Origin of the sequence: Streptomyces sp. NPDC058198, from assembly GCF_042882605.1 — a bacterium.
Taxonomy (GTDB): domain Bacteria; phylum Actinomycetota; class Actinomycetes; order Streptomycetales; family Streptomycetaceae; genus Streptomyces.
Genome location: NZ_JBHVVP010000001.1, coordinates 608,366 through 723,708, shown reverse-complemented (window position 1 = coordinate 723,708; position 115,343 = coordinate 608,366). Strand labels below are relative to the sequence as shown.

Genomic DNA, 115,343 nt, shown 5'->3' with positions numbered 1-115,343 from the left:
GCCGGAGACCACTCCTGCCCGCCGGCCGTGGCATTGAGAAGCGGGTAGCGGCGGCGCCTCAGGGGATGGCCGGGGAGCGGCACCCGGCCTCCCGCGCGAGATACCGCCTGCCAGTCGACCTCGGCTCCCCGACGATAGAACTCCCCCAGAGACACCAGGAAACCTCGCCACTGTTCGCGGCCTCCACCCTGGCCGGGCACCCAGCGGCTGTCAGGCAGACAGTGTCTGCCCAGACGGGTGAGTACATCGCCGCTGCCGATCTCCAGAAAGTCCGAGCAGCCTTCGCGGGCTGCTGTCGCTGTTGCCAAGTCGAAGCGGACTGGTTCCCGTGCCTGGCTTATGAGGTAGTCGGCTTCGACCGTCCAGCCCGCCGGACGTATCGAGCCGTCGAGGGTGCTCACCAAGGGAACACGCAGTGGGTGGAGTTCCAGGCGTTCCGCGCGGGAGCGCAGCTCGGAGAGCAGAGGGTCGAGCTCCGCCGAGTGAAAGGCTCGGTCCACGGGGACAGCACGCCACGAAATGTCCTCCTGGTCGAGGAGGCGACGCGCTTCGCTCAACACGTCCGTTGAGCCGGATACGACGTGGGAGAGCGGCCCGTTGACCGCGGCTAGTTCAGCGCCCGAGGCATGCGCTATGCGCAGGGCGGTCTTCGTATCGGCTCGTAGCGTCAGCATTCCCCCGGGTCGGCATTGCTGCTCCATCAGCCTGCCCCGCCAGGCGGTGATCCGCAGTCCGTCCTCGATGGACATGGCGCCGGCGGCGCACAGCGCCGCGTACTCGCCGACGCTGTGTCCGAGCAGGAGTGCGGGGCGGATTCCCACGGCGCGCCACAGCTCCGTAAGCGCCATCTGATGGGCGAAGAGGGCGGGCTGGCCGGTGCCGGTTGGCCAAACGGCGCCGGGGTGTCCCGTGGTCGTGTCCAGGAGCAGAGGGAGCAGGGGGCCGCCGAACTCCTCGGTGTAGACCCGGTCGCACAGGTTGAGGATCCTTCGGGCACCAGGATGCGCTTCGTAGATCTCACGCGCCATGCCTGGCCGAGCACTGCCCTGGCCTGCGAAGGCGAAAGCCTGCTTGGCGAGTGGACTGCCGTCGACGGCCGCGCTCTCCAAGGCCTGGGCGAGCTCTTCCGCCGTATGTCCCACCACGGCCGTGCGGTGCTTCCGATGGGGCCTGCCCAGAGCGAGAGTGGCGGCCACGTCCGAGGGTGCCAGGTCGGGTTGGTCCACCAGCCGACGTCGCAGGTCATCAACGAGCTCGGCCAGAGTCTCCGGGTCTCGCGCGGAAACAGGCACGAGCGCTGGATATCGGGCAGGGGGCGGGATGTCACGAGGCGGAGCCTCTTCCAGGATCACGTGTGCGTTGGTGCCTCCGGCGCCGAGCGCACTGACTCCTGCTCTGAGCGGCAGCCCCGGCCGCGCGGTCCAGGGTTTGAGTTCCGTGCCGAGCACGAATGGGCTGCCGTCGAGTGCCAGATCCGGATTGGCCCTGTGCAGGTGCAGCGTCGGTATGAGGGTGCGGTGCTTCAACATGAGGACTGTCTTGATCAGTCCTGCCATGCCGGCACAGCTGTCCAAGTGGCCTATAGCAGGCTTCACCGAGCCCAGAGTGCAGAAGCCCGTGAGCTCTGTTCCTTCACTGAAGGCTCGCGACAGCGCCTCGAACTCCACCGGGTCACCGAGCTGTGTACCGGTGCCGTGAGCCTCCACGTAGGTGACCGTGTCCGGCGGAGCCGCGGCTTTCCGCAGTGCCTGCCGCACGACCTCCACTTGGCCGGCCAGCCCGGGCGCGCTGAACCCGGCTTTGGCTGCCCCGTCGTTGTTGACCGCCGAGCCCACAATGACGGCGTGGACGGTGTCGCCGTCAGCGAGGGCGCGGTCAAGCCGCTTGAGCAGTACTGCGGCGACTCCGTTTCCGCCCACGGTGCCATCGGCATCCGCGTCGAAGGCCCGGCATCGCCCGGTCGGCGACAGGATGGAACCCGGGTGGCTGCGGTAGCCCGACTCCTGGGGGGTGTGTACGGCAGCGGCGCCCGCGAGGACCATGTCGGATTCGCCACTGATCAGCGACTGGGCGGCCAGGTGTACGGCGACCAGCGAGGTCGAGCACGCCGTCTGGACACCGATGGCGGGGCCGGTGAGGCCGAGCCGGTAGGAGACTCGGGTGGCGAGGAAGTCCGGTTGCCGCCCCATGACCGTAAGCAGCCCCGTGGCCGGGTCGCCGTCGGTGTCCGGTGATCCTTCCGGGGACGCGTTCTGGTGATCGTAGAGATTCATTCCGGAGCCCGCGAACACACCGACGCGGCTGTCGCGAGCTGAGACCGCGTAGCCGGCTTCCTCCAGGGCCTCGTGGCAGCATTCGAGGAAGAGCCGATGAGCGGGGTCGGTGAGCCCGGCCTCCCTGGGACTCATGCCGAAGAAGTCGGAGTCAAAACCCTCGATGTCTTCCAGAACACCCCCCACAGGGACATGGTCCGGCAGGGTTTCACGCCTCCGAAAGACACTGACGCTGTCCCTGCCTTCGCGGAGGTTCGCCCAGAACGCCTCGACCGACGGCGCTCCTGGAAAACGGGCGGACATTCCAATGACCGCGATCCGGTGGTCCGGCGCTTCGGCTGCCGCGGCTCTTCCCGAAGGCGCTTCTGGTACCGGGTCCGAGTCCCGGTCCACGGCCAGGGCCAGGGACGGTGTCAGTTGCGCGGCGGCCAGGTACGACGCGAGCGCGGAGACTGTCGGGTGCTCGAAGAAGGCGGTCTGCGGTATGGCATGGCCCAGACGCTGTTCCAGTCGCCCACGAAGTCGGGTAAGGGCAAGGGAATTCATCCCCAGCTCGTAGAAAGGCGTTTCAGTGTTCGGCGTGTGTCCGAGGAGTGCCGCGACGCTCTCCCGTACCGTCTCGAGCACCTCGCCCGGGGCAGCATCAAAGTCGCCTGCCAGCAGGCGGTCGCGTAGCTCAGTGCGGCGTATCTTCCCCGCCGGTGTGCGCGGGAACTCCGTTTCGACGACGGGTATGGCACGCACGACGGTGAGCCGGAGCCTGGCGAAAACGGCCGCCTTGATACGGCCGGCGGCGCGCTTGTCCGCGTCGGCGCTGCCGAGGCTGACGAAGAACACGACCAGAGACTCGCTGCCGGTGTCCGGATCGGGCACTCCGCAGGCGGCGATTCCGGACGCCGGGGCTTCCGGCACGGCGGCGACAACGTCCTCGACCTCATAGCAATAGACGTTGTGCCCGTTCACGATGATCAGATCCTTGCTCCGGCCGGTGATTGTCACCTGGCCGTCGGCGAGAAACGCCAGATCACCGGTGTCCAGCCAGTCCCGCCCGGCCGGGAAAGCAGAACGGTCGGCCTCGGCGTTCCTCACATATCCGCGGGTGATACGCGCGGCGGACCTCACCTGAAGCCTGCCGATCCGTTCCTCGGGAAGAACCTCTCCGCGCTGGTCGACGACGCGCACCTCCGCACGGTGTGCGGGCGCACCGACGGCGACGAAGGTCAGGATGTCCCGCTCCGGTGTGTCCTCGTCGGCATGGATGAGCCGCCCGCCCAAGCTGTCCTTGCGTATGCGCTGGACGGCTGCCGGACCGTCGAACATCCCGTAGGTAATGGCCGTGACCGTCTCTGCCATCCCCCATACGGGAACGAGGTGTTCCGCTCGTACACCGAACGGCGTCACGGCGGCGAGGAACCCCTTCATCACCTGGAGTGGGATCTGTTCCCCGCCGCACACGAGAGTCTTCATACCGCTCAAGTCCCAGGTGCGGTCCGGGCGCTCGCGGATCGCGTCGGTGATCAGCCGATAGGCGAAGGCCGGCGCCCAACTGTGGTTCGCCGCATGCTCGTCGAGCAGATCCAGCCAGCGGAGGGGCGCGGCCAGCACATAGCCGGGCGACGCGTGGACATTGGTGCAGCCGACGAACACCTCAAGGAGGTGGTAGAGCAGGAAGGCCCCGCTGTGGTCCACCGGAAGCCAGTTCACCGTCGTGTCATCGGGCTGGACGTCCAGGATCCGCCTACTGCTTGCCGCGAACTCCGCCAGCCCTTCGTGGGTAAGCTGTGCCGCCTTGGGTACGCCGGTGCTGCCCGAGGACAGCATCAGCAAGGCGACATCGGATCCCTCGGGCTCCTCATGGCTCTCGGACGGTGGATGACGCAGACAGTCCTCGGCGGCCACGGCCCGCAGGCTCGGGGCGGCTGCGGCCAGCGTGGCCGCGCCGGTGCGGTCCGTCACCACCAAGGGTGAACCCAGCAACTGACAGGTGTGACGGAGCCGTTCCAGGGTGGGAGCGCCCGGCTCGGCGCGTTCGGCAATGGCCACCGGCCTGGCGCCACCGAGCAGGCAGGCCCAGAAGGCCGGGAAGAAATCAGAAAGCGGCAGTCCGACGAGCACGATGTCGGCACCGGGGCGCAGGCCCTGCTCACGCAGGCCAGTGAGCATGCGACGGGCCTGGGACAGCAGATCGGGATAGAGCAGCGTACTCGTACGGCCGTCGTCCCCGACGGTGATGACTCCCGCGTCGGGAAAGCGATCCGCCGCACGCAGGAGAGCACTGACCGCATTCAGCGGATCGTCGTCGGTGAATTTTAGTTCGGGCCCTCGGTAATAGGCTTCCTTGGGCGTTCGGTCCATGAGTGTGCGCTCCTTCTCGTCATGCTAGTTTTCGGCCTGCCTGGCGACGGGCGGCGAGAGATGTGAGGAGTAGTGCCAGCGCTCCGCAGAAGGCCAGTCCGTGGAAGACACCCACGACCGCGAGTGCTGTCCACAGGTCGAGCGCGGCTGCCGCGGCCACCATGCCGAGAGCGAATCCGCAGGTCTCCGCCGTGGCGGACAGGCCGAACAGACGACTTCGTTCCCGGTCCGGTGCTGCTTGGAGCCGCGAGGTGTAAACGATCTCTGTGAATCCATCCGCGATTCCCGCGAGGCAGACGATGGCCATGAGCAGGAGGGGCGTCGCAATGCCAGTGAAGGCCAGTACGAAGCACAGCGACATGGCACAGGTACCGCCCGCGAGCGCACGGACGCCCCATCGGCCCTCCATACGGGAGGCCTGCCGGCCCTTCAACAGCTGGTGGGCCACCAAGGTGCCTACTGCCCAGGAGGCCCAGAACTGGGTCATGAACGCGGCCGGATTCTCCGGCGCGCGAAGAGCGGCCACCACGGGAAGCGCAACGTTGTGGGAGGACGACGCCAGCGCGTCGACACCTCTGAGCAGAATCAGGCCGAGCAGCAACGCCGGTACCGCGGCCCAGATCCGCCGGACGGCGACGTGGTGCGGCTGCACGGACCCCTGCGGAAGGGACGTGGCTTCATCGGTCCGGTCTTCGTCGATCGGGAGGCGCAGGAGGAGTATCACCGCCGCGGACACCAGGAAACTGGCGGCGTTCACGGCGAATGCGGCGCCGTGGCCCGCGAGCCCTATGACGGGTGCGGCGGAGGCGAAGCCGGCCAAGGTGGCCAGGGAACGCGCCGTCGCCAGGCGGCCGTTGGCGCGCACCCGTGCCTCGGAGCCCACCATCACCGGAACCGCACTGCGCAGAGCGACAGTGAAGAAGGTGTTTCCGGCTCCGAGCACGATCACGACGGCGGCCAGCAACCCTTCGGAGGCCGATCGGACACACAGCGCGAGAACCACCATGGCCGCCGCCTGACAGACATCCGCGAGGACCATCAACCGCCTGCGGCCGACCCTGGCCGCCAGCGCGCCGGCGGCCAGTCCGGCCAGGAAGCCGGAGAACAACCGCAGAGCCATGAGCAGTCCCAGACCGAGCCCGCTGCCCGTGACCTCGTAAGTGAACAGACTCAGCGCGATGAGGTTGAGATAGTTTCCGTAGGAAGACACCGCGTAACCGGCGACAAGCGCTCCCGCGTGCCTCGGGAGTGGGGGCGGGGGCGGGCGGGGGACCTCGTGCGCGGGTTCCGAGCGCTGGTTGACCAAAGCTGCCCGTCGTAATACTTGACGAACCATCACTAAATTTCAGAGCTCCGCGTTCGGCGGTCTACACGCTTGAGGACAGGACATCGCGTCGGCGGAAATCAGTGACCGGTAACTCGATGCGCCGGTCGATCCTGTCCTGTTCCCAGGTCCGGGTGTCGATCAGCCACCACCGGTCCACTTCGATCAGGTAGATCCGATGCTCAGCCGGCGCCCGCAGCGACGACTGCGGAAGCATCCACTGCGCACGCTCCCGCTCGTCCGGGAGGACGGCTTCGTAGAAGACGGAGTGGTACCGGTCCAGATCAGTGGCGGCTATCTCCGAGCACGTCCCGGTGAACTGGGCGCCGTCGACCGCCGCGATGTCCAACCCCGTATGGCCGCCACTGAGAAAGAGCGATCCGCTGATCCGGGGTGAGGACGCGATGTCGCGACTGTGTTGGGAACTGGTCGCTGAGCCGAACAGGAAGCGCAGCGGCTCGTCGAGCCAGGCGTACTCCAGTGTCGCCACCCATGGGCGGCCTCCCGGGGACACAGTGGCCAGGTTCAGGTATCGCGCCTCGTTGAGGAGTCGCCGCGTCCGGTCGGCCATGCTCTCCAGGTCCGCCGCGGTGACGTGCGGTGGCAAGGGGTGGGTACTGTCGGGCATCCGAATCTCCAGGGGTTGCGGGCAGGCTGAGCGACGCCACCTTCCGGGGCCGTCGGGAGGTGACCTGCGCCGGTCAGCCCGTTGAGGGGCGACCGGCGCAGGACGTTCATCCGCACGCGGCTACGTGTGGCGAAGGAATACGGGCAGCGCGGTGATGCCGTTTCCGATGAAGGTGTGCTCAGGATCGGTCTCGTCAGGCTTGATGGCGAGTTCGAGCTGAGGGAACCGGTCGAACAGCGCAGGCAGGGCCACTCGGGCTTCAAGACGTGCGAGATGTGAGCCGGGGCAGAAGTGCGCGCCGAGCCCGAAGGCGAGGTGGTCCTTGTCCGCTCGGTCGATGTCGAAGGCACCCGGGTCGTCATGGACGCCGGGGTCGCGGCCATGGGCTCCGTAGCAGATCAAAATGGCGTCGCCGGCCCGGATGACGACCCCTTCGCCGAGGTCGATGTCTTCGATGGCCCATCGCATCGGCAGATGCATGACCGGACAGTGGACACGCAGTGACTCCTCGATAGCGTCGTTCCACCGGGCGGGTTGGGCTCGCAGGGTGCGCAGTTGTTCCGGATGGGCGAGGAGTTCGCGCACCGTGTGATCGATGAGGTTGATGGTGGTCGTACTCCCCCCACCGAGCATCAGGAGCAGTGTTGATATCAACTCGTGTTCGGTGAGTGGGTCGTTGCCCTCCTCACGTGCCGCGAGGAGGAAACTGGTCAGGTCATCCCCCGGATCCTGGCGCTTGGTGTCGATAAGGGTGCGCATCGTTGAGACCAAGTCATTGTTGATCGCGAGCGACTCCTCCTCGCTGACGTCGGTCTCTCCGACGGCCACGAACAGGCGCAGAACCTGGGCTCGCTGGTCGGCCGGCACGCCGAACAGTTCGCAGATCATTTCGGTCGGCACAGGGTAGGAGAAGACTGCGTGCAGGTCCACGGCTTCGTCGCCCGGCCGTGACTCCAGTTCGTCGAGGAGCCGGGCGATGATGGCTTCGATCTGTGACCGCATCGCCTCGACGCGTCGGGGGGTGAACGCGGGCGTGATCAGCTTGCGCAGCCGGGCGTGGTCCTTGCCCTCCGCGGTGGCCATGGAATCCACGTCCACCCACGGGGACAGCCAGGGCACGGACCCCGGCTCGTAGCTCGGTACGTTCTTCTTGAGGTTCCGGGAAACGCCCGGGTGCGTCAGCAGCAGCCTGACAACATCTCCCCGGGTGACCGACCAGGCCCCGACTCCTTCGGGCAACTGGACGGGGACAGCGGGCCCCATCTCGCGCAGACGGTCGACTTGTTCGTACATGCACCGGCCGCCCGAGCTGTCGAGGGCCGTGGTGGAGGGCGTGCTGAAAGCAATCATGTGTACCCCTTGCCGCTAGCTGGTTCACGAAGTTCGGTGCGGTGCCGTGCGGGATCCGGTGGAGGGCATCAGTGGGAAATGACGTCCTTGGTGAGGGAGTTCCAGAACGCGGTCTCGTAGGCATGGACCATCCGCGCGGTCCGCAGGGCATCGGCGGGTGCGTCGCCCGCGGAGAGGCCTTCCTTCAGCGTGGCGGCTGCCTGGTCCAGGAGCTCCTGCGGTGTGTCCGCGAAGAAGAGGAAGTGCTCGACCGACTCCTCACTGAACCCGTACTGGGACCGCAGCGCGTCGGCGGTGCGGGCGTACTGACGTCCCGACTCCTTTACGTTGCTGAGCAGTGCAAGGGCCATGTCGCTGCGTGTGCCGAAGAGCGCGGTCTGCGTCAGGTAGGCCGGGTAGGCCTGGGCGAGCGGTCTCGGCTCGTGGGCCGCCAGCTGCTGTTCATCCAGGCCGAGCGCGGCGGCGAAGTCCAGGAGCAGGCGAAGGGCCTGCCCTTCCCCGTCCGCCATCGCGAGGAAGAGATCACCGGCCGGCGGGGACGGGAAGCGGCACGCCAGCAGCGCGAAGCTGCGCCGGTCGCTGAGCACGAGGCGGTACAGCTCACCGGCCAGTGAGCCAAGTATTTCCTTGGGCAGCCGGCCTGCTTCCAACAGATCCAGGAATCGGTTGTCCGCCGGCTGTTCGGCCATCTCCTGCTGCGCCGACTTGATCAGGTTGGTGACGTTGTCGTCCATGGAACGCTCCTTGCCGTGGTCGGTTTCAGCCGGCGGGCCCGCCTGCCGGGACGGTGCGGCGCAGATTCGGACCTGTTGCCGGACCGGGCTTCGGTTCCGCGATCCAGGGGCCGTCGACGGAGCCGTCGATAACGCCTTCCTCCAGCCATGTGAAGCGGGCTTCGAGCACGTGGCGGGCGACCATGCGATCAACGCCGTCAGTGTTGTTCGTCAGCCGCTCGAACAGCTCTGAGACCCGTCGCCCGGCCTGGGAGCAGAAGGCATCGGCGAGTTGGGCCGGTGCGTCGCCCTGGTCCGTCAGGGCCTCCGCGTAGACCCAGCTCGCGCTCATGGCGTACAGCTCGGCTCCGATCTCGACGATCCGGCCCAGGTGGCGCTGGCGGTTGTCGAGTTCGGTGTCGGGTTGATCCGTGAACTCGCCGACCAGCCGGGCCAGTCGGCGCGCGGCCCGGTCGACGAAGCGCTTGTGCCCGGCCAGCGGATCCGCGTCGTCGCCATCGGCATCCTGCCGATCCACTCCGTCGGCGGCTGCTGACGTCGTTTCCTCAGCGCGGTGGCGTTCAACCACAGCCGCGGCGATGAAGGTTCTCAAGGCCTCAGTGGAGCCGTCGAAGATCCGACCGATCCTCAGATCGCGCAGAAGTTGCTCTGCCGGAACACCACGCTCGCCCCGGGCCACCGCTGACTGAGCCGTCTCGTATCCCCGGCCGCCCCGGATCTGCACCAGTTCGTCGGCGACCAGCCATGCCCGCTCCGACGCGAAGAGCTTCGCCAGCTCGGCGTCAAGCCTGGTGTCATTGCCGCCCAGGTCCGCGAGGCGTCCGGAGACCTCGACCATCGCCTCCAGCGCGAACGCGGTGGCCGCGATGAATGACAGCTTGCCCCCGACTGCCTCCTGCTCGCCGATCGGCCGTCCCCACTGAACCCGAGCTCCGGCCCACTCGCGGGCGACCTTCAGGCTCCACTTCGCGGCGGCGGCACACACAGCCGGCAGCGAGAGCCGACCGGTGTCCTGCGCCGCAAGGGCTATGTCCAGGCCCGCGCCCTCGTCACCGATCCGGTTGCCCGCCGGGACGACGACCTCGTGCAGGCGGATGACACCGTTCTCAAGGCCGCGAAGACCGAGGAAGGAGCTGCGGTGCTCCACCGTCACGCCGGCGGAGTCGGCCTCCACCACGAACACGGTCATCCCGCCGGGACCGTCGTCCGAGGCCGGCACCATCGCCATCACCACGAGCAGGTCCGCGATGACCCCGTTGGTCGTCCACAACTTCACGCCGTTGAGCGTGTACGTGCCCGATGCCCTGTCCGGGACGGCGGTGGTGTGCATCCGGTAGGGGTCATTGCCGATGTCCGGTTCGGTGAGGGCAAAGGCGGAGATCTCGCGCACGCAGCGCGGCAGGAACTCGCGCTTTTGCTTGTCGGTGCCGAACAGTGTGACTGGTTGCGGCAGTCCGATGGCCTGGTGTGCCGCGAGCAGTTCACCCAGGGCCGAGTGGACGGTGGTGACGATCATCAGCGCCCGGAGGTAGCAGAGGCCGGACAGGCCGAGCCCGCCGTATTTCCGTGGGATCTTGATGCAGAAGGCACCGATGTCCTTCAGCCCCTCGATCACCTCGTCCGGGATGCGGTCCTCCGTTTCGATGAGGTGGCCATCGATTCTCTTCTCGCAGAACTCCCGCAAACGGGCGAGGAACTGCTCGTCCTCGTCATCAAGACGCCTCGGGTCGCCGGCGGGCATGCTGAGGAGGCCGGTGCGGAGCCGTCCGAGGAACAGCTCCGCACCGAAGCTCGGCGCCGTCACTGGGCCGCCGTGGGAACGGCCTCGATGATGGACAGCGGCCCTGCGGCACCGAGCCGCACGGACCGTACGGTGAAGCCCGTCTCCTTGAGCATGGCCCGGAACTCGCTCTCGGTTCGCTCCCGTCCACCGGTGTTGACGAGCATGTTCAGATCGGTGAAGAACATGATCGGCTGATCCATGGAGGCCGTCTCGGGGAGCACGGAACCCACGATCAGGAGGGTGGCGGACTCAGGCATCTGTGCCCGGCAGGAGCGGAGCAGGGCCCGGGAGTCCTCATCGCTCCAGTCCTGGAAGACGCTCTTGATGATGTAGAGGTCGCCGTCGGTGGGGATGTCCTGGAAGAAGTCGCCCGGCCGCGCCTCGCAGCGGTCCGAGATGCCCGCCTTCTGGAGGACCTCGGGTGCCTCGGCCACGCCGCTGGGGCTGTCGAACACGATCCCCTGGAGGTGGGGCTGGAGTGGCAGGATGGCCGCCAGGAGGGTGCCGTCGCCGCCGCCGAGATCCACCACCTTCTTGGTGCGCGAGAAGTCGTACCCGGTCGCGAGCTGCGCCGCCGCGATCCTCGACTCCTCACTCATTGCCTCGTTGAACAGCCTGTTGGCCTCGCCTTGGTCGGCGACGTAGCTGTAGAAGTCCTTGCCGTACACGTGGTCGAACGCCCGCTCCCCGGTGGTGACCGCGTGGCCGAGGCCTTGCCACGCGTTCATGAGGATGGGGTGGCAGAACATCCGGGAGAAGGCGCGCAGGGAGTCGGGAGAGTCGGAGCGCAGCTGGGCGCCGACCTCCGTCAGCGCGAAGCGGCCCGGCTCGGGCTCGGTGGTGAGCCCGACCGCCGTCAGTGTGCGCAGCAGGCGCCGCAGCGACGGCTCGTGCGTCCCGCTCTCGGCCGCCAGCTCTTCGCTGCCCCGCACATCGTCCTTGATCAGGTCGGCTATCCCCAGCTCGGCCGCCACACCGATCGAATGGGCGGTCATGTATCCGCCGATCCGCTCGATCAGCGCAGCTCGCAGACGCACCTTCTCGGCAGGGTTCTTCGACACCGCAGTCATCGGGATTCGTCCTCCGTGGTCGATCGTCAAAGGGACCGGGTCGGTCCGGGATAAGAGATGTTCGGAGTGCTCGGGTGTTTGGGTGTTCAGGCGTCCTGGGGCCGACCGGAGAGCCGGTGCCGGACCCAGACGTTGGGCTCGATGTAGACGGCGTGATCGTGCTCGACGTCCACGACGACCGGACTCAGTGCGCCGGGCACGTCGACGGGGCCGCTGGTGTCGAACGGCAACTCGGTCCAGTCGCGCCACTGCGCCAGGCTGCCGGAGATCGTCATCGACACCGGGCAGACCTTCAGCACCTGGCCGCCCGCACGTACATGCACACGCAGCCAGGGGTCTTCGGGCAGCCCGTCAGGACGCGTACGCTCGGCGTATTCGCCCATCGAAAGCTGCGGTCGGGTGTGTTTGAGGCTGGGCCGCACCGGTGCCACCATGTCGCCGTAGCCCATACGCCGCCCATGGTCCTTGAGGGCCTCCAGGGCCCGTCCGGATAGGTTCTGTGCCTTGCGGCCGGGAACCACGGCGATCTCCATCGCGCACAGTGTGTTGAGTTCGTGACCGGAGTAGGTGTCACTCATGCACTGGCGAAGCGCCTCGTCCCAGCCCGTGTCGGGCAGGGTGTCCGGCTCGCCGTCCCAGGCGAGTGGCACGCTGGCCGCGCGGGCGACGACCGTGTTCTCGTCGTCGAACACCACAAGCTGGTGTCGGGCGTGCCGCTCGAATACCCAGTGGATCAAGGTCGGATCGGGGCGGATGTATGCCGGCCAGGACGATTCCATCGTCAGCATCGCCAATTCCAGTTCGGGCCGTTCGGCGAGACTGGTGACGTGCAGTTCGGAGCCGACAGTGCTGCTGGGCATGGCAGATCTCCTGAAGTGATGTCGTGCCGCGTCGGTGTCAGTCGGCGAGTCGACGGGCGGGCTTCGGGCCGGTGGGGAGAGTCGAGCCCTGGTGAGGGGTGCGAAGCAGTTCGAAATACCGCGACCGGGGGACGGGGCGCGCCCCGATCAGCCTCGCGTGGTCGCCGTCGTGCTGGACGTCGATGGCGACACCGCCGACTTCCGCGAACCGTCGTGTCAGCTCGGCGACGGCGACTTTGCCCGCCCCGCTGCGCAGGGTGAACTGCGAGTCGGCGCTGAAGACTGCTCCGATCCGCACGCCGAAGGTGCCTCCGATGAGCTCACCGTCGTCCCAGACCTCCACGCTGTGTGCGTATCCGCACTCGTGCAGGCGGCACATGCTGGCGAGCAGCTCGTCGGTAAGCCATCGCTCGGAGCGGCCCTCCCGGCACTGGGAGGCGACTCGCTCGAAGCAGACGTCGACAGTGGTTGTCCAGCTCGTTTTGCTGCGCAGATGCCGGCGCAGGCTGCGCTGGACGCGGGCCTGGTCCACGAGAATGAGCGGCCGTGGGTCCGGTGAGCACCAGGCGACCGCGTAGGGCTCCTTGGAGCCGGCGAGCAGCTTCACCCGACCTGCCGCCACCTCGGGCTCGTAACGCATCTCGTTGAGGAACTGGTGCTCGATGGTGTCGGCGGGGAACGGATACAACCCCTGCCGATAGGCGCTGAGCAGACTCTGGGGGCGAAGGTCGTCTCCGAACGCGACCGGCCCGTCGACGGGGGCGGCTGTCAGGTCCATGAATTCCCAGGCCGACTTGGGCCGAGGCAGACTCGCGATCAACATGTCCGGCTCACAGGAATTCGATGTCGGTCAGATACCGGATGTAGCGATCGAGCATCTCGCGGTCCACCGCGGGGATCTCGATGCCGCTGTCACGCAGGGCGGTATCGACGTTGTCCCGGGTGAAGACCGGGAAGGTCGTCTCCAGGTACATTTCCGCCACGCTCATCACGCCCGTGGAGCACCGGTCGATGAAGAGCGGTGCGAAGGGCGTCATGGGGTGGTCGGGCTGTTCCACCGCGATCTTGACCACTTCATCGAGCCACTCGCTCCAGGACACGTCGCGGATGGTGTGGCCGTGCGCCCGCAGCCGCTCGGTGAGGACGGCGACGTTCGCCTTGCCCGGGTTGGTGAGGTGGTAGACCTCGCCCATGGGCAGTGCTCGCGCGGCGATGTGCGCAACCGCGGCCGCGAAACAGTCCACCGGGGTGTAGTCGAGGGGGAGTTCGGCGATGGGTGAGGTGCCCGTGTCCACGATGAACCTCTTCATCGCACACATCTCCGTCGCAGTGTTCCAGGCTCCGGTCTCGCGGTCGCCCGAGATGTCGGCGGCCCGGTAGATGGCTACCGGAAGGCCTTCCTTCGCGGCGTTCTGCAGCAGTGCCTCGGCGACCCACTTGCTCTCGACATAGCCGACGGACAGGTGATCGACGTGGGCGGCCGGAGTGTGCTCGGTGACGTGCCGGACTCCCGCGGTTCCGAATCCGGAGATCACCGCCATGGTTGAGGTGTAGTGCACAGGAGCGTTGCGGTATCGGGCGGCCATACGAATAATCTCGCGTGTGCCCTCGACGTTGGCCGCACGCATGTGTGTGTAGGGATAGATGAAGTTGACGAGGCCGCCGGGGTGGTGGATAACGTCGACAAGGCTGGCGATTCGGTCGAACTCCTCTTCCGAGAGGCCCAGGCGCGCCTCGGCCAGATCTCCCGGGATGGCGGAGATCCGTCCGGACTCGCGGTGTTCGGCCAGGTCGTCCTTGAAGTAGTGCCGCGCGTTCGCCTGGATGCGGTCCATCGCGTGGGTGTGACCGTCGGCCCGTACGAGACAGTGCACGGTCGCGTCGGTGGTTGCCAGCAATTCGCGCAGCAGATAGATGCCGAGGAATCCGGTGGCACCGGTGAGGAAGATGTTGGCCGGCTTCTGCCACAGGGCGGGATGTGCCGGCGTTCGCTGGACAGGGACGTCCAGAACGGATTCGGCGGCGAAGTCCACGGTCTTCGCGTGGTCGTCGGAGAAGGTCCCTGCCCTGGCCGACTCGACCGCGGCCGCGAAGCCGCGGAGCGTCGCGTCGTCGAGCAGCAGCCGGATCAACGGACGCACCTGAGTGATCATGATGCCGAGGGAAGCCCGCACCTTCGCGAGGAGCTGGGCGGCCAGCATCGAGTTGCCGCCCAGATCGAAGAAGTTGCCGTCTGGCTTCACATGGTCCAGGCCGAGCACTTGGCGCCAGATCCCGCCCACGGCCTGTTCGACCAGGCCCACCGCCTGCTCCGGGTCGCTCGCTGAGGCCGAGGATGCCGGCGCCGGTCCGTTCTCGGGCTCGGGCAGGGCCTCCAGGTCCACCTTGCCGTTGGTCTTCACCGGCATCTTGTCGAGTTGGACGAACACCGACGGGACCATATAGCTGGGCAGACGGTCGGCGGCATGGGCGCGCAGGGCTCGTGAGCCGAGGACGTGGGTATCGGCTGAAGCCGTGACGTAGTACGCGGCGATCTCAACCTCGCCTCGGCGGCTGTACGCCTTCACCGCGGCGTCCGCGACAATCTCATGCGAGGTGAGAGCCGCCTCGATCTCGCCGGGCTCGACGCGGAAACCGCGCACCTTGATCTGCCGGTCGGCGCGCCCCACGATCTCGAGGTTTCCGTCGGGCGTCCAGCCGCCGAGGTCTCCGGTGCGGTACATCCGTGCACCGGACGGCTCCGCGTGAGGATCTGTCAGGAACCGTGAGTGAGTCGCGCTCTCCGACAGGTAGCCGCGCGCCACGCCACGCCCGGAAATATAGATCTCGCCGTGCTGGTCAGGCCCGACAGGGCGCATGTCCTCGTCAAGGACATGGACGGCGGTGTGCGGCAGCGGCCGGCCGACCGGGGCGGACCCGCCCTCGGGCAGTACCTGCGGTGTGATCTCCATTGTGCAGGAGGTGATCGTCGTCTCGGTGAGTCCGTATGCGTTCACCAGCCGCGAGTTCGGCATGAGGCGCAGCGCAGTTCGGCAGTCGTCCGCGTGCACGGCACTGCCGCCCACGATCGTCAGCCGGACGGGGAGCTCCGTCCGCGGGCCGGCGAGCTCGGACAGGAAGGCGCGCCAGTACGAAGGAGTCAGGTCCATGACAGTCACACGATGTTTGATCAACTCGCCGGCGAGTTCGCTCGGTGCCCAGAGGCGGTCCGGGAGAATCAGTGCCCCCCCGTTCAGCAGGGTGACGAGGATCTGCTCGATGGAGGTGTCGAACGTAATGGCCGCGAACTGCAGCACCCGGTCTTCCGGACCGATTGCGTAGCGCTCGTTGATTTCGTCGAAGAGGTAACCGAGCGACGCGTGGTCGACCTTGACTCCCTTCGGAGTGCCGGTCGATCCGGATGTGTAGATGATGTAGGCGAAGTCCGTCCCGTCGACTGTCGTCTCCGGAGCGCCGGCAGGGCTTGTCGGGGACGTTCCTCGGTCCGCGCTGACGTTCAGAACCGGCAGGCCTTGTCCGTCGAAGCGATCCAGACTGCCGGGGCCGGTGAGGACGGCCGCGCACTCGGTCTCCTTGAGGAACGTCGCCACGCGGTGGTCCGGCACACCCGGCTCAACCGGAAGGTAGGTCGCACCTGCCTTCAAGGTGGCGAGCATCGACACGATCAGGTCGATCGAGCGCTCCAGCTGGACCATGACCACCGAGCCCTTGCCGATGCCGCAGGCTCCCAGGCGCCGGGCCAACTGGTCGGCGTTCCGGTCGAGTTCGGCGTAGGTGATCCGATGATCGCCCTGTTCCACCGCGATCATGTCCGGCTGCATGGCAGCACGGAGAGCGAAGCGCTCGTGGACTAACGTCTTGCCGTCGTTTCCCATTGGTCCCCCTCGATTCAGTAGCACGGGCGGATCTGGTCAAGCGTCAGCAGCCCAACGGGCATGGCTGTTTCACGTGGCTAATGTCGGTGTGGCGGAGCACGGTCAGGCCGCCCGCGAGGTGGGCAGCGCTCGACAACCGGTCCTGCTCCGGCGGCGTGTGCCGGCCATCTGTCCAATCTGAAATCGGACAGGCCGATGACGCCGATTCGTCAGCTCAAGTGATCGACATCCGGGGCTCTTCCCGAGCTCGCCGAAGCCGCATCGTGAATTCAGGGCAGTTATTCACACACGGCTTTTAGATCCCCCCGGATGGATTGATGTATGGCGCGAGCGTCAGGATCGTGGTGTGCCTGCCGACAGCCATGCTCCGACTGGCGGCCGGCGTCCTGGTTGCACAGACCCGCAAACGGAAACTCTTCGATCTCAACGGTCTTGGGCCCCAGGAACGTCTGGTTGCGCTTACGTTCCGGTGATCGCATCGAGTCGATCCGGCGGCTTTTGGATTTTTTTGGTGATCCTTTTCCCGTTAGAGACAACCTTACCCGGCCAGGGTTGTCAACAAGGTCACGATCTTCTGTTCCTGACACGTGAGGATCGCCATAGAAATCGATGTTTTCCCTGGTGAAGGGCGATGCGGCGACGCTGTGGAGTCCACGCACGCATACCAAAGCGAGGCTCCGGCGGAGCCTGCACGGAGCCGCATACGGTGCCTTCCACGCCGTCCTCGACGGCGTGGAGACCGCGAACAGGAGCCGCGATGGCGGCTATTGGGGGACGGGCAGCGCCCCCTATCTCCTCCCTTGGTGAGCAGTGGGTTCCAATGCGTCGTCGTCAGGGCAGATCGAACGGCAGGGGAATCCCGTCCAACACGTGGGCACAGGAGCACTCACGCCGCTCCGGAAGCAGCTTCACCGCCTCCAGAATCACACCGCGCAGGCGCTCGGTGTTCTCGCCGAAGACCTTGAAGACGTCCTCCTGGGAAACGCTGTCGTCCGCGTCGATGCCCGCATCGACGTCGGTCACCAGGGCGACGGATGTGTAGCAGAGCCCCAGTTCTCGGGCGAGCACGGCCTCGGGGTGCCCGGTCATATTCACCAGGCTCCATCCGGCCGCGGCGAACCACTGGGATTCGGCGCGGGTCGAGAACCGCGGTCCTTCGACGACCACCATGGTTCCGCCGTCGTGAGCATCGGTCCCCGCACCCGCGGCAGCCTTCAGGACGGCCGTACGCCCCTGCCCGCAGTACGGGTCGGCGAAGGACACATGGACGGCGCCCTCCTCGTAGAAGGTCTGCACCCGGCCGCTGGTCCGGTCGACCAGTTGGTCGGGAACGACGAGCGCGCCAGGACCCAGTTCTCTCCGCAGCGAGCCGACGGCGCAGGGTGCCAGTACGCGGCGAACGCCGAGCGAGCGCAGGGCCCATACGTTCGCCCGATAGTTGATCGTGTGCGGTGCGTACGTGTGCCGCCGGCCATGTCTCGGCAGGAAGGCCACACGCCGGCCCCCGACGTTTCCCACGGACACAAGATCGGATGGCTCTCCGTAGGGCGTTTCGACCATCACCTGCTCGGCGTCGGTGAGGAGCTCATAGAAGCCGCTTCCTCCGACGACGCCAATGTCCGCCCGGTTCCCTTCCTTGGTCGCCCTCATTCCGTTCCTTTCATCAACTGGGCCAGTTCCTGTTCGTCGAGCGAACGGACCGTCAGGTGCCGGGTCATGGGACAGGTACGCGGATCGTCCTGCCGGCGCACGCCGACCGTGCGCCAGCCCGCCTCGGTCGCGGCGTCGAGCTCCGCCGCCGAATCACTGACGAACAGCGTTGCGTCCGCCGGTACGCGGATCGTTTCTGAGATGCGCCGGTACGAAGCGGCGGACTTCTTGCTTCCAGCGGTGGTCAGGTCGAAGTAGCCGCGCAGCAGTGATGTGAGATCGCCGTACGCGGTGTGGGCGAACCAGTTCACCTGTGCCGCGACCGAGCCGGAGGAGTAGATGTAGAGCGAGGCGCCGGACTCGGCCCAGCGGCGCAGTACGTGGGGGACCTCCACGTAGACATGTCCCTTGAGGGAGCCATCCGCATAGCCGGCCGCCCAGATCCATCCCTGAATCCTCTTCAGCGGAGGCGCCTTGACATCCTCGTCGGTCCAGGCCGTCAGGACCGCGACCGCGCAGGCTTCGTCCAATTCCTCGGTCCCGAGGTCTTGTCTGACTTCCGCGAGCAATCGTTCTGCCCGCTCCGTGCCGCGATGTTCGGCGAACCACTGCGGCAACCGTTCCCGGGCGTAGGGGAAGAGAACGTCGTGGACGTGCCTGGCCGAGCCGACCGTTCCCTCGATGTCGAGGACAACCGCCTGAGGATTCACTGATCCCCTGCCAGGAGGGCGTCCAGGCGCGGGAAGCCCTGAGCGATGGGATCCTCGGTGAAGTCGCCCACCCAGCCGTCCTCTTCCTTGAAGAAGCGGATGGCCGCGAACTCCGGCCTGGGGCCCATGTCGAACCAGTGGAGGGTGCCGGCCGGTACGGAGAGCAGATCGCCCGCCTCGCACACGACGGCGTAGACCTTCTCTTCGATGTGGAGGTAGAAGCAGCCGGTTCCGTGGGCGAAGAAACGCACTTCGTCCTCGGCGTGGCGGTGCTCCTCCAGGAAGGTGGAACGGGCCTTCGCGGCGCGCTCCTCCCACTCCGGTCCCGGTGCGGGGTGAAGCTGCGCCACGTCGACCACGATGAGGCCGTCGCGGGCGCGCAGGGCGTCGATCTCAGCTCTGTAGCTGTCCAGCAGCTCTTCCTGTGTGGTGTCCGCGGTCACCGTGGCGCGCAGCTCCCAGTGCCCGTACTCGACACCGAGCTCCTTCAGCAGGGCAGCGATACGGGCATCGTCCCTGGTGCGCAGCAGTACGTCCTGGGGCGCGTCCTGCGGCATTACCTGTAGCAGTGTCATGGTTCCCCGTTCTTTTCGAGTGGATCAGCTGTCCATGGCGTCGAGCACGAGCAGTTGGCAGATGGCTTCGAAGCACTCCAGCCGATTGCGTGCCTGGGCGAGGTCCTTGCCCCACGTGGTGATGCCGTGGTCGGCGATCAGCAGTCCCGGGGCGGCGTCGGGGTGGGCGCCAAGATGCTCGTCCACCTCGTCGGCGATCGTCTGTACGTGAGGCCAGTTGCGGAAGACCGGGACCTCAGTGCGTGAGGGGTCGTCGAGACCGAGTCCCTTGAGCAGCTCGAACCGTTCCAGCCGCAGGGAGGCGGTACGGTCGGGTTCGCCGGTGCGGCAGGCCATGACCGTTGCGTAGGGCGAGTGAACGTGGATGACCGCTCTGGCATCCGTCGCCGCGTAGACCGCCGCGTGGATCGAGGTCTCCGCCGAGGCTTTCAGCGGCCCGGGGACCAGGACGTCACCGGTCCTGGCGTGCACGGCGACCATATCGCCGTCGGTGAGGCTGCCCTTGTCGCGCCCGCTGGCCGTGATCAGGGCCGCTTCTCCGCGGTCGGCCGAGAGGCGTACGGAGAGATTGCCCGAGGTGCCGGGCATCCAGCCGCGTTGGTACAGGTCTCGGGAGAAGCTCGCGAGGGTGCCCGCGGTGGTGAGTTCGGTCCGCTTGTCGAGGTTCGTCATGCCGCCACCTCGCACAGGGAGAGGAGCTCGTAGCGTTCCAGCCGTTCGGGTCCGGGCAGACCGGAGAGCGCGACGAGGGTGACCAGGCCGGCGACCTTGGCCTGGGCTGCCTCGACCAGTTCAGCTGCCGCGAGCAGGGTGCCGCCGGTGGCGAGGACGTCGTCCACGCACAGCACTCGGTCACCCGGCGCCACGGCACCTTGGCGGATTTCGAGGCGATCGTCACCGTATTCCAGTGAGTAGTCGACCGAGTTAACCTGGCCGGGGAGCTTGCCCGCCTTGCGTGCGAGAGTCAGCGGGATCCCGGCGCGAGCCGCCAGGACCGCGCCCAGGATGAACCCTCGGGACTCCACGGCGACGATCCGGTCGAACTCGCCGGAGAAGTGTTCCCGCACCTGTTCGTAGACATCGTTCAGCAGACCGGGCTCCGTGTAGAGCGCGGAGAGGTCTTGGTAGACGACACCGGCCTTGGGATAGTCGGGAAACGCCTCCAGTAGTCCGCCGATGCGGGTCCGGAGCACCTCGGCGTTCCGCGGTCGGGAACCGTGGCCCGGACGCACTACGCGGTCTTCAGTCACGATCGCCGTGATCAGCTCTCCCGGAGTCACGTCGAACGCGGGGTTGAAGACACCGGCGTCCGCAGGCGCTGCCGCGGCTCCCGCGAAGCCGATGACCTCTGCGGCGTCGCGTTCTTCGACCTCGATCGCGTTGCCGTCGGGCAGAGCCTTGTCCCAGGTGGACTCCGGCGCGACAACGATGAAGGGAATCCTGTGCCGGGCCGCGGCGACCGCGAGTCCGTAGGTACCTATCTTGTTGGCAGCGTCGCCATTGGCGGCGATGCGGTCCGCTCCGACCAGGACGCAGTCGACCAACCCCCGCGACATCGCGGCGGCGGCCGCCGAGTCGACGCAGATCCGGTAGGGCACCTCGGCCTCGCCGAGCTCCCAGGCGGTGAGCCGGGAGCCCTGGAGCAGAGGGCGGGTTTCATCGACCAGCACCTCCTTCACACGTCCGCGGCGGGCGAGCTCAAGGATGGTTCCCAGCGCGGTCCCCACGGCGGCTGTGGCGAGCCGGCCCGTGTTGCAGTGGGTCAACAGGCTGAGCGGCCTGTCCGGTACGAGCGACTCGACCAGTTCCGCGGTGCGTGCGACGAGTGCGGAGTTGACCGCCGCGTCCTCGGCCACCATCCTCATCGCCTCGTCGAGCACCGCATGGGGGCCGTTCGGCAGCTTCTCAAGGGCCCGGCCCACCCCCCAGGCGAGGTTGACGGCCGTCGGCCTGGCGGCGGCCAGGCGAGCGGCGTCAGCTCGCACCGCGGTTTCGTCCACCGTGCCCCCCGCCTGATGGGCCTGGGCCGAGAGGGCGATTCCTAAGGCGCCCGCGAGGCCGATCGCGGGAGCCCCTCGCACGGCGAGCGCCTGTACCGCGGCGATCAGTGCGTCGACGCTCTCCAGCCGCAACAGCTCGAACGCGTGCGGGAGCGCGCGTTGGTCCACTGCCATGATGGCGTTCTCCTGCCAGTACAGAGAGAAGCCACGGTTCTGGTCAATTGATGTGCCCATGCACATCCTCACCTTCTAGGGGGCCGCGACGGCGGCGGGGCACGGCACGAGGGTCGACCGGCCGGTCGGGATGGTGTTGGGCATTCAGCCGACCTTCCTCTCCCGGCCGTTCCAGAAGCGATCGCGCAAACGGCGCCTCAGAATCTTGCCGCTGGGGTTACGCGGCAGGTGGCCGGCGAAATCCCAGCTGGTGGGGATCTTGAAGGTGGCCAGGGAGCCGTGCAGGTCGAGGGCGAGTTCACGACGGGTGGCTGTTTCGCCGTCCCTGAGGACGACGACCGCGTGGAGACGCTCGCCCCACCGCTCATCCGGAATGCCGATGACAGCGGCCTCGGCGACGGCGGGGAGTTGTTCGATCGCTTTCTCGACTTCCGCCGGATAGACATTCTCACCGGCCACGATGACGACGTCCTTGATGCGATCGCAGATGTAGACGTACCCCTCGTCGTCCACGTATCCGGCGTCTCCGGTGTGGACCCAGCCGTTCCTGAGGGTCTCCGCCGTCGCGCTGGACAGGCCCCAGTACTCCACCATGCGCGCGGGAGTTCTGACGCAGATCTCCCCGACCGCGCCGGCTTTCAATTCCGCACCCCGCTCGTCGAGCACGGCAATGTCGACCCCGGGGTACGGACGCCCGGCGGCCTTGAGGAGGCCGCCGCCTCTGGTGTGCGCTTCCGGGGGCAGACAGACGGCGGTGTTGCCTGTCTCCGTCAGGCCGTAGATCTGAGCGAAGTCGCAGTTCATGAGGGTACGACAGCGTTCGAGCAGCGGTTCGGAGATCGGAGATCCTCCGTAAACCACCTTGCGCAGGGTACGGAACGCTTCGGGTGAGGCGCTCGGCTCGGAAGTCAGCATGTGGAGCATGGCCGGAACCATGCATGTGGTGGTGACGCGCAGGTCGCGTATCAACCGGAGTGCCTCGCCGCTGACGAAGGTACTCACGGCAATGTTCGTGACGCCAGCGTTGAGTCCTTGCACGGCCCACCACAGCCCACCGATGTGGAAGCCGGGCACACCGATCAGGCTCTTGTCGTCGCTCCTCCAATCGATCCAGTCCAGGCCGCCGTGTTCCAGCATGTCGCGAACCGCGAAGAAGCTGCGGTGGGCAAGGACCACACCTTTCGGCAGGCCCGTTGTGCCGCTGGTGTAGATCTGGACGATGGGATCGCTGGTCTCGGTCACCACGGTCTCGAGCACGCCCGCGTTCCGGGCCTTCCATCTCTCGAACCCCGCTCCGGGGCCGCCGGGACCGTCCAGGACGACTGTGTGGCGGAGTGCGGGGAGAGGGCCCGTGATGTGTTGCACCGTCGCGAGGAACTCCTGCTCCACGAAGATCAGTTGTGCGGTGGAGTCGCTGAGGATGTGCCTGATCTCCGCCGCGGTGAGTCGCCAGTTGATCGGTACGAGAACGGCGCCGGCCTTCGCGCAACCGAACAGGACATCGTAGTAACTTTCCGATTCCTTGCCCAGGTAGGCGACCCGCGCCCCTTTGCCGAGGCCTGCCACTCCGAGGGCACAGGCTGTGCGATCGCTCTCGGCATCCAGCTGACCGTAGGTCAAGGAGCGGCCGTCGCAGACGACGGCTTCCTTCTCCGGGAACCGTGTGGCATTCCTCCGGGCCGTTTCCCCCAGGGTCTTGAGCGGCTGCCGTGCTTCGCCGGTATCGGTCATCTCACGCTCGATTCTTCAACGTGCCGGGCTGACGCCCTCGCGACCAGTACTTCGGCCAAGGCGTCCACGGTGGGGTTCTCGAAGACGGCCCGGACTTCCAGAGGAATGCGAAACGCGTCCTCCACCGCGCTCTTGAGCCTCACGGTGATAAGTGAGTCCATGCCCAATTCGAAGAACGAGGCTCCGTCGGGGATGTCACCGGGGTCCTGGAAGTGGAGGAGGTCCGCTACGCGTGCCAGGAGGAAGGCGCTCGCTGATTTCCGACGCTGTTCATCGGGTAGTTCGTTCCACTTGCTCAGATCGAACGTCCCGGACTCGCCGGAGCGCTCATCCCCGCCCCGGGCTCGGCCGGCGGATGTCCCGGCCCCGAGGACGGGACGCCCTGTCGACACTCGCTGGAACGAGAGGCCGGTCATGCAGAACACGGTGGTCTCGTCCTCGTCGAAGAGGGCGAGATCCGCGGTGACGTGCTCCTCTTCGCTATGCACCACTCGCAGGACGCTGCGCAGGGACCGGCCACGGGGCTTGCGGAAGAGCTGGGCCCCGTCGGCACCCGACGCGACGAACGCGACGTCGTCCGCGAGACGGTCCTTGAAGAGACCCGCGGCACTCTGGAGTGCGCCAGCCAGCAGGGCCGGGTGCAAGACGTCCGTGGGCACGGCCCGGCGCCCCTCGATCTCGCCGACGACGGTCGCGCTCGCATACCTTGTCGCCTGCCGCAGGGTCCGGAAGGTAGGTCCGTAGCCCGCGCCGTGTTGCCGGAAGTACGCGCTCAAGTCCGCCGTCGTCAGGCACAGTTCGGCCACCTCCGCCGGGGCGGGTCTGGAACGCAGTCGGTCGGCTGTCGTGCGCGAGCCAGTCCGCATCATGCTCTGAGCCCCGGAACCTATCCGCGCGCTCACATGCAGACGGTCCACCGCGTGTTCCGCGGAACCGAGCCGACTGATGATCTCCACGCTGAGGGGGGAACCCGACTCCTGGTGCACACGGGTGTGCAAGGCCACGGAATCCTCGGAGAGAAAGAGCGGTTCGTGGAACCTGAGTCCCTCGATCGGCCGGGTCGTCTCTCCGAACAGCGCGTCCTGGACCGCCAGCAGCATCTCGATGAAGCCGGTGCCCGGGAAGACCGGAGTTCCGTTGAGATCGTGTTCGGCGAGGTAGGAGGGCCGTGAGGACGAGATGCTGGACTCGAAGGTTCTGGCTCCGGCAGCCCGATCCGCCTCATCCGAGATCTCGGCACCGAGGAGAGGGTGGAACTGGTCCGACGGGTCGAGGCCGATGTGTGTGTCGGGTGTCGGGAGCCAGTACGGCTTCCGGTCGAACGCGTAGAGAGGAAGGGGCACTCGCGTGCCGCGGACTCCGTAGTGCCAGGCCCTCCAGTCGATGGGCAGGCCGGCGCTGTACAGGCGAGAGACCGAGAGCTGCATCGTGTTCCCGGACGGGTCGCTTCTGTGCATGCTGCCGAGCCACAGATGGCCTGTGTCGCCAGTGCACTCTCTTCCCATACCGATGAGTTCCGCTCCGGGACCGACTTCGAGGAATACATGCCGTCCCCGGTCCTCGATGGCGCGCATCGCCCCGGCGAAGTTCACGGTGTCACGGAGGTGGCGCATCCAGTAGTCCGGAGTGGTCATGTCGCCCGGCTGTGCCATTTCGCCCAGGACCGTGGAAGCGATGGCGAACTCCGGATCGCCGAACTGGATCTTCTCCAGCTCAGCACGGTAGGTGTCGGCGATCTCGTCCATCAGGGGGGAATGCGAGGCGACCGGAACCCGCAGGTGCTTGACCTTGGTTCCCCGGGTCTCGAGTAACGTCACGATCTCGGCGACGGAGTCGCTGCCGCCGGAGATAACGCACTGGTTGAGACCGTTGACTGCTCCGAGGGAGGCGTCAGAGTAGCTTTCCAGGATGCCTTCCACCTCGTCACGGGAGGCTTCGACGGCCGCCATGGAGCCTGCGGAGGTCTTGTCCAGGAGCTCTCCGCGGAAAGCCACCAGCCGCACTGCGTCTTCCAGGGTGAAAATGCCGGCGACCGCCGCTGCGACGATCTCTCCGAGGCTGTGGCCGATCAGGGCAGCGGGCCTCACGCCCACCGAGAGCCACAGTTTGGCGAGGGCGTATTGCAGCGAGAAGAGTCGCGCCGTCAGAACACCCGCGCCGGTTGGTATCGACCTTGCGTCGACGTCCCCGAGGAACTCTTCTCTGAGCGAGTGGCCAACGAGGGGGGCGAAGAGATCGCCGCATTGGTCGATGTGCTGTGTGAAGACCGGGAACCTCTGGTAGAGCGACCGGCCCATCCCGTCGTACTGCGAGCCACCGCCGGAGAACATCAGGGCGACATTCTTCCTTCCGGCGGTCGAGCGCAGCCGATCGACCTGGGTCCGCTGGCGCTCGATGAACTTGGTGAGCTCCGCCGCGCTCGTCACGGACGCGGAAACACGCCAGGCATGATGCGCACGAGCGACGTTGGACGTGTAGCAGATGTCCGCCAGGTCACGGTCGGCCATGTCGGTCGTGAACTCCGCGTAGGCGTCGAGCTGCCGCCGCAGGGAGGTCGCGTTCTTGGCCGACAGTGTGAAGACGGCGGAGGTGTCGGTGTCACCGCTGCCGCTGCCGCTGCCGCTGCCGGTGTCGTGGCCGGCTTCGGCGCCCGCCTCCTCCAGCACGACGGAAGCGATGGTTCCCGTGGCCCCAAAGGAATTGACGAGCGCGCGACGAGTGCCGCTCGCCCACGGCGTCAACTCGACAGGGACCTTCACCGGCGTGCTGTCCCAGGGGATTTTGCGAGACGGGGTCGTGTAGTTGAGGTGGGGGTAGATCGTGCCGTCCTGGAGCTGCAAGACGGTCTTGATGAGGCCCGCCATCCCGGCGGTCGATTCCAGGTGACCGATGTTCGTTTTGACGGACCCTACGATCACCGGGTTCTGGGCGGAGTGGGATCCGGAGAAGACCTCGGTGATACCACTGATCTCGATCGGGTCACCCAGGGCCGTGCCGGTCCCGTGGGCTTCTACGTACTGGATGTCGGCGGCCGTAAGTCCCGCGTTCTTGAGCGCGGCCCGCATGAGCAGCGCCTGGGCCTTGCCGTTCGGCGCCATCAGGGCGGCGCTCTCTCCGTCCTGCCGTACAGCCGATCCGCGGATGACGGCGAGGATCCTGTCGCCGGCTTGCCGCGCGTCATCGAGTCGCTTGAGCGCGATCATGGCAACGCCCTCGCCGCGGACGTAGCCGTCGCCCGCGTCGTCGAAGGTCTTGCACCGGGCGTCACCCGCCAGTACTCCGGACCGGCTGGCCATCACCGGGTACGCCGGATCGCTGATGGTGTTCGCAGCGCCGCACAGGGCAACGCCGCATTCGCCCATGCGCAGCCCCTGAACCGCCAGGTGCACGGCCACGAGGGACGACGCGCAGGCACCGTCGACACTCATGCTCGGACCGCGGAGGCCCAGAAAGTACGACACTCGGCCCGAGGCACCGCAGTGGAACATGCCGGTGCCCGCGTACAGCTCGACCTGGTCCGTTCGGAGCCGGGCTATCTCCATGGCGTAGTCCATGCCGGTCACAGCGACGTACACGCCGGTATCCCCGTGGCGAAGCGACGTCGGGTCGATCCCCGCGTCCTCCAGGGCTTCCCACGCGGTTTCCAGCGTCAGCCGGTGCTGCGGGTCGACGAAGGCCGCCTCTCTGGGCGAGATGTTGAAGAAGCCCGCGTCGAACCCCTTCAGGGTGTCCAGGTAGCCGGCGTCCGTTTGCACATCGTCGGGAACTCCTTGACGGAGCCGGCCTGCCGGCAGCTCCGTGATACCGGAGCGGCCTTCCCTCATGAACTTCGCGAACTCCCGCGGCGTGGTGTTGCTCCCGGGGAAGCGGAGGCCCATCCCCACGATCGCTATGGGGGCATTGCGGTATGTCTCATCCACGGTCGGCTCCCGCGCTGCGGGTGATGAGTTCATCGAGATGCTCCAAGAGCTGCGAGATGGTGGGGTTGCTGAACAGGACGGTGGTGTCTACCTCGCATCCGAAGCCCTGCTCCAGATGCTCCTTCACCTCGGTGAGCTGCAGAGAGCTGAGTCCCAGGTCGAAGTAGTTCTCATCCACAGAAAGCTCGTCAGAATCCTCCATGAGCAGCTGGACTCTGAACTCCCGCAGCACGATCCTTTCCAGGATGATTTCTCTCTCAGCCTTCGGCAGGGAATGTACTCGCTGCTCGTCTTCGGGGGAGAAAGGCATGGCAAACCTCTTCAGGGACGTGGCGGAGGGTTGGTGATGACCAGCTTGACGGCACCTTCGGCGCGACCGCCCGCAGCATCGGCATATCGACAGACGGTGTCGATGAGGACCAAAGGCCGATCGCCGCTTCGCTGCGTAACCTTGACGAACTGCAGCGTTCCAGAGAAGGAAGAACTCCGCATTGGGCTGCGGAACTTGCTCCGGAAGTCAGCTATGAGGATGTTCGGGAGTTGACGCTCCCAGTAGTCCTCCATGTGCCAGGAGACGAACGGCTCGACGAGCGATGCCTCGACGGATTTGGCGATGAGGTAGTAGGCCATCTGGTTGTAGCAGATGTTGAACTCCACCGAGTTGAAATGTCCGGTGTCCGCTATATAGCAGGACTCCGGAATTTCGAAGGTGCAGTGGGCAGCTAGGGCAGCGTCCTCCACTACGCCCCGCTCCACCCTCGCCGTCTTCAGATACCGGCAGTTCTCCTTGTACGGCTCCAGCACGCCGTCCAGCAGCGTCTGGTCGGTGTACAGCACCGTAGTACCCGTGGACGGAACCCGATGGATCGTCATATCCTTTTGCCCTCCCCCCGGTGGTTATACGCTCCTGATTCAGACGGCCCTGAACGGATTCATTCGCGCCTCGCCGATGCTGTCCCTCAGCTCCTGGTCGGTGATTCCCATTCCTTCTTTGGGTGCCATGCAGAGCACGCCGACCTTTCCCATGTGCTCATTGTTCTGAACCAGTCGAGCAGCCTCACCTACTTCATCCAGCGGATATACGGCAGAGACCACCGGCGAGATCTTCCCAAGGCTGAACAGGCGCGCACACTCGGCCTGCTCGTTGAGGTTTGCCGCGTGGCTTCCCAGAATGCGCTTCGAGTTCATCCAGAGATAGCGGTTGTCGTACGTATGCTGGAACCCCGTGCTGGATCCACAGGTCACGACCGTTCCGCCGCGGCGTACGACGAACACAGAGATACCGAAGGTTGCTTTCCCTACATAGTCGAAAGCGACGTGGGGGTCCTCGCCGACCTTCTGCCGGATAATCCGGCCGAGGCGCTTGCCCTGCTCGATCGTCTGCTCGGGTGTGGCGTCATCGGTGAGGCCGATTTCCGCGCGGTTGATGGCGACATCACAGCCGAGAGCCGACAGCGCCCGTTCCTTCGCCGCGGAACTGACCACACCGATGGGAATGCCGCCGGCCTGCTTCACAAGCTGGACGGCGAACGCCCCCAAGCCGCCCGTGGCTCCCCAGATGAGGACGATGTCGCCTAGCTTGATCCGGGCTCCCTTGTCACCGATGAGCATCCGGTACGAGGTGGTGGCGGTCAGCATGTTGCTCGCCGACTCCTCCCAGGTCAGATGCCCCGGCTTGGTAATGAGCTGGCTCGCCTTGACCACCGCGTAGTGGGCAAGGCCTCCGAAGTTCGTCTCGTACCCCCAGGCGCGCTGCTCGGCTCCCAGCACACTGTCCGCATGGGTCGCCGGCTCGTGGTCGTCCACTTGAATGCAGGAGACGACCACGTGGTCGCCGATCCTCCAGCGGCGAACGGCAGCACCCACCCTGACGACCACGCCCGCCCCGTCCGATCCGACGACGTGGTGGGGCTGGTCATGGCGCAGGGCATCCCCGCCCTGCTTGCCGTACCGCTTCAGGAAGTTGAAGGTCGGCATCGGCTGGAACATCGCCGACCACACGGTGTTGTAGTTGATCGAGCTCGCCATCACGGCCACGAGCACCTCGTCGGGCGCGAGGCTCGGCATCGGAACGCTGCCGACACGCAGCGACCGCCGGACGTCCGCGTCCTCGCACCCGTCGAACATCCCGATGTCGGCTGCGCGAAGGTGCGCCGCTGTGTAGTAGGCGGGGACAGCTTCCCGCTGAAGCACTGCGGGCGCTGCCCCTGCTACGACGGCCTCGGCCAGGGCATCCATGGAGTTCCCTCTCTGCCCGACAGCGGGCGTGTCGTCGCGTGCCTGGGGCGGGTGGTTCACCACCGGTAGCTGTCCATGACGGTGACCCTGAAGGACACCGCTGGCTCCGGCTCGCCGGTGTGCAGGGCCCGGTGGATCAGGCTGCGGTTGTCCCAGATCAGCAGGTCGCCCTCTTCGAAGGTCTGCAGATGGATGTTCTCGTGCGTGAACGTCAGGTCGTGCTGGCCGGTGACTTCGAACAGTTCCCGCAGGATGGTGTCGTCCAGCGGCGCACCGGTCTCGTCCAGCAGCTCATGCGCGAGGGCCTCGCTGATGTAGAGGATCTCTTCGCCCGTCACCGGGTGGGTGACCACTGTGGGGTGGAAGACGTCCGGACTCTCCTTCCGGATCTCGGCCAGTACCTCTCCGATGGGACGGAAGACATCCGTCGGGCGGATCTTGAAGTACCGACTGGCGCTGTGCCGCGCCCTGGTGCCCGCCACCACAGCCTTCAAGCGCTCCGGAAGGTTCGCGTAGGCGCGCCCCATGTCGATGAAGTAGGTGCCCCGGTTCTTCTTGGGCACCACCTGCGGATAGATGAAGGTGAGGGAGAAGGGCCGCGGCATGAACGAATAATCGGAGTGCCAGAACTTCCCGGTCTGGGGCACACCGACCCGTTCCCCGTCCTGCGGCACGTTCGAGGATACGAAGATTTCCTTGACCTCGGGGTGGTGGTACATCGGCTGGTAGTACACCTCGGGCTCACCGAAGCGACGCCCAAGAGCCACGAAGTCCTGAGGAGCGAGCTTCTGATCCTTCAGAACAGCGATCTTCTGGGTGTAGACCACCTGCTTGACGGCCTCGACATCCGCATCGGGCGAGGTGAGTGCGTCGAATCCCTCAACCGTCACACCGAACTTCCCGCCGGCCTGAGGTGTTATCTCCATCTGCCTGCTCCTTGAGTTGATGCTTGGCCACCGCGCACTCACCCCGTGGGCAGCGGTCCGGTCACCGGTGTCAGGCGGTGCGGACGCGCTGGACGAGTTCCGCGTAGCGGGCGGCGATCTCGGTGGCCTGGGCCTCGGTGTCTTCCAGGCGCATCGTGGAGCACTCGTAGCCAAGGGTCCGCTTCATCACGGCCATGTGCTTTTCGCCGTAGCGGACCGAGCCGTCTTCACCGATCTCATCGATGCCTTCATAGACGAGGCCTCCGGCGTTGATGCGCTTGGCCTCCTCCACGCCCAGGCCGTCGGGCAGGGCGAGAGAGACTTTGGTGCTGCTGACCCAGGCCGGATAGCCCCCGATCAGGCTCAACGGACCAGGCGTGTGAACGAGAACCTCGTCCTCACTCATCAGTGCGTCGAGCACGGTGACAGCGGATGCGGCGGTGAGCATCACGCCCACCTTTCCGCCGGTGCGTGGGTAGCGGCTCGCGGCCGTCTTGAGGACCCGGTCCACGTCGACCGTGCCTGTCACATCGGTGCCGTCGCGGTAGACGGAGAAGTGGAACGGGGCGCCATCGGCGTGCCCCTTTCGGGGCAGGCGCGTCGTGGCGAAGTGCTCGGCGACTAGCCGGACTGTCACCTGCGAGAGTGGCTCGCCGAGCACCTCAGCGGCGGCACGGCGCAGCGCGGGGATGGCGTTGGCGACGTTTCCGATGCCGACGGTCGGGGCGAGACCCGCGGAGTCCAAGATCCTGTGGGTCGCGTCCGGCAGTGCGGCGTTCGCCACCTTGGTGTCGATGCCGGAAGCCCGAACCGCCTGCATGAGCTTGTAGATGAGGGTGAGCTGCATGGGCAGCCAGGGACCGATCTCGGCCTGGTTCAGATCGTCGAGAATCGGCGCCGGGAGCTCCGTCACCACCCACCAGGCCTGAAGGCTGACCGTGCTGAGGATGATGTCCGGCCGTAGGCGTGCCAGGGTCTCGGCGGTGCGGTCGATGTCGTGGACGTCCAGGACGGCGGTGTCGACGTTCGGCTCATAGCCGAGGTGCGTAGCCGCGAGTACGGAGAGGTTCGCTCGCCGCTCAAGGTGCTCGGCATCGCGGCCGGCAACGATGACGCGGGGGCTTTCGGGCCTGCGGAGCAGCATGTCGAGGACGTGGCCTCCCATGTTTCCCAGGCCCACGATCATGACGGTTTGCTGCGGCATTTTCGGTATCTCCCGTTGTTTTTGATTGCGAAGAGTGGTGGTAACGAACCGGCGGACTTCGATCTCTCCGGAGTTCAGCTCTGCCGTCTGGGTCCGGCGTACGCGGCAAGGCGGTGCGGTGAGTCCGCTGGGGCGTGCCCCAGGAGTTGCCCCAGATGCCCGAGGTTCACGTGGTCGGCCACTGGCACGGCGCGCGGATTGGCCAGGACCCGTCCCTGTCCGGTGGACGGTTCGCCGAGGCAGCTGATGACGAGCACTGCCCCGGAGAAGTCCTGCGTGGCGGAGAGCGCCGTGGGGGTGATCAGGCAGGTCATCCCGGCGGCCCGTGCGGCTGCGAGACCGTTCCGGCTGTCCTCCACGACCACGCACTCCGACGGCTTCTGGCAGACAGCGCGCGCGGCGAGCTCGTAGACGTCGGGAGCAGGCTTCTTTGCCGCGACGGACTCACCGCTCAGGACATGGAAGCGCCGCGCGAGTTCGGCTCCCATGACGTGATCGAGTACGGCCTGAACGGACTGTGCCGCACTGGCCGACGCGATGGCCAGCCCCCATCCGGCCTGTGCCGCCTCTTCGGCCAGGCGGCGGACACCAGGTCGGGGTGCCACCTCGCCGCCTCGGACGATCTCCAGGAAGATCTCCGTCTTCCGACGATGCCATGCCGTGACCGTGCGGTCCCAGACCACCGGAGAGGCGGGCACCTCCCAGACGGCACGAAACGCGGGGTCGTACCTGAGGCTGTGGAGTCGCTCCTTTCCACCGGAGATCCGCAGCTTCGTGGCGTACTGCTCGGGAGACCACTGCCAGGGAACCTCGAAGTCCTGCCACATTTCGTTGAAAGCGCGCAGATGCCCGCCCTGCTCCGTGTCGATGAGGACACCGTCGCAGTCGAAGATCAACGCCGGCATCAGGAGGTCCTGCCGTGGCTGCGCAGCACGGTCATGTAGTGCTCGACCACCTTGGTCACCCGCGTGCGGATGTCCAGGAAGAGGTTGAGCGGCTCCAGTTCGCGCCCGGGTTCGGCCGCGTGGCTGCGGACGGCGTCGGTGTGCACACCCTTCAGCACCGTGGAGAAGTTGATCTTCGCGATGCCCCGGCCGACGAAGTCCTGAAGCGTGGCGTCATCGAGGCCGGTGGCTCCGTGGAGCACCTGCGGAACGCCGCAGGCCCGAACTATCTCGTCGACGCGCTCCGGCTGAAGTCTCGGGGCTGCCACGTAACGACCGTGCAAGGTCCCGACCGCCGGACTGAAGCAGGCGACTCCGGTTCTGCGTATGAACTCGACGGAGTCGGAGACGGGGCGAGCCACCACCACGTCGGCCAGGTTCGCCCGGCCGATACGCTCGAACTCCCCCTCGATCTCAGCACCGTACCGCTCGGCGGTTCGTACCACCTCCATGGTGGTCCGCAGAGCCTCCTCGTACGGGAGATCGGAGGCATCGTAGAGCGCGGAATCCCACCCCGCCGCCAGGCACTTCTCGGCGAACACCGGATCTCCGCAGTGGTCGAGATGCAGGACCGCCGAGGCCTCGGTCTCGCCCACCAACTGATCGAACGCGGCCTTGAAGTGCTCCGGCCCCAGCGCCCGGGCGATGCGCTCGGACACCTGGACGATGACCGGCGACTGCACCCTGTGTGCCGCGTCGATCACTCCTGCCAGCATCGCGCCGTCGACGACGTTGAAGGCGGGGACCGCATAGCCCTCCGACAGGGCGGGACGCAGAAGTTCAGTGAGCGACATCGCCACTCCCCGAGCCGTTCAGGATCTGAGACAGTTCCTCCGCCACGTCCGCGACATGCGGCTCGCGCACGATCGAGTAGTGATCGCCGTCGAAGACCCGCACGGTGGCTTCCGCGGCGTCCGCAGGCCAGGGCGAGAAGTCCGTGCCGTGCTCGCTGCTGACGCCACGGGCAGCCCGTAGTTCGCGGACGAGGCCGTTGTACGAGCCCGCGGTGTGTCGGGCGAGCGCGGCGGTGTTGGCCTCGAAGACCTCGAACAGCCTGGCCACTTGCCGCTCGTCGGTGTCCGTCGGCAATCCGCCGGACCGCACCATCAGCCGCACCACATCCCGCGCGGGGGCGTCGTCCTGGCACTGAGCGAGCCGTGTCCGCTCTTCCTCGGTCGGTGCCACACCGGACCGGAAGTCGGTCAGGAAGCGCACGGCGAGGTCGGCCTTGCGCAGCGGGGCGTCATCGTCGGGCGACGGATACGGACTGTCGATCAGGACCACTTCGGCCGGTGGATGTCCGGCGCCGGCCAGCTGGCGTGCCATCTCGAAGGCAATGACACCGCCCATGGACCATCCGCCGATGGAGAATGGCCCGCCGGCGCTGTGGTCGAGGACGGCTCTCACGTACGAGGCCGCGATCTCTTCCACCGATTGGTCGGTCGCGTCGGCGTCGGACAGTCCTGCCGACTCCAGCCCGAAGACGGGCTGGTCGGCCCCGAGGAGCCGGGCCAAGGGGCTGTAGCACACCACGTTGCCGCCCACTGGGTGGACGCAGTAGAAGGGAGGACGGCTGCCCTCGGGCTGGATCGGTACGAGTAGGGAGCACTCACCTGAAGCCGTGGCCCCGCCGTCCCGTACGAGAGGGGCCAGCCTTTCGACCGTGGCTCCCTGGAACAACGCGGACAGCGGAAGGTCCACATCGAAGTCACGGCGGATGGCGGCGCTGACACGCATCGCGGCGAAGGAGTTTCCCCCGATGTCGAAGAAGTTGTCCGCGACGGTGATGCCGGTCGTCTCGAGAACCTCTTCCCAGATGCCCACCAGAGTGCGTTCGACATGGTCCCGCGGCTTCACGGCGTCGGAACGGTTGCTCTCCTGCAGGACGTCGGGGTCCGGCAGCGCACCGCGGTCCACCTTGCCGTTCCCCGTCAGCGGGAGCCGGTCGAGCACGACCACACGCGTGGGAACCATGTAGGAAGGGAGCTGCGTGCCGAGGTCCACGCGTAGTGCCGCGACGTCCAGCTCCTGTTCCATGCCCACGATGTAGGCGACCAGGATGTTGCCATTGGCAGTCTTGTGAGCGGAGACCACGGCGTCCTGGACGGCAGAGTTCCGCTGAAGGGCGGACTCGATTTCGCCCAGTTCGATGCGGTAACCCTGCACCTTGACCTGGCCGTCCTCCCTGCCAAGGAACTCGATGTTCCCGTCCGGGAGATAGCGGCCCAGGTCTCCAGTGCGGTAGAGCTTCGCACCCGTCCTGGGGTGATTGACGAAGTGCTGTTCCGTGCGTTCCCTATCCCGCCAGTAACCAAGGCCGACGCCCACGCCGCCGATGTACAGCTCGCCGACGGCCCATGTGCGCCGAGGCTCCAGTGAGTCGTCCAGAACGTAGACGCGCTGGCGCTCCATCGCCGCGCCGTACGGAACGCTCCGCCAGCTCGGGTCGACGTCCCCGATGGGGTAGAGGATCGACCAGATCGATGCCTCCGTTGCCCCGCCCAGGCTGACGACCTCGGTCACATCGAACTGGTGGCGTATCCGCTCGGGCAGGGTGACGGGAATCCAATCCCCGCTCATCATGACCAGTCGCAGGTTCGAGGATCCGCTGGATGCCGACGCGGCGTACTTGGTGAGCATGTCCATCAGCGCCGGCACCGAGTTCCACACGGTGACGTTTTTCTCGCGGACCAGGTCCAGCCAGTGCCCTGGGTCGCGCATCCGGTCGGCGGAAGGGATGACAAGCGCGCCACCCACAGCGAGCAGACCGAATACGTCGTAGACCGAAAGATCGAAGCTCAGCGAAGACAGGGCGAGCACTTTGTCCTGTGCTGTGATGGCGAAGCGCTCGTTGACATCGTCGACTGTGTTCATCGCTGAGGCATGCTCGATGGCCACGCCTTTGGGCAACCCTGTGGAGCCGGAGGTGTAGATGACGTAGGCCAGGCTCTGCGGGATGGCTGGGCCGGGGGCCAGCCAGTCATCGGGTTTTCGCTCAGCCAGCCGCCCGTCGATCACAAGGCGTTCGATGCCGTCGGGCCAGCTCGGCCGCTCTTCGACCCAGGGCTGCGTAAGGGCGAGGCTGCAGTTGGCCTGCTCGATGAGGTATTCGATGCGAGCTGCGGGGAGGGCCGCGTCGATGGGCAGGTAGGCGGCACCGGATCGGACGATGCCCAGCACCGCAACGATCTGCTCCCACCCCTTGTCCATGACGACAGGGACAAGGCTGCCGGAACCCACTCCTGTGCTGCGGAGCTGTTCGGCAACGACTGCGGACCACTGTGCCAGCTCTCCGTAACTGACCGTCCGGTCGGAGGCGACCACTGCGTCCCGATCCGGGTGTCGGGCGGCCCGTTCGAGGAACGGCGTGTGGAGAATTCCCTGGCAGTCGTCGGCCGGCACTGGCAGAAGATCGGGCATGTGGCGAGCGGCCAAGAGGCTGTCGACCGGTTCGGTCCATGCGGCGTCGTCGTTCGCGAGCCTGTGAAGGAGGACATGGTACGCATCGAGGATCTCGTCCAGCATGCTCTCCGGGAACAGGTCTTCCACGGCGTCCCAGTTGCTGATCAGCGCGCCGGTGAACTCGTAGACCTGGTGGTCGAGATGGACCTGCGGAGTCTGCAGCGCACCGCTGATCTCTCGCACCTGGAAGGGCGGGTTGTCGGCCTCCGCCATGTCCATCTCCAGCCCACTGGCGAAGACGATCGGCAACGCCGACTGGCTGTTCCAGCCACGCAGACGAGCGGCCTCGCGTGAGATGTCGATGGCGCTGACGCTCGCGAATTCGACGTGGTCCCACAGAAGCGTCTGCACGGCACGTGCTCGGTCGGTGAACGAGTCGTTTTCGCGGCAGTCGACGGCCAGAGGAATCGTGGTGCCGAAATTGCCGCCCAGGCGGGACACCTCCTCATGGAGAGGCAGACGTCGGGAGGCGAGCACGTTGAGGGTGAAGTGTCGCTGCTTGCTCCACTGGGAGAGCACTTGCGCGTAGGCGGCGCACAGCACGCTGGTGGGCGTCAGCTTGGCCGCGGCGGCACGGTCCTTCAGTTGCCGCCACTGGTCGGCCTCCATGCGATACCGCCGACGGGTGAAGGCGGCCCCACCGGCCCGTGTGTCGATCTGCCGTACGGGCAACTCGGGAGCGGGCGGGAGATCGGCCAGGCGTTCCTTCCAGTAACACCACGCCTCGGCCTCCTCCGCGGCGGTCTCACTCCGCATCGCCCTGCTGTATTCGTGGTAGGTCAGCGATGTGCGGGGCAGGGCCGCGCTCGGCGAGCGGTACAGCCGCAGAAACTCCGACAGCAGTAGTCCCTCGGTATGGACGTCGAGCATGAGCAGGCTCGCACTCACGAAGAGGTGGTACCTGCCTCCGGACAACCGATAGCAGAGGGTTTCGAACAGCGGCCAGCAGTCCGTGGGGGGTCCGTGGCGGGCAAACCGGTCCCGGGAGAGCGCGAGTTCCTCCTCGACCTTTTCCGCGTCCCAGGCCGTCGCGTCAACAACGGGGATCTCGTAGTCCGGTACCTGGTCGAGGACGTGCAGCTGACCGTCAGCACTCGCCACCAGCCGCAGGACGTCGTGTCGCTCAATGAGGGTGTGAAGGCTGCTGGTGGCAAGGGCGATGTCGAGATCGATGATCTCGAACTCTTCGTAGAGGTGGGCGTTGACGTTACCGAGCTCGAAGTAATCGCTCTGGCCGACGAGGTATGCCTCCTGCAGCGGCGTGGGCTGAAGGGGAGTGCGTGCCGTGTCCGAGGATCGTTGGGCTGGGGTCCACGTGTCTTGGGCTGTCATACCGGATCTCTCACTGCCTTCGATGGTGCGGAGCTAACGTGTCGGGAATTCGACACTCAGCGGGCGTCGATGGCTTCCTTGTTGGCTAGCGCCAGGCGCACGGCGGCCGGGGCGATACGGTGCAGAAACGCTTCGCGGATCAGGCTGCGGCCGGTGGCGAACCCGTCATTCACACCGTCCGGGCAGGACCAGTCGAGGTCGATGCCGGCTTGCCGCAGGCGGGAGTCGAGATCCGTCTCAGAGGCGAGCGGATCCGCGTGGCGGAGGACGGCCCGCGCTGCGGCCTTGGTCTCGGCGCGTTGTGGATGGGCGTAGGTGTGCTCAGAACCCAGGCAGCCGTAGGACACCCGCAGGGTGCAATCGGTGAAGCCGTTGGAGATCGCCGGCGAGAAGCACACCTTCTCTTCCTTGAGGAAGTATCGCGTCACATCCGTGCTGTCGTGGATGAGGCTTCCGTCCGGCAGGCTCAGTCCGCGCATCCCGTTGCCGTCGAGCAGGATGGAGTGCCCGGCTTTCGGCTGATGCGCCACGCGCAAGAAGGGGATGCGGGGGGCGAATCCGACGGCGAAGGAGACTTCCTCGTTGACCGACTCCACCAGCTCTGTGACGAGTGCCGCCCGTGCCATGCACTCTTGGGCGTTGCCCTCCAGGTACTCGGCGGGGGCCCGCAACGCCGCCAGAGCCATCGCCTTGGCCTGGGACGTGATGGTCATTGAGGAGACCATCGTGTGGTAGTTGATCCGTTCCATGATGTCGCTGGGGCCGCAGGCCCATCCAATACGGATGTTTGCCAGACCGTAGGCCTTGGAACCGCCGTCCACGGTGACGACCCGGTCGGCCATGCCGGGCAACGACGCCAGCCTGATGGACCGGTTCCCGGGGAACTCCGTCCGGCAGAAAATGGCGTCCTCAAGCACGACGAGATCCTGCTCGACGGCGAACTCGCCCAGCGCGGCCAGTTCGTCGGCGTCGTAGAGGGCCCCGGTGTAGCTCGGGTTGAACAGGATGATGCCGCGGGGCCTTCGCACCCGGCCTGTGTCGACGCAGCGCTCGTACCAGCGCTCCAGCGCGGCCCGGGTCAGCTTGTGGTCCTGGTCGGCGGCGGTTTCGACACTCTCCAACTGGACCTTGGCCATGTCGCACCACATGTTGATGCCCTGGTAGTAGGACTGCGCTGTGAGGAACACATCGCCCGGCTCGGCAACCGCGTGGAAGAAGCCGAAGAAGAGCCGGGTGACCCCGCTGTCCACCCCCAGGTTGCCTGCAATCTCGCCGGGAATTCCCTGGCTCTTGAACAGCTCGACGAGCGCGTCTTCGAACGCGTCGGCCCGTCGTAGGTACAGGTAGTTGTCCAAGGAATGGTTCGTGGAATCGAGGAGCGCCGCGACGCCGGACGCCACCACCGACGGATGTGGCCTGCGGATCCCCTCGCCGTGCGCCAGCGAGATGACATCGGGATCGAACCAGCTCGCGCCGGCCTGCATTCCGTTGTCGTCCAGCCCGGAAATGGCATCGCGACCGCGTCGGAAGTTGCCGATCGCGTCCCAAACAGGACCCGAGCCCCCTTGGGCATGGCTGGCTATGGACATGACTCTCCCAGCAAGTTCGTGAGGGGCCGCTCTGGACGCGTCGGTGGGGGAGGCGGCGCATCCAGAGCGGCGATGGGCATGGGGCAGGCTTCTTCGCCCCGTGTGGCGTATGACAGGTGACCCGGATCAACCGAGGCTGACGTGCTCCTGAAGAGACGCGGCGAGTGCGGGCACGGTCGAGTGCTTCATCAGCGCGGACAGCCTGAGCCGTACGTTCAACTCGGCCTGGACCCGTGCCGCTACACGCTGGGCAAGGAGCGACGTTCCGCCTAGGTCGAAGAAGTCGTCCTCGGGAAACACCGCGTCGACAACGAGGACCTGCGCCCAGATCCCGGCCAGCCGTTCTTCCAGTTCACTGCCGTACGAGGGAGGTTGAGGCGCCGTCCTGCCGCCGTGCTGGGGAGACGGGAGCCGGTCCCGAAGGATCTTCCCGTTCGCCGACAGCGGCAATTCGGGCAGGGTGATAATGGGCCGGGGGACCATGTAGTCAGGCAGAACCTCGCTCAGGGCGGCCGTGATCTCCTGCGGCTTGGGCTCGGTCCGGGAGTCCGGTACCACATAGCCGATCAGCTGTTGCTGCCCGGCGGTGTTCTCGCATACGTCAACCACACCGTGCCGCACGCCCGGAAGACGGTTGAGGACAGCTTCGATCTCTTCGAGTTCGATCCGGTATCCCCGGATCTTTACCTGCCGGTCGATCCGGCCCAAGAACTCCAGTTCTCCGTCCTCCGACCACCGGGCCAGGTCGCCGGTGCGGTAGAGCACCTGGTGCCGGCCGCTGTGTGGATCGTCGACGAAGCGTTCTTCCGTGAGCTCAGGACGACCCAGATAGCCGCGGGCGACACCGGCACCGCCGATGTAGAGCTCCCCGGACACACCGATGGGCACCAGTTGGCCATGCTCGTCCAGGACACGGAGGATCGTATTGGTGATCGGGCGACCGACCGGAATGGGACCGGACGTGTCCTTGATCCGGTGGCCGGTCGACCAGACGGTGGTTTCGCTCGGCCCGTAGAGGTTCCACGCCGCGCCGACCCGTGCCCGGAGTTGCTCGGCCAGATCCGGTGGTGTCGTCTCTCCGCCGCATACCGCGGTGAGGCGACTGCTGCCCTCCCATCCCGCGTCGATCAGCATCCGCCAGGTCATGGGGGTGGCCTGCATGAAGGAAAGGTCGTACTTACGCAGCGCGTCGCGCAACGCGAAGCCATCGGTGACTGTGGCACGAGGCAGGATGGCCAGTCGGGCACCGCGCACGAGCGGCAGGAAGAGTTCGAGCACGGACATGTCGAAGGCAACAGTGGTGACGCCGCCAACGGTGTCGCCTTCGCCAAGTGCCAGCTCGCTGTCGAAATGCAGAACCAGGTTGGTCAGCGCCTTGTGAGGAATCTCCACGCCCTTGGGATGCCCCGTCGTTCCGGATGTGTAGATGACGTAGGCGAGATCCTCCGCAGTGGGCTCCGCCCATACCAGAGTTTCTGCATCAGGGAGTTCGGCGATTCCCCCACTGCTGACGCGCACGACCCTGGCAGGGCTTCCGTCGAAGGCGGCACCCCGGTCCACGTCCGTCAGCACCATGGAAGCCGACGAGTCGTCGAGCACCGTGGCTATGCGCTGGTGGGGATGGTCGGGATCGAGCGGCAGGTAGGCCGCGCCAGCTTTCATCACCGCCAGCATCGCGATATAGAGGCCGGGCGAACGTTCCATCAGGACGCCGACCCGGGCGCCGCTCGTCAGTCCAGCGGCGCGCAGCCGGCCTGCCAGCTGGGTCACGCGATCCTGTAATTCACCGTAGGTGAGGGCGCCGTTGGGGCCTGTCACGGCCTCGCTGTTGGGGTGGTGAGTCGCGCACCGCGCGAGCAGATCGATCACCGTGTGCCCGGGACGCTCCACCTCGGTCGCCGTCCACGCGGAAAGCTGCCGCATTTCCACGGCGGTCAGCATCGGCAGCTCGCGGAGCGGGATGTCCGGGTCCGAGAGCGCCGACGTAAGCAAGACGTCGTAGTGGGCGATCAGGCGTTCGAAGGCGGTCGCACTGATCACGGTGTCGTCGCAGGACCAATGAAGGGTCCACCCAGGGGGTTCGTTCGTTCCCGGTGCCGGCGCGACCGGCTCCAGCGCGACATCCAGGCGGCCGTCGCCGAAAGCCGCAGGAGGCGGCGAACCAAATGAGCAGGTCACTCGCTCCGAGGTGAGGAGCATCGCGACGTCCGCGGTGTCGGGAATGCTCTCGGTTTCGGTCAAAGCTTGTGCGGTCGCCTGGAGGTGGTCCGCAAAAGAGCTGGGGCCGCGCGCCACGGACCAAAGTGGTGCGGGATGATTCCGCTTTTCTTGCGTACTCCGCAGCCGCGTGGCGAGACAGATGGTGTCTGTGCCGGTGTAACGGTGTAAGAGGGCGGTGAAAGATGCCAGAAGAACTACTACAGATGGAATGCCGCGTTCCGCACGTAAGGATTCGATCCGCAATGCCAGAGAGGCCGGCAAAGCACTACACCGGGACACGCCCGAGGCCTGTGTGGTGGCTAAGTGATGCCGGGGAAGAGGCAGCTCAAAAGGCGGCACTTCCGTGATCCTCCGCTGCAAGTCTTCCAGTGTCATCTCATCGCTCTCCGTCGGAATCAGGCGGCCATTGAGGCCGCCCTCGTCGCGTTGCCGACCAATCATCAGAAGACCTCATTTCTAAGGCTGGGCAGGCCCGATCCAGGGCCGCCCGGCGCGATCAGTTGAATCGTGAACAGTACGGAGACTCGGGGATTCTCGGCCCGACGGGGTGCGCCCAGCAGTGCACCGCCACATCGACGCCCACTCCCACCTGGGGGAACGAGTCGCTCGCACACCAGCTACGACGGACCATCGGATCCGTACCTATGGGGGGTTGGGGTATGAGTCACGGCTCGGTCCACGACGCCAACCCGAGCCACCCTGCCATCCGGAAATCAAACTGACCAAGCGTCAGATGGTAACGAGAAGGTAAAGATGCCATCCGTTGACACTCATTCCGCGCCGCATCTCATCCGTGACGCGGGGCATATCGCTTCTGCTCAACCGGAGCTCCTGCATACGATATGCAACTACATCGACGGGTCACAGAAAACGCGTTGAGTCATGTGCAACTGTCATGTAACGTCGCCGTGTTGCATCCCCGGCCGGGGTACTTCCCTCTCCGTCGTCCACCCTGATGGGCCGGCAGTCAGAGATGGCCATTCGCCCCAGATCTCACGCCCGCACGACTTCAGCGCCTGTCGCGCAACGGAGGTAACTATCGATGGCTATCGCTGTCATTGAGACACTTAATTTCGGCCTCGGCCATCTGGCCGAGGCCGCCCGCACGCGCGGTCATGAGCTCCATCTGTTAACGACCGACAGGAGCTTTTACCGGTACGAGCTCGAGGCTGAATCCGGCGCGAGCGTCAAGATCACGGACGTCGACACGTCGGACGTCGAGAAGCTCGTGGCCGTGCTGCGGGAGATCCCCGAGCTCGCGGGCATCATCCGCATGACCGACTTATGGAGCATGCCGGCCCTGGAGGCGGCGGAGGAACTCGGCCTCCCTCGCCAGAGCGCGACCGCGGTCGCGTTGCTGCGCGACAAGGGCCGTCTGCGTAACCACCTCCACGCCCACGGTTTCTCGCGTGCCCCCAGCGTGGTGTTCGATCCTCACACCGCCGTTCATGACGAGCTGACGCGGAAGCTGTCCTTCCCGTGCGTCGTCAAGGACGTCGCGGGCAGTTCGAGTCAGAACGTATGGCTGGTGAGGACATCCGCCGACTTGGCCTCCGTCCTCGACGCCGCCCGACAGGTGGAGGAAGTGCGCGGGGGCGCCCTCACCGCCGAGCCGTACTTCGTGGGCCCGCTGTACAGCGCGGAGACTCTGTCCTGGGACGGGGAGACGCGCATTCTCGGCGTCTCGAGCCGGTCGTTGTCCCCGGAGCCCCATTTCCGTGAGGATGCCGTCAGCTTCCCCGTCGCCTTTCCGGAGGCCGAGGCCAAGGAACTCGCGGACTGGCTCAGCAGCATCCTCGCCGCTGTGGACTATCGCGAAGGCTTCACTCACAGTGAGTTCATCATCACCGCGGACGGCTTCGAGATCGTCGAGATCAACCCGCGTCTCGGTGGTGCGCTCATTGGGGAGTCCATTCACCAGTCACTCGGCATCAACGTTCACGACGCCTTCATCGACCTGGCCCTGGGGCGGCGCCCGGCGTTGATGGACGCTCAGCTGCAACCGCAGTCCGGCGCCGCGCAGGTGCTCGTGTACGCGCACGAGATCGGGCTTTTCGATCGTTTCACCGGTGAGGACCTCTTGGCCCACCATCCGGGGGAGCCGAAGCTGTACCCGCTGAAGCGACCCGGCGACCCGGTCCCTTCGACAACGGACCAGCGCGGAGCAGTGGCGGTTCTCTTCGCGACAGGCGCAACCGCCGAACTGGCGCTCCACAACGTGATGTCGGCAGTGGGCAAGCTTGGCGTGCACGTGAAGTCGGAGGACCAGTGAGCAAGCCCCGTCTCCTCATGATCGGCGGTTGGACGGACTGCATCCAGAAGGCTGTCGACGGCGGATTCGACGTCACCTACTTCGGCCCGACGGAGCCGGGTTACTGGCTCGACGCGGAGGTGCTCGCTCGATGCGAACACGTCCAGGATGTGCCGGTGGGACAGCCGGCCCTGTGCCTCGCGCTCGCGAGGCGTCTGCACGAGGAACGCCCTTACGCAGGTGTGGTGTCCTTCACCGAGTACGGGATCGAGACCTCCGCGATCATCGGGGACGCGCTGGGGATCAAGGGCCTTTCTCCGTGGCCGACCGCGATCACGCGTGACAAGGTCTGGACGCGAAAGGCTCTCGACGACGCTCCCGGTCTCGCGATCCCCTGGTGCAAGGTCTCCTCCCACGACGACGTGGAAGAGTTCTACCGCGACCACGGCCCTGACGTCATCGTGAAGCCGATCATGGGAGCCGGCAGTGCTGAGGTGTATCACCTCAGAGCGGAGAGGGATCTCAAGGAACTGATCATCGCGGCCCCTTGGGCCGACGGTGGTTCCTTCCTGGCCGAGAAGCGCATCGACAGCGATTCCGTCTACAGCGTCGAATCACTGACCATTGCCGGCCGGCACCACGTGATCGCACTTTCGCTGGAGCAGACGGTCGGGCAGGGGAACTCCGCCACCACCCACATCATGGTCCCTCCGCCACCGCCCTTCAACGACGCGGTCCGAGACGAACTGGTCGGCTCAGCCATAAAGTTGCTGGACGCGGTCGGTCTCGATTGGGGCATCGCCCACACCGAGCTGATGATCGATTCCGACGGTCGGGCCTATCCCATCGAATCGCAGACGCGGATCGGGGGCGGCCGCATCTATCAGATGGCCGAGAGGACAACCGGCTTCAAGCAGATCGACACAGCGCTCACCAGCCTGATCAGCGATGAGGTCGATGTGCCTCACTTGCCGGCCCCCACTTCCGTGTGCGTGATGTTCCGGCTCCTCGCTCCCGCGGGCGAGGTGACGAGCGTCGCCGACCCCGGTGTTCTGGAGAACGTGGAGGGCGCTTTCGCTTCGCAGATCAAGATCCGCCCGGGCGAGGCACTCACGCCGGTGGTGGACAACGTCGATCTGGCGCAGCAGGGGGCCGTGTGGTTCGAGGCACCGGACCACGACACAGCTCAGGCACGGATACAGAGGATCTGCACGAACTACTGGGTGGAGTACGCCGATGGCCGACGCTGGCATCCGAAGTTTTAGGAAGATCGGGCAGCTTCCCCCGAGTTTCCGGCTCCTGCTCGTAGCGTCATTCCTCATTCCTCTGGGCGGCTTCATGGTGATGCCGTTCATGTCCTTCTTCCTGCACAACCGCCTGAAGATGGACATGGGAACGGTCGGCATCATCATCGCCGTCGCCTCGTTCGTTCAGATGTCGGGCGGCGTGGTCGGCGGCATCGTGGCCGACCGGTTCGGCCTGAAGCGCACCATGGTCCTGGCGCTCACCGTCCGGACGGGCAGCTTTCTGCTCTTCGTGGCCGCGTTCGCCGTCCCGGCGCTCTCGGTGCCCGCTCTGCTCCTGTCGTCCGTCGGCGTCGCCCTGTACCTGCCAGCGAACAAGGCATACGTGGTACGGGACTGCGACGAGGAACGACGCCCGCTCTTCCTGTCGCTGAACAATTCGGCACTCAATGGGGGTATGGCCCTCGGCCCGCTGATCTCCGGACTCTTCATCATGAACGCGCCGATCGTGGTGTTCGTCACCGCCACCGGTATCTTCGCGGCCGTGACACTGCTCCACATCCGCGCGCTGCCTGCGGACTTGGGGGAGTCGCGGGAACGGGCCGGCCGACAGCGTGGCGGCACCATGAAGGGGCTCTTCATCCCACCCGTCATCACGGCCGCGTTCGGGTTCTACATCTACATGTTCTTTCAGAACTACATGAGCGTGTACGCCGTCGGCCGGTACGCGCCGATGGTCTTCGGCCTGCTTCTCCTCATCAACGGTGCGCTCGTGATCGTGCTCCAGCCGCTGATGTCGCAGTGGATCGACGCCCTCAACTACCCGGCCGCCACGGCCCTCTCCTTCACGGCCTTCGGAGCAGGTCTGCTTCTGATCGCCCAGGCAGGGCTGCCGGCCGTCGTCCTGGGAGTGGTGCTGATCAGCCTCGGCGAGGTCGTTCTCTTCCTCAAGAGTGAACTCGAGGCGCTGCGTTACGCCCCGGACAACCCAGCCTCTGTGTTCGGCAATCAGCGTCTCGCCGCGGGTATCGGCGCCTTCGCGAGCGCCTCCGCAGGTGGCTGGCTCTACGAATCGATCACGGATTCTCAGAGCAGCGACCAGCTCTTCTGGGCCTACTGCGCCGCGCAGGCAGTAGCCATCGGGGTCTTGGCAGTGGTCCTGACGCTCGTGCTCAAAAAGCCGACCGCTCCACCAGCGGAGAAGACCGCGCCGGCCGCCGGCGCCGAGCACGTCACCGATACGGCCGACGAGGCGGAGGCAAGCCGTGCCTGAGGCACTGAGGAATCTCGCGGACGGCTCTACCGTTCCGCTCTGCCGGACGTACGACACCGCGTTGCTGGACCTCGACGGGGTGGTCTACGTAGGGCCCCACGCTGTGGAACACGCGGCGCCGTCGCTGTTCCGCGCCGCGGACCAGGGCATGAGACTGGCGTACGTCACCAACAACGCCTCCCGCACTCCGCATGTTGTGGCCAAGCATCTGAGTGACATCGGCATGCCGGCCTCCGAGGAGAGCGTGGTCACCTCGGCTCAGGCAGCTGCCCGTCTCGCGGTCGAGACATACGGATCTGGCGCGCCCGTCCTCGTCGTCGGCGGCGAGGGACTCCGGACGGCTGTCATGGAGTGCGGCCTGCGCCTGGTCGACTCCGCGGACGATCAGCCGCATGCTGTGCTGCAGGGCTACTCCCCGGACGTCAATTGGCGTGACCTGGCCGAGGTGAGCTATGCGGTCGCCCGTGGAGTCCCCTGGATCGCCACCAACACGGATCAGACGGTTCCCACCCCCCGTGGACTGGCTCCCGGCAACGGCACTTTGGTGGGTGTGGTGCGGTCGGCCACCGGAATTTCCCCCACTGTGGCGGGGAAGCCCTCCCCTCCTCTCTTCAGGGAGACTCTGCGGCGCACCCAGGCCTCGCGTCCCTTGATGATTGGTGACCGGCTGGACACTGATATCCAGGGTGCGCGCGCAGCGGGTATCGACAGTCTGCTGGTGTTCACCGGCTCCACAGATCCCACGGCTCTGATCTCGGCACCGGCCGAGGCCCGCCCCAGCTATGTGGCCGGGGACCTTCGCGGTCTGCTCACCGCCCACACGCCCGTCACCCGCGAAGGCGACACCTACTTCTGCGGCGGATGGTCCGCCATGGTGCGAGATGGTGTGCTGATCACGCAAGGCAACGGCAAGCCGTACGACGGACTTCGGGCGACCTGCGTGGCAGCTTGGTCCGGCGTCCGACCGCCGGATGTCCGACGGGCTCTTTCCGCCGTTGGACTGTGACATCCGGTTCGAGCCTCTCGACGAGCGGCCACGGTCCGTGCAAGCGAACTGAGCAGAAGGACCTTGGGTGCAGGAACGGCAGCCTCCGCTCCCGCGGGAGATCCGATCATTGCTGTGGGTACGCGCACTCAATCAGGTGGGCGCCTACACAGTGCCGTTCCTGGCCGTGTACGCCGGCCCCGAACTGGCCACGGCTGTGCTGGGTGCTTTCGGCGTGGGAGCCTTCCTCTCACGCTGGCTCGGAGCGTGGCTAGCGCTACGCATGTCCCCCCGCACAGTGGTGTCGACCGGTCTCGCCGCGACAGGAGTGGCCCTGAGCCTCCTCCTCTCAGTGCGGGGTTCGTTGACAATGGTGGGTGCGGCGGCCCTCGTCGGATTAGCCTTCGAAATCTACGAACCCGTCACCTACGAGGCGTTCGCACGTGCCGCAACGGGCGACGAACGCAGACGCGCATACACCCTGCTGAGTACCGTCCTCGTTGCCGCGGGAGCATTATCCGGCCTGGTGGTGACCGTCCTTCTCCCGCTCGGCACTCACTGGCTGATCCTGGCTGACTCGGCGACCTGCTTCGCCGCGGCAGCAGTGTCGTGGCGTCACCTTCGCCCGGACCGGCCTCTGCCAAGAGCCGAGCGCTTCAAGAGCTGTTGGAAGCCACCGCCCTCCCTCGTCCTCCTGACAGTGGCGGGCACGGTGTTCTCCATCGGCTACCTAGCGATGGTCATGTTCGTCCCGTTGGCGCTCTTCGACAGAGGCGCGGCAGCATGGGTTCCCGGAATCATCCTCATGGTCTCGGCGGCTGCCGCGCCCCTGCTGTCGGCAGGCCGAAACAGGGTGGCCGGTCACCGGAACCGTCCCCGTGAACTTGAGATCGGGCTGACGTTCACCGCACTCCTCGCAGCCGCCATGACCACCCTGCCCGGTGTGGTCTGGTTCTCAGCGGTCTATGTGTTGTGGACAGCGGTGAGTGCCGCCCTCCTTGGGGAATGGTCCGCCCGTGTCGCCGATCAGGCCCCTCCGCCGGACCGCACACTCTGGTTCGCCTTCCACGGGTCTTCCTGGGCCGTCGCCCAACCCGTTGTGCCGGCCTGCGTAGTGCTACTCGCCCCGGTCGCGCCCGACGCATTCGACGCCGCCTTGTTGGTCGCTCCGGCCGCACTGGCTTTGAGCGCGATATCGCTCCTTCTCATCGCGCCACCTCGTCCACGCGGGGAATCAGCTTCAGCTCCTCCTGAGCAGCGTGATGAGAGACGCTGACGCGGATGAGCTCAGCAAGCGGGGACGTGGCCGGACCGGTAGCCCGGCAAGCAAGGACGACGACCATCCCACCTTGCTGTCGGCCGACGAGTGAGAGGGTCAACGTTCCGTGGCGGGAGATGTCACAGAGGTGACCGCAACATGAGAATCTCGTCGCGATCGGGGCACTACGCACGGGCGCGAAAGCTGTTTCCTACCGGTTGGCACCCGGCTGCCAGAGGACGTCCCCTCGGGCGACGTTGGCCTGCCGGGCGAGGATGAAGAGCAGGTCGGAGAGCCGGTTCAGATACATCACCGCGGTGCTGTTCATGGTTTCCCCGTGCTCTTCCAGAGCGGCCCAGGTCGCGCGCTCGGCGCGGCGCACCACGGTTCGGGCCTGATGGAGGAAGGCTGCACCGGGCGTTCCGCCGGGGAGAATGAAGCTGCGCAGCTTTTCAAGATCCTCGTTGAACCGGTCGCACTGCTCTTCCAGGAACTCTATGTACGAGTCCTCGACACGAAGCGAGGCAGTGTCGCGCCCAGGTTCCGACAGGGGCGTACAGAGGTCCGCGCCTACGTCGAACAAGTCGTTCTGGATCCGCACCAGAAGAGTGGCGATCTCGTCCGGGAGGTTCCCTGCCGCGATGGCCACGCCGATTGTGCAGTTCGCCTCGTCCACGTCAGCGTAGGCCGCAAGCCTCTTGTCCAGCTTGCTCGTTCTGCTCATGTCACCAAGAGCGGTCGTGCCGTCGTCCCCCGTCTTCGTGTAGATACGGGTGAGGTTCACCATGGCGTACTCCAAGAGATTCGAAGTGAAATGAACTGTTACACGTGACGTGCGATCACCTTGAGCGCGAGTTCTCGTGCGTGGTCGGCTGCCGCCGGTCCACGGCTCGGATCGGGCGCCTCGGAGAGGAAGACGAGAGCCAGCATCAGCGCGGCGTCCAGTCGGCACACCAACAGGCACGGATCGCCGTCGGGCGGAACCGTTGCCGTCCTCGCGTATCCGCTGCGGATCGCTTCCACATCGAGCTCGTTCTCCGGATACCGGGCGTACTCGACCAGGCGCCCGCACTCCACCGAGGGGGATCCCAACAGGGCGTTCGACCAGTCCAGCAGGGCGACGGCCCGCCCCTGCCGGCGGCGGATGTTGTCGCTACGGACGTCGAGGTGCAGGAGGCTGTCCTCGGTGAGGCTGGTGAGATGGCTGGCGATGAGGGACGCGTCCGGCGGTTCGGGCCAATCGTCGACAAAGCGGCCGATCTCGGCCCAACGGCGCCCGATACGTGCGATGATCGCGCTCGCCGTGGACACTCCCTCCGACGCGACGGGCGTCAGGCGCGGCGGCGGCACCTGATGAAGCCGCGCGAGGAGCTGCCCGAGCGCGAAGGAGTCGAGATCCGATCCGTCGTCGGGGACATAGGCGGACAGCAGTACGTCGGGGGACGCGAACTCGTCCGCCAGGACGAGTTCCTTCGCCTGAGCGACGGGCAGACCGTGGGCGGCCAGATGCCTCGCGATCTCGTACTCCTGCAGGAGCAGGGCGCGGGTGTCCACATGGGGGTCATTGGCGTTCGAGTCGAACCGCCGGTGCGCGAGACGCACCGCGACGGGCTGCCCGTCGAGCCCCTGCGCCCGGTAGACGGAGAATTCCAGGCCCCTGCCGACCAGTTCCAGGCCGCTCAGGCCCCATCGCTCGGCCAGGCTGTCCAACTCGGCGAATCGCTCACTCATCATGTGCATCCTCGGGGGGCTTGCGGTCGTCGGTGATCCTGCTGTCCTTCAGCAAGGCGAAAGCAATAGGCAGGCACATCACCAGTGTGACCGCGCCGCCGACCGCGAAGGCCGTCTGCGGTCCCGCCAACGTGCTCAGCCAGCCGAAGAGCAGTGCGCCGAGGGGCATCGTCCCCCAGGCGAACAACCGGTACACGCCGGTCGCCCGGCCCAGGAGGCGATCCGGGATGAGTCCCTGCCGCAGGGTGACGGCCACGACGTTCCAGACCATGAGGCCGAACCCAGCGGCGCAGTAGGCGACGGTGACCACGTACACGCTGTCGGTCGCTGCTACAGCCAGGCCCGCGACACCCATGAGGGCCAGGTTTCCGATCAGGGTACGGACCCGGCCGATCGCTCCGGTCATATGGCTCGCGGCCACGCTGCCGACCACGCCTCCGGCGGCTCCGGCGGCCAGCATTGCTCCGTATGCGGCGTCCGGGAGCTCCAGCACGTCGCGCACCAGGATGACGAAGACGGCGATCTGTCCGAGGTACACAGCGTTGATGACGCCCGCGGAGACGGTCAGGGCGCGCAGCAAAGGGTCACGCAGCACGTGGACCAGGCCCTCGCGGATGTCGGCCAGGAGCCGCGGCCTGGCGGGGGACCGCTCGGGCTGCGGTCCGCGAACGCCGGTCAGCAGCACTGCAGACACCAGGAAGGAGACGGCGTCGAGCAGGAGGGGAACCGCCCTGCCCACCGTGAACAGCACGCCGCCGAGCACATGTCCCAGCAGATCGCGGCCCACCGTCTGGACCGCGAAGAGCCGGCCGTTCGCCGCCTCCAGCTTCTCCTTGGGAACGATGCTCGGCAGCAGCGCGAAGGACGCGCAGTCGAACAGCACCTCCCCGACGCCCAGCAGGAACGCTGCGGTCAGCAGGGACCAAAACGTCAGCCAGCCGCAGGCGAGCAGCACCACGGTGACAATCAGAGTCAGGGCGCGCAGCAAATCGGCGATGACCATCAGGCGGCGGCGCTCGAACCGGTCGGCATACGCCCCCGCCGGCAGGCCGAACAGCAGCCAGGGCACCGTCGTGGCCGCAGTGACTGCGGACACCTGGAACGCGTCGTGCAGCAGCGCGGCAGACAGCAGCGGAAGGGCGGCGAAGCGCATGCCGTCGCCGATCGCCGATGCGCTCGCGGCACCGATCACCTGGTGATAGCCGGAACTGAAGCGGAAGGTGCTGTGTGCGCTCACTTCGGGCTCCCCGGTGAGAACACGGCGCACCGCAGCTCGCTGGTGTAGCGATGACCGTGCACGCTCAACCAGCGTTGGTCAGGCGTGGGCAGCATTTCGGAGATCTCCAGCGTGCCGTCCCTCCGCGCGGCCAGTCGGCATAACTGCCGTACCAGGAGCGGAGCCTGCCAATCAACGTAGATCGGCTTCGGCTCACCGGGAACTTTGACGAAGACATGCCGGGGCACGCCGAGCTCGGAGCCCAGCCGACAGGCGGCGACGAACTCCGCGGCCTCCTTTCCGCCCATCTGCCCCACGGGGCCGTCGAAAGCAGCCGCACCGCGCAGGCGGGCGGTAGGAACCCGCCAAGTCTCGCGTTGCAGGACGACACGGCCGCAGCGGATACGAGGAATGTGCTCCAAGGTGGGGGCGTCCAGTCCCGCCCCGCCGAAGTGACGCGGGAAGGCGAACGGGGAGAGCGGGTCCTGGCGGATGCTCGGTCCGCCGGCAGGGGGCGCCATGAGACGCAGCCTGCCCACGACACCGTGGGCACGCAGCTCCAGCCGCCCGTCACGTAGCACGACGTACAGCTGGGAGGGTTGCACCACCCGGTCGCGGGACTGCCCGGAACGGCCGTAGACCTCCAGGTCGTAGCAGGGGTAGACGAGCTGCGTCGACGACTTATCCGGGTGGCCCCGGGACAAGTTGGCGAGGACCTCGCCGTCGTCGAGCAGGGACAGATAGCCCTTGTAGACCTCGGGCAGCAGCTCCGTGGCGCGTTCCTGGATCAGGGGACCGAAGCTGGTGTGAGTGATGACTTCCCGGACGGCGTGGCAGTCCCCGATCACCGCGGTGAACCGGCCCTCGCGCAGGTCCTGGCGGCTCGTGGCGGCGAACAGCACGTCCGGATCAACGACTGCCGCGGGTGTACGGGGATGGGCGGCGAGGATAGCCTCCATCCGGTCCCGTTCCACGACGATCTCCGGCCGGTCCACACCCCCCTCCCCGAGCAGGGCGTCGGTGATCACCTGGTCAAGCGCCCCCAGTTCGGCCTCGACGGCGGCGCATTCCCCCTCGAGGGCGTGCCGGTCCCGGAAGAATTCCGAGTAGAGGCGGTCCAGAGGGACCTCGACGTCGGCGCCGAAGCGGTCCGCCACCCACCGCGTGAGAATGGCGAGCTCACGCCGCATGCGCAGTCGTGGACGCGCGAGCACGGTCTCGTAGACGATTGACAGCTCGTCCGTGATGAAGCGGGCGATGTCCGGGCCGATGGTCAGGCCGACCGGCTCGCCGTGGGCCTCCTCGAACAGGATGCTCCGGTCGGCGTAGTGCAGGCCGCTGTTGCGGTTCGCGGGGGTTCCCGTCAGCTTCTCAAACCTGGCCTTGGTCGCGGCCAGTGCGGCCGGGCGCTCGGCGAGGGGCAGTTTCGCGAAGCGGGCCAGGTCCTCCTCGAAGTGACTGATGGCCGAGAGGACCGGCGCGGCCTGCTCCGGCGGAGCGGAGAGCAGCTGTCGGCGCAGGGCGGCCAGGGGCTCGTGGTCGCCGACGGGGATCTCGAACTCGGCGACCACCCATTCGCGCGCGACCAGTTCCTTCAGCACCTGGTCGAAGGGAGCGGGCGAGCCGAGTTCGGTGTCCCACTCCGCGCGCAGCTCGTGGAGGGTTCGTTCGCCGTCGCAGCGCCGCCACAGCCATTCCTCGTGCGCTGCCACCTCCCTGCCCCCGAGGTGCTGGAAATTCCAGTCGGTGTCCAGTCCGTCCCGAGTGGTGAATGCGTACAGGTCGATACGGCCGTCGCGCAGGAAGGACAGCGGGCGTCTACGCGGACGTACGACATCGGACAGGCCGGAAACCGCGGCGGCGCTCTGGGCGAGTTTCTCGGCGGCCCAGTGACTGAAGAGCGTCCGGCGTTCCATCTCCCGTTCCGAGGTCCACGCGATGCCCAGCGTGTCCCCGACCCGGCCCACGGTGAACGGTCCGAAGTGCGAGTGGGTCTCGTTCTTCGTCGTCACCCGCTGGAGGTACATCGTGAGCAGGTCGGTCATTCGGCGGGTGTGCCGGCCCATGTCCCCCTGGAAGGTGTCGAGCCATGCGGCGAACTCCGGATAAGCGGAGTCGTTCGACAGCAGCAGCACCTGCCGCAGGCGCTCGTCGCCGAACGCCCCGACCACGGCGGTTCTCGCGCGGTCTAAGCGGGTGCGGTGCCGGGCGATGAAGACCTCCTGTTCCCTGCCGAACTTCTCTGCGGACGCCTGGTAGGTGTGCAGGGTGCGCGCCGCCTCGTCGGGCAGTGTGGCGGTGGCGCGCCGCAGTTCACGGCCGGGCAGCGGCCGTAGCTGGCCCACGCGCGACGCCGACTGCGGGCAACCGGGGATCTGGTACTGCCGCAGTACCGGCTTGAGTTCTCGCGCCAGCGACGCCAGTCGGCCCCTGCTCTCCAGGAGCGCGCGGGCCTCGTCGGCGGCGGCGGTGTCGACGAGGGGCTCGAGCGCCTCCATCGAGAAGCCGGCCTGCCGCAGCACGACGACTGGTACGAGTCTCCATACGGCGCCCTGGACGGGCTTCGTGGTGCTCTGGGGGTCGTTGACGGTCGTCACAGCCCTGCCTCGGAACTCGTACGGACGGGACGACGGTCGTGCAGCGCGTCGATGGCTGTCAGGGGATCCGCAGGGAGCGCGGGCAGCAGGCCGGGGCGCGGTGCCCAGGGTTTGACCCGCACCCCGTGGTAGTCGGATCCGGCGGTCGCGACGAGGCCGAGCAGGTTGCACACGTCGGCGAGGCGGCCGCTGTCCGCCGGCGTGTGCCAGCTCGTCCACACTTCGAGCCCGGCCAGTCCGACTTCCCGCAGCGGCTCCAGCAGCGTCACGCACTCGGAACTGTCCAGGCCCGTCACGAACTGGCCCGGGTGGGCAAGGACGGCCACCCCGCCCGCCTCATCGATCCACGACAGGACGTCGATGACATCGGGCTTCTCGGGATGCTCCACATGAAGCAGCTGGCCGGGACGGCACCAGTCGGCGACGAGTCGACCGTACGCCTCACTCGTGTACTCGGCGAACCTCGGGTCGCCGTGGGCCGCCTCCAGTAGCAGGGCTAGATAGTCGCCCACATAGGCCACTCGGTGGCCGCCAATACGCCGCGCCACATCGTCCCAGGTGAGCGGCACTCCTATGGCCTGCACACGGTCGGTCCAGGTGCGCCACCACGCCAGTTCGGCGTCGTGGACGCCCCCGATCCGTTCCTTGAACCGCAGGTCATGGGGGTCGACGAAGTAGGCCAGGCAGTGAGTCTCCTCGCCGCGCCACGTGGCAGTCACCTCGCAGGCCGGTACAACGGTGAGGCGTCCGCTGACGGCCTTCTCGAACGCGGCGATGCCCGCCACGGTGTTGTGGTCGGTCACAGCAGCGACGCGCAGCCCCGCGTCGACACAGCGCTGTGCCAGCTCGCCCGGAGCCTCGTCCCCGTCGGAGTGCCGGGTGTGCAGATGCAGGTCGATCGGGGTGGCGAGAGTAGCGGACGCCCCCTGCATCAACGCACTCCCGGCAGGGTGCGCCGCCAGGACGCGGCCAGCCATCGCTCGTACTCGGGACCGGACGGGGTGTCCATGACCAGACACAGCGGCTCGATGATCCGCCCCGGGCCGCCGGCCAGGCCACCATGGAGCATGGTGAGGTTGTGGCCGAAGAGCAGGTCGCAGTGCTCGCCCGGGGCGAGGACTTCCCAGCGGCGTCGGAACTGCGCCCAGGTCAGGCCGGTGGCCATGAGCACCTGGTGGCAGAAGAGACGGGCCGCCTCTCCTTCGCACTCCCCGCAGGCACAGCGCTGGGCCAGCGGCACGGCAGCGGGGTAGCGGACCCGCTCCTCCTTCGTCAGCACGGCCTCGCTGTGGTGGAAGGAGAGGCCGTTCCAAAGGGATTCCTCCAGCCCGAGCATGACCCCGAACGACGGATAGGCACAGCCGTGCTCCGGCTGACGCTCCAGCCCCCGGCGCAGGTTGTCACCGATCCAGCGTGTCGCAGTGGCCAGCCGGTCGTCCCCCGTGTCGATGCTGCGCCGGTAGAGCACGTCATCGATGACGCCGAGCCAGTCGTAATACGTGGTGACGCTCAGCCCTTCTCCCACGTCGGGGAGGAAGATGCCCTGGTACATCTTGTGCGCGGGAGTGGTGGTGTAGCCGGAACTGCCGAATTCCCGCCACGCGGGATCCCAGTCGCGCACGTCCTGGAGACTGGGCGTCAGATACGAGCAGTGCTGTCCGTCGTGGTGGGGCAGCAGGGTCCGGGTGGAGAAACCCTCGGGTACGTACGTCTGCTGCGGCCGGTCGACCTCCAGCCGCATCTCTGCGGGGGCGCCACGGGCGATCAGCGCGGCGCGGATCCGTTCGGCCAGGGTCGTCGACAGCCGGCGGCTCTCCTCGACGCCCAGCCGTAGGCGGCCGACGCGGAACACAGCGAAACCGATTCGGTGGATGACATCGACGGCCTCGGCGGCCAGGTCCTCCAGCGCCTGCTCACGCTGAGTCTCTGGCCCGGAGACAAGCCCCGTGCAGTCGAACTGAGCCTCGGTGGGGGTGAACTTCACTGGAGCTCCAGGGGTTCGTCGGACGTGCTGTCGGACCAGGGCGCGAGCTCGGACGGGACGCACTCGGTGCGGAAGAGAAACTCGAAGAGCAGGCGTGCCGCGATCTGCGCCGTACCGCCGGACGGGTCGTAGCGAGGGGCGACCTCCGCCACATCGACGGCACCGACGGGAAGCACTCGAAGCTCCTCGTAGACGTCGAGGAGATCTCCGGTGCTGATGCCGCCCATGGTCACATGGCCGGTGCCGGTTGCCGCAGCGCTGTCGAGCACGTCGATGTCGAGCGAGACATAGACCGTGTCGCACCGTGAGCCGAGTTCCTCGATGAGGGGGCGCAGGGCGGCAGCGGCGCCGTCCTTGACGATCTGGGAGCCCGGCACGATGTGAAAGCCGCTGTCGATCAGCCCTCGGAACTGGTCGTACTTGGTCACGTCGCCCACCCCGACGAAGGCCATGTCCTCCGGGCGCATCTCCGGAATCTCGCTGATTCTACGGGAGTTGGATCCGTGGTACAGCGGCCCGTGCAGCGTGCTCCAGTTGCCGAAGTCGAAGTGGTGGTCGATGTTGATGAATCCCACGCGGCTCGCTCCGCGGTCGAGCCGCCCGGCGCGAAAGCCGGCGAACGTGGGGAAGGTGCACGAGTGGTCACCGTTGAGGAAGATCAGACGCGGCGCGGACTGGCTCAGACGGCGGCCCTCCGCCGCGACGGCCTGGAAGGTTCGCACGGTGTCGGTTGGGTAGACATGCAGGTCACCGGCGTCCGCGACCCGGGGAGCGCGGTAGCGGAAGGCCTGGCCGGTGCGGGTGTCCAGCATCCGCCATTGGCCCAGACTGGTCAGATAGCTGGAGAAGACCAGACTCGCCTGGCGGATGGCCCGAGGCCCCTCCGCGGCTCCCGGCCGGGAGCTGGCGGTGGCGTCGAAGGGAACGCCGGACACAACCCAGCCGTCCTCTCCCACGTCCACCCGGTCGGCGGGAGTGGTGGGGGCGCCGAAGAAGGTCGCGACGCCGGCCCATCCTGGCAGCGGGTCCTCCTCGAAATCCTCGGCCCTGACGCTGTTCTGCAGCGCTTCGAAGTCGGGGAGCTCGGTCATGTCACTTCTCCTGCACAGAGGGCGTGGGAACGGTCATCGGTGTGCGGATAATGTCGTGCGCCGCAGCGATCTTCTCGTGAAACAGGTCCCAGCTCGCTTCGGGAGACAGGTGCTGGGGCCGATAGACGACGGGTGCGTCCTCCCGCCAGTCGGCGAAGTCCCAGTTGAATATGCGCTCACGCAGCCGCGGGAAGTCCGGGGTGAGCGGATAGGGAACGAAGTTGTAGACGTTGAAGAGCCACAGTGCCGAACTGTTCTCCCGCATCCACTCGACGGTCTGGCCGTGCGCGGATTCTGTCTCCTCGTCGAGGCCGCCCATCATGTTGAGCACGACCTTCAGGTTGGCGTCGCTCAATTTGTGGATTTTTTTAGTGTAGTCGTCGAGACCTCGCGAGAGTTTGTTGAGTCGTTTCAGCATCTGGGAGTCGGCCGACTCGAAGCCGAGTTCCACGGCGACGACGCCGAGTTCGAGCATGGCGTCGACGATCCAGTCCTTCACCTGCATCACATGCGTCTGCACGATGAAGCGGTATCCGGGCCGGTCGCGGAACACGCCCAACAGGTTGCCGACCGCTTCGCGTGACTGGCCGAACGTCTTGTCACCGATATAGAAGAGCCGGGTGTCCGGGAACCGGGCGGTGAGTTCGTCCACTTCCTGCGCGAGGGCACTCTTCTCCACGAGGGTGAGCTGCTTGCTCCAGGCGTCGCCGCAGAACGAGCACTGGTACAGGCATCCATGGCTGGCGTTGAGCCGCAGAAGAGGCACCTGGCCTCCGTAGCCGCCGAGATGGCGGTAGTCCGGTGCCCAGGTGATCCGCTCGGACGCCAGCCCGGGCAGCAGGGGTTTCTCCATGTCGCCACCTGCTCCGGAGGCGAGCCCCACGAGTCTGCGCACGAAGGTGGCGTCGAGCTGGCCGCGGTGTACGGCATGGACGGCACCGTCCGGGGCAAGCGGAGCCATGTTCCCGCCGAGGACGACACGGCGCCCGGCGTGCTCCAGGTGTGTGGCCACGTCCAGCGCGAGGCGGAAGTTCTGGGCGAGGGGGGACATGAGGACCAGATCGCCGGGAGCCGTCGCGGCCAGCAGTGGGTCGGAGCAGGCTTCCGGTTCTGCCGGCGTCCTCGACAGGTCACGGAAGACGGAGTCGATTCCCGCGGTGTCCAGCAGGGCGGTCAGATGGGCGACCCACAGCGGCATTTCCCATAAGCCGTCGGTCGGGATGAAGTACTCGGGGAGCAGGGCCCGGAATCTCCGGTCGTAATCGCCGTAGTAGGCCGAAAGGTGAGGGTCGGGGTCATGGCTGGAGGGGAAGGGAAGTTGGACTATGCAGCTCTTGAGCATGGTCGCCCCTTTGCTCGATGATGACGTGGAGCATCCTCGATATGGATCAGTCAGCGGTACCGCGCGAGAAGACCGCACAGCGCACTTCGCTCGTGTGGCGTTCTCCCTCGATCTCGAGCCAGAGGTGCTCTGGCGAGGGGAGCATCTCGCTGAATTCCAGAGGAGAATCCGACTTCCGGGCGAGACGGAAGATCTGCCTGACGATGATGGGGGATTCCCAGTCGACGTACACCGGTTTCGGCTCGCCGGGGATTTTCAGGAAGCCGTGGCGAGGCAGACCCAGGTCACGGTGGAGCCTGCGGGCGGCGGCGAACTCGGCTGCGTCTCCCTTCGCTCGGCGCGTCCCGGGGCTCCACCCGCGAAAGGCATCCGCGGAGATGCGCCAGCGCTCTCGGTGCAGGACAACGCGGCCGCAGCGGATGCGCGGCAGATGGTCGTGGCCGGCGCTTCGCAGTCCGACGCCTCCGAAGTGCCGGGGGAAGGCGAACGGGGAGAGCGGGTCCTGGCGGATGCTGGGTCCGCCCGCCAGTGGAGCGAGCAGCTTCAACCGGCCTTCCACTCCATGCGCGCGGAGTTCCAGGCGTTCGGCAGTTGCAACGACGTACAGCTGGTGGGGCTGAAGCACGCTGTTCCGGCTCTTCGAGGACAGGCCGTAGACCTCCAGGTCCGGGCAGGGATAGGTCAGCTGAGCGGCGGTCTTGTCCGGATGCGCGCGGGAGAGGTCGAGCAGTACCTCGTCATCGTCGAGAAGGCCCCGGTACCGCGCGTGGACCTCGTCGAGCAGCTCAGGAGCCTCGGCCTGCATCAGCGGGGCGAAGCTGGAGTGGGTGAGCGCCTCGCGGACGGCGTGGCAGTCGCCTACGACGGCGAGGAAATCGCCCCTCGCGAGCGCGTCGGCGTCCCGTGCGGCAAGCATGACGTCCGGATTGCACAGCGCGGGTGGCGTGGCCGGATGGCGTCCGAGTAGTTCCTCCAGCCGATCTCGGTCGACGATCGTCTCGTGCTGATCGCCGGTGACCCCTTCGAGTAGCATGGCGGTGATCTCGTGGTCGAGCGCCGCGATGTCCCGGTCCACTTCCTCGCATTCCCGGGCGAGGCGCGGCTTGTCCTCGAAGAAGCCGGCGTAGAAGTGCTGGAGGGGAACAGGGTTCCCCACGCCAAAACGTTCCTTCATCCAGCCATGCAGGATTTCCTGCTCCCGGCGGACACGAAGCCGAGGAGCGAGGAGCGTCAGTTCGTAAACCACGGAAAGTTCGCGGCTGATGACGTCCTCGACGTCCTGGCCGAGGATCATGTCTCTGACCGGGCTGTAGGCCTCTTCGTAGAGAATGCTCCGGTCGGAGTAGTGCAGGCCCTGGGAACGGTTGGCCGCGGCCCCGGTGACTTCCTCGAAGGTCTTCTTGAGCTGGCCCAGCAGGGCTGCGCGGTCTTCGACCGGGCCTTCGGCGAACCGTCGGAGCCTGTCAGCGAACCACCGCACCACCGCGAGATCGGGCGCCCCCTCCCTCAGGTGTCCGGACAGCGCTTGGAGGGGATCGGCGGCCCCGACGGGAATCTCCCATCGCCCGATCAGCCAGTCCTTGCTGACCAGTTCGTGCAGGACCTCGTCGAAGGTGCGACGGGGTGGGGTGCCCTCGCGGCGCGTCCATGCGGCGCGGAGCTGTGCCACCGTGCGTTCGCCGTCACACCGCTCCCACAGCCATGACTGGTCGTCGTCAAAGGTGTCGGCCGTCACCTCGACGAAGCGCCAGTCGTCCGGCATGCCCGTCCGTGTCTCGAACGCGTACAGCTGGATCCGTGCGCCCTCGCTGAACGCGAGCGGGCGACGCCGGGGGCGCACGGCCTCGAAGGGCTCCGGACGGCCGCTGAACGCCTCGGCCATCGCTTCACCCGCCCAGTGGCTCAGGAAGGCGACGCGACGCAGCGGACCGAGGGACCAGGAGATGCCTGTGGTGCCCGGTGACAGCCGGGCCACCGCGAGGGGGCCGAAGTGTGAGTGTGTCTCGTTCTTCGTCGTGACCCGCTGGAGGTACATGGTGAGCAGGTCTGTCATACGCTTGACATGCCCGTCCGACCCTCCTCCGCCACCATCGATCCAGCCGACGAACTCCTCATAGCGAGCATCGTTCGACAAGAGCAGAACCTGCTGAAGGGCGGGATCCCGGAACAGGCTCACGACGGTCCGGCGAGCGCGGGTGAGTGCGGCGGCGTGGTCCTCCTCGAAGGCGACCCACATACCGTCCAGGGCCTGAACCGAATCCTGGTAGCGCCCGGCCAACTTCAGAGAGGCGGGGGCGAGTTCCGCCTCCAGCCGCGCGAGGTCCCGTGGCGGGAAGGGGCGCAACATGCCCACCCCGGAAGCGATGTCGCCCTTCGTGCCGACGCGCTCCTCACGTAGTGCCGCTTTCAGCTGCCGCCCGAGCCGAACCGCCTCATCACGACGGGCGAGTACAGCGTCCGCAGCTTGCACTGCCGGCACGTCGACGACCTGCTCTAAGAGGGAGCAGGGGAACCCTGCGTGACGTAACAGCGCGATCGGGGCGAGCGACCACTCGTCGCCCTCGTCAGGCCTTCCGTCCCGGGCACTTCCACCCGGAAGTCGTGTGTCATCCTGACGCTGCCTCAGTCCGTCCACCATTGCCCCCATTGGCCGTCAAGTGATCACGACAGTGCGTGACACTAGTCATGCACTGAGGCGTCTTCAACGGAATATACGTAGGCTCGCCAACTTCAAGCCAAGGATGGCGTGATCACTCCCTCCTTTCCCAGACGGCCGTTTACGGCCTCTTTCGTCTCCTCTGCGGGCGGTCGGCATCTCCCTTTCTCGCAACGCCCGACTCAGTTGCTTCCTGAAGGAGTCGTACGGCGAGGGTGAGAGGTGTTCCGCAGCGGAGTGGTTGAGCGATGGTGAGTTCCGTGTGGCGGTCCATGAGCAAGGCGTTTTCCACATATGCCTGCACAACCTCAGGGTGCGGGATGGCCATCACTTCTCTTCGCCTTAGATCGGAGGGAGCAACTGTTAAGGGAAGATGGCTGGCGGCGTCGAGCGGCTGTGGCGAAGTCGTGACCGTCGGTGGAAGGGGCGTCCGCGCCATGGATACGTGGCAGTATCGGATCAAAGCAGATCAGTTCCCAGAAATGATCCTGCGGTGTGGGCTTCAGTCAGCACAAGGGCAGTACCGCCAATGAAGTAGCCAAAACCATAAGGGCGTTGGCTCCCCGATCCGTGCAGGACCGTGAGTAAATCATCGCGTAAACGGTTCCGGTGGAGATCACCACCGGGCGGTCTGCCGGAATCCCCGTGTCCGCGAAATCCTATTGCCCAGCAGTGGAAGTCCCGCGCAAGAAGCCCGGCCAGAGGATTCCACATAGCTGTGTGCATCCCTGTTGTGTGGCAGAACAGCAGGTCGGGCCCATGGCCGCCCAGGTCGTGGAGAGCAAGGGAGAAGTCGCATGTGTCCTCGAGTGTTGTCATTCTCCAGCCACTCCTCAGGTCTGCCGGGTCTTCACCTGCCCCGTGGGACGCGGGCGCTCACCGGTGGAACTTGGTGACTGCGGAAACGGCGGGGTTTTCACTTCAGTCGTTTGCCGTTGCTCAACCATTCACCTGTACGGTCGCGCACGGCATGAGTCCCGGGGGCCGTCTAGCGATGGTGTGAGAGTGAAGTCATTCATTTCACCTATTCGGCAATCAGTGCTCCTGGTGGTGGTGCTGTCGCGCGACGATTGAGTCCTGCTGCACTGGATCGAGAGTGATCGGGTATGTCCCCCACTGCGACGCTCGACCGGCGGTTCACCTATAGCGGCCTTGCAAGAATTTCGAGGGGAGGTGAAAGCTCTTTGGTCTTCCCGCTCGGCAGGGTCAGGGGGAAGATCACTTGTCAGTCTTCTGACTCAAAGGGGCCAGGGCGTGCAGATTCCTCCCTCTACATCCTCAGAATCGACTGGCGGGCGCCCCCGCTGGTTCTTCTCCTACGGACACACTGGTGGCCCATTTCGAATGATTCCGCCGACTCTTTCCAGGTTTTCCATCGATGGGCTACTCGCAGGGTGGGGCTCGACCTCGGTGCGGTGGGAGGCTCGTGCGAGCGTCGCGGCGATGGGTAAGCGGGTCGGTGAGACGGTCGGGCCGTAGCGATGTGCAGGACCTCGGCGCGCCCGGGGCCCTGCAGTTCGAGGTCGTGGCTCCGGGCTATTGATCAGGAGTACACCGAGAGTCGACGAGATCTTAAGGAGGCTGATGTGAGGCAGGGGCAGGTAGAGGCTGGACGGTAGGGTTGCGGTGACGTTACCGCCCGACATGGAAAGTTACTTACTGTGACCACTGCTGCTGTGGCCCCGTCGACTTCGGATTTCTACTGCCACCAGGCCATTCCTGGACTCACGCCGGTCAAGGTGGTGGTGGAGACCGAGGACGTGCTTGCGTTCGAGCACACCAACCCCGCCCACCCGGTGCACGTCGTGGTGGTACCGAAGAAGCACACGCCGTCGCTGATCGACCTCGGCCACGGAGGTGAGGAACTGCTGGCGAAGGTCATGGCAGTCGTAGGACAGGTCGCAGCGCAGATCAAGGAAGAGCACGGCGCAGCTTCCGTCACCACGAACGTCGGGCTTTACCAGGAGTCGCAACACCTGCACTTCCACGTGTACCACCGTGGCGAGTCCGACGAACAGATCCTCGCGATGTACGGGCACCACGACGGCTGAGCAAGCCCTACCGCGCGTGACGGTTGCGCCCTCGCCTGGCGGCGGCAACGGTCTCCTGCGCGATCAAGTCGGAAGCCCGGTGGATGACCTTCGGATCGGGCCCCTCCTGTGTGGGCCGGCTGGGGCTGCTGGCCAGCTCCATGCATGCCTTGGCGAGAGACGCTCCGCCGTGTAGCCCCTCGTCGTCAGGGATCACGATGCACTGTCCCGGGTGTCGTCGCGCGTAGGCGGTGGCGTTGTCGAGCTGGTCGCCGCGGCTGACCGTGGCAGGCAGCGGAATGAGTACGGCCCGCTTGCCGAGCGCTTCGAGCTCGGCAAGCGTCGTTGCGCCGGCGCGTCCGATCACCAGGTCGGCGAGCCACAGGGCATCGGCCATCTCGTCGTGCAGGTACTCCAGTTGCCAGTACCCCGGTACGTCCTGGTAGGAGGGGGCGAGGTTTCCCTTCCCCCGGACGTGAACGACCGCGAAGCGCGCACACAGGGAATCGAGTTGGCTCTGTACGGCGTCGTTGATGCGCTGGGATCCGCTGCTGCCGCAGAAGATCAGCAGTACGGGCTTCCCTGCAGGAATGCCGAGTCGCTTGCGCAGCCTCTCCGGTTCGCCGGTGGCGAGGTCGTGGCGCAGCGGCAGGCCGGTGACGGCGGATTTGCGGGCGAGCCATCGCGGTGACCCAGTGGGGGCAGCGACGGACAGGCAGACCCGGGTGGCCATCCGGGCGACGATCTTGTTGGCGAGGCCGAGGGAGTGGTCGGACTCGTGGACCACGATCGGGACTCGGCAGAGCCAGGCGGCGATTCCGACGGGCACGGAGACGTACGAGCCCTTCGAGAACAGGGCATCGGGCCGTTCGCGTCGCATGGCCCGTACTGCGGCCCCGATGCCGCGCAGCACAGTGATGGGCATCAGCAGGTTGCTCCACGAGCCGTAACGCTTCAGACCCGCGGATGGCACAGGGCGAAAAGGGATGCCAGCTTTCTTGGCGTATTCGTGTTCGATGCTGTCCGAGCGTCCGAAGAACACGAGTTCTTTTGCGCCCTGTTCGGGGAGCCGAGCGGCTACGGCAAGGGCGGGGACGACGTGTCCGGCGCTGCCGCCTCCGGTAATTCCAATTTTCATCTAAATCGCACCTGGCTCGCGTGGTCGCGTTTCATTGAAGGGCACGCCCATGTCTTGGTATCCAGCGACGACCGGCCTCGTGGGCTGGTCGCCTGAGCAGCGCTGGCTGGCGGTGACTTCGTCGGGCCGGCTGGATTCGAACCAGCTCCTCGGCAACACTTATGCCGTGCTCCTACCTTTGAGCTACGGCCCGTTGATGGTTCCGAGGCTAGAGGCAGGGAAGAAGGTCCGTCAACGCCGCACTCATTATTGGCGGCAAATGTTGCTCACCTATTTCTGCGCTTTCTGATCTGGCTTTATCTTGGTTTTCGGCAGGCGAATTCTGACGCCGGACGATAAATGCCAAGCGGCGACTTGAGGTGGGTTCAGACGGGAATGCGGATGGGTTGGCGCAGGCTCCGAGTGTCCGGGATCTGGCTGATTGGCGTTCGGCGCGTCCGGGACGTCCACCGGTCGATGAACTCGACCTCGTCCTCTTCCTGCTGGGGGGAGAGGACCAGGGTGTGCGGGATGCCGAGCAGGTTGGCGTAGCGGAACTTTTCGCCGGCCGTCTCGGGCCGGTCGTCGACGAACAGAGCTGCTCCGCGGTCTCGCAGGTGTCGTACGACGTGGTCGGTGCGCTCGCGCATGGCGGGCAGATCAGGGCGCAGGACGACAATATGGAGGTCGGCGGGCCCGGTTCCCGCCTTCCACCGGAGCCCGTCCTTGTCGCGTTGGAGGTCGGCGAGGGTCTGCAGGCAGCGGGTGATGCCGATGCCGGAGCAGGCCATGTACGGGGTGCGCGCAGTGCCGTGCTCGTCGGTGAAGGACAGGTTCATCGGGGCGGCGTACTGGGTGCCGAGCTCGAAGACGTGGGCGAGTTCAATGGCGCGGGCTTCGCGGTAGTGCCCTTCCTCGCAGTGGCCGCACCTCATGCCCTGAGCGGCTCGGTGGAGGTCGTCGGCGGTGGGCGAGAGGGCCTCCAGACCGGCGGCCCCCGACCAGGCGGCGTTGCGGCGCAGGCCGGTGGCGCCGTCGGCGATGGAGAACTTGTCCAGGTGGGCGACGGAGGTGTCGAAGAGGGTGGTCGTTCCGGTGCAGTCCCAGGGGGTGAGGGTGCCGGCCTCCTTGCCGAACAGCTCGGGAAGTTGGGCTGGGTCCAGGAGGTCGACGCGGGCGGCGCCGGTGGCGGCGGCGAGTTTGCGGGGACTGACCTGGAGGTCGGAGCGGATCGCCACGGCTGCCGGTGCGATCGAGCCGTCGTGGCGGGTGAGCGCGAAGACGATGACGTTGACGACGGGGTCGTTCTGCGGGGCGGGGTGGGCCCGTAGGACGGCAGTGTCGCCTCGGTGGCCGCAGTGGTCGCAGACCAGGATCGTGCTCTGCCCGGTGTCGCCGAGGATCAGGTGCTCGGTGCTTGGGCCTGCCGAGATGCTGCCGCCGTCGGCTGTGGCCTGGAAGACGCCGGTCAAGCCCATCCCCAGCAGAGCAGCGCGGCAGGCGTCGTTGAGGAGGTTGACCGAGGTGCGCATTCCCTCGGGGGTGGTGTCGAAGGTGTAGGCGTCGGCCATGGTGAACTCGCGGCCGCGCATCAGCCCGCCGCGCGGAGCGATCTCGTCGCGGTACTTGGAGGTGCTGAGGAACAGGCGGACCGGGAGATCGCGGTGGGAGCGCAGGTGGTCGCGCACGGTGGCGGCCGCGATCTCCTCGGAGGTCGGGGCGAGACACATCTGTTCGCCGCTCCTGCTCGTCACCGTCAGCAGCGCGCCCTCGGCCTGGTAGGCGGCCCAGCGGCTGGACTGCTCCCACAGCGTGCGGCTTTGCAGGGTGGGGAAGGTGACGGTGTTCGCGCCGCGTTCCTCGAATGCTCTCCGGGCGACCCGGGTGAGCCGGTCATGGACGCGCAACCCCAGCGGGAGCAGGGTGAACACGCCGGTGGCGTCGGTTTTGGCGACGTAGCCGAGGGATTCCAGCAGGTCCATGGTGGGGGCGTTCGCATCGGCGGCGCGGCGGCGTACGGGGGGCCACAGGTGGCTGGCGTACAGCGGGGTGTCAGACATGCGTAGCTCCCAGCACGGTCTTCGACAGGTTGCGCAGGTGTGCGGTGGTCGTGGTGATGTCGTGGCGGCGGGCGCTGGTCGCTGCGGCGCTGCTCAGGGTGCGGCGGAGGCCGGGGTCGTCGGCGAGCTGGTCGATGCACGCGGCCAGGCCGGCGGCGTCGCCCGGCTGATAGGCCAGGGCCCCCGCGCCAAGGGTGTGGCGCAGGCCGGGCAGGTCGCCGTAGACGACCGGGAGTCCGTGGGCCTGGGCTTCGACGGCGACCAGGCCGAACGCCTCCAACTGCTTGGTGGTGAAGAGGAACGCGTCGAAGTCGGCGAAGCGCTCCCACAGCTGCTCGCGGGGCATGAACGGATCGAACCGGACGCGGTCAGTGAGGCCGAGGTCGTCGACGAGGGCTGTGAGGCTGGGCAGTTCGTTGCCGTTGCCGATGACGGTGAGGTGATGTTCGCCGGCGGTACGGGTCATGGCTTCGATCGCGGTGGTCGTGGACTTGTTCGCGTCGAGGCGCCCGGCATGCAGCAGCTGCAGCCGGCGCCTGTTGGTGGGCTGGACGGTGGGGTGGTCCGGTAAGGGGATACCCCAGGGGACGGTGATCAGGCGGTCGGTGAACTTCCCCCGGGTGAGGGTGTTCACCTGGTCCGCCATGGCGGCGTTCGGTACGGCGACGGCCGTACTGGCCGCCACGATCTCGATCAGCGCGTTGCGTGCCTGGTCGTTCTCGGCGGCGGCAATCACGTCGGTGCCGTGGGCGATGGAGATGAGGGGGGTATTGCCCTTGGCTCGGGCGAAGGCGAGCGAGAGCCCGAAGCCCAGGTGCTGGGCGTGGATGAGGTCGGGGCGACGGTGGCGCAGTAGCCGCTCGACCTCCTCGGTCAGCTCCTCGGTGTACCGGGTAAAGCGCGGGCCGTACGGCTGCTTCGCTGCGGCGAGGTCGATGGTTTCCTCGAAGGAGTGCTGCCACACACCGGATCCGGGCAGGGCCAAGAACGTGGTGCGGAAGTCGGGGGCGAGCTGCCGGTACACGTCACTGCACCAGATGGTGGAGCCACAGGAAGGCTCCAGGGGCAGGTCGACGCCGGTCATGATGAGCGGTCGGGTCATCGGGCTGCTCCCGGGGGTGTCTCGGGGCGGTAGGTGCTCAGGCCGGCGCGGAGCATGGCCGACACCCCGGCCCAGCCGATCGCGCAGGCGGCGTCGATGACCGACAGGCCCGGTTCGAAGCCCTGCTTCGGCCAGGCTTGGGCGTAGCGCGGGTGCCGGCCGGTGAACTCGTTCCAAGCGACGGTGATCTTGTGTTCGGCGAGCGCTACGGTGTCGAGGTACTGCCGCGTGCCCGAACCGGCCCACAGCTCGCGCTCGCCGGCTGCGGAGCAGATGTGTGCGAGCCGCTCGGTCTTGCCGTCGGCGGCGGTCGAGGGCATTTGGGAGGTGAGGAGCAGGGAGGTGCGGGAGCCGAGCGCGAGAGCGATCTGTGTCACGAGGTCGGTGGTCAGGTCGGCCAGCCACCGGTGGCCAGTGGACAGCGCCGGCTCGATGACCTGGAGCGCTTCGTCGGTGTACGGGCAGCGTCCGTACGCCAGGCGCAGCGTTTTGACCATGCTTGGTGCGTCGAAGCCGTCGGCGATCCGCGTGTCACGGATGAGTTGCCCTGTGGCACGGACCACCGGGACGGTGAGCCAGACGGAGCCGTTGGCGGTTTTGATCCGGTTGCGGTTCTGCCATCCGCCCTGCGTGAACTGCACGTTGTCGTACAACGCGACGCTGGTGCAGGCGATCAGCGCTTCGCAGAAACCGAGCCACGGCATGAACGGTGGCTGTTCGATGTAGATCACGGGCTACTCCTGTTCAGGCACGGGGTGCAGCAGGGTGAGCAGGGGCGTTTCGAACGCCTCGAAGACACGGCCCGCCGCGGTGTCCGAGGGCCGCAGCCGCCATCCGGCCGCCGCCGCGCGCTGGCGGGTGTAGGTCTCGCCCAGATACCAGCGGCCTCGTTGCGACTCGTGACGGGCCAGCGCCTTGACCTTGTCGTCCAGGAAGGCCGTGATGTCGACGAGGACGCTCGGGGCGAAGGCGCTGCGCGGGGCATGCGGTTCGCCGTACAGCACGGTGCGGCAGGACGGCACACGGGTGACGGCGTTGGCGGTGGCCGCCGCGAGCGCGCGGTGGTCCTGGTGGTCGTTGTCCGCGTGCGGGCTGTGGGTGATCACGGTGGTGCAGCGCAGGCGTACGAGCTCGCTCTCGATGGCCGAGATCAGGATCCGGTCGGCGTGCAGTGCCCCGTCGGCGAGGCCGAGACAGGTCACCTTGACACCCGCGCCGTCCCAAGCCGCTTCGGCCTCGCGTACGCGCTGGTCCCCGTTGAGGCGCACTCCGCGGGCCACGTCGGTGAGCGAGACACCGTTGGCACCGTGAGTCGCCATCAGCACGCTGACGTCGGCGCCGAGCTGGCGGTAGCGCCGCAGGGTGCCGTAGGCCAGCAATTCGGCGTCGTCGGGGTGGGCCACCACCGCCACCACACGTTCCGTGGCGGTCGAGTCCTTCGTGGGAGGCACTGGGTCACCGCCTCTTGAAGTCGCGGTGGATCTGGGAGGGCATCGCCTGGTCGGCGCCCTGGTACTTGCCGTCGTACAGAACGATGTCGCCTTCGACCGTCCAGAATGTGACCTGCCCGATCCTCAAGTTCGGGTAGATCCTCACGGGCTGCACCGCGTGCAGTTGCAGTGTGAGGTGGTTGTGCGAGCCGATGTCGATCAAGTCGGCGGTGACGTGGACGAACAGTCCGAGCCTGGCCACGGAGGAGCGGGCGCGGATGATCGGCACGAAGTGGTCGCTGCCGATGCGCTCCGCGGTGGCGGCGAGGTAGATCCGGTCCGGGGCGAGGACCATGCCGTCGGGTGGGATCGTGTGCGATTCGAACGGGTTCTCCCGGGCGCAGTCGAGGCTCTCGTTCGAGTACCAGCCGATGGTGTCGCCGAGGTGGAAGTCGTAGCTGTTGGGGCTCAGGAGGGCAGGAGCGAACGGGGAGATCTCGATCTCCCCGTTCTTGACCCGCGTATGAATCTCGGGCCCGGTGAGAATCACGCTGCGGCCTCCTCTCGTACCGGAGCGCCGGCCAGGGCCCGTGGGGAGCAGGGGGACGGGTCGCTGAGCATGCCGTAATGGCCGAGGTAGGGCATCGGGGCGCCGACCCTGTCCCAGAAGGACACCTGGCCCACACGCATCCCGGGATAGATAGTGAGGGGCTGGACGACGACGATCTCCAAAGTCCACTGGTGGACGGCCCCGAGTTGTCCGAGGTCGGCGGAGATCTGCAGAAAGCAGCCGAGGCGCCCGAGCGAGGACCGGCCGATCAGGGTCGGTACGTAGCGGGGGCTGCCGATCCGCTCAACCGTGGCGCCGAGGTAGACCGTGCGAGGCCGCAGCTCGTACCCGCTGTTCGGGATGCGGATGGTCTCCAGCTCTGTCTCCCTGCGGGGGTCGGCTGGAGTGCCGACGGTGACCTTCAGCACGTCACCGAGGCAGTAGTTGTAGCTGTTGGGATTGACCAGGTCCGGATCGAACGGATCGATGGTGATGTCCCCGCGGGCAACGGCCTGTTGGATGGCGGAACCGGTGAGGATCACAGACCGCCGCCAGTGCCCACGTGGCCCACGTAGCTCTGCTTGAGTAGGCGCCGCTGTCCGGCAGGCACCGCTTCCTGCCCCTGCCCGAGCGGCATCCGACCGTGCGCGTAGCGCCACTGGTCGAAAACGAGCAGTTGGCCCGGCGCCAGCCGGACGGTGGTGCGGTGCTGATAGGCGGCGTCGACCAGCCGGTCGAACGCTGCGGTGATGAAAGGGGCGGTGTCGCTGTCGGCCTCGACGAGGTCGCCTCGCCGGAGGTGGGGGAGCATCTTGCTGGTGAAGCGGATCGGTGTGCCGACGTCGATCCGCTCGGGCAGCACAGCGAACCGGGAGAGGCTCTCGCCAACGCCGTGCACTCCCTCGTCGGTCCAGTAGGAGAAGACCGGCCTGCTCAGCAGGTTCCGGTCGGCGACCGGCAGATCGCCGGCGGCGGCCCACAGGTCGGACAGAGCTGATGCGCCCCCGCCTCGGGGGTCTTCGCGGACGCAGTACAGGGCGATGTAGCGCGGGCTCAGCTCGCGGTCCACCAGGTCGACGTGCAGCCGGTTCTCGCCAGCCCCGTGGGTTCGGGCGGGGTCGACGTCGGTGCGCACTTCCAGGTCGCTCCAGCAGCCGTCGGACGGATACACGCTCAGCACCGGGCCCAGCGCCGACAGCAGTCCGAGACTCAGTTCGAGGTTGCGGCGGTGGTCCGTGCCCTCAAAAGAGACCACCGACTGTCCGGCGCCTTCGCCGGTGAGGCGGTCCGCGAACTCGCGCGGTGCGGTGGGGCCGTGCACCAGGTCATGGCCTTCCAGGGCCAGCACGTCGCTCATCAGGACTCCGTAACGAGATCGGTGAGGATGCCGCGCAGCGTGCGCGGCGGGACGACGGGCCGGGCCGCGAGGCCCAGCCGTTCGGCGAGATAGCTCGTGGTCGCCAGCGAGTACGCAGAGGTCGAAGCTGCGGACGGGGGGTATGTGACTAGTTCCTCGCCGATCAGGCGCGCCTGATCGCGGACCGCCTGTATGTCGCGTTCGCCGTCCACGAGAACGAGGTCGGCGTCGAAGGGGGCACAGTTCATGAGGGACTGGCGGGTGACGGTCTGCGGCAGCCCGTCTCGTAGGGTCCACAGACTGAGGACGAAGGCGTCGGCGCCGGTGGCAGCCTGCGCCCGCTGGGCCAGCAGGCGCGCGACGTCCCCGCGGTCCGGGAGAGGAGCGGGAAGAGCACCGATCCGTTCGGCGCCCCAGGCCGCGTACTGGGACAGCGCCTCCGCCAGCCCATCTGGAGCTGCCGGGCCCGATGCCGCCGAGACAGTCTCGACGGCGAACTGGTGGACGCCGCGGCGATCAAGGCTGAGACGCAGGAATCCCTGGCCGGTCTCCGGCGCCTTGGCGACATGCCGGCCAGCGGACGCCCAGTGGTACCACGGGCCGTGACAGTGTCCGGATACGACCACCGGCAGCGGCCAGCCATTCTCCTGATCGGCGACGTCGAGGCCGAAGCCACTGTGGCTCACGCCGATCACGATGTCGGCCCCGGCGGACAGCAGCCGGTCCCGCTCGGCCGCGATCAGCTCCGCCGACGGATCTACGAACTCGAACCCGGCACGCTCGTGGTCCGGGACGGCTTCGTACGCCTGTCGGCCCAGGTACCCGACGATGCCCACCCTCAGCCCGCGATCCGGAAGCAGCAAGCCGCTTTCCCAACGGCCCGAGAACCCCTTCGGCGGCCTGAGATTCGCGCACACCACCGGCGGGAACCGGTCGGGGTTCTCCAGTCGCATCAGATCGGCGAAGTCGTGGTTGCCCGGCACGAGCGCGTCGTACAGGTCCGCCAGGAACCGCTCCTCCACCCTTCCCTGGGAGAACTCGTGGAAGGCGTTGCCGCCGAAGAAGTCCCCGGCGTCCACCACCCATGCACCGCGGGCCCGGTGCTCGCGCGCGGCGGCCAGCAGGGCGTGACCCCCAGGGATGCTGGAGTGGAAGTCGTTCGTGACGATCAGCGGCGGGGTGTTCATCGGAGCCTCTCGATGGACACGACACGCAGCGCCTCAGGTGCCTTCGGCCAGAACTCGGAGCGGGAGATTCCGTCGACCTCGCACAGTCGAAGGCCGCCCGCTTCTTCTCCTGCCGCCTGATACTGGTCCAGCGTGTGGCTCGGCACGACCACGAGCCCGCGTTCCACCTTCGGCGTGGAAGCGAAGACATGCCGTGTGAGCGCTGCCGACAGCTCCCAGTCGAACGGCATGATCGCCAAGAGCACAGCGCCGTGGGTGAGGCCCTCGTCGAGGTCCACCTCACGGACGTCCGAGATGCTGACGCGTGCCCGCGGGCCGAAGCGCCGCAGCACGTCCTGGAGGATTCCTCCCAGCCTCCCATCCTTCTCTACCGCCCAGATCCGGCGGCCGGTCTCGGCTACCGCGCCGGACAGCGTGCCCAGCCCAGCCCCCACCTCCAGGACCTGTCCCCGGTCCGGCAGTTCGGCACAGTCCAAGAGCCGGTGAGCCGCGTTTTTCGACCGCAGGAAGTGCTGGCCGAGATCGGTACGGACGTCGAATCCAGCCTCCGCGAGAAGGTCGGCGGCGGCCAGAGCGTCTCCGGAGAGCGGTGTGCGTGCCCGCTCATGGGTGTGTCGCGTCATCCGCGGGGGTGTCCCTTCGAGGTCCTGGGGTGTGGCGGTCACTGAGGTCTCTCCCATCGGCTGTGGGGACGGTCGAGCAGTCGTAGTGAAGGCAAGACATCGTGTGCTGCACATCGGCAGGCCGGCGGTTCGGGCTTCCCGGTCGGCGGTGGAGTACACGGATCGTGCGATCGGGGACGCTGCGCCAGCACGGTCACGGCACCCACACATCGTCCTGCCGGGAGGAAGCCGAGTCATTGCCGTCACTGGTTGCGGGCATTGCGGGCAACTCGCAATGCACGCAACGCCGTTCCCAAGCGCCCTCCCCTCGGGGCGGCTCCTCGGATACCGTGACGCACAGTCAGCCTCATTGCCGGGGGTGCGTAAATGATTACGGTCAGTCGATCGCGCCGCGCCGCTATCAAGAAGACCGCTACCGAGATCCGGGCACGGTGCCTGCACAGCGGTCGCGGGGTCGAACAGACGGTCGAGGTGATCTGCGCTGAGCTCACCGAGGTACGGCTGCTGGAGGCGTGGCGTCTGGCGCTCGGCTGGCCTCGGTCCCGCACCATCGAACAGGTCGGAGCCTTGTACCGGTCCCGCGGACTGCTGCCGCCGGGCCTGTCGGAGTCGATGCTCTGCCGATGGGAACACCGGCCCTACGAATGGCCCAGCCCGGAGTACGTAGAGGCGCTGTGCATGGTCTACCGGGCCCGGCCGGAACAGCTTGGACTCGACCGTGCCGCCGGCCGCGATCGAGCCGAGTGGGGGCAGCCGAGTGTATACAGTGCTTCCGGGCCTGAAGCGTGCGTCGTTCCCGCACGGGAAAGCATGGTGAGCATGACGACCTCTGCCGGTCTGCCGGCCGTCCGGGACTCTCTGCACCTCGCGCTGCTCGCTGACCCGGCGGGCAGCTCGGCAGTCGTGGATCTGACCGAGGCCGCGATCGAGCACTACGCCCTCGGCTACAGCAAGCACCCGCCTCACACGCTCTTCATGGAAGTGCACGGGGCCCGGGGCCTGTTGATGCGGGCCCTTACCAGCAGTCCCCACACTCCGGAGCGGATCGAGATTGAACTGCGGCGTGGCGTCGGCTGGCTTTCCGCCCTGCTGGGCAACCTCGCCTTCCACCTCGGCGATCCCACCGGTGCGCGCGTCCACCTTGCCACCGCCGTCACCTACGGCGACCGCGTCGGCGATGCCCGTCTGACGGCCTGGGCCTGGGGCGCTCAAGCGATGGTCGCGCGGGCCGCGGGCCAGCACCCTGTTGCTCTGGCACACGCCGAGCGCGGCGCGGCCTGCGCGCCCTCCGGGCTGCCGCAGGCCCAACTGCACGCCTGGGCACGGCTTCCTTCCCTCGCCGCCCTGGGCCGGGAACGGGAGGCCGACGCCGCGCTGGCCGACGCGACGCGGGAGCTGGAGGCAGACGCACAGGGGTGGGCAGCCGGGCGGTTCGGGTACGACGCCGCTGAGCACGCTCTGCACGAAGCGGACGCCCAGCGCGCCTTGGGACGAGCGGAGCGTGCGATGGCCTGCGCGGAGACGTCTTTGAGTGCGGCCACTGTCGGAACCCCGGGATGGGCCGCCGCCGCCCTGGTCATGGCCCAAGCCGAGGCCGTCGTCCAGCCTTCCGACGCCGCGCAGCGCGCGGTAGAGGTTCTTGCCCGCGTGCCAGCCGCGCGGCTGCGCTCCACGTCGCGTGCCCGCCTCGCACAGCTCGAATCCGCGCTCGCCGGGAGCGACGCGGCCGGGGTTGAGGACCTGCGCGAGCGCGTACGGACCCTGCCACCCTCCATCGACGCGCACGGCGGCGTCGCGAGCGCCTGACACAACGGGCACCGTCGGCCCCATCTGCTGGTTCACTTTGATCACCGCTCCACGGCGTACGGCTGTAGTGGACGGCGCTGGCGGACCGCCGCCTGTGACAGGTCCAGGCGCATGGCCCGGGGATGGGGGTCGAACCCCAACCCGCGGTACAGGCAAGCGCCGGCGTCGGTCGCGGTGAGGGTGATGGCCGGACAGCCGCGGGCCTGCACTTCGGTAATGAACGCTGTGGTGACAGCGGTGGCGTAGCCACTCCTGCGGAAGCGAGGCAGGGTGGCGACGCTCGCTAGGTGCGCGGAGCGGCCGGCAGAACTGCCAGGGCGGCACAGAGCGGGGTGGATGAACCCGACTGCGGCGGAAACGATCTCCATCCCTGCGCCGCCGCTGCCGACGGCGACGACGGCCACCAGATCCGGGTCGGCAGCCAGCAGACGGCGGGCGAGGTCGGCGCGGTGGGTATTCCGCCAGACGTCGGTCACCACATGGCCCAGCCCGCCCTCGACGTGCACGCGCGTCAGTTCGTCCGCGTCGCCTGCCATGGCGAGCCTGACCACGGGGGCGGTCACCGGAGCACCTCCGTACAGTCCAGGGCACGCAGTTCGGCGGCCATCTGCCGTGCGTTCGGCCGGACTTCGGGGTCGGTAGAAAGGGCACGCCGCAGCAGGGGCCCGTACCCGGGGAGGGCGGCGACCGGCCGTAGATGCTGGCCTGCGGCGATGACCCGGCGCTTGGCCTCGGGGGCACCGGGAGCCGGGTCGATGCCGGCGGCTGCATAGTCGACGGGCCAGGTACCGGTCCAGCCTTGCCACAGTGCTCCGGCCAGGGCATACACGTCGGCTGGCGCCGTCGGTGTCGTCCACCGGCCGTGCAGGAGGCCGTCGGTGATTTCCGGTGCCTCCAGGTGCACAAGAGCGCCGTAGTAGGGGAGCTGGATATCGCGCGGGGCCGCTGCCCCGTCGCTGTGCGCCGAGACGAGGTCCAGAACGCGACGACCGGGGCCGAGAAATGGGTGCTCGACACCGGCGGCGAGGTCTCCTCGACGCCGGCGGTCGCCGACGAGGTGGTGTACGTCAGCCGCGACAAGTATGTGTACGCCCTGGACGCGGCCAACGAGGCGAACCAGGCATAGCCCCCTGCCGGGAACGACGGGCCGGGCCGAGGAGATCTTCGAGGAGAGTACCCGGCTGCTGGCCAGCCGCTCGCTGGCTCGAGCAGTGGCAGGACCTGCGGTGGTTTCGTGGTCACTGGCCCGACCCCGCTTAGCTTGTTCTTTATCTTCCGGCCTCGAACGGCGTCTCGTACTGAGTCGCTCACCTGGGGATTTGCCGGACGTGGGGGCGGCCTTCGTCTGATCATGTGCTCCGACCAAGGTGCACGTGACCAAGACGAAGGCCGTGAGTGTCCCTTCTTGTTCGATCTTGCCTCCGCGCAACGCGCTGACCTGCGGAGAGACAAAGTGCGATGAGACGCTGGAGCCCCGTCGTCTCACTTGACGTTGTCGGCCAACTGCGTTTCTGCGTGCGATGACCGTCGATCGGCAGCGCTCTGGCCTGGGGTGTCTCACTTGACCTTGTCTCTGGCGTGCAAACCGAACAAGGTCAGGTGAGACAGAGGGAAGATCTCGCGAGAAGGGACAGTGAGGGTGAGTCTTCTGCTTGATGCTGTCCGGAGGGAAGCGTTCGCGGAGGCGTCACGCTTCCGGGGCGAGTTCTACGAGTGTCTGACCGCTCGGCGCGACGAACTGTTCGAGTTGGTGGACGCGGTGCTGTGCGCGGACGGTGCGGTGCAGTCCGTGGTCGATCTGACGCTGTTGCCTGAGCATCGACGTGGGCACGGAGCGATGTACGGCGGCCTGAACCGCGGCCGGATCGATGTCGATCGGCTGCGGACGGCGCTGGCCGGACTGAGGGACCGTCGACATCGTGCACGGTGATACGCAAGGCCAGTCGCTGCCTGTCTTCGGGCTCGCGCACATGCTCGGTGTTCAGCTGCTGCCGCGCATCCGCAACTGGAAGGACCTGACCTTCTACCGGGTCAGCTCCACGGTGAAGTACCAGCACATCGACCCGCTGTTCGGCGATCCGGAGAAGGACGTCACCAACTGGCGGCTGATCGAGAACCATTTTGAGGACCTCATGCGCGTGGTGCTGTCCATCCGGGAGGGGAAGCTCTCCTCGGCCGCGCTGCTGCCACGCCTGGGCAACGAGTCCCGCCGCAACCGCGTCTACCAGGCGTACCGCGAGCTGGGGCGCGTGATTCGCACCATCGTGCTCCTGCGGTTCTTGTCGGAACCGGAACTGCGGGAGTCGATCCAGGCGATGACGAACAAGGTTGAGGTGTTCCACAAGTTCAGCAACTGGCTGATGTTCGCCTCCGACGTCCTCCAGGACAACGACCCGGTGCACCAGGAGAAGATCATCAAGTTCAACGAGCTGCTCGCGAACTGCCTGATCTTCCACACCGCTCAGGACATCACGAAGGTCGTCAACGACCTCGTCGACGAGGGCTGGGAGGTCGACCCGGTCGACCTGGCGACCGTCACGCCGTACATCACCAGCAAGATCCGCCGCTTCGGGGACCTGGCACCTGGACATGGAGCCGCCCGAGAGTGAGGCAATCGGGCGGCTGCGGATGGCCGCCTGACCACCACGAACCGTCTGATCAGGGGTTCGGGGAGTATCCGGACAGGGAACACCGGTAGAGCGTTCAGTTTCCTGAACACCTGCTGACGGTGCGGATGAAGTGGAAGGCTGTCGCGGGTGGCAGGTGAGTGGTCGGCGGAACCGTGTGGGACTGCGGGAGAGGGGACGCATGCGTGCGACCGTGATGGACGTGGTGCGGGACGTCGTGGACCAACGGGCCCCTGAGGAACGCCCGTTGGTCGACGATCTGGCGGGGCTGGACTACGGGCTCGTCGTACATCGGGTGCGACAGGCGAGCGACGGAAGGGGCGGCGACCCTCTCGGCTTCGGCCTTTCCGAGGCCACGGCGCTTATCACGCCCGTCGTGCTGCTGGCGGTTGACGAGGCGTGCCGGGCCGCGGTAGCGGACGCGACGGGCCGCCTGCTGTCCCGTGCCACCAGCGCCCTGGGGCGCCTGCGCCCGCCGGGCCGCCGCCAGATTGCCCCGCCCGAGGTCCCGGACTTCGACCGGGACCAGTTGGCGGCCGTACGAAGCCGGGTCCGTGCGGAAGCGGTACGACGCGGGCTCCCCGAGCCGGACGCAGAGGTCCTGGCGGACAGCGTGGTCGCGAGGCTGGCGCTCGCCGGCGCGGAGGAATCCGACCAGGACGGAACGTCAAGGACATGAGCAACGGCACTGAGACCACGGCACCTCGCCCGGATTCCGGGACCGTCCCCTCCGCTTCTGCAGGATCTGACCCCGGCGCCTTACCTGCGGGCACCACCCTGCGGTTCCTCATGCTGGCCGTCGCCATGGTGGTAGCCACGGTCGCGATGCTGAGTAGCATCCTGCGGCCGTTGCCGTACGAGGACGTGGCGACAGTGTGCCAGTTCGCCGCCGGGTACGACCCTGGGGGCAAGCTGATCGACGAGCTGTTCCGGGACCAGGCACAGGAAGACGCAGTGCGGGCGTGCGTCGAGAAGACAGAGGAGGTTCCACGCTGGTACGGGCTGGCCGGCACCGGTGCCGTGTTGCTGGCGGCCGGCGGGCTGTATCTGCTGATTCCGCGCCGGAAGCGGAGCCAGCCCGGCGTGGAACCGCTGCACACGGGGGATCCGCAGGGTGAGGTGCGGGCCGAGGTCGTCGCATTGGCAGAGCGTGCCGGGGTGCGGTCCCTGCCCGATCTCGTTGTCGACCTGTCCGCGCTAGATCCCGGCGCGGTCGTCTACGGCCGGGCCGGCCGGCGCACGCTGTGCTTGAACAACGGCCTGCTGCACACCCGTCGTGTGAACACCGCTCGCTTCGAGGCCGTGGTCCTGCACGAACTGGCCCACATCCGCAACCGGGACGTGGACATCGCCTACGCGGTGACAGCGCTGTGGCGCGTCTTCCTGGCGTTGGTCGTCGTCCCCTACACGCTCCTGATCGGCGGAAGCCTCGTCGCGGCACAGTTTTTCGGCGTGTTCTGGGGCGCCGACGAGGTCTTCTGGCCAGCCGGCCGACCGACCACGATCAAGGCCATCGGCGTCGCCGCGTTCCTGTTCCTGCTGGTCGTCCTGGCTCGCGCCGACACCCTGCGCCACCGCGAGCTGTACGCCGACCTGGGCGCGGTCGCCCTGGGCGCCGACCCGGCCGTCTGGCAGGCGCAGTCAGAGGGGCGTGCACAAGGCCGGTCGGTGCTGAGGGCCGTTGCCGCGCTATGGCGCAGCCACCCCTCCTGGTCCGAGCGACGGCGTTCACTGCACAACCCGGCGGGGCTGTTCGCCCTGACGGACGTGCCGCTGTTCCTGCTCGGTGTCGTCACGCTCGTCACCGGAAACAGCCTGAGCGCGGTGTGGGACAGCGGCGTTGCCGCCTGGGTCGTCGGAGCCCTGGCCGCGTGCGTCGTGACGGTCGCGGTCTGGCGGGCAGCCCTGTACGCCGCCCACAACCGGACGGCCGGCCCCAGGGGTATCCGGGCGGGGCTCGCCCTCGGGTTCGGTCTGGTCTGCGGGGAACTGCTGTCCGGGCCGACCGCAGCGCCCGACTGGACGCCCGAGCACGCGGAACCTCTCCTCGTCCTGCTCCTCGGCTCCGTCGTCTACATCACCTGGCTCGCCCAGTGCGCACAACTCCACCTGCGGACCATGCCGGGCGAGCGTGCCGTGCCACGCCGGGCCGTCCTTGCCGCGGCAGCCGCGGGCTCCGTGGTGGCGGCCGGCGGACTGAACTGGTGGTTGCGCGACGGACAGTTATGGATGACAGGAAACTTCCTCAAGGCTGGCGGTCTGTCCGAGCTCGCCCGGCAAATGTTCCCCGGCCCCTGGAACAGCCTTCCCCAGTACGAGTCCGTGCTGCCCTGGATCGGTTCGGTCCTGATCAACCTGGCCGTCGCGGGCACGTACCTGACGACCGTCGCCGGCGCGGTCGTTCTGTGGGCGTACCCGGCGCTGCTGTTGTTGAGGCGGCCCAGGACGGCAGGGCTGCGCTCCACCGTGCTGGCCGGGCTGGCCGGAGGGGTCGTGGGCGTCGCCGTCGTAGCAGCGGCGATGGCATACATGCATTCCTGGCGCCCCGCGCTGGAGGAGCGGACCCTCGCCTTCCAGGCGGTCTACCTGTGGTGGCGGACGGTTGCCCTGTGGGCCGGGGTAGTGGGCACGGCGGCCGTGGTCGCCGCGACCACCCGTACACACCGCCTGCCCCGTGCCCTGACAGCGGCGGCCATCGCGCACATCGGCATGGTGGCCGGCTACTTCGTCCTCCAGGCCGCCGACGGCTGCGTCGGTCCGCTGCGGGTCATGGCCAACACCTGCCACTGGCTGCCCGGCACCTCCTGGATACTGACCGAGATACTCATCCCTCCGGTAACACCGGTCTTCTTCGGCGCCGCCCTCGCCGCGACCGTCATGTCCCAATGGCCCCGCACAGAACGCACGTCGTTGCCCGCCGACACCGTACGACCCTCCTGGCCGGACCGGGCCGTCGTAGCCGTCACGGTGGTGGCCGGGCTCGTTCTCACAGCCGCTGTTGTCGACCCGCAGCGGGCCGGTGGCAGCCCGTTCTCGGCCGTGCCGGTCCGAGCCGAACCGGTCGACACCGACGACAAGGTACGCGACTTCCAGCTCCTGGCCTGGTACAAGGCAGGCGGCCAGGAGGACCTCGTGGCACTGTCCGGCCGCTACCTCGAACTCGCGACGTGGGTGCAAAACTTGAACACCGATAACGGAACCGGCGACGCCGATACTCTTCGCCCTGTCTGCAACGGGCTCGCCCGCGACACGGCCACCGCCCGGCGCCATCTGCGGGTGCCCGACCCCGACCTGGATCAGAAGTGGTCCACTCTGCTGAACCGCGGCAAAAGCGCGGCTGCGGAGTGCAAGGCTGTACTCAACAGCCCGGAGAACGACGTGGACCGCAACACCGAGATGCTGAAGCAGCTCTACGAGGCCGTCAAACACGCCGAGGCGACGCTGCCGCCCCTGGCGGAGCGCGTCTCCGCCACGGCCAAGAGGTGGCCGCAATGGACGGCCGACTGATCGGTCACGGGTCAGATTCAGCATCGAGGACCTGGACGGCTGGACACTCCACCGGCTCCACCTCAGAAGCGACTAAGACCGTGTCCTACATGGTCAGTTGACGGTTGTACTGGGCATGGGGAGTGGACGCTGGGGATGGATCGTTCCGGACGGGTTGTGGGAGATAGCGAGGCCGTTACTGCCGCCGGCTCGGGTGCGGCCGCAAGGGGGCGGGGTCGCGAACATCGATGATGAGACGGTCTTCGCGGCGATCATCTACGTGCTGGTCAGCGGGTGCGCCTGGCGGGCCTTACCGCCGTGCTTCGGGGCGTCGAAGTCGACCGTGCACCGCCGTTTCGTCATCTGGTCGAGAGCCGGTGTGTGGGGTCGGCTGCATCAGAAGATTCTCCAGCTCTTGGATGAACGGGACTTGATCGACCTGTCCCGGGCGGTCCTGGACTCCGCACACGTTCGCGCCAAAAAAGGGGCGAACTTGCAGGTCCGAGTCCCGTGGACCGGGGCAAGGAAGGTTCCAAGATGCACGTCCTGTCCGACGCGGACGGGCTGCCCCTACGCGTCGGGCTCTCCGCGGCGAACACCCACGACAGCCTCGCGCTGAAGCCGATGCTGTCCCATTTCCACATGGGACACGAACCCCACGCGACGGATTCGAAGCCTCGCCGCCTCCACGCCGACAAGGCGTACGACATCCCCCACCTGCGACGATGGCTCTGGGGCAAACACATCGGGGTCCGTATCGCACGTAAGGGCATCGACTCCAGCCAACGCCTCGGCCGGCGCAGGTGGGTGATCGAGCGCACCATGTCCTGGCTGACCGGCTACCGCCGACTCAGCCACCGATACGAGCGTAAACCAGGCAACTACCTGGCCTTTCTCGGACTCGCAGCCGCTCTCTGCTGCTACAAGCGCCTCCTCAAGCTGACCATGTAGGACACGGTCTTAAAGGGCTCGGAAACAGAGATGCCGCCTCGTCGAACCGGTTTCCTGCGGTCGGCGGGACCGCCGCGCCGTACGAGGCGGCCTCCGCCTCTTTCGCCGGGTCGTACGTTTACCCTGCGCATTGGCTTCTTCGCTCTTGGTGAGGAGCGGTGTGGGTCTGGACGCCGGGGTTGCCGCCGGGAGTTTGGTGGAAGGGAGCGGAACCGTGCCGATTGCTCGTCGCGATGTCCTCAGACTGGGTGGCGTGGCCCTGCTGGGCGGGGGCAGTGCCGTTGCGGTAGCCGCCTGCGAAGCCACCGTGCCCTCTGTTACGGCCGGTCCCTCGAAGAAGGCGGATTACACGCTGCGGATCGCGACGGGGCGTGTGGAGCTCGCGCCGGACACGATCGTTTCCACCACGGTCTACAACGGGCAGTTCCCCGGTCCGCTGCTGCGGTTCACCGAGGGTCGCCCGGTCGTGGTCGACGTCCACAACGACACCGGCACCCCCGAGCTGTTGCACTGGCATGGCCAGCGGGTTCCCGCAGACGTGGACGGAGCTTCGGAGGAGGGCACCCCGTACATCCCCGCGCACGGGATGCGGCGACTGTCGTTCACCCCCGGGCCGGCTGGTTTCCGCTTCTACCACACCCACGTGCCGGCACACAGTGACCTGTCCCGGAGCACGTACTCCGGTCAGGCGGGCCCGGTGTACATCGAGCCCAAAGCCAACCCCGGCGCGTACGACCAGGAAGTGTTCTTGGTCTTGAAGGAGTTCGTCCCCGCCCTCAGTCACGGCGGGGACATGGCTCAGAACTTCCTGGCCGGCTCCCCGGTGCCGGACCTGAAGCGCAGGGGCGAGAAGGCGATGGCCGAGTCACTGGCCCGGGGGATGCCGCACGGCTACGAAGTCGGCTACCGCGCGTTCAGCATCAACGGCCGCAAACTGGGCCACGGTCAGCCGATCAAGGTCAAGGCCGGCCAGCGCGTGCTGTTCCACGTCCTCAACGCCAGCGCCACCGAGATCCGCAGTCTTGCCCTGCCCGGCCACACCTTCAAAGTGGTCGCGCTCGACGGCAATCCGGTACCCCTGCCGACCAGCGTGCCAGTGCTGTGGATCGGCACCGCCGAACGTGTCTCGGCGGTGGTGGAGATGAACCATCCGGGTGTGTGGGTGCTGGGGGACCTGTCCGACGACGACCGGAAAGGCGGCATGGGCACCGTGGTGGAATACGCAGGCCGCAGCGGTTCCCCACGCTGGATCGCACCGCCCCGCTTCACCTGGGACTACCGCACCTTCGCCCGGTCCGGCTCCCCCACCACCCGGCCCGACCACGTGATCGACCTGCTGGTGGAGAAGCGCAACGCCGCCGACAAGGGGTTCAATGTCTGGCCCCTCAACGGCGTCCCCTTCTCCATGGACACCAACAAGCCGGTGCTGGACATCGACCGCGACAAGCGGTACCGGCTGCGGTTCCGCAACGCCAGCGACGACATCCACCCCCTCCACCTGCACCGACACACCTTCGAGGTCACCCACATCGCCGGCACCCCCACCCAGGGGCTGCACAAGGACGTCGTCATGCTCGGCGGCTACCAGACACTCGACCTCGACTTCACCGCCGACCAGCCAGGACTGTCCCTGTTCCACTGCCACCAACAGCTCCACATGGACTACGGGTTCATGTTCCTTCTGCGCTGCTCCTGACGTTGCCGGTGGTGATCAGCTGGGCGGCCGCAGAGAACCGCCGGAAACGAAGTTTCTTCGGTTCCCAGCGGCGGGCCTGGCCGGTCAGTGCGAGCATCGGCATCCAGGCCAGAAGGTCGAGTGCGAGCTGGCCGATCTTCAGCCAGAGCTGGTTCTGCGCGGTGGTGTTCAGGGGCAGGTTGCGCAGGCCGGTGTCACGGGCATTTCGGATGCGGTCCTCGGCCCGGGCCCGGTGGTGGTGCGGCAGCTCCAGCTCGGCGATCGCGGTGTCCTTGGTGTTGGTGGGGAAGCAGGTGAGCCGGTTGCCGTCGACCCCGTGAACCGTAGGCGTTCTTCGCGAACCGGGTGAGGGCGACAACCGCACAGGTGACGGCCCCTCGTTCAAGGGCGCCTACGTCCGCGGGCTCGGGACGCTCAACTGCCGGCTGTCCGCCCCCTACAGCGCGACGATCAACCGCTGGGCGAACAGTGCCTACGACCGGAACCGCAATGCGCTTGGCAGCGGCGCAGTACGGCGCGGGGTGAGCCGTGCTGCCGGGAGATCAGGTCGATTCGCGCACCACGAGTTCATTCGGCATGATTACCGGCCCTGTGGGGCCGCCGTCGATCAGGCCGAGGAGCAGGTGGACGGCGGCGGTCGCCTGGTCGGCCATCGGGCTGCGCACCGAGGTGAGCGCGGGACTGGTGTACGACGCGGCTTCTATGTCGTCGAAGCCGATGACCGCCACGTCTTCGGGGACACGTCGGCCCGCTTGACGGAGGGTGCGCAGGGCTCCGATCGCCATCAGGTCGTTGGCTGCGAACACCGCGTCGAGATCGGGATCGTCCTCCAGGAGCTGCCGCATGGCTTCGGCGCCGGAGGCTCTGGTGAAGTCGCCCAGTGCCACAATGGAGCGACGGCCGGTGTCACGCAGCGTCTGACGGTAGCCATCGAGACGCTCACGTGCCTCGTACAGTTCGAGCGGCCCGGTGATGGTGGCGATCCGGCGCCGACCGCGCTCCAGGAGATGACGCACGGCCAGTGCCGCTCCGCCGGCGTTGTCCAGCGCCACGTACGGGACGTCCGGTGCGGAGGTGCGGTTGAAGGACACGACAGGCAGGCCCTGCCGGGCCAGTGCGGCCGGCAGCGGATCCGTACCGTGCAGGGCGACCAGGAGCGCGCCGTCCACATGCCCGCCGGCGATGTACCGCACCACTCTGGTCCGGCTCTGGTCCGATTCCGCGAGCATGAGCACGAGCCGTTTGCCCGCCGTCTCGAGCTCCCTGCTGACGGCGCGGACCACCGCGGAGAAGAGGGGGTCGTCGGAGACGACTCCTTGAGGCGGGTCGGAGACCACCACGGCGAGCGTGTCTGTGCGGCGGGTGACGAGATTGCGTGCTGCCCCGTTGGGCACGTAGCCCAATTCCTGTACGGCGCGCATGACGACGTCTCGGATCTGCGGGGCGACCGTCGTCTCGCCGTTGATGACACGGGAGACGCTCGATTTGGACACGCCCGCTCGGGCGGCGACCACTTCGAGAGTGGGGCGTTTCATACCTGTCCGTCCCCTGTGCCGCCGCCCGGGTTCGTGCGCGGAGCGGGTTTTCTCATCGGGGCGACCTCCGGCTCTGCGTCATGGCGAGGTAAGCAGCGTATCCGCAGGCCGGGGCGGCATGAGCATGCTCGGGAGCGTGTCTCCCTCAGCGCCACCCCCGTGGCTGTCGGTGTGCCACCCGGATCATGAGAGACCGCTCCCTCCGTTTGTCGTAGGCGTCACGTCGCTGTTTTTTCAAGGTGAAAGAGCTCTTGACAGCCTTTACCAGCCCCTCCATTCTCCCTTTCAGGGAGCGCTCCCTCACCTCCCCCCCGCTTGAGGAGTCGCCCATGCAAACGCTGCTGCGCCGCTTCAACTTATTCTTGGCCCTCGCGGCCTCACTGCTCGCTTTCATCGCTCTCCCCGCCCCTTCCGCTCAGGCAGCGGAGGTCCTGCTCTCTCAGGGAAAGCCCGCCACCGCGTCGAGTACCGAGGGAGTCTTCAGCGCTCCGAGCGCCGTCGACGGCGACCCCGGGACGCGCTGGTCCAGCGCCTTCGCCGACCCGCAGTGGATTCAGATCGACCTCGGGGCAAGTGCCGGGATCAGCCGGGTCGTCCTCAACTGGGAAGCCGCGTACGGCACGGCGTTCAGGATCGAGGTATCGACCGACGCGCAGACGTGGACAGTCGTCCACCAGACGGCCACGAGCACAGGCGGCACCCAGAACCTGGCCGTTTCCGGCACCGGCCGCTATGTGCGCATGTACGGGACGCAGCGTGCCACCGCTTACGGCTTCTCGCTGTGGGAGTTCCAGGTGTACGGCACTGCCGGTGCCGGCGGTCCGGGCGGTAACGCCGACAGACTGCTCTCCTACGGCAGGCCGGGCGCGGCTTCTTCCTCCCAGACTGACCAGAACTGCTGGGAGTGCACGCCGGCCAGGGCTTTCGACCGGGATCCTGCCTCTCGCTGGGCCACAAGCTCCACCACGGGATGGACCGATCCAGGCTGGATCTCCGTCGATCTCGGCGCGACGGCGCAGATCGACAAGGTCGTCCTGCAGTGGGATCCCGCCTATGCCAAGTCCTTCCAGATCCAGGTCTCGTCGAATGGAGCCGACTGGACGCCGATCTATTCGACGACGTCCGGCACGGGCTTCAAGCAGACGCTCGCTGTCTCCGGCACCGGCCGCTATGTGCGCATGTACGGGACGCAGCGTGCCACCCCTTACGGCTACTCGCTGTGGGAGTTCCAGGTGTACGGCACGGGCGGCGATCCGATACAGGCTCCGCCCCTGCCGAGTGACCCCGCGAACCCGCCGCGGCTGGTGTGGAGCGACGATTTCGACGGCGCCGCAGGCGGCAAGCCCGACGCCTCGAAGTGGAGGGCCGATCCGGGCACCGGGCCGAACAACGAGCTGGAGTACTACAGCGACCACCGCAACGCCGCACTCGACGGGGCGGGACACCTGGTGATGGAAGCACGCAAGGAGGTCACCGCCGGATCGTCGTGCCCGCGTGACCCGTTGAGCGGCAGCACCACCTGTCAGTACACCTCAGCGCGGATGAACACCGGCGCGACGTTCCAGTTCACCTACGGGCGCGTCGAAGCACGCATCAAGGTGCCCAAGGGCAACGGTCTGTGGCCCGCGTTCTGGATGATGGGCGCCGACTTCCTGACGGGCCGGCCGTGGCCGTACAACGGCGAGATCGACATCGTGGAAGTCCTCGGCAAGGACGTGAAGACCGCTTACTCGACCGTCCACGCGCCCGCCTACAACGGCGGAGGCGGAATCGGCGCGCCGTACACACTGCCCGGGAACGCCGACTTCTCCGACGACTTCCACACCTGGGCTGCCGACTGGAACAGCAAAGGCATCACCTACAGCCTGGACGGCCGGACCGTCTTCTCCCTCGACAAAGACCAGGTGGAGCAGACACGCGGACCGTGGATCTTCGACCACCCCCACTACATGATCCTCAACCTGGCGGTCGGAGGTGACTGGCCGGGCCCGACAGACGCCAGTACCCCCTTCCCCTCCAAGATGCTCGTCGACTACGTGCGGGTCTATCAGTAGCCCCCAGCCCCCAGCCCCCCCAGCCCCCCCAGCCGTCCAGCCGTCCAGCGTTCGCGAAGCTCCCGGGCCGCTCCACCCGCCCCCTCGGGGCGGCCTGGGGCGCCCGGATCACGCCGCTGTCCGGCTCCTGCTCTCCCCATCGCTGTTCTCCGGCAAGAAGCAGGCCCTTCACCCCCGATGCCCGTGAGGAAGTGACATGCGCAAATATCCTGTCCATCTGTACACACTGTTGGTGAACACTCTGGCGGTCGTGCTGGCCGCCGCCCTGAGCTTGACCGTCTCGGCCCAGCAGGCGCAGGCTGCGACGGTCACCGTCCAGGCCGAGTCCTACGCAGCCCAGTCAGGTGTCACGTTAGAGGCGACCTCGGACACCGGAGGCGGGCAGAACGCCGCGTTCCTCGCCGACGGCGACTGGCTGCGCTTCGACAACGTCGACCTCGGCGCGGCCGGCCGGCTGACGGTGTCGGCCCGGATCGCTTCCGCCGTCGGCTCGGGCACAGTGGAGTTGCGCACCGCCGGCCTGACCGGACCGCTACTCGCCGTCATACCGGTCTCCCCGACCGGCGGTTGGCAGAACTGGGCGACCCAGGCCACCGAAGTCACCACCCACCCCACCGGTTCACAGACGGTGTTCGCCGTGCTGCGCGGCACGACACCCAACGACTTCGTCAACATCAACTGGTTCTCCTTCGTCGGCGCGGGGGATGGCACAGCGGCTGGATGGGTTCCCGTCGACCAGGCCAAGTGGAACGCTCAGCTGGCGCAGTTCCGTGCGATGACGCCGGCCGCGGTGCCCGCCGGTGTGGTCCGGGTTCCGGAGTTCAACGCCACCTGCACCTACAGTCACTCCAAGCCGGACGACCCCATCGTCCTGCCGGGCCTTCCCGGCGCGTCCCACATGCACAGCTTCTTCGGCAACAAGAGCACCGACGCGTTCTCCACGACCGAGTCGCTGCGGGCCAACACGCCGACCAGTTGCACCCCTCCGGACGACCTCTCGGCGTACTGGATCCCCACCCTCTACGAGAACAACACGGCCGTCGAACCCGAGGGCATGATCGTCTACTACGGTTCCCGGCTCCCCGACCCCTCAGCGACTGTGCCCTTCCCGGAGGGATTCCGCATGATCGCAGGTAACTCCAGGACACAGTTGCCTACCCCGGCGGGATCGCCGGGCCAGTTCTGGTGCGCCGGCGAGGGCGGTGAGATCGGCAGAAGCGCCGACGGCAACTGGCCGGTCTGTGCCCCGAAGGCCCACCTCACCCACCAGCTCGTCTTCCCCGACTGCTGGGACGGCAAGAACCTCGACAGTCCCGACCACAAGTCGCACGTGGCGTTCACCTACGACGGCAAGTGCAGCGGCGCCTACCCCGTCGCCATCCCCAACCTCTCTTTCGTCACCAGTTACCCGACCAGCGGTAGCGCCGCGGGCTTCCAGCTGGCCTCGGGTATGGCGTCGTCCATCCACGGTGACTTCTTCAATGCCTGGGACAATGCCGCTCTCGGACACCGCGTGAAGGACTGCATCAACCAGAAGGCCAAGTGCAACTCCGCAGGCACGTTCTGACTCTGTGGTCGGTATGCGCCGTGGTCCTGGCGCTGTTGGCTGTCGGCTGCACCACGCAGCCGACAGCCGGCACGTCGCCGAGATCGGCCTTCAACGCCACCGACACCGCTTGGATCCTGTTGATGATCCCCATGGCCGAGCGCGCGCAGCTCCTGACCGATCTGGTCCCCTCCCGCACAGCAGACCCGGCCCTTGCCACGCTGGCGGCGAAGACCGGATCGACACTGCGCGGAGACCTGCGCCGCCTGCGCGCTGTGCGGCAGCTCTCAGGCGTCCCCGATACCCGCCCCCACGAAGGGCACAACATGCCGGGCATGGTCAGCCTCGGCACCCTCGAAGAGGCAGCCGCCACGAACGGCCGGGTTTTCGACCAGATTCTCACCGACGCGCTGCGCGCCCACTTCACGCAGTCCCGGATGCTCTGCGCCAGCGAGCAAACCCAAGGCCGGGCCGACAAGGCGAAGGAACTGGCCGCAGCCATCGTGAAGAGCGCAGCCGAACAGACCTCCCGGCTGGACGAACTGCGAGCAGTACGGCCCGCGACGTCCGGCGGCGAGAGCACGGTGACGCCCGACGGCCCGTACAAGACCCCGACCACCGGGTGAGCCTGCTGCACTCCCGAGCTTCCAAACCCCTGTCCTGGAAAGGACGTCGAAGTACGGAGGGCCCGACACCGGGCGACGGTTCGGGCCTCTCACCCGGCACACACGGTCCGGGAGGAAGCCGGTGTACTGGATTGATCTGCACACCGATCCGCAACGAATCCCCGGTCTCGTGAACCGGGGAATCGTCACTGTTCGGACCGCAGCACGGATTTACTCCTCGGCCGGCCCCAGGTCCGGTGTGTCGCGTAGGCCCACGACGCTGCGGGCGGTGGCGTGCAGTTCAAGGACGACCAGTTCGTTACGGCCCTTGCGCAGGGCGGGGCCGGGGACGTAGAGGCGGCGCTGCGGGCCGCGGGACCAGTAGCGGCCGAGGTGAAAGCCGTTGACCCAGGCGGCGCCCTTGGTCCAGCCGGTCAGGTCGAGGAAGGTGTCGGCCGCCGCATGGAGATGGAAGTGCCCTTGGTGGAAGGTGGGCTCAGGGCCGGCGGCGTTCAGCCCCGCGGCGAAGACGAGGCCGTCGAGCGAGTCGAGAGGCAGTGGCCGGCTGGTCCAGCCGGTGAGCTCGTTGCCGTCCAGGGTGACAGGACCCGTGATTCCCTTGGGGTCACGCAGCGCCCTGCCGTAATTGACGCGCCCCTGGTTCTCCACCAGGACCTGCAGTGTGGCGTCCTTTCTGTCCACCGTGAACGCCAGAACGTGTTGGTGGCTCTCGCGCTCGAGAACCCCGACGGGCCTGCCGTCGACGTAGACCTGGGCGCGGTCGCCGTACGCGGTGATGGCGAGGAGTGCGTGGCCCGGTGTGGCCAGGGTGGTCTCGTACAGGACGAAGCCGAAGTCCTGGCCGAGCTGTTCCATCCTCAGCGGGCGCTCGTCCGCGACGGCCTCCCGCCCGAGCCGGGCAGCGTTGTCGAGCAGCGGCGCGCGATTCGGCAGATGTATGTCGAGGAGGTTCAGCTTCTTCTCGACCTGGAGGACCGGCTCGTCGGGCACCGGGGCGTGGCGGGCGATGACGTCGCGGAACGCCGCGTACTTGGGGGTGGGGTCACCGGACTCGTCGAGTGGGGCATCGTAGTCGTACGAGGTGACGGTGGGCCGGTAGGTGTGTTTGTCATTGGCGCCGTTGGTGAATCCGAAGTTGGTGCCGCCATGGAACATGTACATGTTCACACTTGCGCCTGCGGACAACAGAGTGTCCAGGTCCGCTGCCACGTCCTCGACGTCCCGGGTCACGTGGATGCCGCCCCAGCGGTCGAACCAGCCGATCCAGAACTCCGTGCACATCAGAGGGCCTTCGGGCTGGTGGCCGCGCAGGGTCTCCAGGTTTGCCTCGACATTGCTGCCGAAGTTGGCGGTTCTCAGGATGCCCGGGATGCCACCGTTCGCCAGGTCTCCCGGCTGATCACAGGTGAACAGCGGCACGTCGACTCCATGGTCGCGCAGCAGCTGTGCCGTGGCCTGGAGGTAGGCGGTGTCGTTACCGAAGGCGCCGTACTCGTTCTCGACCTGCACAGCGAGAACCGGACCTCCGCGGGTGCCCAGGTACGGGCTCACCCGGGGAAGCAGCCACGAGAAGAAGTCGGTGACAGCGTCCATGAATCGGGGGTCGAGGGTGCGTAGGGGAAGGTCCGGGTCGGTCAGCAGCCATGAGGGCAGCCCGCCGCCCTCCCATTCGGCGCAGATGTAGGGACCGGGACGCAGCAGTACGTGCAGTCCCTCGTCCCGCGCGCACTCGAGGAACGCCGGCAGGTTCAGTCCACCGTCCATGCGGAACTCGCCGCGCGTAGGCTCGTGCAGGTTCCAGGGGACGTACGTGTCGACTGTGTTGAGGCCCATCAGGCGGGCCTTGCGCAGCCGGTCGCGCCACTGTCCGGGGTGGACACGGAAGTAGTGCAGACCACCGGAGATGATCTGGAACGGAGCGTCGTCGAGACGGAATCCTTCCGAGCCGATGCGCAGTTCGGGCATGGGGGTCTGCTTCCTCTACTGGAGTCAGGCGGTGGGCGCAGGGAGGGTCGCTCTCCGCCTGAATGGTGTTCCGGCGAGTGCGCGATGCCGGTGTGATCGCAGCCGTGCGGATGCGCCGGGCCGGTGTTGTGCCATGGCCCGGCGCACCGCGGTTACTTGGCGGTGACGTTGAAGCCCTGCTCCTTGCCGTAGTCGGCGATACGGCTCTGCCACTCGGCGAAGCCCGGGGCCGGGTCGGCGTACGCGGTGAACTTCTGGCCGACGGTGTCCTTGAACACCGAGTTGGCGTACACCTGGTACGGCAGGTACTGCCAGCCCGTGCCGACCTGTGCCGAGGAGTCGGCGAAGATCTTGTTCGCCTTCTGGCCGCCGAAGACATCCAGCGGCGTGTCAAGGAAGGCCGGGTCCTGAAGGAGCTGCTTGGTGGCGGGGAAGAGCCCGTTGGCGTTGAGGGACTTGATGGCCTCGGGGTCGGAGCTCAGCCACTGGTTGAACGCCACTGCGGCTGCCTTGTTCTTGCTGGTCGTCGGCACGACGGTCGACGATCCGCCGTTCTCCGCACTGACGTGGTCACCCTCGTTCCACTGCGGGACGGGCGCGGCTCGCCACTTGCCCATCGTGTCCGGGAGGGTGCTGGCAATGTTGGCGGGCGCCCAGGCGCCGGTGATCCACATGGCGTACTTGCCGGTGGACATGGCACGCCACCACTCGTTGGTCCAGCCCGGCTGCGGGTCGACCAGCTTCTTCTCCAGCAGGCGGGCGGACATCTGCGACCACTGGGTGGCGCCCTTGTCCGCCAGGTCGACGGTGACGTCGGTGCCCTTCTTGGTCTGGAAGGGGCGGCTGCCCGCCTGCCAGAGCATCGAGACGACGCCCGCGTCACCCGGGTCCATGGATGCGATGTACGACTTCGGGTCCGCTTGGTGGAGCTTCTCGGCGGCCTTCTCGTACTCCGCCCAGGTCTTGGGCGGCTCGATGTCGTACTTCTTGAGGACGTCCTCGCGGTAGAACATCGCCAGCGGGCCGGTGTCCTGAGGCAGGCCGTACACTCCGCCGTTGACGTTGACCTGGGACCATGCGGATGCCGCGTACGTGTCCTTGAGCTTGTCGGCGCCGTAGTCGTTGAGGTTGACGAGCTGCTTGGCGAGGGCGAACTGCGGGAGAGCGAAGTACTCGACCTGGGCGACGTCCGGGCCGCCACTGCCGGCCTTGAGGGCGGTCTGCAGCTTGGTGTACTCGGCGGCGGACTGTCCCGCGTTGACGACCTTGACCTTGACCTTCGGGTACTTCTTCTCGAAGAGATCGACAGTCTTCTGGATGTTCGGCACCCAGGTCCAGAAGGTCAGTGTCGTCGGCTGCTGCAGGGCCTTGTCGAGATCGGCCGCGGAGGTCCCGGTTTTGGGGGCGTCGGAGTCACCGCCGCACGCGGTGAGCGAGAGTGCCAGCGCGGTGACGGGAAGAAGGGCAAGAAATCGTCTGCGGGAGCGGGATGGAGCGGAAGCGGGCATGGGAGTCTCCTTGGAGGGTGCGGTGAGGTGAGGGATGGCGCGGGGTGGGGCGTGCGGGCGCCTACTGCTTGACGCTTCCGGCGGCGAGGCCCGACTGCCAGTAACGCTGGAGGAACAGGAACGCGATGATCAGCGGAATGATCGCGAGCAGGCTTCCGGTGATGACGAGGGGATAGAAGCCGGTGGTGGTCGCCCCGCTTCCGGCGTTGCCAGTGGCCAGACTGTTCCACTGGTTGAGGCCGACGGTGAGCGGGAACCACTTGGGGTTGCTCAGCACGATCAGCGGCAGGAAGTAGTTGTTCCAGGTGGCGACCAGGGCAAAGAGCAGAACGGTGACGAAGCCGGGGGCAAGGAGCCGCAGGGAGATGGTGAAGAAGGTCCGCAGTTCGCCCGAGCCGTCGATTCTGGCTGCCTCCAGCATCGAGTCCGGAACGGCCTCGGCGGCGTAGATCTGCATCAGATACAGGCCGAAGGGGCTGGCCAGAGCGGGGATGAGTACGGCCCAGGGGGTATCGACGATGCCGATCTTGCTGAAGAGGAGGTAGGTGGGCACGGCGAGGGCGGTGCCGGGGATGGTGATGGCACCCAGGACCGACGCGGACAGGAGGCGGCGGCCGCGGAACTCGTATTTCGCCAGGGCGTACCCGCCGGCGGTGGCGATGACCGCCGCACCGCCGGCGCCGACGACAGAGTAGAGGACCGTGTTGCCGAACCAGCGGATGTAGATGCCGTCGTCGTAGGTCAGGACCTCGTGGATGTTGGTCCAGAGATTGAAGTCCTTGCCGAACCACAGGCCGAAGCTGTCGAAGAGGGAACTGCTGGATTTGGTGGAGCTGATCAGCAGCCAGACCAGGGGGAGCAGCGCGTAACCCAGCATCAGAACCATCACAGCGGTGAGGGGAATACTGCCACGGCGCCGCCTGCGGGAGACAGGTGTCGCGATGGGGCGGGTGGAAGGGTGTCCGCGCCTCAAGGGGGAGGGAACCGTGGTCGTCACCGCAGTTGTTCCTTTCGTGCCGTACGCAGCTGGACGGTGTAGGCGACGATGGCAGTCACTGCTCCGAGCACGACGGCGATGGCCGCGGAATAGTTGAACTGCTGCCCGTTGAACGCCAGGTTGGAGGCGTACATGTTGGGCGTGTAGCTGGTGCTGATCACACCGGGAGCGAGGGATTGCAGCACATTCGGTTCGTTGAAGAGCTGAAAGCTGCCGATGATCGAAAACACCAGTGCCAGAAGCAGCGCCGGGCGCAGGGCCGGGAGTTTGATGCTCCACGCCTTGCGGATCTCGCCCGCGCCGTCGACCTCCGCTGCCTCGTAGAGCTCTTCGGGGATGGCGCGCAGGGCGGCGTAGAGGATCAGCATGTTGTAGCCGACGTATTCCCAGGTGACGACGTTGCCGATGGATGCGAGCATCCAGGATGTGCCCAGGAGATCGGGCATGTCGGTGCCGAGGAGGTCGCCGATGTTGCTCACCAGGCCGAAGTCGCGGCCGTAGAGGTAGCCCCACATGAGGGCGGCGACGACGGACGGCACCGCATAGGGCAGGAAGATTCCGAGGCGGAACAGGCCGGGCAGACGCAGTCGGCCGCTGTCGATGGCGAGGGCTGCGATCAGCGCGATGCCGAGCATGAAGGGGACCTGGAGCGCCAGGAACACGGCGACGCGGAGCAGGCCGGCTCGGAACAGAGTGTCGGTCAGCGCGCGGCGGTAGTTGTCGAGGCCGACAAAGACGTTGCCTCCGACGAGGCGGTCCTGGAACAGGCTGAGGTACACCGCGTAGAGGAGCGGCGCGACGATGACGACGAGGAAGACCACCAGGAACGGGGCGAAGAACGCGTAGCCGTAGCGGCTGTGATGCGAGGGCTGCCACGCCTGTGGTCGGGGTGACACCACCGCAGGGGGTGAAGTGCTCAACGGTTCAGTCCTGTTCTCGCCCGGATTTCACGACGCTGGGTCCGGCTCATGCCTGGATTGCGCAGGTACCTCTCATGTTTGCGCTGCCATGCCGGTCATGGCGGTGAGTTTCGCCAGCGGGCTGGGCAATGTCAATACTGTGTTACGCAACGATTCCGGTAGCCTTGTTGAGTACCTCCCACGTGGAAGGTTGACGGTCGCAGAGATGGTCGCCTCGCAGGGCGACGGTCGCGCGGGATACGATGTTCGCGCTGACAAGGGTCTTTCCGCCGAAACTGCCTGGCCGGCGGCCGTTGGTCGAAAGGACTCGGCATGACTGACTTCATCCCCACCGCCGGTGTGGCCGCGTCCCGCCCGCTTACGGAACGCGCCGGGGCCGCGGGACACCGTCCCCCTTCGCAGGGGGATGTGGCGGCCCTCGCCGGCGTGTCGACCCAGACCGTTTCCCGGGTTGTCAACAACCGCACCAATGTCGACGGCGAAACCCGCGAGCGGGTGCTCTCGGCCATGCGGATGCTCGGCTACCGTGCCAACACTGCGGCGCGCGCCCTGGCGACCGGCCAGTTCCATACCCTCGGCGTGATCAGCTTCGACCTGAGCGCCTACGGCAACGCCCGTACCCTGCAGGCCATTTCGCAGGCCGCCCAGGACGCCGACTACTCGGTAAACGTCACCTGCGCACGCTCCCAGACCGAGGGCGCCGTCCGGCAGGCGTTTTCCAAGCTCACCAGCCAGGCTGTCGACGGCATCATCCTGATCGAGGCGCAGATCCTGGACCGGCCCGGACTGCAGCTGCCCCACGGGGTGCCGGTGGTCGTGGTCGACGGCGACCCGGACCGACGCTTCCACACCGTGGACAGCAACCAGACCGATGGCGCCCGGGCCGCGACCGAGCACCTCCTGAAGCTCGGACACCGGACCGTCTGGCATCTGGCCGGACCTCAGGACGCCTTCTCGGCTCGACGGCGCGCCGCCGCCTGGCACGGTGCACTGAAAGCGGCGGGGGCGCCTGTGCCCGCAGTCCTCTACGGCGACTGGAGCGCCCAGTCCGGTTACGAGGCAGGCCGGAAGATCGCGGCCCGCGAGGACGTGACAGCGGTCTTCGCCGGCAACGACCATATGGCGCTCGGGCTGATCAGGGCCCTGAGCGAGGCGGGCCGTCGGGTTCCTGACGACGTCAGCGTCGTGGGCTACGACGACGTAGCGGAAGCGGAGTTCTTCCTTCCCCCGCTCACTACGGTGCGCCAGAACTTCGACGAGGTCGGGCGGCGGTGCGTCAGCCTGCTCCTCGACCAGATCCACAGCGGCCGGGAGGCGGCCGGCGGCGTCCACTCGGTACCGCCCAAGCTGGTGGTGCGTACGAGCACGGCGCCGCGTCGGGGCTGACCCGGATTGCGGCACGGCTGGAGCGGACGCGGGGATTCATGTTTCCGTGCGGGGCGACATCGCACGGCCCGGTCGCTGCGGCCATGTTTGCGCAATCATCTCGTGGATGCGCAATGAAGCGGCCCTGACCTGCGCTCGGCCGCATCTTCCGGCGTTCCCATCTGCGGATCGCGGCGAGTGTGTCACATCAGGTGCTGTCCTACCCATTGCCGCGCCCTGGGGGCGACTGCCATGCTCCGTCCCGATGTTCGCGTGAACATCGCTCGGCGGAACACTGCCACACCGCTGGGGCTTGCATCCGCATCCCGCACGGAGAGGACCCTCACCACACCATGACCGGATCCCTCGGATCATCCGGATCGCCCGGAAGCCACAGATCAGCCAGATCCAGGAGAGCCGCAGCGGCGTTCGTCGCCATGGCCGCCCTGCTGACCGGTGCACTGCCCGCAGCGATCGGCGCTCCCGCGTCGCAGGCGGCCGCAGCATCCGGCTCCAAGCCCATCCCCAACGGCCAGCCCTTCAACGACACCGCCGGTGACCCCATAGACGCCCACGGGGGAGGCGTCCTCAAGAAGGGCGACACCTACTACTGGGTCGGTGAGAACAGAGCCGACGGCGGCTACATCTTCAACGGTGTGAACCTGTACACGTCCAAGGACCTTGAGAACTGGACCAACGCCGGTCAGATCCTCTCGCCCGACACACGGGACACCCAGGGCAACAGGATTCTTGGCCACTCCAAGGTCGAGCGCCCCAAGCTTTTGTTCAACGAGAAGACGAAGAAGTACGTTCTGTGGGGGCACTGGGAAACGGCCGCGAGCTACGCGGCCTCCGAGGTGATCGTCGCCACCGCCGACAAGCCCGAGGGCCCCTACACCATCACCTCCGCGGGACACTTCCGCCCGGGGGCGGGTAATGAGGGCGAAGACGCGATGGGTAACCGCGTCGGCCAGCTGGTGGAGGACTGGGACACATCGGCGAAGAGCGAGTCGAACACCGACCACGCCTACAAGCCGGCGCAGGCGGATTACCCGCCACGCATCACCGCGTACAACACTCCGAACTCGAGCAACCCGGAGAACCTCACCTATGTGAGTGACGACGACTACGGCTCCACCCAGGCCGGGAACTCGTGGACGTATGAGCTCAACGACATAGGCCACGACGTCACGCTGAAGGCGAAGGCAGTCAAGATGACCGCCTTCGACAAGTCCGCCTACGACAGGTACTCGCCCGACTACAACACGGCAGTCGGCGACTACATCGTCCGTTATCCGACGAGTGCACAGTCGGCGACCGCCGCCGCAGAGTACAAGATCGGTGACCCGGGCACCTCCCACGACGCCCTGGTGGCTCCCGCGGTCAGCCCGACGCTCAAGGAGTCCTCATCGTCCTCGGTCGTGTACGTCAAGAGTAAGGACGTCGCCTTCGTCACCAGCGCGACGGCCGACTCGATCTCGTATTTCACCACGGACGGATCCGACCCCTCGAACGCGTCCAACACCGCGCGGAAGCGTTACTGGGACGGTATGCGGATCCCGCTGGCCGGTGCCGCGGGCACGAAGACCACCGTCAAGGCCGCTACCGAGAAGGGTGGCAGGACCAGCGCGGTCACCTCGGTGACCTACGAGGTAGCAGCGGACGAATCCGCGGTTCCGATCTTCCAGCCGGTCATCAACCGCGAGGCGGGTACGTACAACACCTTCGGCTACAAGGAGCTGCGGATCTTCTCCCCGTCGTACGGGGCCGAGACCTACTTCACGATGGATGGCCGCGACCCGGAGCCCGCGCAGAAGGGCGACAACATCGGTTACGGTTCCCGCGACTTCACCGTCTACCAGGACGAGAAGACCGGCGAGGCGTACCTGGTCACCGCGCAGGATCACATCTACATGCGGGTGTGGAAGCTGAATGACGACTTCACCGACGTCGTGCCCGACATGGAGTACGACATGTATGCCGGTGACCACCGAGAGGCGCCGGCCCTGATCCGTAACGGCGGCAAGGACGGCAAGTACGTCTATCTCATGACGTCCTCCCAGTCCGGCTGGTCTCCGAACCAGGCCCAGTACGGACGTACCGAGGACATGGACGCCGGGTTCAGCAAGCCGCGCGACGAGTACGGCTACCGCAACGGTCAGGACGCCTGGACCGGCCTTCAGCCGGTCGGCGACAACACGACCTACGGCAGCCAGCCCACGAAGATCCTCAACATCGGCACCGACAGCAAGCCCACCTACGTGTACATGGGCGACCGCTGGCGTTCGGACCTGCTGATGAAGTCGACGTATGTCTGGCTGCCGCTGAAGATCGACGACGCCGGGAACGGCGGCAAGGGGCAGATGGACCTGCGGTTCACGCCGACGCTCGATGTGGACGTCAAGAAGGGCAAAATCGTCGATTCGGGCGACAAGCTGCTCTCGCTGAACAAGCCCGTCACCGCCAGTGCGCAGGTCAAGACCGCCATCGGGGGCCCGACCGACAGTCTGGAGGACTGGGAGACGACGCCCGAGCAGGAAGCGCAGGGCATGTACCGGCACTACAACGCCGAGCAGGCCAATGACGGCAAGGACTACGACGTTGACATCTACGACAACGTTGAGCAGCTCTACAAGAGCAGCGGAATGCCGTTCTCCTGGGCGGTCGACCTGGGCAAGGCCAAGGACCTGTCCTGGGTAGGGCTGTCCTTCAAGACGGTCGGCGGCTCGGACAACGTCCACCGCTACAGCGTCTTCGCCAGCAATGACGGTCAGAAGTGGACCGAGGTCGCCGACAACACCCAGAACAACCGGATCGGCTACCAGAGCCACGAGGTGACCGGGAAGTACCGCTACGTCAAGGTCACTGTGTACCAGTCCTTCGACATGGCGCACGGCAAATCAGCCGACTGGTCGCGGGGCCTGTACGAGGCCACCGTCTACGGCCGGTAGGCAGCTCCGGGGCGGGCGGCGGGTGTCACATCGCACCTGCCGCCCGCCTCTTCTCGTCCCCAACCACGATGAGAGAAAGGCACGCTCATGGCAGTCGTCCCGTGCTACGGAACCGGCATCTCCCGACGTCAGGCCCTGATGGGCGCCGCGGCTCTGCCGCTCGGTGCGCTGCCGCTCGTCGCCTCCCCGGGCAGGGCCCGAGCCCAATCCCAAGCGGGCGGGGCTGCGACCGCCACGGCCTTCCGCCTCGCCGACGAGACGCGCGCCACCAACATCAAGGTGCACTGGCAGGCCGTGACCGGCGCGGACAGATACGAGGTGCACCGAGCATGTGCGGGCCACCCCGCCCCCGTCCGTGTGGCGACTGTTACCGGCACGACGCTCGACGACTACGCGCTGCCCGCGGAGCAGACCTATACCTACCGGATCAGGGCACTGGACGTCTCCGGCGCCGAGTTGTCCACGTCAAGCACCAACACCTGCCGCACCTTTACCCCGGGCGGCGCCTTCGCCTCGTACGACAACACGCGGAAGTCATCGCTGAGCCTGAGGGCCGGTCTCGAAGCGGACGGGATCTACTACCGCTACGACTTCCGCAGCGACGCCGACGGCTTCTCGCAGGTCGTGGAGGAGACTTCCACCGACGGCTACACGTTCACGGGCAACACCGTGGTGCTCAGCCGGGATGCGACGCCCGAACTCCAGGACTCCAAGCTGGAGTCGGTGAACGTCGTCAAGAACCCGGCCACCGGCCAGTTCGTCATGTGGGCACACTACGAGAACCGCAGCGACTACACACTCGCCGAGACAGCCGTCGCGGTTGCCCGACCGGGCGGAGCCTTCACCTTCCTCGGCCATTCCCGCCCCCTGGGCCACGAGTCGCGTGACCTCACCTTCTTCGCCGACATCGACGGCACCGGCTACGTCATCTCCGCCGCACGCAACAACTCCGACCTCAATCTCTACCGCCTGACTCCGGACTGGCTGGCCGTCGCAGAGCTGAGCGCCGTCCTTTTCCCCGACCAGCACCGAGAAGCCCCGGCGCTTGTCCAGGCCGACGGCACCTATTACCTGTTCAGCTCAGAGGCGGCCGGGTGGTATCCGAGCCAGGGCAAGTACGCCTCCGCGCCGAGCACAGCGGGCCCATGGTCCGAGTTACGGGAGATCGGCAACCCGGCGACGTTTGGTGCCCAGTCCGGCGGCATAGTCGAAGTCGGCGACCGGCACGCGATGATGGCGAACCGATGGAGTGCCAATTGGCGCTACCCGGAGGCGGCCAACCAGCAGCGCATGTTGCCGATCACCTTCCATGACGGCTATGCGTCCTACGACCTCTTTGAGATAGTCGACTACGACGCCGAGGCTGGCACCCTCATCCCGGTCCAGCGCGGCCGCATCGTCTCGGCCGGCGGGCCGGCGAACGCGAGCAGCCTGAGTGAGGACGAGCCCGGCGAGGATCTCACGTACGAGCCGGCCAAGGCTAACGACGGCGACCACGTGAGCAAGGAAAACTACTACAAGTCGGGCACCGTCCCCTTCACCTGGGAAGTCGACCTTCGCCGCGCCTGCCGTGTGGACCGCATCAACATCACCACGCGCCTGGTGAACGGATCCGAGACCTACTACGAGTACACGATTGACGCCAGCGAGGACGGCAGGGTCTACAACGCTCTCGTTGACGAGAGCGCAAACCGGATCGCCGGCTTCAAGACCCACCGCGTCACCGACACCGCCCGGTACCGGTACGTGCGCCTCACCGTTACGCGGATCGTGAATATCCACAACGAGAACACGGCGGACTGGGCACGCGGGATCAATGAGCTGACTGTATTCGGGGCGAGCTGACCACCGGGCACGGGCGCGCCCCCGTCCGTAGTCACGCTCCGAACTTCCCCCAGGCAGGAGAACACGTGATGACGCCGACGACCGCGGCAGGGTCAAACATCTGTCCGGATAGGCCGAGTGAGCCTGGGGCACGACACAAACGTGAGCCGATGCCTGTCGGCAGACATTGGGTCACGCCCTGTCCCTGGCTGTCCTTGTCCCACAACGCCCTGATACAGCGGATTCCATCTCACCAATCCTGGATGTGCCATGCCAAGACGGCCCGCGCGCGCGTTCCTTCTGCCCTTCCTCTCAACCGTCGCCGTGTTCTCCGGGGCATTCACCGCACCCGCCGGCCATGCCCGGACCGCAGCGCACCACGGGGGCGAATCCCGCAAGCCCCACTACGCCGGGTACCTCTTCACCTACTTCACCGGTGAGGGCACCGCCGACGGCGAGCAGATCAGGATGGCCCTCAGTCAGGGCAACGACCCCCTGCACTGGGGCGAGCTCAACAGCGGCAATCCAGTGCTCAGCTCCACACTCGGCGAGAAAGGGCTGCGCGACCCGTTCGTCATTCGCTCTCCTGAGGGCAACACGTTCTACCTCATCGCCACCGACCTGCGCATGTACCGAAACAGCAGTGGCAGCTGGGACGACGTTCAGAGGCATGGCAGCCGATCCATCATGATCTGGGATTCCACGGACCTCGTCCACTGGACCGACCAGCGCCTGGTGGAGGTCGCTCCGGCGTCCGTCGGCAACGTCTGGGCCCCGGAGGCGTACTGGGACGACAGCCGCGGCGAATACGTCGTGTTCTGGGCCTCGAAAATGTATGCCGACGACGACCCCGACCACGCCTTCGACACCTACAACAAGATGCTGTACGCCACGACGAAAGACTTCCGCACTTTCAGTGACACGAAGGTGTGGAACGATCCCGGCCACTCAGTGATCGACGCCACGGTCATCAAGGACAAGACCACTTACTACCGCTTCACCAAGGACGAGCGTGACCCGTCGCCCTCCTCACCCTGTGCCAAGTTCATAACCGCGGAGAAATCCAATTCACTGACCGACCCGTCCTATGACCTGGTGGCCGACTGCGTCGGCAAGGGCGCGATTACCCAGGGCGAGGGTCCAACGGTCTTCAAGTCCAATACATCCAGAAAATGGTATCTGTTCGTCGACGAGTACGGCGGCCGCGGATACATCCCCTTCGAGTCCACCGACCTGAACTCGGGCCGGTGGACTCCGTCGGCCAACTACCAGCTCCCGGCCAGTCCGCGGCACGGAACCGTCACTCCGGTCACCCGGGCCGAGTACGACCGACTGCTGCGCACCTACGGCGGGCCGGGGGAGTAGCCGCGCCGCGGGCGCGTCGCCGCGCGCATCACCCGCGGCTGCCGACGTCGGCAGCGAAAACACCGCACCGACCCGACAGCTGACGATCAGCGAGGCGTCATCACCCCGACCAAAACGGCGAGGCTAGAGGTCGAAACCGGACTTTGACCTGCGGATTTGTGAGTGGCGTCAGGTGCGGTGCGGGCGCCACGGGCGAGTGCCCGGTCCTCGACCGGGCACTCGCGTCATAGAGCGGGTGAGGGTCCGGGAGCCGCGTCGGACACCACACGCATGCCCAGCCCGCGCACCCGGTAGATGCACGTGTCATCGCCCCACAGCGACGCGTCCGCCGTCGCGTAGGGCCCCCGCGCGTCCGTGCCGCTCTCCACGATGTCCATGTCCACCCGGATCAGCCGGTTGGCCGGGGTGATCTGGCCGCGGTACGTCCAGGTCGTCTCGCGGCCGGGCAGCACCGGCTCGAACCGGGGGCGTGGAATGCCGTCCGCCGCGCCGCGCTCAAGCAGGTGGCACTGGAGCAGCTGGCACATGGCCTCGACGCCCAACGACCCCGGCTGCACCGGGTCCTGGAAGAAATGGGACCGGAAGAACCACTCGTCCGGGACCACGTCCTTCTCCGACCGCAGCCGCCCGAGCCTCATGCTGCCCCCGTCCGGCCAGGAACCGGTGATCCGGTCGAGCATCAGCAGCATGGGGCCCGGCAGCCGCAGTTCCCCGGCACAGTAACGAGCGGGCCGGGCGGTCAGATCGACCACATGGTCGCAGGGCTCGTCGAGACGGGCCCGGTCCTGGGCCGACGCCGTGAGGCCCTGCTGGTGGTCGAAGGCCGCCGGCGGGAAGTAGCCGAAGACCGTGGAGAGTTCGAACAGCGGCACGCCGTCGGCCGTGCACCTCACCCGGAACGACTCGATGATCATGTCCCCGCTCCGGGAGACACGCGTCAGTTCAGCATGGGTACGGACCGTACCCGTCGCCGGAGTGACCTCACCGGTGACCGTTCCCGCCCCGTCGAGGTTGCGGAACAGCAGATCCGTGTCGGTGGTCAACGCGCTGCCCACGTACGAGGCCAGCCACCCGCAGGGTTGCAGCGCGATCTCCATCAGGACCGCGAACGGCATCGTACGGCCGCCGCTCTGCTCGAAGTACCAGGCCCGCGCGGGTACGTCGTACTCCGCGACGACACTGCTGCCCTCCTGCATACGGCCCTGCGGACCGTCCACCGAGACGATCCGGCTCATGAAGTGGTAGGGGGGACCGGGCAGCCGCGCGACCTTACGGGTGCTGTCGAAGGGCTCGTACGCGGTACCGAACGCCTCACTCGGTCTGCCCCAGGCACACGCCAGCAACGAGGTGTAGTCGAAGGGGAATCCATCGGCCGCCGTCGCCACCGGCTTCTTCTCCCGGTGCCCGGCCAGCCCGCCGAGCAGGGGGAGCGGCACCGGTGTACCGCTGCCCTGCACGACGGGCGGGCCCGAGCGCCGCCAGTGCGACAGCGGCCAGTCAGGTACGAGCCGCAGCGCCACGTCCCGGCCCAGGAATGCTCTCGCCCCGTCCACCGAGCCCAGCACATCGGCGTACAGCGTCGGCACCGGCCCGGCCGAGACACCGCGCACGAACACTTCGTAGACGACCCGCCGGCCGGCCGGAGTCGCCTGGCCGCGGCACATCGTCGTGCAGGGGTGACCGCCGACGGGCTCGAAACGCCAGCCGTCCCGGTTCACGGTGAAGCCCATGGCCGCCAGGTAGAACGCCATCGCCTGGAGACCGCCCTGGAGCATCAGGGTGCCCGGCATACAGGGGTCGTTCTTGAAGTGTCCCGCGAAGAACCAGTCGTCCGGCGACAGCGGGGTCTCGGCCCGCAGATAGCCGCGGCCCCACGGCCCTCCGGCCGGGTCGAACGAGGTCACCTCGTGGAGCAGCCGCAGTGTGCCGTCGTCGAGCCGAGGTGAGCGGACGTGGGCCGCCGTCGCCTCCCAGCCGGGGCCGAAGCAGTCCGCCGGCCGCCCCTGGGCCAGGGCCCGCACCCGGTCCGTGTCGAAGCGGGTCCGTCCGCAGCGCACCGCGGGCGGGTCGAGCGGAAGGTCGTCGCCGGGCGGCCGCTCGGCCGGATCCCACCGCACACCGCCGCTGCCGGCGAGCTCCTCGGGGGTGAAGAACCCGGCCTGGCCCTCGCGGACGCTGAGCCGGAGTTCACCGTCCACGTAGCAGTCGTAGTGGAAGAAGGCCAACCGGATGCCGTCGTGCTCCGCGTGGCCGTCGATGTGGATCTCGTAGCGCAGGGTGTCTCCCGCTTCCGGCGGGCTGCCGTGGTACGTCACCTCACAGCCCAGCAGCCGGTAGGCGCGCTCCCCCCGGTTGAGGAGGTCCACGCCCAGCCAGCTGAGCAGGAGCAGATCCGCCTGGCCCGCCTCGATCAGCAGCCCGGCCGGCATACGTCCGGTGGAGTCCAGGTACCAGCTGTCGGGCCGGACATCGGTCTCCGTCCAGATCGTCCCGTCGGTGCGCACCGGGCCGGGCGCGGCGAGCGCCGCCGGCACGGCGTCGATACCGGTGACCCGGTCCGTGAACAGCATCGGCGGCTCGGGCATCCGCGTCTGCACCACGTACGCGTCCTGCTCGGCGAACCGCGGGCCGAACAGCGTGGAGATCTCCCGGGAGGCGAGGTGCTCCAACTGGGCGCGGTCGAACTTCGGCCCCGGCCTCAGGAGTGGTGCGGGTGCCGCTTCCGGCGGGGGAGCGGGCAGGAACGCCGAGCGGGGCGTGGGCCGTGTGGGGAGCGGCGGCGGCCCGGCCGTCGCACGCGGGGCAGGGGGGCCCGGTGGCCGTACGGGAACGGGCACGGAGCTCCGCAGCGCGGTGACGGCGAGAGCGGACAGCTGCAGGAACCGCTGATGGGCCTCGGTGTGCCCGGCGGTGATCTCTTGGTGCAGCGCGGCGACCAGCAGGCTCTGCCGGAGGACTGCGGCGCGAGCGCCCGCCGCCCGCGGATCGCGCCCGTCCGAGCCTGTCGGTGGGACGTCCGGCAGGGGGCGCGGCCCCGCGGGACCGGGGCAGGGCACGGCGGCGCCGCCCGGTGCGTCGGACCGGCCGGCCTCCCGGTCCGGTACCGGCGCCAGCTCGGGGGCCCTGGGCAGGGTTACCAGGGCCGGCTCCAGTGGCGGCAGACACGGAGGCGCGGGTACGGGCACGGTGACGGTGGGCCCGGGACGCGGCACCTCCGTGGCGGCTTCCGCGAGCCGGGCGAAAAACTCCTGGGCGTGTACCGGCACGCCCGCGACGACAAGTTCGGCCACCGCCATGCAGGGCTCCCGCAGCCGGCTGTCGCCCGGGGCATCGAGTGCGACGGCCACATGGTCCCGGTCGCCGAGTACCCGCTTGATCCAGCCGGTGCACAGCTTGCGCGGCCCGTGCTCCACGAAGACCCGGACACCGTCGGCCCACGCCTGCTCGACCGTGGCCGCGAAGTCGATCGTGTTCAGTCCCTGCGCGGTGAGCGCCTCGGCGGCCCGCTCGGCCGTCGGCCGGTACGACTGCCCGGTGGCCCCGCTGTAGAACCGCACACCGGGCACGTCGACGGTCGGACGATGGTGGACTGCCCGCCATACCTCTCGGATCTCCGTCAACTCCGGTGCGTGGGCCGCCATGTCGTAGTCGAGCTCGATCGCGCGGTCGGCGCCGATCCTGGCCACGACGGCCGCGCACGCGCGGGACTCGCCGCCGATGACGCAGACTCCGGGGGCGTTCACCGCCATCAGATGGACTGCGACCTCGGCGGCGAGCTCGGCACGGACCGCTTCCAGGGGCGCACTGACCAGATAGTTCGACCAGCGGCAGCCCTCGATGCCCAGACGCTCCCAGTGGCGCCGCACCGCCCGGAGTTCACCGGTGAGTTCGGTCGTGAACAGTCCGCTGTCCCGGGTGGCGTCGTACAGCCCTGCGGCGTCCGGCCAGGCACCCAGCGCCACCAGGGCGGCCGACTCGCCCGAGGAGTACCCGAGAGCGGCCTCCGGCCGAAGGCCGAGCACCTCCCGGGTGAACACGGTGTGGTGGACGGCGAGTTCGGCGGCGCCCCAGATCTGGTCGAGGACTCCGCGCTCCGCCCGGGACCGCAGCCGTGCACCGATCGCCCCGTGTCTGGCACGGACGGCCTCGCCGAGCGACGGCAGCGCGAGCATCAGCTCGTGGCCCATACCCGGGTACGCCGCCGAGCCGTTGGTGTACACGAACGCGGTCTGCCCCGCGACCGGCCTGTCCCGGTACCGCACATCGGCCGGAAGGGCTCCGCCCTCGGCCAGCCAGCGGCGGGCGGCCTCCTTCCGGCCCGGCAACGCGTCGTCGTCGGCCACGAGCGCCAGCCGGGCCGGTCCGGTGTCGGACTCCGCACCGGACTCCAGCGCGGCCAGTACCTCCCGGCGGCCGGCCCCGGAAAAGACGTGCAGGCGCGGAGCCGGGCCCCGCAGCCACGGCAGGGCGTCCTCCGCGCGCAGCCGGACACTCGCGGTGGGCCCTTCCAACGGTGTCACCGCGACCTTCGCGGTGTGCGCGACGGTCGCGGTATCCGCAGGAACGCCCGGACGCGGCACCGCGCGGTGCTGGAGCGAGAGCGCCGCGACCGCGACGCAGACCAGCCCGTACGCGGCGTGAGCGCGCCCGAAGGCCGATGCCGGGTCGAACACCGCGTCAGGGCCGTCCCCGATGACCACGTCGGGTGCGCCGGCGGTGTCCTCGTCGAGCAGGGCGACGACGGTGTCACCGTCCCTGCGCGCGGTGTCCAAGGACTTGAGGACCAGGACGACGGCGGCGTCCCCCGGTTCGTCCTCGCGGCCGAGATCCCGCTGGGCGGTCTGATGCACCGCCTCGCAGGACAGGTCGGTGGCACCGACGAGCGCGGCGTCGACCTCCCCCGACCGGACGGCCCGGGCCGCGAGTTCCAGCGCCACCAGCCCGGACGCCTCCTCCGCCGAGACCGCGAAACCCGGTCCCGCCAGGTCGAGTTGGGTACTGATCCGGTTCGCCACCAGGTTCGGCATGGTGCCCACCACCCCCTCCGCGGTCACGGGCGGCAGGAACGCGTCCCGGGCGAGGTCCGCCGACTCGGGTGTGGCGGCGAGCCCGGCCTGCTCCAGCCAGTGGGGAACCCTCCAGCGGGCGCCCGCCCGGGCCACCTCGGGGTCCACCCCCATGCCGATGACCACCATGGTCCGCTCCCGGGGCAGGGACACCGACCGGGCGGCCTCCCGGGCGGCCTCCAGCACCAGGAGCTGATGGCGCACCGTTCGCTCCAGGGCCAGTGGCGGGAAGCACAGGTCCCTCAATTCCACGGCGATCCCGAGGGCGGGACCACGCCGCTCACCGCCCAGCACCGCCCGCCGGAAGTCCTCCGTACAGGTCCCGTCACCGACTCGGGCGCCGAGGGCGACGATCGCCACCGGCGTACGGCCGCCCGGCGATTCCCGCACCCGGGTCGGGGCGGTCACGGCGGCGGCCGGGCGGATCGGCCGCGGTACGGCGGACACCGGGTCGCCGTCCGGAAGGTCCACCACCAGATGGGCGTTGGTCCCGCCGAACCCGAACGCGCTCACCGCCGCCCGGCGCGGCCCGGACCACGGTTCCGGCGCGGTCAGCACCCGCAACGGCGTGCCCGCCAGCCCCTCCAGCGGCCGTTCCGCGCCGAGTGTCGCCGGACGGACCCCCGCACGCAGCGCGCCGAGCACCTTCAGCAGCCCGGCCACGCCCGCCGAGGCCAGCAGGTGCCCGACGTTCGACTTCACCGAACCGATGGGCACGTCGTCACCGGCCCCGAAGACCCGGGCCATACCGCGCGCCTCCACCGCGTCCCCGACCGGCGTCCCCGTCGCATGGCACTCGACGAGTGACACGGTCTCGGGCGCGACGCCCGCCGCGTCGTACGCCAGTCGCATGGCCCGGACCTGGCCCTCCTCCGACGGGCTGATAAGCCCGGCGCCGCGCCCGTCGTTGGACAACCCGACACCGCGGATCACACCGAGCACGGGCAGATGGGCGGTGCGGGCCTCGGACAGCCGCATCAGGGCGACGAACCCGGCGCCCTCGCCGTGCATCAACCCGTCCGCGTCCCGGTGGAAGGGCCGGCTGCGTCCCGTGCGGCTCGTCGCGGACAGCCCGCAGAAGCCGACATGCAGATAGAGGGGGTCCGCCCGGCTGACCGCACCGGCCACCATCAGGTCCGCCGTGCCGTCGTGCAGCCGGTCGCACGCCAGCTTGATGGCATACAGCGACGACGCGCAGGCGGCGTCGAGCGACCACGCGCCCGCGCCCAGCCCGAGGGCTCGGGCCGCGAGCCGGGCGGGCAGCCCGGACGAGAAGCGATTCCGGGCGTCGGGCCGCCGCTGGCGCTCTCCCGTCAGCAAGGCGTCACGGAGCGGGGGCCGCTGGGCGGACAGCCAGACGTGCTCGGCAAGAGCCGCCCCTGTGGGCGTGGGATAGGACAGGTTTCCCAGCACCAGCCCCGCGCGCGGCAGAGGGCCCTCGCGGCCCGCCTCCGTGAGTGCCTGCCGGATGCCGTACATGACCCAGTGGAACAGCGGGTCCAGCGACAGGATCTGCTCCGGGGCCATTCGGAAACCGCTGGGGTCGAAGACGGACTCGAACCCCCGTACGTACCCGCCGACATCGGTCCAGGTGCGGTCGAGGTGGTCGTCCACCGAGCCCATGGCCCAGTGGCGCGGCAGCCGCCACCGGTCCTCCGGGATGGCCGACAGGCTGGTGCGGCCCGCAGCGATGTTGTCCCAGAACGTGTCCGGATCGAGCGCGTCGGGCAGCACACAGCCCCGGCCGACGACGGCGATCGGTTCGAATTCCATGCAGGTCTCACTTCACGGCAGGGCGGGGCTGGTTCGGAGGGGCCGGGGCTCAGGAGGGGCGGCGGACGAGTTCCACGCCGAGCAGTTCCAGACGGACGGCTCCATCGGCGTCGATCAGCGCCGCATCGCAGCGCGCCCCCGTGCTGTGAACCTTCCGGCCTCGCAGCACACACCGCACCGTGCCGTCCACCGGGCCGCGCCGGTACACCCTGCACTCCGCGACGGCCATCGGCAGCGTCGCCGCATCGAGTACCTCCTGCGCCCAGACCAGGGCGAGTTGGAGCGCGCCGTCTATGGCGGCCGGGTCGAGCGGCCAGTGCTCACCGGACCATTCCAAGGCGCGCACGCCCGCGACGATCGCCTCGGCTCCGTGTTCCGAAACACCGTGCAGCAAGCGGACGGAGTGGAAGCGGGGGCCGTGGAAGAGGCTCTCCCCGTCGTACAACTCGGTGCGGTCCAGCGGCTTGAGGCCGTCCGGGCTGTCCCACGTGGCCGGATCCCGCTCTTCGGCCCCGGTGTCCAGCACGGCCCGGAAGTGCGCCACCCCGTTTTCCCCGCGCAGTTCCGCCTCCAGCCCCGTCGACGAACCGGCCGCACCGCGGCTGCCGTGCACGGTGAGCCGGTGGCCTGTGCCGGCCAGTTCGGGCAGGGTGCACTTCTGGTACACCCGCAGGTCGCGCAGGACGAGTGGGCCGGCACCCGGCAGCCAGGCGGTGGCCGCCCCCGCGAACCAGTTCAGGACCATCGCCACGGGCAGCACGGGAACCCCGGTGAGCGCGTGGTCGGCCAGCTGCGGCAGGTTGTCCGCCCGGACCAGCAGCTGCGCCGGACGCGGATCGCCGGCCGGGGACAGGGCCGCCGGATCGTCCCCGGCCACCAGGACGACACGGGCCTCACCGGCTGTGCCGTCCAGCTCGGCCGTGAAAGCGGCCGCCCCCTGCTCCAGAGGGATCAGCGGAACCCCGGACCGGCCGAAATGCCCGGCCAGAGCGGGCGTGACCATGCCGCCGCGCCACGGCCCCCAGACGACGCACCGCACCAGGCAGCCGGGGCGGCGGGCCTGCTCCGCTGACGCGACCTGACCCAGGATCTCGTTGGCCATGGCGTAGTCGCTCTGCCCCGCGTTGCCGAACACGGCGGCCACCGAGGAGAACAGGCAGATCACGTCCAGCGGATCGTCCGCAGTCGCGGCCAGCAGTGCGCGCAGACCGTCCACCTTGGTGGACATCACCTGCTCGACCTGCTCGTCGGTCTTGTCGGTGATCCGCTTGTCGGCCAGTACTCCCGCACCGTGCACGATGCCGGTGACCGGCCCCCACGCGTCACGTACATCGCGCAGTGCGGCGGCGACGGCGTCGCCGTCGCGGACGTCCACCTGGACGTACCGGACGGGGGATCCCGCCGCCTCCAGCGCCGCCAGCGTTGCCCGTACCTCGCGCGCGGCCAGGATCTCCCGGGCCCGCGCCGCGATCCGGGCGGGCGAGGAGTTCTCCGCGCCCTCGGTCGAACGCTCGGCGAGCAGACGGGTGAGCGCCGGTGTGTCGGCGGCCGAGGCGAGCCCAGCGGGCTCAGGAGCCGGTGCCGTCCTGCCGAGCAGCACGATCCGCGGACGGTGGGTCCTGGCCAGGTCCAGCAGCGCGGCGGAGGTCACCCCGCGGGCCCCTCCGGTGGCCACGATCACCGACTCCGAGGTGATCCGCCGGGTGCTGCCGGGCATCACCGGCGCGGTTACCATCCGCAGGGTGGTGCGGGTGCCGTCCGCGCGGAGACCTGCCTCCGGGTCAGGGCCGCCTTCCAGCAGTTCCCGCACGATCGCCTCGGCGACCTCCTCGTCGCTCCGACCGCCCCGCTCGCAGTCGACGGCCTTGACCGAGACACCCGGCCACTCCTTCGCCACGGTCCTGGTCAGACCGGCGACGCCGCCCAGCCACGCGCGGTCTGGTGCGTGGCCGTCGAGCCCGAAGTCGCCTCCGGTGTCCTGCACGGTCACGAACAGCCCGCCCCGTTCGGCAGCCTGTGCCGCCACCGCGCGCGCCGCGCGGAACACCGACCGGTGGACCTCCCGCGCATGGTCCGGCGTGCCGCCCCCGGTCAGCCCGCCGAGGTGCACGACTCCGCGCGCGTCCTCGGGCACCTCCGCCACGGCGGTGGCGTCCACGCCGCGCTCCGCCAGCTTCCGCGCGACGAGGGCGGTGATCGCGGCGCCGTCGGCGCCCCCGCCCGCCACCACGAGCGGCCCGTCCAGGAGCCCCGCCGTCGCCAGGCCGGACGCCGGTGACTCCACCGCGCGCGGCACCAGCCTCGTCAGGGCCGTCCTTTGTCCGGACCCGGTGCGCATGGCGGGGATCTCCGGGACGGCGGGGGGCCCGGTCACGGCCGGGGAGTCCGGCGCCGGGGCCCCCGGCGGCCGGCCGGCCGCGGTGAGCGCCTCGACGATCTCGCGCAGCGTGCGGAGTTTGCCGAGCTGTCCGATGTCCCCCGTCGCCACGTCGCCCACCCTCCGGCGTACGGCCGACAGGATCTCGACGCGCTTGATCGAGTCGACTCCCAAGTCCGCCTCCAACTCCATGTCCACGTTGAGCATCTCCGTCGGGTAGCCCGTGAGCCGGGCCACCACCGAGAGCAGTAGCTCCTCCAGTTCCGGCGCCGACAGAGGCGCGGCATCGGCGGCCGGTGCCGAGGGGTCCACCGGGACGGCGGCCGGGGCCCGTTTTTCGGCGGCGACCGGTGCGGGCGACGGCGCCTCGCCGGGCCCGGCGGGTACGACGGCGGGCACGGTCCCGGGAACGCCGACCGCTGCCGGGGGCGGTGTCGCGGGTGCCGGGGCACGCCGGGGCGCCGAAGGACGGGGGAGCGGCAGCGGTGCCGGGAGAGCCGGGGCGTCGGGCACGGCGCCGACGCCCTGTGCCCCGAGCATCGCGGCCAGGGTGGTCTCGGTCATCCGCAGAAAAGCCATATGGCTTTCGGTCAGCATGCGTTGGCAGGCCGCGTGGGCCTCCGCCGTCTGCCGCTGGACGCTCTCCACCGCGGCGTACCACTCGGGGCCGAGGGCGGCATCGGGCTCGGCCCCGTACGCGGAGACGGGGTCGTAGGCGGGCACGAGGTCGTGCGACTGCTCGGCTCCGTACGCGGGCTCCGGTTCCTGGGCGGGATGCGGGTGGCGTTCCGGCGCGGGCTCGGGCGGCCGCGGTGCGGCGGCTTCGGTGCGGGGCGGGTACAACTGACCGTAGTTGGCTCCGCTGATCTGCACGGTCATCCGGGGCTTGCGCTCCTTCACTGAGGTTCCGGGCGAGGCGTACGGCGCCCAGAGGGGATCGAAGTCCAGAGGGATACCGCGTACGGCGAGTTCACCGAGCGCGGTGTGCAGGGTGCTGACCCCTGACCGGTCCGCCCGGTCCAGGGGGACGGCCGCGTGCTCGCGGTCACCCAGGATCTGTCCGACCAGGCCGGTCAGCGCGGTGCCCGCGCCGACCTCGACGAAGGTCCGCACTCCTGCCGCGTACATCGCCTCGATCTGGTCCTGGAAGAACACAGGTGAGGCCAGGTGGTCGGCGATCCGGCGGCGTACCCCGTCGGGCGACGACGGGTACGGTTCCGCGTCCGCGTTGCCGTACACCTCGATCCGGGGCTTCGTGACCGGGACCGTGCGCAGGAACGCGGCGAGCGGCTCACCGGCCGGGGCGACCAGCGGGCTGTGGAAAGCGGTCGAAGTGGTCAGCCGGCGTGTGCCGACACCCTCGGCCGCGAACGCCTTCTCGGCGCGTGCGACAGCCTCTCTCGTACCCGAAAGCACCACCTGAAGCGGGGAGTTGAGGTTGGCCGGCCAGATGTCGCCGAAGTCGTCACCGGCCAGCACCGCCACCACGTGCTCGCGGTCCGCCGCCACGGCCAGCATCGCGCCCGGTACGCCGGCCGCGTTCCGCATCAGCTCACCGCGCCTGCGGGCCAGACCGACCAGCGCATCGGCGTCCAGGGCACCCGCGCAGTGCAGCGCCACCAGCTCACCGAAACTGTGGCCCGCCACGCAGTCCGGTTGCAGCCCCAGACCCCGCAGTACGGCCAGCAGGGCGAGCGCGTGCACCGCGAGCGCGGGCTGCGCCCACTCGGTGGCGGCCAGACGCGCGGCCTGGGCCGCGCGTTCCTCGTCGGCGAAGGCGGGCGGCGGGAACACCAACCGGTGCAGGGGCCGCCCGTCGAACCTGGTGCCGCCCAGCCGATCCCACACGGCCTGGGCGGCCGGTGACAGCATCGCGAGGTCGGCGCCCATCCCGACGTACTGGGATCCCTGCCCCGGAAACAGGAACGCGAGCCGGCCGGGCACGGGATCCCCGAAGGCATACCGGACACCGTTCGGTGTCGAGAACGCCGTGCCGGGCCGTTGCCGGATCAGCGTGAGCGCCCGCGCGTACTTCTCCCACAGGTCCTCGGTGTCCGTGGCGACGACGGCCAGCCGCACCGGATCGGTGGGCGAGAACGCGCGGTGGCTCTCCCGGGCGAGCGCGGCCAGCGGACGGTCGCCGTACGTTTCCGGCGGCACCAGGTCGGACGGCGACGCGCCGCTGAACAGGACGAGTTCGCTCGGTGCGGAGCGATGGCGCGGCGGCACCCCGGCCAGGGTGCCCGAGGGCACGTACTCCTCCAGCGTGACGTGGAAGTTACTGCCCCCGAAGCCGAAGCTCGACACCGACGCCCGGCGCGGATGACCGGCGGACCGCACCCACGGCCGGGCCTCGGTGTTGACGTAGAACGGGCCGTCCGGGGCGGCGGCCGCCGGCATCGGCCGGTCGACCTTGATGGTCGGGGGCAGCACCTTGTGGTGCAGGGCCATGACCGCCTTGAGCAGCCCCGCCGCGCCCGCCGCGCACTTGGTGTGGCCGATCTGCGACTTGACCGAGCCGATCGCGCACCACTGCCCGTCCGTATGTCCCGACGCCTCGAACACCTCGCGCAGCGCCGTCAGTTCGGCGGTGTCCCCGGCCTTCGTGCCGGTCCCGTGGGCCTCGACCAGCTCCACGGTCTGCGGACCGTAGCCCGCCTCCTCGTAGGCGCGTCGCAGAGCCCGTGCCTGACCGTCGGGAAGCGGCGCGTAGATCGCCGTACTCCTGCCGTCGGACGAGGTGCCGATGCCCCGGATCACCGCGTGGATCCGGTCGCCGTCCCGCTCCGCGTCGGACAGCCGCTTCAGTGCGTACATGACGACCGCTTCGCCGAGCATGGTGCCGTCCGCCGCAGCGGAGAACGGACGGCAGTCACCGGTGCGGGAGAGCGCGGGCGTCTTGGAGAAGCACAGGAACATGCCGATGTCGTTCCCGGTGTCCACACCGCCGCTGATCACCAGGTTGGCCCGCCCGAGCGTCAGCTCACCGACCGCCGTGGACAGTGCCGCCAGCGAACTGGCACAGGCGGCGTCGGTGGTGTGGTTGGTGCCGTGCAGGTCGAACCGGTTGGCGATCCGGCCCGCGACGACATTGCCGAGCAGGCCGGGGAAGGTCGACTCCTGCCACGGGCTGAAGTGCGCCGAGATGCGGTCGCACACGGCCTGCGCCTCGGCTTCGGCGAGACCGCTCTCCCGCAGCGCCTTCAGCCAGACCGGGCGATGTGCGCGCCCGTACATGTGCGGGAGTAGCTCCAGGGAGGCCGCGCCGAGGACGACGCCGACCCGGTCCCGGTCCATGCCCGACAGACCGCCGGCGTCGGTCAGCACTTGGTCGGCGACCATCAGGGCGAGCAGTTGGGAGGTGTCCGTCGCCGACAGGTTGGCGGGCGGCACACCGTACGCCAACGGGTCGAAGTCCACCTCCGGCAGGAAGGCGCCGCGGCGGGCGTACGTCTTGTCGGGGGCGGCCGGGTCGGGGTCGTAATGGTCCGTCACCAGCCAGCGGGAGGCGGGCACTTCAGTGATCAGGTCCCGGCCGCCGGTCAGGATCCGCCAGTAGCCTGCCGCGTCCGTCGCGCCGGGCACCAGGGCGCCGACACCGACCACGGCGATGGGCACCTGCCCGCGGGCGCGGGCGGACACGCTGTCTCCTCGGGGCCGGACGGCTGCCGCTGACGCCTCCGGGGCGCCGGGGCCGCTCATGCCAGCCCGCGCGGGGTGTAGGCGAATGCCTCGGACGGCAACGGAACTCCATAGGTGCGCAGTTGGTGGGCGCGGGTGAGCACCGCAGCGCCTTCGAGCAGGTTGAGCGCGATCTGCACCACGGACCGGTTCGCCGGTTCGGCCAGGAACGTGCCCGCGACCCAGCGGTTGAACGCGCCCGTCGCCGGCCCGCTCCAGATCTGGTAGTCGGTACGTCGGGCCGCCTCGCCGGTGATCGCCCACCGACTGGAACTGCCCAGGTACCAGCGGAAGACCAGCGCCATACGGTGCTTCGGATCGGCCCCCGCACGCGTGATCTCCGAGGGGTCGCGCCGCTCCCAGAACGCGCGCGTGTGCTCCCAGACCTCGTCGAACGAGGCGCGCAGCACGTCCCGTTCGATCGCGGCGCGCACCGCGGGTGGGATCTCCTCCAGCGAACCGTGCGCCCGGTAGGCCGTGTAGAGCCTGCCGGCCCGCTGGGCGAACATCGTCCCCCGGGACAGTACTTGCAGCGTGACACCCAGCTCGAACATGTCCGCCGCCGGTGCCATGGCCACATCGGCGACATCCGCCTCGCAGAGCATCGCCTTGGCCTCTTCGGACAGGCCCGCCTCGGTGGCCGTCTGGTTCACCGATCCGACGACCACGTAGGACGCGCCGAGGGCGAAGGCGGCGGCCACCGCGGCCGGTGTGCCCAGCCCGCCGGCCGCGCCGATCCTGACCGGTCGGCGGTAGCCGAACCGCCGGCACAGCGCGTCGCGCAGCAGGGCGATCCTCGGCAGCAGGGCCGACAACGGCCGGTTGTCGGTGTGACCTCCGCTGTCGGCCTCCACGGTGATGTCCTCGGCCACCGGCACCAGGGCCGCCAGGCCGGCCTCCTGCGGGGTCAGCTTCCCCTGGACGACGAGCCGGTCCAGCAGCGCGGCCGGGGCGGGCGAGAGGAACCTCTCGGCCACCTCGGGCCGGGAGACCTTGGCGAGCATCCGCGTGCGCCGGACGATTCCGCCGTCGGCGCCGCGGCGCAGTCCCCGGGCCGAGCACAGCACGACGGCCGGGGTGAGCTCCATGAACGCCGACGCCGAGATCCGGGGCACACCGCAGCGCAGCAGCAGCTCGGCGACGCGGAACTCCAGCGCGGGTTCGGCCGGTGAGTGGATGAGGTTGACGCCCCAGTTCGAACGGGACCGCAGCT

The 115,343-nt window shown here is 67.7% G+C and carries 76 protein-coding genes, 1 tRNA gene and 3 pseudogenes (2 of these 80 running past the window's edge); 21 read left to right on the top strand and 59 right to left on the bottom strand.

The features are described 5' to 3' along the window. The 27 genes from ACFVWW_RS03195 to ACFVWW_RS03065 form a co-directional block, all read right to left on the bottom strand. Positions 1 to 4,628, bottom strand: partial view of an amino acid adenylation domain-containing protein gene (locus tag ACFVWW_RS03195; RefSeq protein WP_386875625.1) — the start only. It extends 6,172 nt beyond the left edge of the window; only the first 4,628 of its 10,800 coding nucleotides appear in the window; the start codon lies at positions 4,626 to 4,628; its stop codon lies off the left edge, out of view. A 19-nt stretch (positions 4,629 to 4,647) separates the two neighbouring features. Then, the gene (locus tag ACFVWW_RS03190) at positions 4,648 to 5,934 is read right to left on the bottom strand and encodes an MFS transporter (protein ID WP_386875623.1); all 1,287 of its coding nucleotides are present in this window, start codon (positions 5,932 to 5,934) and stop codon (positions 4,648 to 4,650) included. Positions 5,935 to 5,995: 61 nt separating this feature from the next. Beyond that, a complete protein-coding gene (locus tag ACFVWW_RS03185; protein WP_386875622.1) occupies positions 5,996 to 6,580 on the bottom strand; it encodes a pyridoxamine 5'-phosphate oxidase family protein in 585 nt (194 codons plus the stop codon). 120 nt (positions 6,581 to 6,700) lie between these two features. Further along, positions 6,701 to 7,663: a cytochrome P450 gene (locus ACFVWW_RS03180; protein WP_386875620.1), complete on the bottom strand. Its 963-nt coding sequence runs from the start codon at positions 7,661 to 7,663 to the stop codon at positions 6,701 to 6,703. Between the two features lie 335 nt (positions 7,664 to 7,998). Beyond that, the gene (locus tag ACFVWW_RS03175; protein ID WP_386875618.1) at positions 7,999 to 8,664 is read right to left on the bottom strand and encodes a hypothetical protein; all 666 of its coding nucleotides are present in this window, start codon (positions 8,662 to 8,664) and stop codon (positions 7,999 to 8,001) included. A 25-nt stretch (positions 8,665 to 8,689) separates the two neighbouring features. Continuing rightward, the gene (locus tag ACFVWW_RS03170; protein WP_386875616.1) at positions 8,690 to 10,405 is read right to left on the bottom strand and encodes an acyl-CoA dehydrogenase family protein; all 1,716 of its coding nucleotides are present in this window, start codon (positions 10,403 to 10,405) and stop codon (positions 8,690 to 8,692) included. 59 nt (positions 10,406 to 10,464) lie between these two features. Beyond that, positions 10,465 to 11,517: a methyltransferase gene (locus ACFVWW_RS03165; protein WP_386875614.1), complete on the bottom strand. Its 1,053-nt coding sequence runs from the start codon at positions 11,515 to 11,517 to the stop codon at positions 10,465 to 10,467. Positions 11,518 to 11,603: 86 nt separating this feature from the next. After that, a complete protein-coding gene (locus tag ACFVWW_RS03160; RefSeq protein WP_386875612.1) occupies positions 11,604 to 12,377 on the bottom strand; it encodes an N-acetyltransferase in 774 nt (257 codons plus the stop codon). A 37-nt stretch (positions 12,378 to 12,414) separates the two neighbouring features. Continuing rightward, positions 12,415 to 13,200 carry a leucyl/phenylalanyl-tRNA--protein transferase gene (locus ACFVWW_RS03155; RefSeq protein WP_389679145.1) on the bottom strand — a complete coding sequence of 262 codons (786 nt, stop codon included), beginning with the start codon at positions 13,198 to 13,200 and terminating at the stop codon, positions 12,415 to 12,417. Between the two features lie 7 nt (positions 13,201 to 13,207). After that, a complete protein-coding gene (locus tag ACFVWW_RS03150; protein WP_386875609.1) occupies positions 13,208 to 16,252 on the bottom strand; it encodes an amino acid adenylation domain-containing protein in 3,045 nt (1,014 codons plus the stop codon). An 831-nt stretch (positions 16,253 to 17,083) separates the two neighbouring features. Continuing rightward, positions 17,084 to 17,902, bottom strand: coding sequence for an S-methyl-5'-thioadenosine phosphorylase (locus ACFVWW_RS03145; protein ID WP_386875607.1), 819 nt, complete (start codon positions 17,900 to 17,902; stop codon positions 17,084 to 17,086). Continuing rightward, positions 17,899 to 18,612, bottom strand: coding sequence for an acireductone synthase (mtnC, locus tag ACFVWW_RS03140; RefSeq protein ID WP_386875605.1), 714 nt, complete (start codon positions 18,610 to 18,612; stop codon positions 17,899 to 17,901). The genes ACFVWW_RS03145 and mtnC overlap by 4 nt, the downstream gene beginning before the upstream one ends. Continuing rightward, the gene (locus ACFVWW_RS03135) at positions 18,609 to 19,187 is read right to left on the bottom strand and encodes an acireductone dioxygenase (RefSeq protein ID WP_386875603.1); all 579 of its coding nucleotides are present in this window, start codon (positions 19,185 to 19,187) and stop codon (positions 18,609 to 18,611) included. The genes mtnC and ACFVWW_RS03135 overlap by 4 nt, the downstream gene beginning before the upstream one ends. 24 nt (positions 19,188 to 19,211) lie before the next feature. Continuing rightward, positions 19,212 to 19,859 carry a methylthioribulose 1-phosphate dehydratase gene (gene mtnB, locus ACFVWW_RS03130; protein ID WP_386875601.1) on the bottom strand — a complete coding sequence of 216 codons (648 nt, stop codon included), beginning with the start codon at positions 19,857 to 19,859 and terminating at the stop codon, positions 19,212 to 19,214. Beyond that, on the bottom strand, positions 19,856 to 21,421 hold the full coding sequence (gene mtnA, locus ACFVWW_RS03125; RefSeq protein WP_386875599.1) for an S-methyl-5-thioribose-1-phosphate isomerase: 1,566 nt from the start codon (positions 21,419 to 21,421) through the stop codon (positions 19,856 to 19,858). Before mtnA ends, mtnB begins: the two co-directional genes overlap by 4 nt. Before the next feature lie 84 nt (positions 21,422 to 21,505). Beyond that, positions 21,506 to 23,092 carry a long-chain-fatty-acid--CoA ligase gene (locus ACFVWW_RS03120; RefSeq protein ID WP_386875597.1) on the bottom strand — a complete coding sequence of 529 codons (1,587 nt, stop codon included), beginning with the start codon at positions 23,090 to 23,092 and terminating at the stop codon, positions 21,506 to 21,508. Further along, positions 23,089 to 27,012 (bottom strand): type I polyketide synthase, encoded by a 3,924-nt coding sequence (locus tag ACFVWW_RS03115; RefSeq protein WP_386875595.1) that lies wholly within the window; start codon positions 27,010 to 27,012, stop codon positions 23,089 to 23,091. Before ACFVWW_RS03115 ends, ACFVWW_RS03120 begins: the two co-directional genes overlap by 4 nt. Next, positions 27,005 to 27,322 carry an acyl carrier protein gene (locus tag ACFVWW_RS03110; protein ID WP_386875593.1) on the bottom strand — a complete coding sequence of 106 codons (318 nt, stop codon included), beginning with the start codon at positions 27,320 to 27,322 and terminating at the stop codon, positions 27,005 to 27,007. Before ACFVWW_RS03110 ends, ACFVWW_RS03115 begins: the two co-directional genes overlap by 8 nt. Positions 27,323 to 27,333: 11 nt before the next feature. Further along, on the bottom strand, positions 27,334 to 27,849 hold the full coding sequence (locus tag ACFVWW_RS03105; protein ID WP_389679140.1) for an FcoT family thioesterase: 516 nt from the start codon (positions 27,847 to 27,849) through the stop codon (positions 27,334 to 27,336). A gap of 75 nt (positions 27,850 to 27,924) precedes the next feature. Further along, positions 27,925 to 29,250: a crotonyl-CoA carboxylase/reductase gene (gene ccrA / locus ACFVWW_RS03100; protein WP_386875589.1), complete on the bottom strand. Its 1,326-nt coding sequence runs from the start codon at positions 29,248 to 29,250 to the stop codon at positions 27,925 to 27,927. 56 nt (positions 29,251 to 29,306) lie between these two features. Continuing rightward, the gene (locus ACFVWW_RS03095) at positions 29,307 to 30,176 is read right to left on the bottom strand and encodes a TauD/TfdA dioxygenase family protein (protein WP_386875587.1); all 870 of its coding nucleotides are present in this window, start codon (positions 30,174 to 30,176) and stop codon (positions 29,307 to 29,309) included. A 70-nt stretch (positions 30,177 to 30,246) separates the two neighbouring features. After that, a complete protein-coding gene (locus ACFVWW_RS03090; RefSeq protein ID WP_386875585.1) occupies positions 30,247 to 31,380 on the bottom strand; it encodes a hypothetical protein in 1,134 nt (377 codons plus the stop codon). 74 nt (positions 31,381 to 31,454) lie between these two features. Further along, complete coding sequence (locus ACFVWW_RS03085; protein WP_386875583.1) at positions 31,455 to 32,285, bottom strand: HAD-IA family hydrolase; 831 nt, start codon at positions 32,283 to 32,285, stop codon at positions 31,455 to 31,457. Then, a complete protein-coding gene (locus tag ACFVWW_RS03080) occupies positions 32,285 to 33,118 on the bottom strand; it encodes a class II fructose-bisphosphate aldolase (RefSeq protein ID WP_386875581.1) in 834 nt (277 codons plus the stop codon). The genes ACFVWW_RS03085 and ACFVWW_RS03080 overlap by 1 nt, the downstream gene beginning before the upstream one ends. Continuing rightward, positions 33,105 to 37,118, bottom strand: coding sequence for an amino acid adenylation domain-containing protein (locus tag ACFVWW_RS03075; RefSeq protein WP_386875579.1), 4,014 nt, complete (start codon positions 37,116 to 37,118; stop codon positions 33,105 to 33,107). Before ACFVWW_RS03075 ends, ACFVWW_RS03080 begins: the two co-directional genes overlap by 14 nt. A 56-nt stretch (positions 37,119 to 37,174) precedes the next feature. Further along, complete coding sequence (locus tag ACFVWW_RS03070) at positions 37,175 to 38,707, bottom strand: aminotransferase class I/II-fold pyridoxal phosphate-dependent enzyme (protein ID WP_386875577.1); 1,533 nt, start codon at positions 38,705 to 38,707, stop codon at positions 37,175 to 37,177. 126 nt (positions 38,708 to 38,833) lie between these two features. Continuing rightward, positions 38,834 to 40,948: an amino acid adenylation domain-containing protein gene (locus ACFVWW_RS03065; RefSeq protein WP_386875575.1), complete on the bottom strand. Its 2,115-nt coding sequence runs from the start codon at positions 40,946 to 40,948 to the stop codon at positions 38,834 to 38,836. Positions 40,949 to 41,969: 1,021 nt separating this feature from the next. Between ACFVWW_RS03065 and ACFVWW_RS03060 the strand changes: the two genes are divergently transcribed. The 5 genes from ACFVWW_RS03060 to ACFVWW_RS03040 all read left to right on the top strand — a co-directional run bounded on the left by ACFVWW_RS03060 (position 41,970) and on the right by ACFVWW_RS03040 (position 47,956). Beyond that, a complete protein-coding gene (locus ACFVWW_RS03060; RefSeq protein WP_386875573.1) occupies positions 41,970 to 43,199 on the top strand; it encodes an ATP-grasp domain-containing protein in 1,230 nt (409 codons plus the stop codon). Positions 43,200 to 43,216: 17 nt separating this feature from the next. Beyond that, positions 43,217 to 44,443, top strand: a complete 1,227-nt coding sequence (locus ACFVWW_RS03055) for a hypothetical protein (RefSeq protein WP_389679135.1) — start codon at positions 43,217 to 43,219, stop codon at positions 44,441 to 44,443. After that, positions 44,415 to 45,695, top strand: a complete 1,281-nt coding sequence (locus ACFVWW_RS03050; protein WP_386875569.1) for an MFS transporter — start codon at positions 44,415 to 44,417, stop codon at positions 45,693 to 45,695. The genes ACFVWW_RS03055 and ACFVWW_RS03050 overlap by 29 nt, the downstream gene beginning before the upstream one ends. Beyond that, a complete protein-coding gene (locus tag ACFVWW_RS03045; RefSeq protein WP_386875567.1) occupies positions 45,688 to 46,701 on the top strand; it encodes an HAD-IIA family hydrolase in 1,014 nt (337 codons plus the stop codon). Before ACFVWW_RS03050 ends, ACFVWW_RS03045 begins: the two co-directional genes overlap by 8 nt. A 136-nt stretch (positions 46,702 to 46,837) precedes the next feature. Further along, entirely contained in the window at positions 46,838 to 47,956 is a 1,119-nt protein-coding gene (locus ACFVWW_RS03040; protein ID WP_386875565.1) for an MFS transporter, read from the top strand. 193 nt (positions 47,957 to 48,149) lie between these two features. On the opposite strand, the gene ACFVWW_RS03035 is transcribed toward ACFVWW_RS03040, so the two are convergent. The 10 genes from ACFVWW_RS03035 to ACFVWW_RS02990 all read right to left on the bottom strand — a co-directional run bounded on the left by ACFVWW_RS03035 (position 48,150) and on the right by ACFVWW_RS02990 (position 61,374). Continuing rightward, positions 48,150 to 48,725 carry a cob(I)yrinic acid a,c-diamide adenosyltransferase gene (locus ACFVWW_RS03035; RefSeq protein ID WP_386875564.1) on the bottom strand — a complete coding sequence of 192 codons (576 nt, stop codon included), beginning with the start codon at positions 48,723 to 48,725 and terminating at the stop codon, positions 48,150 to 48,152. Between the two features lie 35 nt (positions 48,726 to 48,760). Continuing rightward, positions 48,761 to 49,669: a phosphotransferase family protein gene (locus tag ACFVWW_RS03030; protein ID WP_386875562.1), complete on the bottom strand. Its 909-nt coding sequence runs from the start codon at positions 49,667 to 49,669 to the stop codon at positions 48,761 to 48,763. Next, positions 49,662 to 50,906, bottom strand: a complete 1,245-nt coding sequence (locus tag ACFVWW_RS03025) for an MFS transporter (RefSeq protein WP_386875560.1) — start codon at positions 50,904 to 50,906, stop codon at positions 49,662 to 49,664. The genes ACFVWW_RS03030 and ACFVWW_RS03025 overlap by 8 nt, the downstream gene beginning before the upstream one ends. Further along, positions 50,903 to 53,482 (bottom strand): lantibiotic dehydratase, encoded by a 2,580-nt coding sequence (locus ACFVWW_RS03020; RefSeq protein WP_386875558.1) that lies wholly within the window; start codon positions 53,480 to 53,482, stop codon positions 50,903 to 50,905. Before ACFVWW_RS03020 ends, ACFVWW_RS03025 begins: the two co-directional genes overlap by 4 nt. After that, positions 53,479 to 54,414 carry a PHP domain-containing protein gene (locus tag ACFVWW_RS03015; protein WP_386875556.1) on the bottom strand — a complete coding sequence of 312 codons (936 nt, stop codon included), beginning with the start codon at positions 54,412 to 54,414 and terminating at the stop codon, positions 53,479 to 53,481. The genes ACFVWW_RS03020 and ACFVWW_RS03015 overlap by 4 nt, the downstream gene beginning before the upstream one ends. Then, complete coding sequence (locus ACFVWW_RS03010) at positions 54,414 to 55,466, bottom strand: hypothetical protein (protein WP_386875554.1); 1,053 nt, start codon at positions 55,464 to 55,466, stop codon at positions 54,414 to 54,416. Before ACFVWW_RS03010 ends, ACFVWW_RS03015 begins: the two co-directional genes overlap by 1 nt. Further along, a complete protein-coding gene (locus tag ACFVWW_RS03005) occupies positions 55,463 to 56,557 on the bottom strand; it encodes an arginase family protein (RefSeq protein ID WP_386875552.1) in 1,095 nt (364 codons plus the stop codon). Before ACFVWW_RS03005 ends, ACFVWW_RS03010 begins: the two co-directional genes overlap by 4 nt. 1 nt (position 56,558) lies before the next feature. After that, positions 56,559 to 57,899 carry a B12-binding domain-containing radical SAM protein gene (locus ACFVWW_RS03000; RefSeq protein WP_386875550.1) on the bottom strand — a complete coding sequence of 447 codons (1,341 nt, stop codon included), beginning with the start codon at positions 57,897 to 57,899 and terminating at the stop codon, positions 56,559 to 56,561. 46 nt (positions 57,900 to 57,945) lie between these two features. Next, positions 57,946 to 60,537 (bottom strand): lantibiotic dehydratase, encoded by a 2,592-nt coding sequence (locus tag ACFVWW_RS02995; protein ID WP_386875548.1) that lies wholly within the window; start codon positions 60,535 to 60,537, stop codon positions 57,946 to 57,948. Positions 60,538 to 61,014: 477 nt separating this feature from the next. Continuing rightward, a complete protein-coding gene (locus ACFVWW_RS02990; protein WP_386875546.1) occupies positions 61,015 to 61,374 on the bottom strand; it encodes an alpha/beta fold hydrolase in 360 nt (119 codons plus the stop codon). An 842-nt stretch (positions 61,375 to 62,216) separates the two neighbouring features. On the opposite strand from ACFVWW_RS02990, the gene ACFVWW_RS02985 reads away from it, so the two are divergent. Continuing rightward, positions 62,217 to 62,606, top strand: coding sequence for an HIT domain-containing protein (locus ACFVWW_RS02985; RefSeq protein ID WP_386875544.1), 390 nt, complete (start codon positions 62,217 to 62,219; stop codon positions 62,604 to 62,606). 7 nt (positions 62,607 to 62,613) lie between these two features. Here ACFVWW_RS02985 and ACFVWW_RS02980 read toward each other — a convergent pair whose 3' ends face one another. The 11 genes from ACFVWW_RS02980 to ACFVWW_RS02930 form a co-directional block, all read right to left on the bottom strand. Next, a complete protein-coding gene (locus ACFVWW_RS02980; protein WP_386875542.1) occupies positions 62,614 to 63,723 on the bottom strand; it encodes a glycosyltransferase in 1,110 nt (369 codons plus the stop codon). A 121-nt stretch (positions 63,724 to 63,844) separates the two neighbouring features. Beyond that, positions 63,845 to 63,916 (bottom strand) — tRNA-Thr (locus ACFVWW_RS02975). A 172-nt stretch (positions 63,917 to 64,088) separates the two neighbouring features. Beyond that, positions 64,089 to 65,762, bottom strand: coding sequence for a proline--tRNA ligase (locus ACFVWW_RS02970; RefSeq protein ID WP_384328185.1), 1,674 nt, complete (start codon positions 65,760 to 65,762; stop codon positions 64,089 to 64,091). Continuing rightward, complete coding sequence (locus tag ACFVWW_RS02965) at positions 65,755 to 66,864, bottom strand: glycosyltransferase family 4 protein (protein ID WP_386875540.1); 1,110 nt, start codon at positions 66,862 to 66,864, stop codon at positions 65,755 to 65,757. The genes ACFVWW_RS02970 and ACFVWW_RS02965 overlap by 8 nt, the downstream gene beginning before the upstream one ends. Next, a complete protein-coding gene (locus tag ACFVWW_RS02960) occupies positions 66,861 to 67,595 on the bottom strand; it encodes a WbqC family protein (protein ID WP_386875538.1) in 735 nt (244 codons plus the stop codon). The genes ACFVWW_RS02965 and ACFVWW_RS02960 overlap by 4 nt, the downstream gene beginning before the upstream one ends. Before the next feature lie 3 nt (positions 67,596 to 67,598). Next, positions 67,599 to 68,315: a PIG-L deacetylase family protein gene (locus ACFVWW_RS02955; protein ID WP_386875536.1), complete on the bottom strand. Its 717-nt coding sequence runs from the start codon at positions 68,313 to 68,315 to the stop codon at positions 67,599 to 67,601. 4 nt (positions 68,316 to 68,319) lie between these two features. After that, positions 68,320 to 68,844, bottom strand: a complete 525-nt coding sequence (dcd, locus tag ACFVWW_RS02950; protein WP_386875534.1) for a dCTP deaminase — start codon at positions 68,842 to 68,844, stop codon at positions 68,320 to 68,322. After that, a complete protein-coding gene (locus ACFVWW_RS02945) occupies positions 68,841 to 69,386 on the bottom strand; it encodes a deoxycytidine deaminase (RefSeq protein ID WP_384328171.1) in 546 nt (181 codons plus the stop codon). The genes dcd and ACFVWW_RS02945 overlap by 4 nt, the downstream gene beginning before the upstream one ends. Beyond that, the gene (locus ACFVWW_RS02940) at positions 69,383 to 70,201 is read right to left on the bottom strand and encodes a TauD/TfdA family dioxygenase (protein ID WP_384328168.1); all 819 of its coding nucleotides are present in this window, start codon (positions 70,199 to 70,201) and stop codon (positions 69,383 to 69,385) included. Before ACFVWW_RS02940 ends, ACFVWW_RS02945 begins: the two co-directional genes overlap by 4 nt. Then, positions 70,201 to 71,388 (bottom strand): metallophosphoesterase, encoded by a 1,188-nt coding sequence (locus ACFVWW_RS02935; RefSeq protein ID WP_386875532.1) that lies wholly within the window; start codon positions 71,386 to 71,388, stop codon positions 70,201 to 70,203. Before ACFVWW_RS02935 ends, ACFVWW_RS02940 begins: the two co-directional genes overlap by 1 nt. Beyond that, positions 71,385 to 72,011, bottom strand: a complete 627-nt coding sequence (locus ACFVWW_RS02930; RefSeq protein ID WP_386875530.1) for an rRNA adenine N-6-methyltransferase family protein — start codon at positions 72,009 to 72,011, stop codon at positions 71,385 to 71,387. The genes ACFVWW_RS02935 and ACFVWW_RS02930 overlap by 4 nt, the downstream gene beginning before the upstream one ends. Before the next feature lie 819 nt (positions 72,012 to 72,830). Here ACFVWW_RS02930 and ACFVWW_RS02925 point away from each other — a divergent pair. After that, a complete protein-coding gene (locus ACFVWW_RS02925) occupies positions 72,831 to 73,817 on the top strand; it encodes a Twin-arginine translocation pathway signal (protein WP_386875528.1) in 987 nt (328 codons plus the stop codon). A gap of 41 nt (positions 73,818 to 73,858) precedes the next feature. Here ACFVWW_RS02925 and ACFVWW_RS02920 read toward each other — a convergent pair whose 3' ends face one another. Together ACFVWW_RS02920 and ACFVWW_RS02915 are read right to left on the bottom strand one after the other, a co-directional pair. Then, positions 73,859 to 74,380: a GNAT family N-acetyltransferase gene (locus ACFVWW_RS02920; RefSeq protein ID WP_386875526.1), complete on the bottom strand. Its 522-nt coding sequence runs from the start codon at positions 74,378 to 74,380 to the stop codon at positions 73,859 to 73,861. Further along, positions 74,377 to 74,721, bottom strand: coding sequence for a hypothetical protein (locus ACFVWW_RS02915; RefSeq protein ID WP_384328155.1), 345 nt, complete (start codon positions 74,719 to 74,721; stop codon positions 74,377 to 74,379). Before ACFVWW_RS02915 ends, ACFVWW_RS02920 begins: the two co-directional genes overlap by 4 nt. Before the next feature lie 54 nt (positions 74,722 to 74,775). Between ACFVWW_RS02915 and ACFVWW_RS02910 the strand changes: the two genes are divergently transcribed. From ACFVWW_RS02910 to ACFVWW_RS02880, 7 genes and pseudogenes are all read left to right on the top strand, one after another. After that, positions 74,776 to 74,943, top strand: a complete 168-nt coding sequence (locus tag ACFVWW_RS02910; protein ID WP_384328152.1) for a PQQ-binding-like beta-propeller repeat protein — start codon at positions 74,776 to 74,778, stop codon at positions 74,941 to 74,943. 513 nt (positions 74,944 to 75,456) lie between these two features. After that, positions 75,457 to 75,720 (top strand): annotated as a pseudogene (locus ACFVWW_RS02905) (transposase); the annotation flags it as partial. A gap of 16 nt (positions 75,721 to 75,736) precedes the next feature. After that, on the top strand, positions 75,737 to 76,426 hold the full coding sequence (locus tag ACFVWW_RS02900) for a Tn3 family transposase (RefSeq protein ID WP_384328149.1): 690 nt from the start codon (positions 75,737 to 75,739) through the stop codon (positions 76,424 to 76,426). 199 nt (positions 76,427 to 76,625) lie between these two features. Beyond that, the gene (locus ACFVWW_RS02895; protein ID WP_384328147.1) at positions 76,626 to 77,123 is read left to right on the top strand and encodes a hypothetical protein; all 498 of its coding nucleotides are present in this window, start codon (positions 76,626 to 76,628) and stop codon (positions 77,121 to 77,123) included. A 110-nt stretch (positions 77,124 to 77,233) separates the two neighbouring features. Then, entirely contained in the window at positions 77,234 to 79,951 is a 2,718-nt protein-coding gene (locus ACFVWW_RS02890) for a M48 family metalloprotease (protein WP_384328144.1), read from the top strand. Between the two features lie 115 nt (positions 79,952 to 80,066). Further along, a protein-coding gene (locus tag ACFVWW_RS02885) for an IS5 family transposase (RefSeq protein WP_386876711.1) occupies positions 80,067 to 80,881 on the top strand; the annotation gives its coding sequence in 2 pieces (ribosomal slippage) (positions 80,067 to 80,415 and positions 80,415 to 80,881; 816 coding nt in all). 148 nt (positions 80,882 to 81,029) lie between these two features. Beyond that, positions 81,030 to 82,577: a multicopper oxidase family protein gene (locus tag ACFVWW_RS02880; protein ID WP_386875522.1), complete on the top strand. Its 1,548-nt coding sequence runs from the start codon at positions 81,030 to 81,032 to the stop codon at positions 82,575 to 82,577. Here ACFVWW_RS02880 and ACFVWW_RS02875 read toward each other — a convergent pair. Both ACFVWW_RS02875 and ACFVWW_RS02870 read right to left on the bottom strand, forming a co-directional pair. Continuing rightward, a pseudogene (locus ACFVWW_RS02875) lies at positions 82,573 to 82,887 on the bottom strand (transposase); the annotation flags it as partial. The gene ACFVWW_RS02880 and the pseudogene ACFVWW_RS02875 sit on opposite strands and share 5 nt — an antisense overlap. A gap of 232 nt (positions 82,888 to 83,119) precedes the next feature. Then, a complete protein-coding gene (locus tag ACFVWW_RS02870) occupies positions 83,120 to 84,112 on the bottom strand; it encodes a LacI family DNA-binding transcriptional regulator (protein WP_384328141.1) in 993 nt (330 codons plus the stop codon). Between the two features lie 329 nt (positions 84,113 to 84,441). On the opposite strand from ACFVWW_RS02870, the gene ACFVWW_RS02865 reads away from it, so the two are divergent. The 3 genes from ACFVWW_RS02865 (at position 84,442) to ACFVWW_RS02855 (ending at position 88,338) form a co-directional block, all read left to right on the top strand. Beyond that, positions 84,442 to 86,166 (top strand): discoidin domain-containing protein, encoded by a 1,725-nt coding sequence (locus ACFVWW_RS02865; protein ID WP_384328139.1) that lies wholly within the window; start codon positions 84,442 to 84,444, stop codon positions 86,164 to 86,166. Between the two features lie 196 nt (positions 86,167 to 86,362). Next, a complete protein-coding gene (locus ACFVWW_RS02860; protein ID WP_384182719.1) occupies positions 86,363 to 87,733 on the top strand; it encodes a DUF1996 domain-containing protein in 1,371 nt (456 codons plus the stop codon). 20 nt (positions 87,734 to 87,753) lie between these two features. After that, entirely contained in the window at positions 87,754 to 88,338 is a 585-nt protein-coding gene (locus tag ACFVWW_RS02855) for a DUF305 domain-containing protein (RefSeq protein ID WP_386875519.1), read from the top strand. 210 nt (positions 88,339 to 88,548) lie between these two features. Here the strand turns inward: ACFVWW_RS02855 and ACFVWW_RS02850 are convergent, their stop codons facing one another. The 4 genes from ACFVWW_RS02850 to ACFVWW_RS02835 form a co-directional block, all read right to left on the bottom strand. Beyond that, positions 88,549 to 90,303 carry a beta-galactosidase family protein gene (locus ACFVWW_RS02850; RefSeq protein WP_386875518.1) on the bottom strand — a complete coding sequence of 585 codons (1,755 nt, stop codon included), beginning with the start codon at positions 90,301 to 90,303 and terminating at the stop codon, positions 88,549 to 88,551. A gap of 152 nt (positions 90,304 to 90,455) precedes the next feature. Continuing rightward, positions 90,456 to 91,811, bottom strand: coding sequence for an ABC transporter substrate-binding protein (locus ACFVWW_RS02845; RefSeq protein ID WP_386875516.1), 1,356 nt, complete (start codon positions 91,809 to 91,811; stop codon positions 90,456 to 90,458). A gap of 61 nt (positions 91,812 to 91,872) precedes the next feature. Beyond that, a complete protein-coding gene (locus ACFVWW_RS02840; RefSeq protein WP_384182710.1) occupies positions 91,873 to 92,688 on the bottom strand; it encodes a carbohydrate ABC transporter permease in 816 nt (271 codons plus the stop codon). A 116-nt stretch (positions 92,689 to 92,804) separates the two neighbouring features. Further along, a complete protein-coding gene (locus tag ACFVWW_RS02835) occupies positions 92,805 to 93,728 on the bottom strand; it encodes a carbohydrate ABC transporter permease (RefSeq protein WP_386875513.1) in 924 nt (307 codons plus the stop codon). 312 nt (positions 93,729 to 94,040) lie between these two features. Between ACFVWW_RS02835 and ACFVWW_RS02830 the strand changes: the two genes are divergently transcribed. From ACFVWW_RS02830 to ACFVWW_RS02815, 4 genes and pseudogenes are all read left to right on the top strand, one after another. Beyond that, the gene (locus tag ACFVWW_RS02830; RefSeq protein WP_384182704.1) at positions 94,041 to 95,114 is read left to right on the top strand and encodes a LacI family DNA-binding transcriptional regulator; all 1,074 of its coding nucleotides are present in this window, start codon (positions 94,041 to 94,043) and stop codon (positions 95,112 to 95,114) included. A gap of 416 nt (positions 95,115 to 95,530) precedes the next feature. After that, a complete protein-coding gene (locus ACFVWW_RS02825) occupies positions 95,531 to 98,044 on the top strand; it encodes a discoidin domain-containing protein (RefSeq protein ID WP_386875511.1) in 2,514 nt (837 codons plus the stop codon). Positions 98,045 to 98,131: 87 nt separating this feature from the next. Beyond that, positions 98,132 to 99,889: a family 43 glycosylhydrolase gene (locus ACFVWW_RS02820; RefSeq protein WP_386875509.1), complete on the top strand. Its 1,758-nt coding sequence runs from the start codon at positions 98,132 to 98,134 to the stop codon at positions 99,887 to 99,889. Between the two features lie 249 nt (positions 99,890 to 100,138). Continuing rightward, positions 100,139 to 101,215 (top strand): annotated as a pseudogene (locus tag ACFVWW_RS02815) (glycoside hydrolase family 43 protein); the annotation flags it as partial. A gap of 242 nt (positions 101,216 to 101,457) precedes the next feature. Here the strand turns inward: ACFVWW_RS02815 and ACFVWW_RS02810 are convergent. The 3 genes in view from ACFVWW_RS02810 to ACFVWW_RS02800 are tightly spaced (at most 49 nt apart) and all read right to left on the bottom strand, a layout consistent with a single transcriptional unit that may run on beyond the window. Further along, positions 101,458 to 108,072: a beta-ketoacyl synthase N-terminal-like domain-containing protein gene (locus ACFVWW_RS02810; protein ID WP_386875508.1), complete on the bottom strand. Its 6,615-nt coding sequence runs from the start codon at positions 108,070 to 108,072 to the stop codon at positions 101,458 to 101,460. Positions 108,073 to 108,121: 49 nt separating this feature from the next. Further along, a complete protein-coding gene (locus ACFVWW_RS02805) occupies positions 108,122 to 114,151 on the bottom strand; it encodes an SDR family NAD(P)-dependent oxidoreductase (protein ID WP_386875507.1) in 6,030 nt (2,009 codons plus the stop codon). Continuing rightward, positions 114,148 to 115,343: the 3' portion of a PfaD family polyunsaturated fatty acid/polyketide biosynthesis protein gene (locus ACFVWW_RS02800; RefSeq protein ID WP_386875505.1), read on the bottom strand. 385 nt of this gene lie beyond the right edge of the window; 1,196 of the gene's 1,581 nt are visible here — the last part of the coding sequence; the start codon falls outside the window, past its right edge; the stop codon is at positions 114,148 to 114,150. The genes ACFVWW_RS02805 and ACFVWW_RS02800 overlap by 4 nt, the downstream gene beginning before the upstream one ends.

What these genes read in the sequence shown, in the direction of transcription:
- ACFVWW_RS03185 (WP_386875622.1), bottom strand. Translation starts at nt 6,580, where the DNA reads ATGCCCGACAGTACCCACCCCTTGCCACCGCACGTCACCGCGGCGGAC.
- ACFVWW_RS03180 (WP_386875620.1), bottom strand. Translation starts at nt 7,663, where the DNA reads ATGGCCACCGCGGAGGGCAAGGACCACGCCCGGCTGCGCAAGCTGATC.
- ACFVWW_RS03175 (WP_386875618.1), bottom strand. Translation starts at nt 8,664, where the DNA reads ATGGACGACAACGTCACCAACCTGATCAAGTCGGCGCAGCAGGAGATG.
- ACFVWW_RS03170 (WP_386875616.1), bottom strand. Translation starts at nt 10,405, where the DNA reads ATGCCCGCCGGCGACCCGAGGCGTCTTGATGACGAGGACGAGCAGTTC.
- ACFVWW_RS03165 (WP_386875614.1), bottom strand. Translation starts at nt 11,517, where the DNA reads ATGACTGCGGTGTCGAAGAACCCTGCCGAGAAGGTGCGTCTGCGAGCT.
- ACFVWW_RS03160 (WP_386875612.1), bottom strand. Translation starts at nt 12,377, where the DNA reads ATGCCCAGCAGCACTGTCGGCTCCGAACTGCACGTCACCAGTCTCGCC.
- ACFVWW_RS03155 (WP_389679145.1), bottom strand. Translation starts at nt 13,200, where the DNA reads ATGTTGATCGCGAGTCTGCCTCGGCCCAAGTCGGCCTGGGAATTCATG.
- ACFVWW_RS03150 (WP_386875609.1), bottom strand. Translation starts at nt 16,252, where the DNA reads ATGGGAAACGACGGCAAGACGTTAGTCCACGAGCGCTTCGCTCTCCGT.
- ACFVWW_RS03145 (WP_386875607.1), bottom strand. Translation starts at nt 17,902, where the DNA reads ATGAGGGCGACCAAGGAAGGGAACCGGGCGGACATTGGCGTCGTCGGA.
- ACFVWW_RS03135 (WP_386875603.1), bottom strand. Translation starts at nt 19,187, where the DNA reads ATGACACTGCTACAGGTAATGCCGCAGGACGCGCCCCAGGACGTACTG.
- mtnB (WP_386875601.1), bottom strand. Translation starts at nt 19,859, where the DNA reads ATGACGAACCTCGACAAGCGGACCGAACTCACCACCGCGGGCACCCTC.
- mtnA (WP_386875599.1), bottom strand. Translation starts at nt 21,421, where the DNA reads ATGGGCACATCAATTGACCAGAACCGTGGCTTCTCTCTGTACTGGCAG.
- ACFVWW_RS03120 (WP_386875597.1), bottom strand. Translation starts at nt 23,092, where the DNA reads ATGACCGATACCGGCGAAGCACGGCAGCCGCTCAAGACCCTGGGGGAA.
- ACFVWW_RS03110 (WP_386875593.1), bottom strand. Translation starts at nt 27,322, where the DNA reads ATGCCTTTCTCCCCCGAAGACGAGCAGCGAGTACATTCCCTGCCGAAG.
- ccrA (WP_386875589.1), bottom strand. Translation starts at nt 29,250, where the DNA reads ATGGATGCCCTGGCCGAGGCCGTCGTAGCAGGGGCAGCGCCCGCAGTG.
- ACFVWW_RS03095 (WP_386875587.1), bottom strand. Translation starts at nt 30,176, where the DNA reads ATGGAGATAACACCTCAGGCCGGCGGGAAGTTCGGTGTGACGGTTGAG.
- ACFVWW_RS03090 (WP_386875585.1), bottom strand. Translation starts at nt 31,380, where the DNA reads ATGCCGCAGCAAACCGTCATGATCGTGGGCCTGGGAAACATGGGAGGC.
- ACFVWW_RS03085 (WP_386875583.1), bottom strand. Translation starts at nt 32,285, where the DNA reads ATGCCGGCGTTGATCTTCGACTGCGACGGTGTCCTCATCGACACGGAG.
- ACFVWW_RS03080 (WP_386875581.1), bottom strand. Translation starts at nt 33,118, where the DNA reads ATGTCGCTCACTGAACTTCTGCGTCCCGCCCTGTCGGAGGGCTATGCG.
- ACFVWW_RS03075 (WP_386875579.1), bottom strand. Translation starts at nt 37,118, where the DNA reads ATGACAGCCCAAGACACGTGGACCCCAGCCCAACGATCCTCGGACACG.
- ACFVWW_RS03070 (WP_386875577.1), bottom strand. Translation starts at nt 38,707, where the DNA reads ATGTCCATAGCCAGCCATGCCCAAGGGGGCTCGGGTCCTGTTTGGGAC.
- ACFVWW_RS03060 (WP_386875573.1), top strand. Translation starts at nt 41,970, where the DNA reads ATGGCTATCGCTGTCATTGAGACACTTAATTTCGGCCTCGGCCATCTG.
- ACFVWW_RS03055 (WP_389679135.1), top strand. Translation starts at nt 43,217, where the DNA reads ATGATCGGCGGTTGGACGGACTGCATCCAGAAGGCTGTCGACGGCGGA.
- ACFVWW_RS03050 (WP_386875569.1), top strand. Translation starts at nt 44,415, where the DNA reads ATGGCCGACGCTGGCATCCGAAGTTTTAGGAAGATCGGGCAGCTTCCC.
- ACFVWW_RS03035 (WP_386875564.1), bottom strand. Translation starts at nt 48,725, where the DNA reads ATGGTGAACCTCACCCGTATCTACACGAAGACGGGGGACGACGGCACG.
- ACFVWW_RS03030 (WP_386875562.1), bottom strand. Translation starts at nt 49,669, where the DNA reads ATGAGTGAGCGATTCGCCGAGTTGGACAGCCTGGCCGAGCGATGGGGC.
- ACFVWW_RS03015 (WP_386875556.1), bottom strand. Translation starts at nt 54,414, where the DNA reads ATGCAGGGGGCGTCCGCTACTCTCGCCACCCCGATCGACCTGCATCTG.
- ACFVWW_RS03005 (WP_386875552.1), bottom strand. Translation starts at nt 56,557, where the DNA reads ATGACCGAGCTCCCCGACTTCGAAGCGCTGCAGAACAGCGTCAGGGCC.
- ACFVWW_RS03000 (WP_386875550.1), bottom strand. Translation starts at nt 57,899, where the DNA reads ATGCTCAAGAGCTGCATAGTCCAACTTCCCTTCCCCTCCAGCCATGAC.
- ACFVWW_RS02995 (WP_386875548.1), bottom strand. Translation starts at nt 60,537, where the DNA reads ATGGTGGACGGACTGAGGCAGCGTCAGGATGACACACGACTTCCGGGT.
- ACFVWW_RS02990 (WP_386875546.1), bottom strand. Translation starts at nt 61,374, where the DNA reads ATGACAACACTCGAGGACACATGCGACTTCTCCCTTGCTCTCCACGAC.
- ACFVWW_RS02980 (WP_386875542.1), bottom strand. Translation starts at nt 63,723, where the DNA reads ATGAAAATTGGAATTACCGGAGGCGGCAGCGCCGGACACGTCGTCCCC.
- ACFVWW_RS02970 (WP_384328185.1), bottom strand. Translation starts at nt 65,762, where the DNA reads ATGTCTGACACCCCGCTGTACGCCAGCCACCTGTGGCCCCCCGTACGC.
- ACFVWW_RS02965 (WP_386875540.1), bottom strand. Translation starts at nt 66,864, where the DNA reads ATGACCCGACCGCTCATCATGACCGGCGTCGACCTGCCCCTGGAGCCT.
- ACFVWW_RS02940 (WP_384328168.1), bottom strand. Translation starts at nt 70,201, where the DNA reads ATGAGCGACGTGCTGGCCCTGGAAGGCCATGACCTGGTGCACGGCCCC.
- ACFVWW_RS02935 (WP_386875532.1), bottom strand. Translation starts at nt 71,388, where the DNA reads ATGAACACCCCGCCGCTGATCGTCACGAACGACTTCCACTCCAGCATC.
- ACFVWW_RS02930 (WP_386875530.1), bottom strand. Translation starts at nt 72,011, where the DNA reads ATGACGCGACACACCCATGAGCGGGCACGCACACCGCTCTCCGGAGAC.
- ACFVWW_RS02925 (WP_386875528.1), top strand. Translation starts at nt 72,831, where the DNA reads ATGACGACCTCTGCCGGTCTGCCGGCCGTCCGGGACTCTCTGCACCTC.
- ACFVWW_RS02895 (WP_384328147.1), top strand. Translation starts at nt 76,626, where the DNA reads ATGCGTGCGACCGTGATGGACGTGGTGCGGGACGTCGTGGACCAACGG.
- ACFVWW_RS02890 (WP_384328144.1), top strand. Translation starts at nt 77,234, where the DNA reads ATGCTGGCCGTCGCCATGGTGGTAGCCACGGTCGCGATGCTGAGTAGC.
- ACFVWW_RS02870 (WP_384328141.1), bottom strand. Translation starts at nt 84,112, where the DNA reads ATGAAACGCCCCACTCTCGAAGTGGTCGCCGCCCGAGCGGGCGTGTCC.
- ACFVWW_RS02865 (WP_384328139.1), top strand. Translation starts at nt 84,442, where the DNA reads ATGCAAACGCTGCTGCGCCGCTTCAACTTATTCTTGGCCCTCGCGGCC.
- ACFVWW_RS02860 (WP_384182719.1), top strand. Translation starts at nt 86,363, where the DNA reads ATGCGCAAATATCCTGTCCATCTGTACACACTGTTGGTGAACACTCTG.
- ACFVWW_RS02850 (WP_386875518.1), bottom strand. Translation starts at nt 90,303, where the DNA reads ATGCCCGAACTGCGCATCGGCTCGGAAGGATTCCGTCTCGACGACGCT.
- ACFVWW_RS02845 (WP_386875516.1), bottom strand. Translation starts at nt 91,811, where the DNA reads ATGCCCGCTTCCGCTCCATCCCGCTCCCGCAGACGATTTCTTGCCCTT.
- ACFVWW_RS02840 (WP_384182710.1), bottom strand. Translation starts at nt 92,688, where the DNA reads ATGCTGGGTTACGCGCTGCTCCCCCTGGTCTGGCTGCTGATCAGCTCC.
- ACFVWW_RS02830 (WP_384182704.1), top strand. Translation starts at nt 94,041, where the DNA reads ATGACTGACTTCATCCCCACCGCCGGTGTGGCCGCGTCCCGCCCGCTT.
- ACFVWW_RS02825 (WP_386875511.1), top strand. Translation starts at nt 95,531, where the DNA reads ATGGCCGCCCTGCTGACCGGTGCACTGCCCGCAGCGATCGGCGCTCCC.
- ACFVWW_RS02820 (WP_386875509.1), top strand. Translation starts at nt 98,132, where the DNA reads ATGGCAGTCGTCCCGTGCTACGGAACCGGCATCTCCCGACGTCAGGCC.
- ACFVWW_RS02810 (WP_386875508.1), bottom strand. Translation starts at nt 108,072, where the DNA reads ATGGAATTCGAACCGATCGCCGTCGTCGGCCGGGGCTGTGTGCTGCCC.
- ACFVWW_RS02805 (WP_386875507.1), bottom strand. Translation starts at nt 114,151, where the DNA reads ATGAGCGGCCCCGGCGCCCCGGAGGCGTCAGCGGCAGCCGTCCGGCCC.